This window comes from Acinetobacter sp. yr461 (genome assembly GCF_900110445.1).
Lineage (GTDB): Bacteria > Pseudomonadota > Gammaproteobacteria > Pseudomonadales > Moraxellaceae > Acinetobacter > Acinetobacter calcoaceticus.
The window spans coordinates 1-90,411 of the sequence record NZ_FODU01000013.1; the positions used below are offsets into that span (position 1 = coordinate 1).

Here is a 90,411-nt window from a genome sequence, read left to right on the forward strand (position 1 = left end):
CCTTCCAACGCTTTAAGCGCAGAACCACGGATAACTGGAGTGTCATCACCTGGGAAGTCATAAGTAGAAAGAAGTTCACGAACTTCCATTTCTACTAATTCAAGTAATTCTTCATCATCAACAAGGTCACACTTGTTCAAGAATACGATGATGTAAGGTACACCAACCTGACGAGAAAGAAGGATGTGTTCACGAGTTTGTGGCATTGGACCATCAGTCGCAGCACATACAAGGATCGCGCCGTCCATCTGAGCAGCACCAGTAATCATGTTTTTAACATAATCGGCGTGGCCCGGGCAGTCTACGTGAGCGTAGTGACGGATTGGAGAATCGTATTCTACGTGTGAAGTATTAATTGTAATACCACGTGCTTTTTCTTCAGGTGCTGAGTCGATTTGTGAGTAATCTTTCGCTTCACCGCCGTAAGTTTTTGCACAAATAGTTGCAATCGCAGCAGTTAAAGTTGTTTTACCATGGTCAACGTGACCGATTGTGCCCACGTTTACGTGTGGCTTATTACGTTCAAACTTAGCCTTAGCCATGTTTATAGTCCTCGTTTACGTCGAACACAATTCTGAGTAAGACCCAGCATCGACATATCGCCTAAAAAATCAAACACCCAATACTTGAAAAGCAGACTAATAAGCCTGCTTTTTAAATCTTTGTAGAAAATCTACTAAACTGTATCTGGAGCTCTTATCGAGATTTGAACTCGAGACCTCTCCCTTACCAAGGGAGTGCTCTACCACTGAGCTATAAGAGCGATTATCCTTCGATGGAGCGGGAGACGAGGGTCGAACTCGCGACATGCAGCTTGGAAGGCTGCCGCTCTACCAACTGAGCTACTCCCGCACGATGCTGGTATACTTAGCACTTCAATCGAAGTTAATGGTGGTGAGAGAAGGATTCGAACCTTCGAAACTTTCGTAGCGGAGTTACAGTCCGCCCCCTTTGACCGCTCGGGAATCTCACCACTTCACACTTATTTCAGTGTTATTCTTCACTTAACAACTTCACACTTTTAGGTGGTGCCGGCACACGGATTCGAACTGTGGACCTACTGATTACAAGTCAGTTGCTCTACCAACTGAGCTATGCCGGCGCTTCTTAGTGTTTCGTACGTTTCGTATCGGAACGGTGTGCAGTTTAGCAAAACTTCCAAACGATGCAAGTGGTTTTTTTAAAAAAATCGCTAAAAACTCATAAAATCAATCCGTTTGACGATAATTCAACCGCTTTGATCACTGCGCGAGCTTTTATTTGTGTTTCATTCCATTCTGATTCAGGGTTTGAGTCAGCAACCAGGCCCGCTCCAGCCTGCACATACACCTTTTTATCACGGATAACACACGTACGGATTGCAATCGACATGTCCATTTCACCATGCCATCCTAAATACCCCACTGCCCCGCCGAAAACGCCTCGCTTAACAGGCTCAACTTCATCAATGATTTCCATTGCACGAATTTTCGGTGCACCAGATAAAGTACCTGCTGGAAAGGTTGCCTTAAATACATCTAAGGCATCGATATCATCACGAACTTCGCCTTGCACATTTGAAACAATGTGCATGACATGCGAATAGCGCTCAATCACCATTTGATCAGTAACTTTGACCTTACCAATTTTAGAAACTCGACCAACATCATTTCGACCAAGGTCAATCAACATTAAATGCTCTGCTATTTCTTTTTCATCAGAAAGTAAATCTTTCTCTAAAGCGATGTCTTCTTCTTTAGTTTTTCCACGCGGTCTTGTACCTGCAAGTGGGCGGACTGTCGCAATACCATTTTCTAGTCGAGAAAGAATTTCCGGTGATGATCCTACAATATGGAATGGTTTGTTATCTGTAATGGTCTGACCCTGCACCAAAAACAAATAAGGTGAAGGGTTTAAATGACGTAAAGCACGGTAAACTTGCAAAGCCTCACCATCAAAGTCCGAAACCATACGCTGGCCCGGAACAACCTGCATCACATCGCCCGCTCTAATGTATTCTTTTACCTTCTCGATTGTTTCAAGGAACTTAGCCTTACCCGTAATCGATTCAAAATGAGGCGGTGTATGCGGCTTAGCTTGCAAACTCACTGGTGTAGCTAATAACTGCTCTAATTGATCTAACTTTTGCTGAGCATCTTCATAAGCATGTGCCTGCGTTGTATCAGCATGGACAATTAAAAATAAAGTATCTTTAAGGTTATCGAAAACAATGACTGTCTTTGATAGCATCAACCACAAGTCTGGTAACGCAATTGGATCAGCCGCAGGTACATTCTTTAAGCGTGGCTCAATATAACGAACTGCATCATAGCCCAAATAACCAACTAGCCCGCCAGTAAAACTTGGTAATGCTGGCAGAAGCTCAGCTGGTGGCACTGTAAATTGCTTCTGAAATTCACGAATATATTGAAATGGATCTAGACAATCTTCTTGTGTGATCGAACCATCAGCATGCTGTATAGACAAGACCCCTGCATTACATGAAAAAACTGTCGATTCACCTAAACCGATCATGGAATAGCGCGCCCAGTTTTCACCACCTTCAACCGACTCAAATAAATAAGCTTGTTTTTGGTCCTTAAAACGAGCAAAAACAGATAGAGGTGTTTCCGTATCTGCTAAACGCTGGCGATAAACTGGAATCGTGTTGTAACCTGATGCTTTAAGTTGTTCAAATTGCGCTAATGTAGTCATGAATTTTTCTCTAATATGGTTTCGATTTAAAACGGTGTTTTTCTAGTTTCGATTTAGACACGCCATCGAAAAACCATACGCTTATTCATGCTGATCTCCATTTCACTCATTAGATAATTAACTCAGCCAAACTATCAACCACTTGCTGAGGTTGGCAATCATAGATATTTTCTCCATGATTATAGCCATAGCTAACCACAATACAATCAATTCCCGCGCGGCGTGCAGCCTCAATATCATTACTTGAATCGCCAATCATTAGCGCGTGCGAAGCAGATATCTTTAAACTTTGCATACAATGTAACAAAGGCAATGGATGTGGTTTTCTCTCTGGCAAGCTATCACCACCCAATACAACTTGAAAATAAGAAGAAAGTTCCAATGCATCAAGTAATCCTTGAGCAAGTTGCACAGGCTTATTGGTAACACATGCCATATTTATATTCAAAGCTTTACAATGCTTTAAAAACTCAGTTACTCCAGGATAAATTTGAGTATTTACGCAAAGCTCCGCACCATATACATCCACAAATTTTTGTAATAAAACTTTATGTTGTTCGGTATCTAATTTTCCAAATATATGAAGCAAAACACTTTCACAAAGTTTTGAAGCTCCTTTACCTACCCATTCTCGTATTTGTGCTTCAGTTACCGATGGCCAACTTAGCGCTTGTAAACTTAAATTCATGGATCGATATAAATCAGCTGCAGAGTCAACTAACGTTCCATCAAGGTCAAATAAAATTAAATCGCGCTTATTTAGTTGTGCAACAGACATCTTCTTATACTCAAAATTAAAAAGGCATGCGTTTAGCATGCCTTGATTGTAAAAGCACCAACGGATTATTTAAAGAACAACCATGCCAATAAAGCTAAGATTACTAAAATAATAATAGTGATCAAACCAACTGAGGCATTCTTCTGTTGCTCTTTTTCTTCAGCAACACGAGAAACAGGCTCATCAAAGGCAACTGGTGTCTGTTGTGGTTGTACATTAACATCTACACCTTCCGGGATCGGTGCAGGTTTTGGAATAGAGATATTCTGCGGCATACCATCGCGACTGACTTCTATTTCAGCAGCACGCTCTGTAAGGCTTGGCATCCCTTGATCGCTTAAATCTTGAGATGGAGCCGTATTTACAGGCTCTACTTCAATTTCAGGCAAATCCTCTATTTCCTGCACAGGCGCTAATACAGAAAATTTAAAGCTAGCAAATTGAACAATATCACCATCATGCAGCTGTTTTTCTTGCTCAATACGAATATCGTTTATGAATGTGCCATTCGATGAATTAAGGTCTTGCACCCATAGCAATTGATCTTTTAAAAGCAATGCAGCGTGGCGACGTGAAATTTCAGCAGCTTGCAACAACACATCAGCATCTTGATGGCGCCCTACCAACATATCACGATCAATACTAATTTCTTGGCCAGTAATTTCGCCAGTAATTGCTTGTAATTTCCAAGTCATGTATATGTCCTATTTCACTTTTTATCAATCATAACATGCTACTACGGCGCTGTGCTTGGACGCAGTGTCGTTGTTGTTACTGTATTTTTAGTACGATTAATTTCAGGCTCAGGCAACTGTAAGGTTTGCTTTCGAACCACAGGTTCCACTGCTACGGGTGTGGTTACTGTCGAGCTTTTTCCACCCGAAGGAACTTGTTGATAATTTTTTGGCTGAGAGGTAACACTTGGCAGTGTCATCTTTTGATTATAGACATCATCGACCTGCTCAGGCAGTTTAGCAAAATTGCCATTTTGATCCATCGCCAATTGCAAGCTGTAAAGCTGATTATAGCGCTGCTGAGACAAACGGCGCACATCATTTGCATCACCCACAATTGTTGGATGAATAAAGACAAGAAGATTACGCTTCGTATTACTTCTGCTGTCTGAACGGAATAACCTACCTAGGTATGGAATGCTGCTTAACCCAGGAATACCTTGACGACTGAGCTCAACATCATCAGACACCAAACCACCTAAAACAACTGTTTGTCCATGCTCGGCCAATACAGCAGTTTTAATAGCACGTTTATTAGTAATTAAATCGGCTGCCTGACCTTTACTGGTCTGAACATTCGAAACTTCTTGCTCAACTTCGAGACGAACCGTACCACCTTCACCGATATGTGGAACAACTTTTAATGTCACCCCGACATCTTTGCGTTCAACAGTTGTGTATGGATTGATACCTGTACTGTTCGTAGTGACCGACCCTGTTACAAATGGAACGTTCTGACCTACAACAATATAAGCCTCTTCATTATCCATAGTCACAATGGATGGTGTCGAAAGTAAATTTGATTTGGTGTTAGCTTTGAGGGCTTGAATTAATGCACCATAAGCCTTACGGGAATTCTCAAAATTACCTACAGCAAAAGTTGCACCATTACCTTTATTGGCACCACCAGCAATAGCGGATGCCGCTCCAGCCGAACCACCAGACAAATAACCAGCAGCAATAGAAGATAAACTTGCACCCACATTACTGAAGCTAAGCAAGCCTATTCCACTAGATAGATCACCTAGCGCCCATTGAATTCCGAGTTGATCTGCATCATCTCCTGAAACTTCAATAATGGCAGCTTCAATTAAAACTTGCTGACGGCGAACATCGAGTTGCTGGATAGCAGATTCAATTTCACGCATTAATTGTGGATCAGCCTTAACCACTAACGAGTTTTGGGCATTATCCGCAATGATACTCACACCATTTTGGCTAAAGCTAGAGATACTGTTCTGATTGTTGTTATTTGAATTACCATTCAGGTTTATTGAAGGAGTGGAAATTGATGTACCAGTTGAACCTGAATTTGTTGAGTTTGAATTTTGGTTATTACCCATTAAATTATTGATCGGATTCGACGAGTTAGAAGAACCATTATTACTATTTGACGAAGAAACAGCCTGCCCTGTTACGAGACCTTGTAAAATCTCAGATAAGTTTTTTGCACTCGCATATTTCAGTCGAAAAACTTTTAAGCCCCCTAAACGGTCTGCTGAAGGCACATCCAGCATTTCAATCATGTGGCGAATGCGCTTACGTGTTTCAGGATCACCCTTTACCAAAATACGATTCGTTCGGTTGTCTGCAATAATACGAATACGTGCACCACTAAAATCTTTCGAAGCTCCAGTTGCGCTCATTGCCTCAAGTTGAGTAATGATTTCTTCCGCTTGGCTCGATTGGAGGCTTATTGCCTCAATATCATTTTGCCCCGTACCATCAAGGTTACGAATGATATTTTCAAGTTGATAGATATTCGCAGCTCGGTCCGAAACAATCAGCGCATTAGTGCCTGCTATCGCAGCCATATGTGCAAATTGTGGCATTAAAGGGCGAAGTGCTGGAATTAAGTCATTTGGATTGGTATTTTCAAGCCAAATGACTCGAGTGACAATTTGATCACCACGCAGTCTATTTCTAGAATCGTAAGGAATTCCCGAATTTTTAACATTGCTATCTGGCACCAATTTGATGGTGTTCCCAGAAGGAATTGCCACAACCCCATTTACATTTAAGACCCCAAGAAACAGATCATAAACTTCATCTTTATTGAGGGGTTTATTCGATATTACTGTGACATTGCCACGCACTCGCGGATCTACTGCAAAGTTTTTCCCCGTGATGTCTGCAACTTCATTAATAAATGCAGTTAAGTCAGCATCACGTAAATTGATCTTCCATGTCTGGGCATAGACGCTGCTGCTCACTGTCGCAATCAATGGGGCTGCTGCAAGTAATGCCCAAAGTGGACGTTGATGATTCAATAAAGCCATAACTTGCGATAATTCCTAACTCTTATGGTGACGTGTTATCACTAAAAATTTTGTTGTATGGTCATCACTTGATCACCACGTTTTATTTCTATTTTCACTTGCCCAGCTCGACGAGCTTGTTCAAGTAACTGCACATCCGTTTGTCCTTGCCCAACCGTTTGACCATTTAAAGAAACAATCCGGTCACCCGGCCTTAAACCTAACTTATTTCGAAGCGCAGTGGGTGTACGTTCTGTAACTTCAAAACCTTCGCTTGAGTTACCGCTTACGCCCATATCACGTAGATATTGTTCACGGTTCCCTTGCATTTGCTGAATAGCCTGTCCAAGCGCTTCTTGAGTCGTATTAACAGGTGCCGATGGTTGAGACGCTATAGCAGTTGGTTGTGAAGCATCTGGCGTCATGGGCTGATATAAACCGTTTGGCAAACCTTTGAACTGAAGTTCATGAGTACTGCCATTACCTTGACGCAATATAACGTGATCCCAATAAACTTCTGCCAACTGATAAGATGTAGAGCCTATTGTTTCCCCCACCCGATATCGGTCAGCAGTATTATCAAGCTTAATAACCGCTGAGGAAAAACGGTTCGGATAGCCCACCATCACACCCTGCAATTCTAGGTTGACATTTTCCTGAGCTGCATTGGCTGAAGGTTCATTAAAAATCGAAAAAGTACTAATGTTAGGAATTTGCGGCTGCTGTGATCCCAACTCTACCCGATCGAATTGCATCATTTGGGGAGGTGCAATGACCCACCAAAATAATGAAGCCAATTTCCAACACAGCCATAAAATTAAAAAGGCAAATACGACAACACTTAACCGGTCTAATTTTTGCCATTGTAGTTGCTGTAATTTCTCAATCCATACTTTCATTATTAGTTACCCCCTTGTATTAAGGGTTGACGAGAACTAATGACAAAAGTATCTAAACCGGCTTTTCCATCATAAGACGGAATATTCAGTAATAATCTTTGTGTAAGCTGCACATCAAGCATCATATTGGCATCTAATAGAAGATTTGCCATTTTTTGACTGCGTTGATCACGTATATCAATCTGTAATTGACCATTTTGATCCGTTAATTGCCCATTTAAAGAAGGCATATTCATCCGGTCTTGACGGTCACCAATATTATAAATTAAAGCACCACCACCCCAATGCAATTGACCATCAACTGCAGCGAAACCTTGCTCTTTTTTATAATTAAAATCAATATCTTTTAACTGGATACTGTTCACAGGCCATTGCCAGTTCACAATTTGTTTTAATGTTTCAGGCGCAATTTGACCATTCATTGCTCTAACAAGTACTTTTTTACCAACACCATAGGCCATTACCCCAGATAATTGGGTATTTCCACTATGGATATCCACATCAGCAGCGAACCTTAATAAAAACAGGTCAAGAGGTCTAGTTTTCCAATGAATCGAGCCTCTCAAAGTACCGCGCCGCCAATCTGCTTGGCCCTGCCAGATATTTCCACTTACATTGTGTAGAGTTTGATTATTCTTTGAAAATTTAGAAATAAGCCACGTCGCTGGGATCTGTAAAATAATAAAAATTAAAAATGCAATGAGGGCAAATAACCACCACTTCCACTGCTTAGACTTTTTCTTCATTCAGCCTTACCAACATGCAAATTATCGTCCTTATTTTGAGAGTAGCTCCCTAGTCTGACATTATGCATACTTTTTCAACATCGCCAATTCACTTCATATAAAAAAACCAAGCAATCAGGCTTGGCTTCTGTATTAAGACTATAAGTTGAACGTATGACAAAATCATGAAAACTGGCTAATCAACTTACTAAATGTACATTTGATCTCAACAATCTATTTAAAGATGAATTTAAACACTCAAATTCTTAAATAATATTTATAGCAAAATTTTAAATATTTTCACGCATAAAAAAGCCAGGCAAATTTGCCTGGCTTTTTAGATCAGCAATACGATTAGATTAAGAAATCTTCAAGTTTTGCGCCTTTTTCAATTTCAGCAACTAACCAGCGTGGTTGTTTACCACGGCCAGTCCAAGTCTCTTCAGAATTGTTTTTGTTGCGGTAACGCGGTTCAACAGATTTACGTGTTGTTTTCTTACGTTTTTGAGCACCAAACTCAAGAAGTTGTTCAACACTAAAACCTACATTTTCAGCGATCTCGATAATTTGATTATAAGCATCTTCAATTGCTTGATCTTTTTTACTTACAATTAAAGCTTCAGCTTCTGCTTGTAAACGTTTTAACTCTTCTACAGATAATTCACTGATATCCGGTTTCATTAATAAATACTCCAGTCTTACAGACAATTCAAAATAATACAGACAAAATTTAAAAACATAAAATCAAGACCAATATTATTTATAATCTATTCAATAAGCAATAGTTTGAAAGCCGTGTTCATCAGAATAATCCAAAAAATTACCTTTTAATTACATTATCAATTATAAATGACATATATTTTATTAATATTTATTTAAGATAAATGTATTAAGTCATGTCCGACAGATTTTTCTAGCTCAATAATTTTTTGTTTTATCTCTTGAGGTATTTCACATTTTCGTTCTGTTAATTTATCTACGCATACCATAAGAGCTTCACCCGTAGCTACGATTTGTTGTTGTGTTTCGCTCCATAATATATAAGCCATACGGAATGCACTATTACGGAGCTCTTCCACGCGAACACCGACTTTCAATACATCGGGATAAAAAACGGGCTTTAAGTATTTGCATTGGCTTGAAGCGACAACGGTATATAATTGTGGGGTTAATATATTTATCGCTTCCATATATAAAATACGTGAGCTTTCAATATATCGATAATATCGTACATTATTGACATGACCAAAAGCGTCCATATCTCCCCACGCTACTTTCTGTTCATATATTATCGGGTAGACAGACAGTTCTTTCATTTTTGCCTCATATTTTAAATTTTAAAAAATTCGCATCATTTTCAAAGATTAGGTTTAACTGATTGATTAACACTTCATCTTCTTTAAGGGTAGACTTAATACGCAAATAGCTCATTAAAATATTATCTGGATATAATGTTAATAATGTTTCAGCCTCTGCTTGACGTCCGGTTGCCATATAGACATGCCATTTTGCAAAAGTTAAAACTGGCAAATTCATATATTGATTTTCAAGCTCAATAATTTTTTCTTCAACATCAGCATAGTCTGGAACCTGTTTAAGCAACTGTTGCTGAAACCACAGGTAAAACACTTCTGGATCAAACTGCTCTTTTAATAAGTGTAGTGTTAAGGCTGCATGCTGCATGCTCATATCAGGCATACGTGCTAATAGTTTGAGCCATAACAACTTACTGCTATAAGGTCGAGTTTGGATCTCAGACTCTAAATCCAGATAACGTTGTTGCAAAGCATGTAGATCATCGATAGAAGCTTGATCAAACTGCTGAAGAAGCTGCTGCAACCATAAATCACGGTGTTCAGCATCTAATAATCCATACTTCATTGACCGCAAATATACCCATGGATGTTGCAGCGCTAATTGTCCCCATAACGCAGTTAATCTTTGCTGGTAAGCGGTTTCTATTTCCTCAAGCCAAGGCGATAACTGATGCTGGTATAAAAACTCAAGATGAGTTAATGCGCGGTCAGCCTCGTTTTCAGCTAAGAAGATTTCGATTCGCTGTAACTCGGCCAATTCAAATGCCATGGGTGGTGATTGATCTAAAGCAGCTAATGCTTTTGGATAGTCTCCACTTAAAACCAGAAACTTGGCATCAATAATATTTTTTAAAAGTCCTGATTGAGTAAAAACACGTTCAATAAATACACGTTGGTCTTCGGCAGCCTCTAATAACCAGACAATACCTAATTGTTCATAGGGATGAAGGTTTTTAAACTGGAAGATGTTTTCACTTTTTCTTTGTTCACGAGAGGAATAACGTTTAACCCAAAGCCATATGAGTTGAGCAATAAAACTCACTACCACAAAAGCAAGGGTTAATCCCCAGACATTTGTTTGCAACTGCAATTGTCGCCAGTAGATATAGACATACCCCATTCCATAGCCATAACTAAATAAAGCTAAAGCTGCAAAGAGTATTAAGCTAATTACGAAATAAACCGACAGGAGGTGTTTCATATCTCCTCCTTATGAGCCAATTAGACCAAGTGTAGATAATTTAGGAACAGGCACTACCGATAAATGTGCCACTTTAGCAATACGTTTTTTTAACTGCTGACTCGTTGCATCAGGCATTTCATCTAGCTTTTGCATCACAGACTGCAACTCATTTTGGTACTCTGTCATTTTCCCTTCATTGAGTGCCTGTTCAGCAATTAATAATCTTAATTGCACTTCTTTGAGCACTACACTTCGATTCATTAAATTAATAGACGGCGTTTCTACTTTTTCTATACGGAACCATTTTTTCCACCAAGACACAGACTCGGATTGATCCATCTCAAGTTTAGGCTGACCTAAGGCTTGCTGAATATTTTTATCAATCGTTTGTAATAAATCGTCAATCAATTGATGGCGTTGATTTTGGGCCAATGTGAATTGTTGAACTGCCTGTTTATCCTGCTCAAGCGATTGGTTCAAGCTATGTTGCAATGCAGGGGCAATTTCATAGTGTAGAAGAGATTGCTGTAACTGGTTTAATTGATCAACTGCGTAAATCAATTGCTGCTGATCAATTGCAAATTGAATTAAATCTAACTTTTGTTTTATTAAAACTGTAGGGGCAATACCCATCGGCGGGACTTCTAAATTGCCAGCCGGACTCAGTTTATTCCCTGTATTTACAGGTTGATTCTGTAATTGTCGTTGTAAAGCAACCAATTGATCATTTAGATTGGCATAGTGCTGTTCTGATTGAAGCAAACTTTGCTTAAGCTCAGGAACAGTACGAGAAATTTGCCACATATCGTAACTGAGCTTAGCCAACCAAGCCATGCCCAGTAAAATGATGATAGAAACAAGTTTTCTCATACGAATCCTTATAATGCCTGAATGTGATGAATCATCCCCGAAGGCGATAAATTTTCAAGTTGAATAATGTGAAAATGAGCCTGTTGCCGATCGCGATATTCTTTAACAATTTGAAAAAGACGTGGTCCTAAAACCAAATATACACAATCAGGTTGTACATTATTTTTTGAACAAAGCTCTAACCAATACTTCCAGCTCGCCTCACTCGTAATTAAGACCAGCCATTTGTTTAAATTATAATTTGAATTCTGTGTCAGATGTTTGAATGTAGAATATGAGGTTTCTGGGCACTGCCGATGATATAAAACGAAATTTAAAATCTGAATTTCTTGCTGTTGCAAGGTCTCCATCATAAATTGACGTCCACCTTCTCCTCGCCAAAAAGCGACGCTACAAGCCTGCCTCATATTATGGAGAATAGGTAGATTTAACATCCCCTCAGAGGTTTCAACATCTGGAATATGGGCTTCTATTCCATACTCATTTAGACAATTGGCCGTTGACTGTCCAACGGCAATCCACTGAATATGCTTCAAGTCAGATAGTTTTAAACCGCTTTGCAGTAAATACTTCATCCCCACATCAACGGCGGTTGGGCTCACTACAACGATAGCTTGTGCCTTAACTAATTGTTGGTAAAGTTGAAGTAAATGTTCGGAAAAGGGTTTAGCAACGAGTTCTAAAAGAGGTAAAGACTCAACCTGATAACCTTCTTTTTGCAGAACTTCTGTTAATTCTGCAGCACGCGAATCAGGTCGAGTATTAATAAACAACATAGCTTAGTAGAGAGCCTTTAATAGCTCACCAGCACCTTGATCAAGTAAGTTTCGAGCAAGGTTTTCACCCAATTGCTGAGCATTGCTGGCTTCATCTGTCAGTTCAGCACGTAATAATGTTTGACCATCGGCACTTCCGACACGACCTTCAATATGGATTTGTCCATTTTGTAGTGTGGCATAACCTGCAATTGGGACCTGACAACCGCCTTCAAGATAAGCATTAAAGGCACGCTCAGCACGTACACAAACATCTGTTTCTTGGTGTAATAAAGGTTGAATTAAAGATAATACTTCGTTGTCAGCTGCACGGCATTCCAAACCCAATGCACCTTGACCCACAGCAGGCAAACTAATGTCTGGTGTTAAACAATGACGAATGCGTTCTGACAATCCTAAACGCTTCAAACCAGCACTGGCCAAAATAATCGCGTCGTATTGACCATCATCTAGCTTCCCTAAACGTGTTCCAACATTTCCACGCAAATCAATAATTTGCAAATCAGGGCGTTGTTTTAAAATCTGAGATTTACGACGTAAACTTGATGTACCAACTTTTGCACCTTGAGGTAGATCAGCAAATTTTTCAAATTGATTTGAAACGAAAGCATCTAATGGATCTTCACGTTCACAAATTACCGCCAAGGTTAAACCTTCTGGTAAAGCCATCGGGACATCTTTCATTGAATGTACGGCTAAATCTGCACGCCCATCTAAAAGTGCTGCTTCTAACTCTTTAACAAACAGCCCTTTCCCACCAATTTTTGCTAAAGGCGTATCTAAGATTTTATCGCCCTGCGTGACAAATTTAACCAACTCCACCGTTAAATCCGGGTGAAGCTCCTGTAATCGGGCACGAATATATTCTGCCTGCCAAAGAGCAAGTGGGCTTTGTCGTGTAGCAATTTTCAAGGTTTTCATAAATTCAAGCATGGGCTGGTCAAACAATACACCCTAAACTTAACTTGATCCCTTAAAATTGCAAGTAAAATCTCGCACGTCCAAGATAACTCTTTTTCAGTTTAGAGCTGATGAATTCGGTCTCTAAGCATAGATAAATGTCGACGACTCACCGAAAGTCGTTCATCTAAACCACGTAATCGAACCTGATATTGCCCCGAACTGACCAACTCCAATCCATCTAAATAGGCAACTGCAACCAACGCATTGCGATGAATGCGAATGAATTGATCTGCAAATTCGGTTTCAAGCTCTTTTAATGTTTCATCAATTAATACACTGCCATTTTGATGACGCACCGTGACATATTTCTGATCTGCTAAAAAATAATAAATATTCTCAACAGGAATCAGCTCAACTCCACGATAGGTTTTTGCGGCAATTTGATATCGCTGTGTTTTTAGATCATGTAAAAAATCATGTTGTGGCAAAGCATTGAGCTGTGCTCGAGTAAGCTGAGTCAATTGACTAAAAACTTGTTCAAGTTCTTGAGGGTCGATCGGTTTAAGAAGATAAGCTTGAGCCTGAGATTTAAACGCTTCCAATGCATGTTGATCATAGGCTGTACAAAATACAATCGCAGGCCTAGGGTTCAGCTGACTTAACTGTTCTGCACAGACAAGACCATTCATACCTGGCATTTGAATATCAAGTAAGATTACATCCGGTTGATGAAGCCGCGCCTGTTCCAAGGCTTCCTGTCCATGATGAGTTGTTGCTACAACTTCATGTCCCATCTTTGAAACTAAACGTGATAATCGCTCCACTGCAAGTGGTTCGTCATCACAAATCAGCACCTTCATTCATCCTCCTTGTCACCGTTAACTTGATCCATTTTTTTATGGTTAACTCTGACTAACTTATTATTTTGTTTGATATTGATAGCTCATAATGGTGGTATATAAGGTTTCACCTTTATAAACCTGAAATCTAACGGAGTTCCCATAATATGCTTTCAGGCGTTGTTTTACATTTTCAAGCGCGATTCCATGCCCTTTCCGTGAATTTATTGTATCGTCTGTATATGGGTTGGTAATGACTATACTGACCTGATTTTGCAATATTTCAACCAATACCCCGATGGTTGCCTTACCTATCATTGGTTCTACCCCATGAAAAATACTATTCTCTAACAAAGGTTGTAATGTCAATAAAGGAATAGTGATCTGTTTTAATTGCACAGATGAAAGCTCAATTTTCCAATCTACTTTTAAGCGCTCGCCCAAACGCACCTGTTCAATCATTAAATATTGTTTACTCAGCTCGATTTCTTCATGCAGACTGACCAATTTTAATTCTTGGAAGCTTGCGCGAAATAAGCGTGACAGGCTAATCAACATACCTTCGGCTTTATCTGGGTCTATCGCAATTAAGCTCACCACGTTATTTAAACTATTAAATAAAAAATGAGGATGAATTCGCGCCTGCATGGCCTGAATACGCGCATTTAACTCTGCATATTGTTGATGTAGCCATTGCTCTCTCACATAGAGATAGCGCAAGCAGAAAGCCCCTAGTAATATCCCGTAGCTTAGATATAAAGGCACATTGGTAAAATAAATGCTCCAGCCCTGTGTTAAAGAAGCATGTTTATTTAAAAGACCAAACTGAAAAAAATTACTCATTAAGGTCGTCAAAACAACAATACCTTGCAGCATGACAAAACCAATAGCCAAGGCAAATTCTTGACGTAAGCTGCTAAAAAAATGCTGAAAGCGTTCAACCAGCGCAAAAAAGGACAAGATGATCCAATTAATAAAAACGATGTATTGTAAAAGGCGCCCACCGCTTAATGCTTGCCATGACTGAGCTTCAGCCAGTGCCAAAACCAGTGCCAAAATGTTACTTGCGATAATTAATTCGAATAAGTGTTGCCAACGCCCGTTTTTCGTAAAAAAATAGGAGGAATTTTGATTTCGGTATGCTGTAGGAAACAACTTTGTTTGTTGAGCTTCGGCAAGTGATATACTCTTTTTTATTTTACTGAGCCACCATGACCACATCTTCAAATCCCCCTAATTCAGTAACCCCAGACCAAACCTCAGGTATGTGGGGTGGTCGTTTTTCTGAAGCGACGGATGCTTTTGTAGCCGAATTTACCGCCTCTGTTCAGTTTGACCAGCGTTTTTATAAACAAGACATCGCCGGTTCGATTGCGCATGCTACCATGCTTGCGAAAGTTGGCGTACTCACAGAAGCAGAACGCGATGACATTATTGAAGGTTTAAGCACCATTCGCTCAGAAATTGAGGCTGGAACCTTTGAATGGCGCATCGATCTTGAAGATGTTCACATGAACATTGAATCACGTTTGACTCAACGTATTGGTATTACAGGTAAAAAATTACATACCGGTCGTAGCCGTAACGATCAGGTTGCAACCGATATTCGTCTTTATCTACGTGACGAAATTGATGACATTTTAAAATTATTAGAGCGCTTACAAAAAGGCTTGTTAGGCTTAGCTGCCAAAAATGTAAATACGATTATGCCTGGCTTCACTCACCTGCAAACTGCACAGCCAGTGACTTTTGGTCATCACCTATTAGCATGGTTTGAAATGTTAGTACGTGACTCTGAGCGTCTTCAAGATTGCCGTAAGCGTGTTAACCGTCTACCACTTGGTTCTGCCGCTCTTGCCGGTACGACATATCCAATTGACCGCGCTTACACAGCAGAATTATTAGGTTTTGAAGCTGTGTGTGAAAACTCTCTTGATGCTGTATCTGACCGTGACTTTGCCATTGAGTTTAATGCAGCTGCGTCTTTAATTATGATGCACTTATCACGTATGTCAGAAGAACTGATTCTTTGGACTTCTGCACAGTTCAAATTTGTGAATATTCCTGATCGTTTCTGTACTGGTTCTTCAATCATGCCACAAAAGAAAAATCCGGATGTTCCAGAACTGATCCGTGGTAAATCAGGTCGTGTATTTGGTGATTTAATTAGCTTACTCACGCTAATGAAAGGTCAACCATTGGCGTACAACAAAGACAACCAAGAAGATAAAGAACCTTTATTTGATGCAATCGATACGGTTCGTGGTTCACTCATGGCTTTCGCAGACATGATTCCTGCATTGGTTCCAAATATTGAAATTATGCGTGAAGCTGCGCTTCGCGGTTTTTCAACTGCAACCGATCTTGCTGACTATTTAGTGAAAAAAGGCGTTGCTTTCCGTGATGCTCATGAAATTGTAGGTAAAGCAGTTGCTTTAGGCGTAGCTGAAGAAAAAGATTTATCTGAATTAACGCTTGAGCAATTACAACAATTCTCTGACTTAATCACAGCAGATGTGTTTGATAAAGCTCTAACACTAGAAGCTTCAGTAAATGCACGTGATCATATTGGTGGAACTTCACCAAAACAGGTAGAAGCTGCAATTGCTCGTGCCCATACACGTTTAGAACAGTTATACGCTTAAGGATAAAACATGAGTCGACAAGTATTTTGCCGCAAATATCAAAAGGAAATGGAAGGTCTAGACTTCGCTCCTTTCCCAGGTGCTAAAGGCCAAGATTTTTTTGAAAATGTTTCTAAGCAAGCATGGCAAGAATGGTTAAAACACCAAACTACGCTGATTAATGAAAAACGCTTAAACGTGTTTGAACCAGATGCGAAGAAGTTCCTTGAAGAACAACGTGAGAAGTTCTTTAACAATGATGAAAGCGTAGAAAAAGCTGAAGGCTGGAAACCAGAATAATCGGTTTGTTTCAGCTTACTCATCATTAAAAAGGCGGGTCTATATACATAGATCCGCCTTTTTTTACGTGAAACTTACACAAGCATAAAAAGCCTTACATAGAGCGAACAGGATTCTACATGACATCAAAAAGCAAAGAACTTAATATCAATTCATAGCAAGAAGAACACGATCCCTGTCGTGTTTATGCACTTGATTTTCTGTCCTGAACTTCCCCCCAAAGTTCGGGACATTTTTTTATCTATTATTTTAAAAAATAAAAAAGCCTTGTTTCAAACAAGGCCTTTAAATATTTCAGCTTAAGATTACTTTTCGTGAACTTTAGCTTCAATTTCTTCAATTTTGGTATGGCGGGCATCAAAGCCTTTTGCCATGTAAATCACTTGCTCAGCAATGTTACGGGCATGGTCACCAATACGCTCTAAAGAACGTAACACCCACATTACATTAATTACACGAGCAATATGGCGTGGATCTTCAATCATATAAGTCATTAAAGTACGTGTTGCTGACTGGTATTCACGGTCAATATCTGCATCGGCTAAAAGCACACGTAAAGCCTGATCTGCATCTAAACGCGCAAAAGCATCAAGTGCGTCATGAATCATGACACGAACTTGGTTACCAATATGACGAGTTTCCATATAGCCACGTGGAGAACCACCTTCTTCACAGAGGTTTTGCGCAATACGGGCAATTTTGGCAGCTTCATCACCAATACGCTCAAGATCGGTATTGGCTTTGCTCATCGCAATAACCATACGCAAGTCGATCGCTGCCGGATGACGACGTGCCAAAATTAGCGTAAGACCTTCATCAATATCACGTTCATATTGATTCACGGCATTATCTTTAAATTGAACATCAATCGCTAAATTTGCATCTGTATCAAGCAAGGCATGAATTGCGTTCGCCACCTGTTGTTCGACCAAGCCACCCATGGTCATGAACTTTGTGTTTACATCTTGCAAATCTTCATTAAATTGAGAAGAAATATGATGGCTTAACACCGGATTACTTGGACTCAAGGGAAGCCTCCAACATGATGGCGCAGGAATAAAATGATTGAGCATTAGAACACAGCAATCATTAAGTTTTTATGACAAAATTAAAATTCAGATAAAAGCTTTTTTTTGCTCACTGATAGGTTAGCCAGCTGTTTAATTCGACCAGATCTTTTTCGCCTAACTGGCCTACCGCAGCTTTTAACCGAAGTACATTCAATAAGTAGTCATACTGACTATTAAGATAATCCTGTTTTGCCGAAAAAGCATTACGCTGCGCTAATAAAACATCAACCATACTTTTTAAGCCTTCGTTATAACTCGCTTTTGAAGCTTGAGAAACAAGCGAAGACGAATCCATTGCAGCTTTTCGTGCTTCGAGTTTTGCTTGGTCTGTATCTACCTGCATATATGCACTTTTCACATCGACATTGGCACGGCGAATGGCCGCATCAAGTTGTGCCTGAGCTTTACTAGCCTCTACAGTCGCTTTTTTAATGGATGTTTTAGTACGCCCACCATTAAATAAATTCCAGTTCATTTCCACACCGACCTGATCAAATTTTCCATCAGTCGAGATGAGTGTCTCTGGTGTCTGCTTTGTATATCCATAACTTGCAACCGCATCAATTTGAGGATAAAGCGCGGCCTTTTCCACACGACGCTGATCTTCGCTATATCGTTGCTGTAAGCGTGCTTGCTGAATCTTTAGATTTTTTTGCTGCGCCAACGAAAGCCAATCATTAAGCTGGGCTGGATACGGCTTTTGAAAACTAAAATCACTTCGCAGTACTGCAAGCTTATCTTGATAAGCACCAATATATTCGGAAAGCTGTTCTTGGGCTAAAAGTAATTGAACATTGGTTGAAATACGATTGGCTCTGGCATTTTGATATTGAGCATTTGCTTCACTCACATCACTACGCGCCACCAAACCCTCTTTGAGCTTGGCATTCATCATATTAAGTTGTTCAAGCAAAGCTTTTTCTTCTTGTAAGTATGCAACGCTTAATGCCTGCTGACGCAGCACATTAAAATAGGCTTCTGCTACATTTAAAACATGGTCTTGTTTTTGCAATCTTAAAGTGATTTCACTTAAGGCAACCGAGGTTTTAACTTGCTTATAACCTTCCCAAGCATCCATTCGAAACAGTGGTTGACGTGCAGTTAAAGTCGCTTGACGAGTGGTTGAAGTATTACTCACCAAGGCATCTGAAAGCCCTTCCTGATCAACTCCAGGAAAATTAGAACGCTTCACCGTTTGCCGATTACGAGTAATATTTCCTGACAATGTGACCGTTGGTAATAAGGCACCAGTTGCCAAGCCTAAATTAAGTTGATCTGCTTCAAATTGTTGTTGATTGGCTTGCCATGTCGGGTCATTTTGTTTTGCGCGCTCATAAGCTTCAACTAAATCTAGAGCAAAACTGGAAGATGCAAAACTCCAAAGGCCAACAGCGACCATTAATTTTATTTTCATTGTTCAAATCAACGATAAAACTTGCCTTTAAGACTAAGAAAAATTCCAAGCAAACTCAAGCCATTAAAAGTTTTAGTTTTTTTAAGCGTTCTCATTTTTTTGACAATATTAAAATACAAATAAAAATCAAAAACATGCCGATCCAACCCACCCATGAAATATGCTCACCAACCAACACGATGGCAAAAAGTGCGGCAACTAAAGGTTCAAATAAAGTTAAGGTCGTCGCTTTACTGGCATTTACTGTTTTTAGACCAAAGCCGAAAAGTAAATAACCTAAAAACATAGGAATCAGCATCATATATCCAGCAACAAGTAAATTGGTTGAACTTTGCAACAACCCTCCACCTGTAACCAGTAAAGTAGGAAGCAAAATAACTGCTCCACCACCCATAATCATTCCCATTGCAGCTTTAGCAGCAACCCCCCGATCTATTAATCTTTTAGCAGCCCATGAATAAAGTGAATAAGTTGTAGCCGCGACAAGCCCAAGAAAAATACCGAAGATTTTATTCCATTCATTTGTACCCTCTTGGACCGCATGGTTTTCACCCATGGATAATAAACTTACCCCAATAACACCAAAAATAAAACTTAAGAACCAGATCGCCGACAAAGACTTGCGATCAAAGAATCGTTCTAAAATTGCTGCGATCAGTGGCGCTGCACCAATAGAAACCACGGTGCCAATCGTAATTCCTGCATAATGCATTGAGGAATAAAAGGCCAAAGGATAAATACCAACTGCCACAACACCTAAAAGCAGTATTAGAAGGTTTTGCCTTATAAATTGTCGGTTTTCTCGTATCGCCCGCGATGCAACCAAAGCTTGTAAAAGACCTCCGCCTCCCATAGCCACAGCCCCAATGGCAAGTGGTCCAAGTGTTGGTGCAAAGGCGGCTGCAGTACCTGTTGTTCCCCATAAAACAGAGGCAACTAAAATCGCAATAGTACCGCCATAACTACTATTTTTAATGAGGCTAATCATGTTGGCCTTCTCTCTTTAGAAGATCTTCTGCCATTTGTCTTGCCAATAGAAGCTGACGACTACTTCCTTCCAACCCAGCTCTTGCCATAGAACCCTCTAAAAGGAAGGAAAGCTGCGTAGCCACGTAGCTAACTCGCTGAGCATCTGGTAATAAGCTTTTTAAATGTTCAGCAACAATAGCCTCGACTTCTTCTTTATGCTGCCTTACCGCATTTCGTCCTGCGCTATTCGCTGGAAACTCAGCCGCAGCATTAAGCAAACCACATCCTCGAAAGCCTTTTTCATAGGCAAATTCTGCATGGTCTTGATATGCATCAAACACTGCCAGAATAGCTTCTGTAACTGATTTTGTTGTCTCTAAACGTTTTTGATAAAGATCAAGCCATTCTTGATGCCGTGCAGCAATGTAGGCATCAACAAGCTCGCCTTTTGAAGAAAAATTATTATAAAGCGACATCTTAGCAACATCTGCTTTTGCCGTAACCGAGTTAATTCCAGTTGCAATAATGCCATCGTTATAAAACAAAGTTGCTGCTGCATCGAGAATTTTCTGTCTCGCTGTTTTATCATTCATAGTTTTATTTTTAAGTAGACCGATCTACCTAATAATAAAGATTTCTAACAATGATGCAATCTTTTTCCGAGTTATAATTTGATCAATGTTCACTTCGATAAAAATACAATGATGAAAAAATTTCTAATGATGAGTATGTGTAGCGCACTAATTTTATCTGGATGTAATAAAACATCGCAGCAAGATCAAGCTGTTTCTAAAGAGCAAAAATCAACTGAACAAAAGCCTGTAAGCAAACAAAACAATAGCTGTATCGAAATCAATGCCGCAATACAGAAGATTAATCAGAACAGTAAAATAGAAGACTTAAATCAAATTAATGAGAAGCTGAAAACATGTGTTCCATCTTTAAAGAATGATGAGCAGCTTAAGCTTATTAATGCATCAACTATCATGTATCAACGTTTTCTAAAGCAAGACTACACTGACAAAACAGCCAGAGCTTTTGAATCTTTTGGCTATGCCGTTTTAGAACAAAAACAACAAGACCCTAAAAAAGTCATCCAAAGCCAGAAAAAATTATTCGACCAACTGAGCCCACGTGACCAATACTTACTTCAACATAATGGTGAAGCCTATATTGACCTCCTTTATCAAGGCGAAGGCATGTTTACCTATCGACGTCAGCCAAACTATCTAGTCGATGTTTTTTCTAAAGCATTAACCGCGGACCAAAAAGAGTTCCTAACTCGTATGGCGAAAGACAATCAGGATATTTTCTATAACGATGGTGCTTTGGCTGTTTCGTGGAAAGAACTTACTGAACGGGCGCTGTTTTGGGAAAAATTTATTCAAAAATATCCAAAAAGCCACTTTATTAGTGATGCAAAACTACTCTTTAACGAATATCGCTACTTTATTTTCTTTGGCCTAGATAACACCCCTGTTTCAGATGAATATGCACCGAACACATGGTTTGATAAAGATGCCCTTCAGCAAATCCGCTTTCTATCTACACAAAACCAATCGAGTTTAGCAAAACCTGCCCAGCAATTTCTTAAGTTTATTGCCACGCCTGTAGAAGAGCGCAATAAGCAATTTAAAATAGATTTAACTGATAAGAATGGCGATGAAAAATCAAATTATCAGGTGACTCATGAACAACTTGAGCAGCTATTAAAATTTGATTCGCCATGGAACACGGAAGTCTATCGTGACTGCCATATGGATGCGGTTTGTATAGATACAAATTGACAATGCCAGCCAACCTAAATCATGTTAGTCTGTAATTCGCTTGACGGAGCGCGAGTAATAGCTCGCTGAGATTGTGTAAATTTCGTGTTATCGCAACACAAGTTTGATCACAAGTACCGTTGAACCTGATCAGGTTAAGACCTGCGTAGGAATCAAGCCATCTAAAAACTAAAGCCTCAAATTTATCTCGTAAAGATAAATCCGCCATCGTTTTTGGTCGTGCTTGATTCGTTGATGTTATTCATAAGGATCATGTAATGAACCAGTTAACGAATCTCTCTTCTGTTGAAATTTCAGCGCAACATGAACAAGATGCAAAAGATTTAACTCGCATCTTACCCGCTTCAAAAAAAGTTTATATTGAAGGCTCTCGCCCTGACATTCAGGTTCCAATGCGGGAAATTTCTCTCACCGATACCCCAACCGGACTTGGTGGCGAACATAATCCCCCTGTTATGGTCTATGACACTTCAGGTGTTTATACCGACCCAAATGTTCAAATTGATTTAGACAAAGGTTTACCTTCAGTTCGCCAAAACTGGATTGAAGAACGTAATGATACTGACGTACTTTCTGGCTTAACTTCAACGTTTGGTCAGGAACGTTTAAAAGATATCCGTACCGCAGATATTCGCTTTGCCCACATTCAAAATCCACGCCGTGCCAAAGCTGGCAAAAATGTCTCTCAAATGCACTATGCCAAGCAAGGTATTATCACACCTGAAATGGAATATATTGCAATTCGCGAAAATCAGCGCCAGCGTGAAGGTGTTGATACGCGCCAGCATCCGGGACAAAATTTTGGTGCAAAAAATTTAAAAGAAATTACACCTGAATTTGTTCGCCAAGAAGTTGCTGAAGGTCGCGCAATTATTCCTGCAAACATTAACCACCCAGAACTTGAGCCAATGATTATTGGTCGTAACTTCTTGGTTAAAATTAATGCCAACATTGGTAACTCAGCGCTTGGTTCTTCAATTGATGAAGAAGTTGCCAAAATGACATGGGCAACCCGTTGGGGTGCTGACACCATTATGGATTTGTCGACAGGTAAAAATATTCATGAAACACGTGAATGGATTATTCGTAACTCACCTGTTCCAATCGGCACCGTGCCAATTTATCAAGCATTAGAAAAAGTGGATGGCGTTGCAGAGGACCTGACTTGGGAAATCTTTAAAGACACGCTCATCGAACAAGCTGAACAAGGCGTTGACTACTTCACGATTCATGCAGGCGTATTACTTCGCTACGTACCACTCACCGCAAACCGTTTGACTGGTATTGTGTCTCGTGGTGGTTCAATCATGGCGCAGTGGTGTTTAGCGCATCATGAAGAAAACTTCTTGTACACACATTTCGATGAAATCTGTGAAATCATGAAAGCCTACGATGTTTCGTTCAGTTTAGGCGATGGCCTACGTCCGGGCTGTATCCAAGACGCAAATGACGAAGCACAATTCAGCGAACTTAAAACACTCGGTGAACTCACTCATCGTGCATGGGAACATGATGTTCAAGTCATGATTGAAGGCCCTGGTCACGTACCAATGCACATGATTAAAGAAAACATGGACTTGCAGCTAGAAGTTTGTAAAGAAGCACCATTCTATACGCTTGGGCCTTTAACGACCGATATCGCTCCGGGTTACGACCACATTACTTCTGCAATTGGGGCAGCCATGATTGGTTGGTATGGCACGGCTATGCTTTGCTATGTCACACCAAAAGAGCATTTGGGTCTACCAAACAAGAAAGATGTTAAAGACGGGATTATTACCTACAAGCTTGCAGCTCACGCGGCCGATCTTGCGAAAGGACATCCAGGTGCACAGGTTCGCGATAATGCCTTATCAAAAGCGCGTTTTGAATTCCGTTGGGATGATCAGTTCAACTTAAGTCTGGACCCTGACACAGCTCGTAGTATGCATGATGAAACCTTACCGAAAGAAGCTCACAAATCTGCACACTTTTGCTCAATGTGCGGACCAAAGTTCTGCTCGATGAAAATCACCCAGAATGTTCGTGACTATGCCAACAACCTCACCAATATCAATACAGAGGTTGAAGAAGGCCTCAAAACCATGAAAGAGGTTTATCAAGAACAAGGACAAAAACTGTATCACAAAGTGTAAATATTCAAAAAAAACACTTGCCTAGCTCTGATTCTCAGTTAGGATGAAATAAATAGATTTTATCCTGACTGGCTCATGAGCATTGTTGAACATCCAAGCTATATATCTGAAGATGTCGAAATAACATCCCGTGAATATGTATTCCGCGGTTTTATTCAGGTTGAAAAAGTCAGCCTTCGACATCGTCTATTTAACCAGTCTGAATATACCCCTGTAATACAGCGCGAGCTTATTCATCGCCCTGAGGCTGCAGGCGTTTTACTCTACAACGATCAAAAACAACAGTTCGCATTGATTGAACAGTTTCGTGTTGGTGCTTTAGATGACCTTCACTCCCCATGGCAACTGGAAATAATCGCAGGCGTGTTAGACGGTGATGAAACACCCGAGAGTTGTATTCGTCGAGAGAGCCTCGAAGAGTCAGGGTGTGCAGTTCAGGAGTTACAACATCTATTTAGCTTTTATCCGTCAGCTGGTGCGTGCTCGGAGTTATTTCATCTCTATGTTAGCGAAACCGATTTACCTGCTGAAGGCGGCGTTTTTGGTGTAGATAATGAAGGTGAAAATATTCAACTGCACTTATTTAATTATAGTGAAATCCAGACTCTACTCGACAGCGGACGTTTAAGAAATGCTCCTGTCATTATGGCGTTACAATGGCTGTCTCAACACATCACAACGATAATAAAATCCGACGAGGTAGGACGGTGACTTTTCAAGTCTCAACACTTTCACAAAAAGACCATGTCATTATACAAATTACCGATACTCACCTATTGGAGTATCCGCACTTAGAATTTGTGGGGATGAATCCTGAAGAAACTTTTCATGCAATTATTCAACAGATCCTGAAAAAACATCCTGAAACTGATGCCATTATCCATACTGGAGATCTGGCTCAAGCACCAACGCCTATTACGTACAAACGTTATATTCAATATATGCAAACGTTAGGTCTGCCATTTTTTCAGACACTGGGTAATCATGATAACGTTGACTATTTTCCATTGCATAAAGAAAACCATCAGGAACCTGTGGTGATTGGCTTAGGAAACTGGCGTGTTATTTTATTAAATAGTGCGGTACAAGGTCAGATTGATGGACACCTGTCACCAGAACAACTACAAAATTTAGCGACATTACTCGAAGAATTTTCAGATAACCCTGTTTTATTGGCTTGTCATCATCATCCTTTTGCAATGAAATCCAAATGGATTGATCATCACAAGTTACAAAATTCTAATGCGTTGCTTACAACATTAGCTCCATTTAAAAATGTAAAAGCTTTAGTCTGCGGGCATGTTCACCAAGACTCACTCAACACTTGGCAAGGGATCGAGTTTTTCTCGACCCCATCGACCAGTGTTCAGTTTAAACCGTTTAGTAATGACTTTGCCCTAGACCAAAATGCTCCCGGCTACCGTTACATTCGTCTAAAAAACGATGGTAGTTTTGAAACCGAAGTCTTCCGTCTTGAAAGTTTTCAGGGCCTTATAAATACTGATATTTCAGGCTATTAGCTCTATTTTTTATATGCTTATATGCAATTATGACTAGGGTAAACACGTTTTGAAAATATTTACGGGTCGGAATGACTATCATCTTGCAGGAAAAATCTATATGATGACGACCCGATGGTAAAATCCATCGATGGTTTTCTATAAAAACACTTGCATATCACCATATTTTTTGCGTATAGATAATACGTGTATGATGAGGAATGCCCTATTATGGCGAATGACAACCACAACCAAGTTTTGGATGAACATACAGAAGTTGTAGTGGAAGGTGAAAAAGCTTCTGCAAAACGTGCACGTAAAGTGAAACCTAAAACTTCTGATATAGGCACAACTGCAAGTTTATTTGGTATTGCACCTTATCAACCTAAGAAAAATGAAGAGTACATGTCTGAAGGACAGCTCGAGCATTTCCGACAAATTCTGCAAGCATGGAAAGCTGAATTGATGTCTGAAGTTGATCGTACGTTGAATACGATGCAAGACGAATCAACTGCATTGCCAGATGTAAATGACCGTGCTACCCAAGAAGAAGAGTTTGCAATTGAATTGCGTACACGTGACCGTGAACGTAAGTTAATTCGTAAAATCGAACAATCTATGGAAGCCATTAAAAATGAAGACTATGGTTTCTGTGAAACGTGTGGTATCGAAATCGGCTTACGTCGTTTAGAAGCACGTCCAACGGCAACTTTATGTATTGATTGCAAAACTTTGGCAGAAATCAAAGAGAAGCAAAATAACGGTTAATATGACCGAGGTAACTCCTAAAGAGAAACCTAGCTTTGCATATTCAGGCCGGTTTGCGCCATCGCCAACCGGCCCTTTGCATTTTGGATCACTCATTACTGCCGTTGCCAGTTATTGTGATGCAAAGGCCCATCATGGCACATGGCTCGTTCGTGTCGAAGACACAGATATCCCTCGTATTTATCCCGGCAGTGAAGATCATATTCTCACGTCACTGGAAGCCTTCCAGTTCGAACCCGATGCGGAAATCATTTTTCAAAAAAACCGTTTAGACATTTATGAAAGCGTATTAGACCAACTTAAAAAAGAGGGTCTTATCTATGCTTGTCAATGTACACGCAAAATGCTGGGTTCAAATGCAATCTATGCAGGGACTTGTCGCAATCTAAATCTTGATTTTCAAGGCCAAGCGATTCGGGTAAAAGTTCAAGATCAGCAGATCTGTTTTGATGACCGACTACAAGGAACTCATTGTTCTAATCTGCAACACGACCTTGGAGACTTTGTTCTTAAACGCCGTGACGGGATTATTAACTATCAACTTGCCGTAGTCGTTGATGATTATCTGCAAGGCATCACCCATGTCGTTCGAGGCGCAGACCTATTAGATAATACTGAACGGCAGATCTGGCTGGGTGAGCTCTTAGGTTACCCTAAACTAAGCTATATGCACCTACCCCTCGCCATGAACGATCAAGGGCAAAAGCTTTCTAAGCAAAACCTTGCTCAAGCACTCGATTTGTCAAAAGCTCCTCAATTGCTGCAACAAGCAATACAAGCACTGGGACAACCTAGCGTTGATTTAGACCAGCCTAAAGTTATGCTTAAACAAGCAGTAGCACAGTGGAATGTAGATTTAATTCCACATGTAGAGCAGCTGAGCGGAACCTATCTATAAATAAAAAAAACCCGATATCAAATCGGGTTTTCTAATACCTAAATACTCAACTAGAAGTTTGATTCTTCCCTTTCTGGGTTAACTTCTTGTGTTGAAGCATCAATCTTTAAGATCAGACTAATCATCGCAGCACACATCATTAAAGATGTACCGCCATAACTAATAAATGGCAGAGTCAAACCTTTAGTCGGCATCAAACCCATATTCATGCCCGCATTTACCAAGATCTGGAGCAAGAAAATAATACTAATGCCGTACGCCAAATAACCTGCGCGAAGGTAATGATGTTTCAATGCACGATGACCAATTTTGATACAGCATGCCAACATCAAGAAAGACAAACCAATGACAATCGAAATACCAAAGAAACCGAACTCTTCGCCTAACACTGCCAACATAAAGTCAGTATGTGCTTCCGGCAAATAAGATAGCTTTTGTACACTGTGCCCTAAGCCTGTACCAAACCATTCACCACGGCCAAAGGCCATTAACGCATTTGATAACTGGTAACCAACTCCTAATGGATCTGCCCACGGATCAGTAAACGAAATCAAACGCTGGAAACGGTAAGGCTCAAACAAAATCAAAAACACAATACCGGTTACGATTGCACCAAGCATGATTAAGAACTGTGTTGGCGGCGCACCAGCTAAAAAGAACACCCCGACCATCATCAATACAATTACGATGGTAGCACCTAAGTCAGGCTCAGCAATAATCAAACCGACCGTGATCGCCATAACCCCACTTAAACGCAATAAGCCTTTCCAATGAGTACGAACCTCTTTGGCACGGCGCACAACGTAGTCTGCGGTAAAGATCGCCATCATGACTTTGGCAACCTCGGTTGGCTGTAAAGTAAAGCCACCGATCTTAATCCAACGTGTAGAACCGTTGACTTCTGAACCCACTACTAAAGCAGCAAGCAAAAGAACCATGGTCAACAACCACAACGGGAAAGTATTTTTAAACCACGTATTGAGTGATATCCGATAGGTCAAATAAGCCACCACAGCCGCAGCGACAATCGAAATACCATGACGAATCACATAGTGAAACGGGTTTTCATGCATATATTCAGCATAGGGCATCGAAGCAGATGCGACCATCACTGAACCGATACACAATAATGCAACGACACAGAAAATCAGGACATTACGTGGCGTCACTTCCGCTGGCCATTTAGGCAATATCCGTTCATACCAATGATTGATTTTCTGGATTGTGGTCTGAGCTAAGCCTGCCATACAACATTCCTAATCATGTTTTCTTTAAACCAACGAATTGACGCAGGCAACAAACTGCTGACCACGGTCATTATAACTTTTAAACATATCAAAACTTGCACAGGCTGGTGATAACAACACTACATCTTCAGCTTGTGTTTCACGTTGACACAGCTCTACAGCCTCTTTGAGCGTTGCTGCATGCAAAATTTTGGTTGCACCCTGAATTGCTTGTTCAATGACTGAAGCATCCTCACCAATCAATACCACAACTTTGGCATATTTTTCGATAGAAGAACGTAATGGAGCAAAATCTTGACCTTTGCCCTGCCCACCTAAAATCAAGGCAACCTTACCCTTTTTAACCTCAATCGCAGCGCCTAAACCATCAATTGCTGCAAGTGTAGCACCAACGTTAGTCCCTTTAGAGTCATTGTAATAACGTACATCATGTACGGTTTTGACAAACTCGCAGCGGTGCTCTAATCCTTTAAACTGTTTTAATGTTTCAAGCATAGATTCCAGAGGTAAGCCAATTGCTTCACCTAACGCCAAACAAGCTAAAGCATTGGCTACGTTATGCATGCCTTGAATATATAAATCTGAGCTTTTAATTAAACGCTGTAGGCCACGCGCAAGCCAAAGCGTGCCATCGCCATCTCTTAAAACACCATATTGATTTAAGTCTGGAGCATTTAGACCAAAGCTTTGCATTGGTGTTGTATCTGGAACAAGAGGACGACTTAAAGCATCATCACGGTTAAATATGACTTTTTTAACGCCTTGGAAAATACGGTGTTTTGCTTGATGATAACCCCACATATCGCCGTGACGATCTAAGTGATCTTCACTCATGTTAAGAACCACAGCAACCTCAGCATTTAAATGAGATGTGGTTTCTAACTGAAAACTTGATAGCTCAAGTACAAGCAACTCTGGTTGATCTTTTAGTAAGTCTAGAGCTGGACGTCCAAGGTTTCCACCAACAGCAACTTTCTTACCTGCATCTTTAGCCATTAAGCCAATTAAAGTCGTTACTGTACTTTTCGCATTAGAACCCGTAATCGCCACAATAGGCACTTCGGTCGCACGGCGTAATAATTGAATGTCGCCTACGACTGAAATCCCTTGAGCAATAGCTGCCTGAATTTCTGGTAATTGCGGTGCAAGGCCTGGGCTTAAAATAATTTCTTCTGCTTGTAATAATAATTCTTGGTCAAGTTGACCGAAACTGGTTTTAACGCCAGCTGGAATCTGGTCATAGCCTGGGGGTGTGGGACGAGAATCCGTTACTGCAACTTGGTAGCCTTGTTCATGCAGGAAATTAACAGCAGAAACGCCTGATATTCCCAAGCCTGCGACAACTTTTAATCCACCACGTTGTATTAACATTTTTGCCCCACAATTTATCAATCGACAGAATGGCAAAAATGTTAGCACTTTGCTGTTTTGAATGCTTTTTCAGTTTGAACTTTATTCATCTTTTTTTGTGTCAGTGCGTAAAAAAGCCATCAATATGATGGCTTTTTAGACGAAACAAGAAATACTAAATTTATTGCCATTTAATCGGCTTAATTTCTTGAACTGTATTCGTAGGTTTATCTTCACTTGAGCAACCACAGCCGCCAGCACAGCCAAAGGTCATTTTTGGCTTAAGCCATTTTGCCAAGGTTGTCCAACCCTGCTTTTCACAAAATGAAGAGAGTGTAGAAAAGACTGAATTTGCTGTTTTTGGAAATACTTTCTTAAAAACAACAACAGCACTCCAACTCACTAAAACCGCAATAATCAGATATTGAATCATGTACAACCTCCTTTCTTGCCTTAACCCCAATAGTGGGAAGCAATTTGATAGGTAACAAACGATGCCAAATAAGCCAAGCCGAACAGATATGCAGTCATGACAGCAACATGTTTCCATGAACCTGTTTCACGTCGTACCGTTGCCAATGTGGCCAAACAATGTGGAGCATAAATGAACCACACTAAAAGCGATAATCCTGTTGCCAAGGACCAACCCGAGCCATCTGCACTAATCAGATGTGACAAACCTTGAGCTACAGCATCGTCACTCGTTGCAGACAAGGCATAAACTGTACCTAATGCTGCCACTACAACTTCACGAGCTGCCATTGCTGGAATTAAAGCAATACAGATTTGCCAGTTAAAACCAATTGGAGCAAATACAGGTTGAATAACGTGTCCGAGCATACCAGCAAAACTATAATCTATCGCAGGTAATGTCGCCCCTTCTGGTGGCTGTGGAAAAGTACACAAAAACCAGAGCAAAATAGAAAGCGCAAAAATGATTCCACCGACACGTTTCAAGAATATCTTCGCGCGATCCAGCAAACCAATTCCCACACTTTTTAAATCAGGGAAACGATAACTCGGTAGCTCTAGCAGTAAAGCATGCTGTGACTTATCTTTTTGCAAAAACTTCATTAAAAATGAAACACAAAGAGCACTCACAATACCAGCCATATACAGACCGAATAGCACCAGACCTTGTAAGTTGAAAATACCCCAGATCATTTTCTCTGGAATAAAGGCCGCAATCAGCAAAGCATATACGGGCAAACGTGCCGAACAGGTCATTAAAGGCGCAACCATAATGGTCGTAAAACGATCACGAGGGTCACTAATACTACGGGTTGCCATAATTCCCGGTACTGCACAAGCAAAGCTTGAAAGTAAAGGAATGAAAGCACGTCCGCTTAGACCAGCTTGAAACATTAATTTATCAAGCAAGAATGCTGCACGTGGTAAATAACCCGATTCTTCTAATACTAAAATGAAGAAGAACAAGATTAAAATTTGTGGCAAGAACACCACTACGCCACCTGCACCCGCAATAATTCCGTCAACAACTAAACTATGCAGTAGTGGCTGTGTAATCACAGTTCCCACTACTTCACCTAACCAACCAAAGAAGCCTTCAATGCCATCCATGAACGGAGCTGCCCAAGCAAAAACTGCTTGGAACACAATAAACATCATGAGTGCAAGACTAAATAGGCCTAAAACTGGGTGTAAGAAAATTCGATCTAGAAAATCAGTACGCTTATCTCCCTGATCGACATATTGAACAACATCTTTAAAAATCATATCGATTTTTTGATGATGAGTTCCAGTCAAACCACTCAGTTCGGTTTGTGGCACACTGTATTTTTCTTGATCAAGGGCATGTAATAAATTTTCAATACCCGCATTACGAACAGCAACTGTTTCAACGACTGCTACGCCCAAACGTTGAGACAACTTTTGAGTATTAATTTGGATGCCACGACGACGCGCTTCATCCATCATATTCAGTACAAGTAAAATCGGACGGCCAAGCTCGATCATTTCGAGCACTAGTCCTAAATGCAATTTTAAGTTAGTCGCATCGACTACACATAAAAAAGCATCTTGCTGACCTTCTTCGGCAATTTTACCCAAGCAAACATCACGGGTAATAACCTCATCAGGACTGGTTGCATTTAGACTATATGTACCCGGTAAATCGAGTACACGCACTGCACGCCCTGAAGGTAACTGAAAATGACCTACTTTACGCTCGACTGTTACACCCGCATAGTTTGCGACTTTTTGTCGAGTTCCAGTTAAATGGTTAAAAAGAGAGGTTTTACCACAGTTTGGATTTCCCACAAGGGCAATACGTAACGCATCACTCATGCGGGTACTCCTTCTTCTACTTGAATTTCGATTTTGTCCGCTTCTGCTTTACGCAAAGCGAAACGAGTAAAGCCAATTTGGATCAAGATCGGATCACCACCAAAAATACCCTTGGTAATCACTTCCACTCGTGTGCCTGGCACAAAGCCCAGACTTTCCAAACGAATTGCGACCAAATCTTGCTGCTCGGACTCTACTGATATCCGATTCACTTTGCTGATGGTCGCCGCTTGCTTCACTTTTAAAGCTGATAAACGCACCGCATCCGATCCTAAACCTTTTTTTCTAGTATACATATAAATGAGAATAATTACCAAATAAGGTTAAATTTCACTTCCTATTCAGTTTAATCGACAAACCTTAAAGTTTCTTTTACAGTACAGAGGTTTAGAGGATGTAGTGTATGTTAAATAAAAAACCGCGTATTCCAAGCCCTGTTCAAATTCCAGAACATTTAAGCTTTTTACAAGGTTTTCGCGACTATCTCGTTGCACAGACAGTGAGTCCACATACACGTAATGCTTATTTATCTGACCTCATTCAATGCAGCGAACTCCATAAAAAAAATGCTCTTCCACAATGGTCAAGTGATGATATTGCCGATGTTCTTATCGAACTGACAAAAGCAGGAAAAAGTCCCCGCTCAATTGCACGGTGTTTATCTGCCCTACGTCAGTTTTACAAATTTTTACGTGAACAGAAGTTACGGAGTGACAATCCGGTTGCGACCCACCACTCTCCTAAAATTGGGCGAGCATTACCTAAAGATCTATCTGAAGAAGATGTCGAATCACTAATTCAAGCACCAGATATCAATACAGCACTTGGCTTACGTGACCGAGCAATGTTTGAAGTACTTTATGCATGTGGTTTGCGTGTTTCAGAATTACTTAACTTGCGTCTGGAACTCATTAATTTAAAACAAGGCTATTTACGTGTTACAGGTAAAGGCAACAAAGAACGTTTGGTGCCACTAGGACAATTTGCCTGTGAGTGGGTAGAACGCTATTTGAATAATGCTCGACCTCAACTCTATAAAAGCTCGACTGACTATCTCTTTTTAACCCAACATGGCGGGATTATGAGTCGACAAAACTTTTGGTATGCCATTAAACGCTATGCGCTACAAGCCAATATTCAAGCTGAACTCTCACCTCATACCTTGCGCCATGCATTCGCAACGCATCTGCTCAATCACGGCGCAGACTTACGCGTCGTGCAAATGTTACTGGGTCATAGCGATTTATCTACGACTCAAATCTATACACATGTAGCACAAGTCAGAATGCAACAATTACATGAAAAACATCACCCTAGAGGATGATAAAGCTTTCAAGCTCCACTCAAGAATTTCATATCAATCGTTTGATTTCGTTCACAAAGGTTAAGAAAGTTTTAACAATACACATTAGATTTTTTGGTATGCTTAGCAACTTCTGACTATAAATACTGATGAAATAAGGGTTATCTATGTCTTTTACCCGCTCTCAAATTTTTCTTGCCTGTACTCTGGCATCTAGCCTTTTGTTCAGTGCTTGTTCTAAAGAAAACAAACCACAAAAAGAAGATGCGCTCACGGCGACTGCACCTGCTACAGGGGAAGCTTCAACCATTATCGAGCGTAATGCCAAGCAGCGTTTGATTGAAACTTTGCAAAAACAATTTAAGAATGCAAATATCAGCGCCAAAATTTTAGATATCAAACCGACTGAAGTTCCAAATTTATATTGGGTAAATCTAGAAGGGATGACATCAGTTTATACAACCAGTGATGGTAAATATTTAATTCAGGGTGATGTTATCCGCTTAGGAGGCAAAGAGCTTCATAATATTGGTGACTCACTTCAAGCATCAGAAAATAAAAAGCATCTTGCAGCTTTAAAAAATGAAGATCTTATTGTCTACCCTGCAAAAGGCAAGGCTAAGCACGTGATCTATGTATTTACCGATGCAAGCTGTCCTTATTGCCATAAGCTACATGAGCACATACCCGAAATTAATGAAAAGGGTATTGAGGTACGCTATATCGCTTGGCCACGTGGTGAACAATTTATGCCAACCATGGAAACTGTATGGTGTAGCTCAGATCGTAAAGCTGCCTTTAATCAAGCAGTACAAGGTATCAACATCCCTCCTGCTCAATGTAAAAACCCTGTTCGAGAGCAATATCAACTTGGCTTGAATATGGGTGTAAATGGCACACCTGCTATTTACAATGCTGATGGCGAGTACTTGGGTGGATATCTAACACCAGATGAATTAATTAAACGTCTGGATAAATAACATCCTTTAAACTGATGAATGATTAATCATCTATCTCTTAAGAAAAGCGCTGCACTTATTGCAGCGCTTTGTTTTTTCACTAATTAATACTTTATCCACCTGTGTTTAAAGACTGATCTACTCTTCTTTTCCAAACATCGCACTCTAATTCATTGAACAGGCACTAAAAGCGCTAGAGTCTGGCGTTTTTTTTAGCTATGATCTAGCTTCAACTAAATGATTAAATGATGAATGGAGTGTGACGTGAAACCAGTTCGCCTGGCAATACTCGGTCTAGGAACCGTAGGTGGAGGAGCCCTTAAACTACTACAAGAAAATGCCGCTGAAATTAAACGTCGCACCGGTCGAGAAATTCAAATTACCCACGTTGGAACACGCCGCCCTCGTCCAGATCTCGAATTAGAAGGGATCAAACAAAGCGCAGATTTACTTGATATCGTTCGTCAACCAGATGTTGATATGGTTGTTGAAGTGATGGGTGGTATACACCCTGCTTACGAAGTCATCATGGAAGCGATCAAACACGGCAAACAAGTCGTTACTGCAAATAAAGCTCTACTCGCTGAACATGGCAACGAACTATTTAAAGCAGCTGAAGATAATGCTGTACAAATCGCTTATGAAGCAGCAGTTGCTGGCGGTATTCCAATTATTAAAGTCATCCGTGAAGGTCTTGCTGCAAACCATATTCAATGGTTGGCAGGTATCATTAACGGCACAGGCAACTTTATTCTGACCGAAATGCGTGAGAAAGGTCGTGCATTTGATGATGTACTAAAAGAAGCTCAAGAACTTGGCTATGCAGAAGCAGATCCAACTTTTGATGTTGAAGGTATCGATGCTGCGCACAAACTTACCATTTTAGCGTCTTGTGCGTTTGGTATTCCTCTTCAGTTTGATAAGGTTTATACCGAAGGTATTAGCAAAATTACTGCACAAGATGTGAAATATGCCGAAGATCTCGGTTTCCGCATTAAACACCTAGGAATTGCACGTCGTGCTGAAAAGGGTATTGAGTTACGTGTTCACCCAACACTCATTCCAGATGAGCAGCTTATTGCTAACGTAAATGGTGTTAAAAATGCCGTTTTAGTTCAAGCGCATGCTGTAGGCCCTACACTCTATTACGGCGCTGGTGCTGGTGCTGGTCCAACTGCTTCTGCTGTTGTTGCAGATGTAATTGATATTGTCCGTGATATTTCTTATACCGAAGATGGTGCTGGAACTATTCCTCAACTTGCTTTTGAAGCATTAACAAATGTGCCAATTTTAAGCCGTGAAGAAATGACCACAGGTTATTACATCCGCTTAAATGCAGAAGATCAAACTGGCGTACTTGCAGATGTTACTACCATCTTAAGCCGTGCTGGAATTAGTATTGATGCCATCATGCAACAATCCCGTTTAAAAGACCTTATTCCAATCGTGATTCTCACCGATCCAATCGTCGAATCTAAAATGGATGAGGCACTTGCACAAATTCAAGCCTTACCTGCAATTCGTGGCGAAATCGTAAGAATTCGTTTAGAATCGCTCGATAGTTAATCAGGTTGAGGGAAAGATTCCCTCTCCCGCTTCACCTCTAATTGGAACACCATCATGTCTAATGCCAATCGTTATACTGGTCTTGTAGATCGTTATCGTGACCGTTTGCCAGTTTCGGCAACTACTCGTGCTATCTCTTTGGGGGAAGGCAACACCCCACTCATTAAACTAGAGAATATTCCACGTATTATTGGCAAAGATGTTGAAATTTATGTGAAATATGAGGGTTTAAACCCAACTGGTTCATTTAAAGACCGTGGTATGACCATGGCTGTAACCAAAGCGGTTGAAGAAGGCTCTAAAGCGATTATCTGTGCATCTACTGGTAACACTTCTGCTGCTGCTGCCGCTTATGCTGCACGTGCAGGTATCAAAGCATTTGTTTTGATTCCAGAAGGCAAAATTGCGATGGGTAAAATGGCGCAAGCGATGATGTATGGTGCGATCACTATGCAAATCCGTGGGAACTTCGATGATGGTATGCGTCTTGTAAAAGAAGTTGCTGATCAAGCGCCTGTAACGATTGTAAACTCAATCAACCCTTACCGTTTGCAAGGCCAAAAAACCATTGCTTATGAGATCGTTGAAGCTTTAGGCCGTGCACCTGATTATCACTGCTTACCTGTAGGTAACGCAGGTAACATCACAGCTCACTGGATGGGCTATACTGAAGCAGTAGCAAATCAACCTGCTGATCAGTTTGAACAAGTTATTTATGATGCAGCAACAGATCAGTTTACTGGTCCAAAACCTGAAGGTTTACCAACAATGGTAGGTTATCAGGCTTCTGGCGCAGCTCCATTCTTACGTGGCGCTCCAGTTGAAAACCCAGAAACAGTTGCAACTGCAATTCGTATTGGTAACCCACAAAGCTGGAACCATGCTAAAGCGGTAGTACGTGACTCTAAAGGCTGGTTTGATGAACTTCAAGACAGCGAAATTTTAGAAGCTCAGCGCTTACTTTCTATGTACGAAGGCGTATTTGTTGAGCCAGCATCTGCTGCTTCTATCGGTGGTGCGATTCGTGACATTAAAGCAGGTAAAATTGCTGAAGGTTCTGTAATTGTATGTACAGTGACCGGTAATGGCTTGAAAGACCCAGATACTGCAATCAAACAATGTGCTGATGCAGTCATGTTGTCAATTGATGCAACAATGAGCCAAGTAAAAGATTCGATTTTATCTAACATGTAAAATCTGAGTTTTCATAAAAACGGCTGTTCAACACAGCCGTTTTTATGTCTTTTTTAATAGTCATAAAAAAACGCTTCTTGATAGAAGCGTTTTTAGAATAATTAAATTAAATACGTTTTGGTAAATTACTTAACCAACTCAATAGGTTAGTTGCATCATTATTACGTGCTTGCGAACTTGGCTCACCAAGCAATACAATCACGGCTGGACGCGAATTTACTGTCGTATGCATCACAACACAGCGACCTGCTTCATTGATATAACCCGTTTTAGACAAGTTAATATTCCAACCACCATTACGCACTAGAGCATTGGTATTGTTAGATTTCAATACGCGATAACCCAAGTTAAAATCATAAGTTGGTGTGGTTGAGAATTGACGAATTAATCCATATTGAGATGCCGTACTCGCCAAAATTCCTAAGTCACGCGCAGAAGATACATTACGCGGATCTAATCCTGTAGATTCATAATAATGAGTTGCGTTCATACCTAAAGCACGTGCTTTAGAGTTCATTGCAGCAACGAATGCAGGACGACCACCCGGATAAGTACGCGCTAAAGCCGCTGCTGCCGGATTTTCAGACTTCATTAAAGCAAACAACAACACTTCTGCACGGTTCATCTTGTCGCCAACACGGAGTGTTGAACTTGAATTTTTACCGTTTGCCCCCGCAAAATCAATTTGCTCAAGCATAATTTCTTCTGACATGTTTAAACGAGCATCTGCCGTTACAACCGCTGTCATTAACTTGGTAATAGATGCAATTGGCACAGAAGCGTTCGTATTTTTACTAAATAACACTTCACCAGTTTGCGCATCCATCACTAACGCAGCGCGAGCACTTACACTCGGCTGAGCATTGTAACCAGAGGTATCGCGGATTTGAGCAAATTTTGGTGCAGATGCCACAACTTTCGGTGCATTACCACCACGTAAAGTTGTAGTTACAGATGTTGACCCTTGTATAGTTGGCTCATCATCTTCATCATTCAAAAGTTGACTAGCGTCAGCTGAAGACCAATTTAAACTTGCACTCCCACCACTCCCTGAGGACGGGTTATTGACGAGTTCTGCAAAGCTTGTTGAACTCAAACTAAGCAAAATAGACATGCTTAGCACATGTATTAAAGACTTTTTAGAATTTTTCACGGCACAATACTCGACTCAGGGTGATACACATTTGCGCTTACTATAATTATGCCTTACATTTGAGGTATAAGGTATAACGCTTTTACCGACACAATTGTGCACAACTATTCGCTCACTATATAAGAATAGGATTGCTAATTTTGTCATTCCATTGCAAGCTAATTTTGCTTTATGTAACAAAAAACTTGTTTTTTGAAAGAAAGGAGGTCTTCTTGATTACAGTTTTAGTTGTGGATGACCATGAACTTGTACGTACAGGCATTTGCCGTATGTTAGAAGATCATGCCGATGTAGAGGTCATTGGACAAGCCGAATCGGGTGAAGAAGCAATTGCTATTGTTCGTCAGAAACATCCTCAAGTTGTGCTACTTGATGTCAACATGCCAGGCATCGGGGGCGTAGAAACAACGCGTCGTTTACTACAAACCGCACCAGATACAAAAGTTATTGCTGTAAGTGGTTTATCAGAGGAACCTTACCCTTCTCTTTTGCTTAAAGCAGGAGCTAAAGGCTACATAACTAAAGGTGCTCCAATTACAGAAATGGTTCGAGCAATCAACAAAGTCATGCAAGGCGGCAAATACTTCAGTGCAGATATTGCTGAGCAGTTGGCGAGCTCTTATCTGTCTGACACACAACAATCACCTTTTGACGCTCTATCCGAACGAGAAATGCAAGTTGCAATGATGGTTGTAAATTGTATTAGCGCTCAAGAAATTGCGGACAAACTTTTTGTAAGTGTCAAAACGGTAAATACTTACCGCTACCGTATTTTTGAAAAACTCGCCATCGATAGTGATGTTAAACTAACTCATCTTGCGATTCGGTATGGTCTGATCAAACCATAATCACACTATATGCAATTCCCCTTAAACTCATCGTTGTCCAATACGATTTTTCGTTTGGGCACGTGGTATGGTTTATATCGTCTTATTATTGCGGTTAGCCTCAATATTATTTTGGTTTTAACCGATGCTCAAATCGATAATAGTCTACAACAACCTGCTTTATATTCTTACACATTGCTTGGCTATTCCATATTAAGCCTTCTTCAGCTTTTGTGTTTTAAGTTTATTGCAACTCAGGCAGCAAAGCAGCTTATTTTATTTTTTGTAGTTGATGTTATCTGCCTGAGTTTACTTACATTTTCTGTAGGTGAACCCAATCTACAACTCAGCTTGCTGTATGTTATTGCTATATTCACCTCGGCAATTTTACTCAGCGCAAGAATGTCTTTACTCATTACATTACTTGCGGTCATTGCTGTTATTTACCAACGTTTTGTCGGTAGTTTATTTGACTACAATAATCTAAATACAATTGGTAATAGTGCGTTATTAGCCTTCTTATTTTTTGTGGTGCATGGGATCGGACAAATTGCGGTTCAGCGCTTTAAATTACTTGAGGCACTTACCTTCCACCAATCAATAGAACTCTATCAACTACAAAATATTAACCGCTATATTCTGGAACAAATTGAAGAAGGTTATCTTGTTCTAGATGAAAACTATGACATTGTTCTAAGTAATCCGGCTACCTGCTCTCTGCTAGGGATTCCGCCACAATTTGCCAGTGAAAAATATCCTTTAGCTAAGTGGCACCCCGATTTATTTGAAATTCTTAAGTTTGACAACCTACAAGAAGGTGATCGATTTATTTTTGAGTCTCGGCTGTCGGCTTACTCTATTAACATTAAAGTGCAGCATCTTTTGGTGCCACAACAAGCATTGACGCTGCTCATTTTACAAGATGCACAACACATTAATCAGCAAGCTCAACAACTCAAACTTGCTGCTTTAGGGCAACTTTCAGCCAGTATTGCACATGAAATCCGTAATCCTCTGGCAGCAATTGTTCAGGCAAATGAATTACTTAAAGATAGTGATTTAGATCAGCAAAATACTTTACGCTATATGATTGGTAAGCAAACAAAACGCATCGATAGTATTGTTCAAGACACATTAGGACTTGCCAGCAGCGAAAGAACTCACCCAATCCAGATTGAATTAAACGACTTCATAAAGACATTATTAGATGAAGATCTATCGGATGTTAAACATTCTATACAGCTTAAAATCTCTGATTCATTCTTAAAATTATTATTTGACGAGAAACAACTCAGACAGGTACTCATTAACCTTGTCAGAAATGCTTTACGACATAATGCACCCGATTCACCCCATGTTCTGATCAACATTCACTCACAGACAAATAAAATCTATATTGATGTGATCGATTACGGCGAAGGTGTTTCAAAACGTGATATATCTCAATTATTTAAACCATTTTTTAGTACCGAAATTAATGGAACTGGTTTAGGATTATACTTGTCTCATAGTTTTTGTGAGGCAAACCATGCAAAGCTCACGTATGTAGAGCAAAAACAAGGGGCATGCTTCCGAATGGAATGCCCAATAATATATTGATTTTTTTATTAGGTTTTTGGGGAAATGGCAGAACAGCAACCACTAGTTTTGCTTGTAGACGATGAAGAAGATTTGTGCCTTTTAATGCAAATGACTCTTGCGCGAATGGGGATTAAAACACATCTTGCTTATCGGGTTGAACAGGCCAAACAACTCTTTACTCAGTTTCATTACGATGCATGCTTAACCGATTTAAACCTACCCGACGGTAGCGGTTTAGAATTAGTTAAATATGTTTCTCAAACTTATTCTCACACACCAATTGCAGTTCTAACTGCGTACGGCAATATGGATATTGCAATTGCAGCATTAAAGGCGGGAGCTTTTGATTTTGTAAGTAAACCTATTAACCAAATTCATTTAGATCAGTTATTAAAAAAAGCGCTAAATCAGCCAAAACCAGAGCATGAGTTTGGTGAAACAACGCTGGAACATGACCTATTAATTGGACGTTCTCCACCGATACAAAACCTACGTATTGCTATAAAAAAAATAGCTCGTTCCCAAGCTCCTGTATTTGTTACGGGGGAATCTGGTACAGGTAAAGAAGTTGTTGCTAATCTTATTCACCGTTTGAGTAACCGCAGCGAAGGTCCATTTATTGCGATTAACTGTGGAGCAATTCCAACTGAGCTCATGGAAAGTGAACTTTTTGGACATAAAAAAGGCAGTTTTACTGGAGCGACCCAAGACAAACAAGGCCTTATTTTATCCGCTCATGGCGGTAGCTTATTTTTAGATGAAATTGCCGAATTGCCTTTAAGTATGCAAGTCAAACTACTTCGGGCAGTACAAGAGAAAAAAATTCGTCCAGTAGGTTCCGATCAGGAAATCGATGTTGATTTTCGGGTGATTAGCGCCAGCCACCAAGATTTAGATTTATTAGTTCGACAAGGTAAATTCCGTCAGGATTTATTTTTCCGTATTCATGTTATGGATATCCTGTTACCGCCACTGCGTGAGCGCGGTGGAGATATTTTGTTATTAGCCAATCATTTTATTCAAAAGGTTTGTATGGAATGGGAAATTCCAAGCAAACAATTAACCACTACTGCTGAAACTTATTTATTGCAGCAAGATTTTCCAGGTAATGTTCGTGAATTAAGAAATATGATTGAACGAGCTATTACCTTAAGTGATGATGAATGTATTGATTTAACACACTTAGCACCTCCTCTCAGAGGCAGTAGCGTTAACTCTCAAATCACAACTAAACCAGTGAATGACACATCAACTGCGATTACTCAGAATCGGCCAAAATTACCAATGGAAGGCTTAGAACGCTACTTAGAAAATATTGAAAAAGATATTCTACTGAACGCGTTGGACATGACACATTGGAACCGCACCTTAGCAGCTAAAAAGCTAGGAATGACGTTCCGCTCTTTACGCTATAGACTGAAAAAGTTTGGCTTAGATACCGAATTAGGAGAGGAAGTATAAAAGACTATTTTTTCTTTAGAAATAAGTCTGCAACACGATCTAAATATACGTCTTCTTTCATTTCTGGGGGCAAAGGATAGCTCTGATTAGGCTGAATACCTTGCCCTTCAATCATATTGCCGTTTGGCGTGTAATAGTGTGAGACAGTCATTTGTAGTGCCGCACCACTTGGCAAAGGAAACAGTTTCTGCACTACGCCTTTCCCATAACTTTTTTCACCTATCACCCAAGCACGCTGGTGTTCTTTCATGGCCGCGGTAAAAACTTCTGCTGCCGATGCAGAACGATGATTTATTAATATACCTAATTTTATATTCTGAAATTCATTGCCGGGCAGAGCCTGAAATTGCTGATTACCTTCCGAACGGCTTTTAGTTGAAACGATAATCCCACTATTTAGAAATAAATCTGCCGACTCGACTGCTGCTGATAACAACCCACCCGGATTGTTTCGTAAATCGATTAAAACGGCTTTTAAACGTGGTGAACTATTTTCTTCAATTAACCGTTTAATTTCATTTGCGGTGTCTTGCTGGAATACTCTAATTTTTAGCACTAAAACCTGATTATGTAGCATTACAGGTTCTATATCGGTTTCTATTTTTTTATTACGAACTAAGTTGATGTTTCCATTTAAATCTTCTGCTTGTACTTGAAGCGTACTTCCGATAGAGCCATAAAGCAGCCCAAGCACCTGATCTTGGTTTAAATTTTTTAAATCTTGATTATCAATCTTGAGAATCGCTTGACCATTTCTCAAACCTAATTTGTATGAGTCTGAACCAGTTTTAAGATCACGAATCATCCATTTATGGACATGCAATTCAGGGCTTAAAGCAAAATCAACCGAGGCGAGGTCACCTTCGGTATATTGAATCAATTGACGATATTCTTCTGCCGACAAATAACGCGAATAACGATCGAGCCCACTCACCAGCCCTTTAATAGCTTGTTGAAATAAGGCATCGTCGGACTTCACGTCAACGTAATTATCTCGAACGATTCCATAAATTTGAACAAACTGTTGAATCGACTCAATCGGTACCTCTGCATAACTATGTTCCGGTTCTTCTGAATCCGAATGCAAAGGTGACAATTTCTCTTTTACAACTGGCGCCGCAAAAGCAAATTGGCTGCAACACAGCAACATACTTACAATAAGTTTTTTATATTTAATGTGTTGCAGCATCCAATCACCTTTGGCTTATGCAGATAATGTAATCAGATTACGCCCTTGCATTTCAGCAGGAACAGGAATCTGCATTAAATTGAGAATAGTCGGTGCTACATCGGCAAGCACACCACCTTCTGCAATTGTTGCTTGTGTTGGGCCAACATAGATAAACGGTACAAGTTCCGTTGTATGTTGAGTGTGAACTTGACCGCTTTCGTAGTCTTGCATTTGTTCCACGTTACCATGGTCAGCAGTAATCAGCATATGGCCTTTCTTTGCCATTACCGCTTCATAGACACGCCCAAGACAAAGATCGACTGCTTCAACTGCTTTAACTGCAGCATCAAAAATACCTGTATGACCTACCATATCACCATTGGCATAGTTCACAACCAATAAATCGTATTCGCCAGAATTAATGGCTTTAACCAATTCATCAGTTACTTCATAAGCACTCATTTCAGGCTTAAGGTCATATGTTGCAACGTTTGGAGATGGAATCAAAATACGCTTTTCGCCCGGATATTCATCTTCACGTCCACCACTAAAGAAGAACGTTACATGAGCATATTTTTCAGTTTCGGCAATACGTAGCTGAGTTTTTCCAAGAGAGGATAGATATTCACCCAATGAATTTTTTAATGCTTCTGGCATGTATGCAACTGGCGCATCAATGCTAGCTTGATAACGGGTTAGCATGACAAATTTAGAAAGGTTTGGTACAACTTTGCGTTCGAAGCCAGCAAAGTCTTTTTCTACAAATGCGCGAGTAATTTCACGAGCTCGGTCAGCACGGAAATTCATAAATACAACGCTATCGCCGTCTTGTACTTTAGCAACCTCACCAATACGAGTCGCTTTTACAAACTCATCGTTTTCATTGGCTGCATAAGCTAACTCTAACCCTTCCACTGCTGTTTGCGCAGTACGAAGTGCCTCACCTTCCGTCAACAAGCGATAAGCTTGCTCAACACGATCCCAACGGTTGTCGCGGTCCATTGCAAAGTAGCGGCCAATCATGGTCGCGATACGGCCTTGACCTTGGTATTGAGCGAATAATGCATCTAATTTTTCTAAAGACGGCTGAGCACTGCGTGGAGGTGTGTCACGGCCATCAAGGAAAGCATGTAAATAAACTTTTGCACCACGCTTTAATGCAAGCTCACACATCGCCACAATATGGTCTTCATGTGAATGAACGCCACCGTCTGAGAGCAACCCCATAATATGGACAGCACCACCAGCGGCTTTGGCTTTTTCAACAGCATCAATCAACACTTCATGTTTAAAAAAGTCGCCCGTACGAATATCTTTAGTAATACGGGTAAAGTCTTGATACAAAACACGGCCTGCGCCAAGGTTCATATGGCCGACTTCAGAGTTACCCATTTGTCCATCAGGTAAACCAACATCTTCACCAGAACCAGAAATTAGACTATTTGGATGCTTTGCTGTCATTGCCGCCAAATTCGGTGTTTTTGCTGCAAGAAAAGCATTATCTTCAATCGCTTCACGGTGACCAACACCATCCATAATGACCAGAACGTGAGGGATCTTGCCAGCAGTTGCATCCGTCATAATCTATTTCTCTTTTGTCTACAATTTCGTCACAATATCTTACCGAATTTTCGGTCAAGACTCTATTTATTCCTATGGCTTTCACCAATATCTACGATTGATGAAAACCATAAATATCAATTATTACTAGCGAGCGCGGTAAAGCAAATAACTTCCGGCACCAAACATTAATAATATAGGTACAAGTACAAACCAAGCTGGAGATGGGGCATAAACCAAGCTGGCATAACCCAAGAAATCTTGCAAATAATAGAAACTCAAACCAATAAACAATGCGATTACCAAACGGAAACCCATCGATTGTTGGCGTAATGGTCCAAAAATAAATGAACATGCCACGAGAACCAGAGCAATCAACGAAAATGGCGAGGCAACTTTTTGCCAGAAAGCCAATTGATAGGTCTTTGGAACCTGACTATATTCATCCATATAGCGCATAAAGCTAATAAGTTGGCTTGGTGATAAATCCTCAGGATCTAAAGTCACCATGTGCACATATTTAGGCTGTAATGCTAAAGAAAGCGATTGTTCGTCATGGTCAGTCTTGATGGCATTGCCTGTCGCCAAAATATCCATTTGTTGTGCTTTCTTCAAAGCCCATTGACCATCTTTTACGAACTGTCCTTGCTGAGCATTGATTAATGATTGTAAGTAATAGTTCTGGTCAAAGTCGACCACTTGAATATCTTTTAAATTGCCCTGAGAGTTAGCATAGTCGATATAGATAAATCGCTGCCCTTCACGTGACCAATAACCTTTCACTTCGCCTAAAGCAGCTACAGAGCGGTGACTTTTAACACTTTCTGCTTTTTCATTGGTATATGGAATAACCCATTCACTTAAAGCAAACGACAAAATAATAAGCAGTAAAGCTGAGCGCATCACCCAACCAACAATACGCCATAAGCTAATACCAGCAGAGCGCATAACAATAAGTTCACTGCTGGTTGCTAGTGACCCTAAACCAATTACAGCACCAATCAAAGCAGAAATAGGCAAAATTTCATATAGATAACGAGGAGCACCCCACAACACATAGATGAGAGCTTGCCATGCGTTATAGTCTGGTTTGAGTTCACCCAACTCGCCAAGGTACGTAAATAAGATCTGTAAAATCGACAAAACAACTGTGGTGCCAAACATTGCAAGCGCAGTGGTTTTCGTCACATATTTGGCGACTATTCGACGTGCTAACATTATAATTTCACTCGCTTGATCTGTTTCTTGATTTTAGGTGCCAACTTCTGTTTACGTGAAAATAAGGCAGCTGCAACGCCATAAACTACCAACACGGCAGGATAAGCCCAAATATCGAGTTCTTCTTTACTAATACGAGTCTTGATTGCAATCATTAATACAATCAGACTGGAAAAAATAAAAACCGCCGGAATAAGACGATAATAACGACCTTGTCTTGGACTCACCTCAGACAATCCCACAGAAAGCATTAAAGCAATAAGAATGGTGAATGGTCCAAACAAACGCCATCCCAACTCACTTCTTATGACTGGATCATTCGTTTTTGAAAAGAGTTTAGTCGTTGATAATGCTTCTACATCACCACTTTCAAATTTAACATCTTTGTCATTTTCTAAACGTAGACGATAAGACTGAAACTCTGCTTGTGTATATTTTGGTTGTCCCGGAAATATTTCATAACGACGGCCTTGCACCAGATCAACGACATTGGCTGTGTCATTTGCAACTTCTACACGAGTCGCTTCTTTTGCCAAGATCATGACATCTGGCTTATCTTCTTTAGTCGCACGTTGATAAAAGAAAATGTCTTTTAGATTTTTTCGATCTTCAGATAGTGAACCCGCATAAATCGTATAGGGTCCAGAAGAAATAAACTCTCTTGGGCGAACTAAATCGAAACCTGTACGAACAGCTTGGGTGGTGGTTAATTTTTCAAACTCACGCAGTCCCCACGGCGTCATCCAGAGCATAAGCACAGACTGACAAACCATATAAACCAGTGTCATTGGAATAAGTAGTCGCGCCAATTGATGACGGCTCACACCACTACCGTTTAGTACTGCCATTTCATGGTCAACATATAAACGACCAAACACCAACATTAAACCAATGAAAAAACCCAATGGTAAAATAAGTGTTAGAAATTCAGGTAAACGATATCCAATGATGCTAAACAGGATACTGGCATCTAAACGCCCCTGCGCCGCCACACCAAAGTATTTGATCAGACGACCACCCATCATGATTAAGGTCAATAAAGAAATGACCACCAATGAGGTAGAGACAACTTGCTTGACGAGATAACGCCGAATAATCAAAGTAATACTTCCAAAAGGCTAATCGGGACGACTGCTAGTTTACCCGAATGTTAAAAATATAAAACCGCACATTGCAACGCTATGCTTGAAAGTGTTTCAATGTTTTAATTCATCATAACTTTCTATAGGCAATCACGACAGCCATGAAATTTACAACTTATACAACTTTTCCCGAACAGACATCTAATGAATCTTTGTGGGTTTTAGTTGATTCAGAACAGCTACAAAGCAACGTCAACACATATCAAATCAATAACCTAGAAAGCGTTCTTAGTGCTACCCAATTTAAAGGCAACTTCAATGAAACTCTGCCTTTATTTGGTCAGATTTCAAATCAGCCTCACAGCCAATTACTTGGCTTAGGAAAAACAGCCGAACTTCAGACAGTTAAGCTCGCTAAACTTGCCCAAACGATTATCAAATCGACACAAAATAAATTTAAGCATATCGCCATTGATATTGCTGCGTTACCTGTCGAGCACCATTATTTATTTGCTTTAAGCTTAACTCAAGCAGCTTATGGTTATGATGAGTTTAAATCGAAAAAAAATGAATTTGTGTTACAACAGGTTGATTTAATTAGTTCAACGACTAGCCTAGATGAACAACAATTGGCTTTAGTACATGCTGTACAGTCTGGACAGTCTTATGCACGCGACCTTGGCAACCGCCCAGGTAATATTTGTTTCCCAGAATATTTGGCAGAACAGGCTCTAGCTTTAGCGGCAGAATTCCCTGACTTACTCAAAGTAACTGTTTTAAATGAGCAGCAAATGGCTGATTTAGGCATGTATGCTTTTCTTGCAGTGAGTAAAGGATCTGAACGTCCGGGCCGTATTGTAACTCTCGAATATCAAGCACAGATTGATCAAGCTCCAGTTGTTCTCGTTGGTAAAGGCGTAACTTTTGATACAGGTGGTATTTCTTTAAAACCAGGCCTTGGCATGGATGAAATGAAATTCGATATGTGCGGTGCAGCTTCTGTACTGGGTACCATTCGTGCATTATGCGAAGCAAAACTTCCTATTCATGTAGTTGGTGCAATTGCAGCAGCAGAAAATATGCCTTCTGGCAAAGCAACTCGTCCAGGTGACATTGTGACCACCATGAGCGGTCAAACTGTTGAAATTCTAAATACAGATGCTGAAGGCCGTTTGGTGCTGTGTGACACATTGACCTATATCAAACGCTTCAATCCTGCAGTAGTGGTGGATATTGCGACCTTAACAGGTGCGTGTGTAGTCGCTTTAGGTAAAGTACTCAGCGGTTTGTTCTCACCAGATGATGCTTTAGCAGCCGAGCTCCAACAAGCTGGCGAGCAATCATTTGACCGTGTATGGCGTATGCCCGTAATTGATGATTATCAAGAGTTGCTTGATTCACCATTTGCAGATATTGCGAACATCGGTGGTCCATACGGCGGCGCGATTACGGCTGCATGTTTCCTTGAACGCTTTACACGTGAGTATCGTTGGGCTCATTTAGATGTAGCAGGAACAGCATGGTTATCTGGTCCAGCTAAAGGTGCAACAGGTCGCCCAGTACCATTACTCATGCAATTTTTAGCGAATCGTGTAAATACGAATGGCTAAAGTTAGTTTTTATCTGTTTGAAACCAGTGAAGAACGGCAAGTCGATAGTGCTTGCCGTTTATGTCGAAAAATTTTACAGAAGCATCCTAAAATCTGGTGGTATTGTCCAGATGTACAACTACAACAGATGCTTGATGAAAGATTATGGGATTTCGATCCTGTCAGTTTCATTGCGCATGGTGTTGACCAGACTGATGCTGCTGTATGTATTTCGGCTAAACAACCGCTTGAACAAGGCTTGTTAGTATTTAATTTTAACAATCATGCACTTGATCAAGTTGATCATTTTAGCCACATTATAGAAATTGTTGAAAATAATGAAACAGCCAAGCAAATTGGTCGAGAAAAATTTAAAATGTATCGCCGTTTGGGTATAGAACCGCGGACCTTTAAATTATAACGCGCTAAAATGTAAATACTGTTGATCAAGGAGAACCATGGTGGCATTAAATGTCGGGCAAGATTTTAAAAAAAGATGGTTAAATGCGCCTGAAGCTGTCCGTCATACCTATCAACAGGATCTGGCACGTATTTGCGATCTACTCGAACCCCAAACCCCTATTCAGCTTTGGGTTTTAAATGACGAAAAAGCGCAGTTAGAATCACAGCAAAAAATTGAACAAGCCTACGCAGACCTCAAAGCAGAGCTCATTGAGCAAGCACGTATTCGTCGTCAACTTGCTTTAGAAAAAGCACTTGCTGACAAACGTGCATCAGAAGCTGCTTATTCTGCGGAGTTGCAAGCAGACGAAATTCGTAAGTTTAATGAACAGACTGAAACATTACACATATTACGTAGTCATTTAGAACAAGAGGTTGCGGAGCAAACCGCGCGTTATCAGAAAAATCCTGAAACACCGGCAGTCAATTACTCTGCTGGCGTAAAACTTAGCATTACCGATGATCAAATCTTATCTGAGCTTGAAAGTTTACGCATTCGTTTAGAACTTGAAGCTGAGAGCTTAATTGAACAGTCTGTAACGGCTTTCCGAGCCAAGCTAAATTCGGCAGCTCAAGAAGAAATTGAATACATTTTAAAGAATTCTAAGTTTTCTGATGAAAAAATAGAAAAGTAAATCTTTAAATATTTCTTTTGTCATAAAAGTGACACGTATATGTCACAGAATAGACATATAGATTATTCTTATAGATCAATTAATTATAAGAATGAAAAGTAGCTATTCAAGATAATTAATGAGGATAAGAGATGGACATTCTGCATCAGATTTCAAAGCAAGTTGAACAGCTAAATCAGGGTGAGCAATGGACGTTTTCAGCACAAGAATTTTATATGAGTCATAACGACTTTAACTCTTTATCTATCTTACTTACACGTGAGTCTGAAACCCGTGATTTTACAATTACTCGCACTCAGCATAATAAGCCATGGGTTGGCACACACTTGGTTACTCTAACCAAGCATTAAGTTTTCAAAATAAAAAAACCGGAACATGTGTCCGGTTTTTTTATTTTAATGATCTAGCTTTTTATTTTAAAAAGCCATTCTCAGCTAAAAAAGCCATACTAATATTGGACTCTGTTTTTTGTTCAGCAGCTTTGTCACCTAGCAATAAACGCTCGATATAACGCGCTAAAACATCGACCTCAAGGTTGACCTTGCTGCCTACTTGCCACGTTCCAATGTTAGTACGTTCTGCTGTGTGCGGAATTAAGTTCAAGCTTAAAATATTTCCACGTAAGTGGTTAATCGTTAAACTAATCCCATCTACCGTCACAGAACCTTTTTCCGCTAAATATTTAGCAAGTTCTGCGGGTGCCGTCACTTCATAATAGATTGAGCGAGCATCTTCACGTACTACGGTAATTTCGCCCACGCCATCAACGTGACCACTTACAATGTGTCCACCAAAGCGTGTTGTCGGTAACATTGCTTTTTCAACATTGACACGTTGCCCAACTTTCCAGTGGCCCAAAGTCGTTCGGTTCAAGCTTTCACGAGAAACATCAGCTGCATACCAATTATCGCCCCATTCAATCACGGTGAGACAAATACCATTGGTCGCAATTGAGTCACCCAAATGTACATCTGACATATCCAGATCAGTCTGAATACGTAAACGCACATCACCACCTACGCTTTGCAGGCTTTCTACTTTACCTAAACTTTCAATAATGCCTGTAAACATGGCTCAATCTCCAAATCTTTTTACACTGCTTAAATTGCAGCGCTTACCAAAGTGCGAGCTGTGTACTATTACCTGAAGTATCTACACCACCTAGCTCGGCGAAGTGGTAAAGCTGGCCTAATAACTGACGTAATGGTGGTCCTGACTTGGCATGAGTATCAGTAATCACAATAAACTCAAGCACGCGTGCACGTTCAGACTGTCTTTGTTTACTCACTCGATAGCGTGGAACATCTTGTGTTAGCAAGGTCACTTTGCCCCGCTCCAGATTAGCCATAAGCAAATCTTTCGGCTCGATATTACCATCAGTTGAATAACTGGTCAGAATATAGCGGGCATTGATGGTTGAAAGTAGTTTTTCATACGCATCTTTCGCATATTTAGAAGAGTTATATGGGCTTGGACGCTCTTTACGCCAAGCTCTATCAATTCCGCTCTTATAACCTTTAGTATCTGGTGAAGGTAAATCGACCTGATCCCATAAAGTTAATGCATTCAAAACATGGTAATTACTACTATATGCATGCTGGTTATACGGTGGATCAAGATAGGCAACATCTACTTCAAAACCACTCATTTGATTTGCTAGATGCTGTGAATCTACACACCACATTTCAGCAGCAGGACGTTTACGGTCACCAATCTCGCAAAAACGGCTTGGTGTTAACCAAAGTAATGATTCAATTCGCTCTAATGCAGTTTGTGTACGTCCGCCCCACCCTTGGTGGAAGCTTTTAAATACGCCACTGGTGTTACTGACAAAACTTGCTGAATAGAGCAATGGTGCGAGCAAAGCACTCATCTCTACATCATTAATTGCACCTTGAGATTGCCATGTTGCAATCTGCTGGCGAATCGCATCAATACGCATACCATTACGGCGTTTAAAGAACAAACGGTCACGAGCTGGATCATAAATATCATCATTACGTGGGCAAAGATTATGCGTTACCCAACCTTTAACTTCAGGTAACCGATTCAAATAATCGATTGCCTTCTGATACCCGCCTAGCTCTTTAAAAGCAGGTGCATCAATACAAGCTAAAATCGCATGATTTAACGCATGGCTATAAGGTTCCCAGTCATTCGCAATCACTCGGTAACCATTTTGACGCGCCAAACGAGATACTACACCACTGCCGGCAAAGAAATCGGCAAAAATCGGAGGATTCTTTTTCTTGCTATTCAGCGTCCCTGTAATTTCAAGGGCTTCTAAAATTAGATGGAGCAATCGGCGCTTATTACCCAAGTAAGGAACAAGCTGATGGAAAAGATATTCGTCTGTCGTACGGGCTGCATGACGACGTTTGTGATAAACCGAAGGCTCTGGATTCATACTTTCTCTTGCGTAGGGATTAACCTTAAGCGTATATCTTGATCAAGCTGTGTCACATCAAGAAGTGTAAAACGAAGTTGTTGTGCCATATATTCAAACTCTGCATTGAACATGGCTCTTGCACTTTTCCCCAATAATGTCGGGGCAATATAACTGATCAACTCATCTACCAAACCTTCTTGTAAAAAGGCAGTAGATAATGTTGCACCGGCCTCTACCAATACATCATAAATTTGATATTGCTTAGATAGGGTCTGTAACAGCACTTTTAAAGGCTGAATTTCTAATTGTATCACGCCTAAATCAGCAAGTTCTTGACGATATGGCCCTATCACCATCACAGTTTCAGGGTTTTCTAAAATTTTAGCAGCAAGCGGCAAACGACCTTGGCGGTCTAAAATAATCCGTTTTGGCTGTGCAATTGTCTCAATATCAACACTGCCCAGAGTTCGTACATTAAGCTGACAGTCATCTGCAATCACAGTATCAATCCCTGTAATCACTGCTCCTGAAATGGCACGCCAATGCTGTACATCCTGACGTGCAACTGCACCGGTAATCCATTTCGATTCACCCGATGCCATTGCAGTACGGCCATCTAGGCTCGAAGCTACTTTTAAGCGTACATAGGGCATGCCCGTAGACATCGCCTTTAAGAAACCTTGGTTTAATTTTTCTGCCAAATCTTCACAAATGCCAACTTCTACTTCAATTCCGGCATTTTTCAAAATCTGAACACCCTTACCCGCAACAAGTGGGTTTGGATCAGGACATGCCACAACTACCTTTTTAACCTGTGCCTTAACCAATGCTTCGGCACAAGGAGGAGTTCTCCCATAATGTGCACATGGCTCAAGCGTCACATACGCTGTTGCACCTTGAGCCTGCTTAGCTGCCTGACGTAAGGCAAAAACCTCTGCGTGTGGTTGACCTGCCCTAGGATGAAAGCCCTCACCGATTAACTGATCATCTTTGACAATGACACAACCAACATTTGGATTAGGCTTAGTCGAATATAGACCTCGTTTGGCAAGTTCAATAGCTTGCTGCATCCAATATTGATCTTTTTTCAACTCAGACATAAAAATCTCAAATAATTATTGTTCACGTTGCTGCATTTGCTCAATTTGACGGCGAAAAGCTTCAACATCCTGAAAATCTTGATAAACAGAAGCAAATCGAACATAAGCGACATGGTCGAGTGCAAATAGAGATTGCATGACGACTTCGCCAATTGTTCTAGACTTCACGTCACGCTCACCTAAACGGCGAATCTGCAATTGAATATCACTTAAAACAGTTTCTATCTGTTCTTGGGTGACCGGACGTTTTTGCAATGCATGCATTAACGAACGGCGTAGCTTGGCCTCATCGAAAGGTTCATTCTTTCCATTCGATTTGATCACACGGGGCATCACCACTTCATAGCTTTCAAAAGTGGTAAAACGTTCACCGCAACTTACACACTCACGACGTCGACGAATCTGACAGCCTTCGGCGGCTAAACGTGAATCGATGACTTTACTATCTGCGGCGTTGCAAAATGGACAATGCATAGCGGATTTATAGGGTCGATTACTTTGAGCTAGTGTAGCAAAATTTCTACACTTACAGAACCAGCATTCTATGAGACAAAAAAACAGTCCTGAGCAAGATCAAAGCATCGCTTTGATCACAGCGCAGGACTGTTCTTTTAAGACAGCAGATATATTACGAATTATTCAATACGTTCGCCATGTTGGCTTAAATCCAGACCCATGCGTTCATCATCAGCGTTAACACGGATACCAATCACAAGATCAATCACTTTAAGAATTACAAAAGTCGCTACACCACTGTAAATCATGGTTGCCAATACACCTTCAACTTGTACCCATAATTGACCAGCGAAGGTTGGAGCTAAGGTAACGTTGGCTGCTTTAATAATTTCATCACTGTAAAATACGCCAGTTAAAATCGCACCGACAATACCACCTACAGCATGTAAACCAAACGCATCCAAAGCATCATCGGCTTTAAGTAAGCGTTTAAGTGCGGTAATACCCCAGAAGCACACTACGCCACCGATAAGGCCCATGACTAAAGCACCGCCTACACCGACGAAACCTGCTGCTGGCGTAATCACAACCAAACCAGCGACAGCACCAGAAGCACCACCTAATACAGACGCTTTACCGCGGATCATACGTTCAACTACTAACCAAGAGAACGCAGCAGCAGCGGCAGCAACTTGAGTCACTAAAATTGCCATGCTTGCACGAGCACCAGCACCTAGAGCACTACCGCCGTTAAAGCCGAACCAACCTACCCAAAGTAAGCTTGCACCCACTACAGTTAAAGTCAGGTTATGCGGAGCCATAGATTCACGGCCAAGGCCAATACGTTTTCCAAGCATGTAAGCCGCAACTAGACCTGCAACACCTGAGTTGATATGTACAACTGTACCACCAGCAAAATCTAATGCGCCTGCTTTAAATAACCAACCATCTGCCGCCCAAACCCAGTGAGTAATTGGTGCATAGACTACGAGTACCCAAACTGCAATAAAAACCATGAAAGCTGAATACTTCATGCGGTCTGCAATAGAACCACTTAGAATTGCAACTGTAATAATGGCAAAGGTCATTTGGAAAATAACAAAGAGACTTTCAGGAATTGTCCCACTCAATGCATCAAACGCGACTCCGTTTAGCATTGCTTTAGACAAATCACCAAAAAATGCACCTGTGCCAGAGAACGCGATTGAATACCCAGCAATCACCCACACTAAACTGACTAAAATTGCAGCGGACAGGCTGAACATCATCGTACTGAGTACATTTTTTTTACGTACCATACCGCCGTAGAATAATGCCAACCCCGGAATGGTCATTAATAGAACCAATGCGGTTGAAACTAAAATCCAAGAGGTATCACCCGTATCAAGAGTAGGTGTTGGTGCTGGAGCTGCCGGAGTTTCAGCAACTGGTGCTTCTGCAGTGGTTGCAGTAGCTTGAGATGTTGATGTAGCCGCAACTTCCGATGTAGGCGTTGTTACAGCATCTTCTGCCCAAACGGCAGTACCACCCAAAAGAGCGCCTGATAGACTCAGCGCCATAAGCATTTTTTTCATTCGTGTCCCCCAACCTCATTTGCGAGTTATTTTCTACTCAGCAAGCTTTGTGCCAATTAGACAGCATCTGGTCCAGTTTCACCCGTACGGATACGGATTACTTGTTCCAGGTTAGTCACAAAAATCTTACCATCGCCAATTTTTCCTGTGCTTGCTACACGTGTAATTGATTCAATTACCGCGTCGACCATTTCATCACTAATCGCAATTTCGATTTTTACTTTAGGTAAGAAATCAACCACATACTCCGCGCCACGGTAGAGTTCTGTATGTCCTTTTTGACGACCAAAACCTTTAACTTCAGTTACGGTAATCCCTTGTACACCAATGTCAGAGAGCGCTTCACGCACATCATCCAATTTAAACGGTTTTACAATTGCAGTTACAAGCTTCATGTTTGTTTCCTTCGGCTTCTTTTCACCAGTAAGGTTTTATGTTCAATTTTCATGCCAATATTTCAAAGGTTGAGGGAAATGAATCTATTGCATGAACTTTCTTTATAACCTATTTAGTGATCAAGATGTAGATGAGCTATTAAAAATAAAATGAATTTTCAGTATGTTTACATGCTGATTTAATGTTCTATTTGTACTAAAAGAATTGAAACCTATATCCCACCTTCAAGCAGTGGTAAACTGTAAACCATAAGGTAATACAACACTTTGGATATTTCATGCTAGAAACTTTATTACAGGCCATTCTGGAACAAATTGATGAGCCTAAAAAAGATTTGGAAAAAAATTTACGTGCATTATTAAATGAAGCAGTCGAAAAGTTAGATCTTGTTTCCAGACAAGAAATTGACCGCCAAAAGACCGCCCTTCAATCGGCTAACCAACGTTTAGCAGAGCTACAAAAACAAGTGGAACTATTAGAAGAAACTTTAAAGAATAAAAAATAAGCACCAATGTAGCGCACTTATACTTTACAACGATTAAAAATGAAGCACCATAATGGAACAACAAGATGTCTTTTTCTAAAATTTATACACGGGGACTTTTGGGTTTACATGCACCTCTCATTGAAGTAGAGGTACATGTGAGTCAAGGCTTACCTTCTCTTACCATTGTAGGCCTAGCCGAAGCGGCAGTAAGAGAAAGTAAAGACCGAGTTCGCTCGGCGATTATTAACAGTGGATTTCAATTTCCGACTAAACGACTGACCATTAATCTTGCACCAGCAGATTTGCCCAAAGATGGTTCACGTCTTGATTTACCAATTGCTTTAGGTATTTTAATTGCCTCTGGTCAGCTTCCAGAAAACTGTGCCGAAGATTTTGAATTTATTGGAGAGTTAGCACTTGATGGTCATGTAAGGCCAGTGTCAGGTACTTTAACTTTGGCAATGGCGTGTCAACAAGCCAAGCATAAAATGCTTTTACCACTTGATAATAGTCAGGATATTAGCCACTTACCTGATTTTAAATGTTATCCAGTGAGCCACTTAAAAGAAGTCTGTGAACATTTTTTGGGCACAAAGTCTCTATCTTCGGCTGAGCCTACAACCACTTCAAACCAAATGCCTTATAAATTTGACCTTGCAGATGTAAAAGGTCAGCTACGCCCACGCCGTGCACTCGAAATTGCTGCTGCTGGGGGGCACTCCTTACTTTTTAAAGGACCACCTGGCACAGGTAAAACTTTACTCGCCTCAAGGCTTCCTTCAATTTTACCGCCTCTGACTAATCAAGAAACGTTTGAAGTTGCTAGCATTTATTCTATTTCAAATACATCACATACTTTTGGTCAGCGACCATTTCGAGCGCCCCATCATACAGCATCAGCGATTGCACTCGTTGGGGGCGGTTCTCACCCTAAACCTGGTGAAATTACATTATCGCATTTAGGAGTACTTTTTTTAGATGAGCTCCCCGAGTTTGATAGAAAAGTATTAGAAGTCTTACGCCAGCCGCTTGAGTCAAAAGAAATCATTATTTCACGAGCAGCTCGGCAAATTACTTATCCAGCTAACTTCCAATTGATTGCGGCGATGAACCCATGTCCATGCGGCTATGCATTTAATCAAGATAGTCGTTGTCAGTGTTCACCTGAGAGTATTAAGCGCTATCAAAACCGTATATCCGGACCTTTACTTGACCGTATCGATTTACATATTGATGTACCACCGTTAAAGGCCAAAGAGCTACAAGATCCAACGCCGGTTGAAGATTCGAGTAGTGTTCGACAACGCGTAATTTCAGCTTATGAACAACAAATGCAAAGACAAAATTGTTTAAATCAAGCGCTTTCACCGAAGCAACTTGAGCAATATGCAGTACTTGATAGTACTTCCCAGCGAATGATTGAAATGGCTCAGCAACGTTTAAATTTATCGGCTCGTGCTTATCATCGTGTTTTACGAGTAGCACGGACCATTGCTGATTTAGCTCAAAGTGAAGTGATTCAAAGCTCTCACCTTACAGAAGCATTATCCTATCGAGGAAATAGTTAACAAATCAGTTAAACAGCGGATCGTGAGTCCGCTTTTTTTTAATATTTATATGAGTTGTTAATTAAAGAATTTATTACTGCCTATATAAAAAGGCAAAGAGGACGCTATGAAAATTTTGGCTATATCCGGCAGTGCAAGAGAGGCATCTACAAATACAGCGCTATTACGAGCAATGAAAGATATAGCACCGTCCAGTATTGAATTTTCAGTTTTCTATCAAATTAATACTTTGCCTATCTTTTCTCCGGATGATGAGGGAGAAAAAACGCCTGCTGTAGTTGAAGAATTTATCAAATCTGTTTCTGCCTCAGATGGTATTATCATCTCAAGTCCTGAATATATCCGTTGTATTCCAGGCGGTCTCAAGAATGCAATTGACTGGATGGTTTCACGCACTGAAATCATAGATAAACCTATTGTTCTAGTTCATGCATCTAGTCGCGGCGACGATATGCTGGTTTCTTTAAGAAGAGTACTTTCGACAGTGAGTAGCAATTTTTTTGAAGATTTATTTTTACGCTTCTCTCTTCTTAGCAAATCCCCTGAACAAATTGTTGAGATGCTACAAACTGAACAATATAAGTCACAAATTACACCATTCCTGCTTAGCTTTGTCTCAGAGATTCAAAAGTATCAAGATCAATTGGAGTGAAATTATCACCGTGTTTACGAGTAGCACGGACCATTGTCGATTTGGCTCAAAGTGATGTAATTCAAAGCTCTCATCTTACAACAGCGCTATCTTATCAGAGATAATCAGCACTAAGATTAGAACAAAGGATTATGAGTCCGCTGTTCTTTTATTAAGAACCTCATTTAACTTCTCGATTAAAGAAGTAATTTCTTGCTCGGATAAAGCTGCAAAGCCAAAGCGAATACAACGATTAGAAGAATCATCCTGTCTAAACTTATGCTCTGTATCCATGTTGAGTTCATCTAATTTTAAGGCTTGCCCTTTAGTAAAAGATTTCTGGAATTTCACCCATAAAGCCATTCCACCTGCTGGAGGTTGAATCTGGACATCACCTGAAAAAACTCTGCTAAATTCAGTTAAGGCATGGTCACGGCGTAACTGATATATTTTTTTCATTTTACGAATATGTCGTTTGATTTCACCGCGCTGCATTAAATCTGCTAAAGCAAGTTCCGTAATGTTATTACCTTGTCGATCGATCAATAAAATATCTTCGGTAATGGATTGAATGACTGATGCAGATGCCACGATGTATCCCAAACGAATACCGGGTGCAAAAACCTTAGATAATGAGCCAACATGAATGACCAGCTCAGAATGAGGCAAACTCGCTAAGGGTGGCATAGGCCGACTGTCATAGTGGAATTCATGATCATAATCATCTTCAATAATATAAAAACCCCATTTTTTTGAAAGTTCTAAGAGCTGAAGACGGCGACTCATTGGCATCGTGACAGTTGTGGGATATTGATGATGTGGGGTTGTATAAATTGCGGCAACCGAATGTTCTTGTAAAATCCATTCCAGATCTTCAATGACAATACCTTGTTCATCTAATTTGACAGAAACGACCTGAAACCCATTTGACTGAAACGCTTTAAAAGCAGAGGGATAATACAGCTCTTCAACTACAATCACTCCCTGTCGATTTGGCAATGCACGGGATGCAAGAAAAATTCCCATCTGGCTGCCACGTACAATACAAATCTCATCTTCGGCAACACTCATAAAACGTTCCATCGACAACATTTTTTGTAAGGCTTGTCTTAATTCAATCATACCTTGGGGGTTTCCATAACCCATGTACTGGTTTTGGGTAATTTTAATCAATGCATGCCGATAGGCTCTTGAAAATAACTCATACGGAATAAGCCTTGGGTCAGGCACGCCATCGTTGTGTGGATATAAAGTAACTTCTTGAATAGTTGGCCTATCATTAACTTTCCGCTCATTTACAGACTCTATTTTGAGCTGCTTTTCCGGCAAAATATCTGCCACAAATGTGCCTTTTCGAGGACGAGTCACAAGCCAGCCTTGAGCCTCTAATTCTTCATATACCGCTTGTACGGTTTTTCTATTAATTCCCAATTCTTTTGTCAAGCTACGAGACCCAGGCAACATAGTCCCTTGCACCAAGCGACCACTTAAAATCTCCTGACTAATCAAGTTGGTCAGTTTTAAAAAAACTGTTTTTTCTTCTCTTTCATCGATACGAAAATGTATTTGCCAAGGTCTTAGCATACCTGCCCCATCTGGACCATATAACTTATAAAAACTGGATGTATTGATTCATCCAGTTGTTTTCTATTCTGCCTTCACCTACTTAATTTGGTCAACTGGACTGGAGAAGAGATGAAGACTGCTTCTGTAAACAAACAAGATCTGATGCAACATGCACAGCAAGACATGCAAAAGTGGATTAGCGATTCAGATTTAACTGACCGCCAAAAGCTTGCACTCACTTGTCGTATTTTATTTGATCATGGCCATGATGCTGGTTTAGCGGGCCAAATTACATGTCGTAGTGAAAATAAAGATTCCTTTATTACTCAACGTTTTGGTTTAGGCTTTGATGAAATTACTGCCTCAAACTTGCTTGAGGTTAATCAAGATTTAGAACCAATCAATCGAGAAGGAATGGCAAACCCAGCCAATCGTTTTCATACGTGGATTTATAAAGAACACCCAGAGGTGAACTGCATTATCCACACGCATCCTACCCATGTAGCAGCACTATCCATGCTTCAGATTCCGCTCATGATTTCTCAAATGGATGTCTGTGCACTCTACGAAGATTGCTCATTTGTAGGCCATTGGCCGGGTGTTCCTGTAGGTAATGAAGAAGGTATTTTGATTTCTTCTGCTTTGGGTAAAAACCGTGCTGTTTTGTTGTCTCATCATGGTCAACTGGTCACAGGAAAAACCATTGAAGAAGCCTGCAACTTGGCTCTTTTAATTGAACGTGCAGCTCAATTGCAACTGCTAGCGATGTCTGCTGGACAAATTCAGCCTATCCCCCACGATTTGGCCACAGAAGCTCATGACTGGGTATCTACCGACAAACGTAACAAAGTGAACTTTGCTTATTACGCACGTAAAGCTTTGAAAAAACATTCCGACTGCATTTAAAAAGAGACTTCTAACATGAAACTAAACGGTATTATTGGCTACCCTGTCACTCCATTTTCTGATGACAACACCATTAACATTGCTGTTTTAAAGCAGATGCTCGATTTACTTATCGAAAATGGCTGTGACGCGATTGCACCTTTAGGCAGTACAGGTGAAAGCGCTTATCTTGAATGGGATGAATGGTGCTTAGTTGCTAAAACTTCAATTGAAAGCATTAATAAACGCTTACCTGTCATTATTGGGATTTCAGAACTCACGACGGATCAAGCCATCAAAAAGGCCCAAATCGCGCAAAGCTATGGTGCAGATGCACTGATGATCATTCCTGTATCGTACTGGAAACTAACAGATCCAGAGATTTTTGAATATTATCAAGCGATTGCTCAAACGACGACTCTACCAATTATGGTGTATAACAACCCTGCAACCAGTGGTGTTGATATGTCTCCAGAGTTAATCGTGCGTATGTTTAATCAGATTCCAAACATTACGATGGTAAAAGAAAGTAGCGGTGATATTCAGCGTATGCATCAAATTTATGAGCTATCAAAAGGAGAACTCCCGTTTTATAACGGCTGTAATCCTCTAGCTTTAGAAGCCTTATGTGCAGGAGCTAGTGGTTGGTGTACAGCAGCGCCTAATCTATTAGGTCAACAACCTCAACAGCTCATTGAATATGTAAAAAATGGTGAATTAGAACAAGCCCAGAAGTCATTTTATCAGCAACTCCCCCTACTACGCTTTATTGTAAGCGGTGGTTTACCTAAAACGATTAAAGCAGGTTTGCAGCTAAAAGGTATTTCTGCGGGTACGCCACGTAAACCTCTGATCAAAGCAAATGATGTTGAGCTTAGTCACTTAAAACAGTTACTTGCTCAAATAGAGGACTAATAAAAAAGCGGGCAATAAACCCGCTTTTTTACCGCATAAACTTAGAATGTTTTAGTTAAACTAAACACTAAGCCTGTGTCATAAGGTTTTTTACCAGCATCAGTCATACCAGAAGTGCTAATGTCTGTACCAACGACGTCTAGCTCAGCGACAATACCCAAAATGTTATAATTCACACCCACTTTATAATCGATATAGCTATCGTCTTCACCGGGTCCACCCGCAACTACAAGTAAAGAGTCTTTATTTTTGAGTTTGTTATATCCAACTGAAGCAAGTCCAGTGAAGCCTGTGTCTGCAATTGGTGCTGAATAACCTAGGTTAAAGTACCAGAACTCATCAGAGTGACCCCAATAATCATCTGAATAGCTTACACCCACACTAAGTGCATCACCTTTAAATAACGAATCAGCAAAAGTTAATTTTCCGTAAAATTCGTTAAAATCAAAACCAGTATCCCCATTGTATGGGTTAGTAAATTTTGAGTCAGAACCAATATAGCCGTAATGAATTACACCCACGTCATAGGTCGGTGCCAGCTTATCTGACAGTTTTAATGTATTTGTATAACCTAAAGAGATATCGGTTTCAGTTGAAACGCCAGGTGTATTAAAGTCAACGCTTGAACCCCACAGCGCGACATAGGCACCTGACTTATGAGAAAAAGTAAAACCACCTTGAATGGCTGGGTTATTTGACGATTGTGTAACACCGCGGAAGCGGTAGTCTGTAGTTGCCGCTACACTACCTGTTGCAGTGATACCATAAAAAGATGGTGCTTCTTCAGCCATAGCCATGGTTGAACCAGCTGCGAAAATACCAAGACCTAAGGTCTTAAGTGCAAATTTCATCATTTTGATCTCCCCCATAATGAATGCACGATTTATGTATATAAAACACATTGTGTTACTTAAGCTTTAGCAATTGCTGTGCCAAGTCCATATTCCCCTTCGCTGCATATCATTAATATTGAAATCAAAATATCTCTACAATAAAAATTCAATTTAATTTTTATAAAAATATATTCATAAAAAACAATATTATAAAATAAGACATCTATCCGATTAGAAAAGAGCAACATGAGAAAACACCTTGTCGGAAATAAATTAGCGACGTCAGGAGTATCCATTTACTCAATGTAAAATTTCTATTTAAACTTGAATAAGAGATATAAAAATTACGTAAATTTCTTAAAGCCGAGCTTGTAATGGTCTGTGAATGGGCATTTCTTTTAATTAGATTTCTTCATTTTTTTCTGTTTTGAAACTTATGAACTATTTTGGGTCTTTTTTAAGCAATAATATGAACAAAAAGAGTAATGCACAAAATTTACGCAGAATATCGCACTAAATTTGATCAAATCAACTAAATTCCATTGGCTTATTATAGTGATCTCTTTTTGCACATCATGCATTAAAAATAATGTTATATAGTAACATTTTAGAGAGCATTGAAAATAAACCGTTAAAAAAATCAACTTAAGAGAAGATTAAAAAGTAAACATATCCACCAAAAAAGAGTAAAAAATGAACACAAGAATCAACTATTTTTTGAGCTTAGAATATAAAATAAATGGTAAAAATCCACTAAAAAATAAATTACTTTTTTTATTTTAAACAATACATTAAGTATAAAAGCTTAATAGTAAATTTAGTAAACAACCAGTAACACATTAATCAATTTCTGCATAGCATATATAAAATAAAATCAACAAAAATATATCTTTTTTATAGATTACTTATACAATTGATTCAAATCCTAGGCCCTGAACAATAACAAGGCACAGGATTTATCGTTTTTATGAGGTTCTTTAAATATGCTAAATGCACAAAAACTTACATTAGCAGTTCTCATTTCTGCGGCAATAATTTCCTCAGCTCAGGCAAGTGAGCAAAGTGAGGCAAAAGGATTTGTTGAAGATGCGAACGGTTCTATTCTCTTCCGTACAGGTTACATCAGCCGTGATAAAAAAAATGGCGTGGATGACACCAGTTCATTTGCTCAAACAGCAATCGTAAATATTGATTCTGGCTTTACCCCTGGTATTGTTGGTTTCGGTGTTGGCGTTGTTGGTGACGGTTCATTTAAAATCGGCGAAAATAATAACGCTGGTAATAACATGATTCCACGTGAAACTGGGCTTAAAGATGGAAAATTAACTAAAGGTGCTGGTGATTCTTACGATCATTGGGCTCGTGGTGGTGGTAACGTAAAAGCACGTTTCTCGAACACAACAGTACGTTACGGTACTCAAGTACTTGATTTACCAGTTCTAGCAAGTAACACAGCACGTTTAGTGCCTGAATATTTTACAGGTACTTTATTAACCAGCCATGAAATCAAAGATTTAGAAGTAATTGCTGGTAAATTCACTAAAAACCAATATTCTGACCAAGTGAACACCGATGGCCGTCATCTTGACCGTGCAATTGTTTGGGGTGCTAAATACAAGTTTGATGATAATTTAAATGCATCTTACTATGGTTTGGATAATAAAGATAAACTTGAACGCCATTATGTAAATGTAAACTATAAACAACCATTGGCTAATGACAGCTCATTAACTTATGATTTTAGTGGTTATCATACTAAGTTTGATGAAGGTGCTTCTACTTATTCACAAACTACTGATGACCTATCTAATCGTAAAAACAATATTTGGGCAATCTCTACAGCCTATAATACTGGCCCACACAACCTCATGGTTGCTTACCAACAAAACAGCGGCAATGTTGGTTATGACTATGGTGAAAATGCTGACGGTGGCCAAAGTATTTATTTGCCAAACTCTTACCTGTCTGACTTCATCGGTAACGATGAAAAATCTGCACAAATCCAATACAGTCTTGATTTTGGTAAGTTAGGTGTATTACCTGGTCTAAACTGGACAACTGCATTTGTATACGGTTGGGACATCAAAGTTAAAGGTTTAACTGATGATGCTGAAGAACACGAATTCTTTAACCAAGTGAAATACACAGTTCAAAGTGGTTTCGCTAAAGATGCGAGCCTTCGTATTCGTAACTCTTACTACCGCGCAAGCGATGCTTACCAAACGAATGCTTACATCGGTGACACGAATGAATGGCGTATCTTCCTTGATATTCCTGTGAAATTATTCTAATTCATAGATCTATCAAGCATAAAAAAACCTACGTCTGGCAACAGATGTAGGTTTTTTTATTAGGCTCAGAATCTCAATTAAGAAACTCTGAGCCTTATCAATTAAAGCTTATTTAGCAGCTTCAATTGCTTTTAGTACTTCAGCTTTAGCAACATCAGCACCTTCCCAACCACTGATTTTTACCCACTTACCTGGTTCTAAATCTTTATAGTGACTGAAGAAATGCTCAACTTGGCTAATCAACAATGGAGGAAGATCTGTATATTCCTTCACATCTTTGTAAAGTGGAGACAATTTTTCGTGTGGAACAGCGATTAATTTCGCATCGATACCACCGTCATCTTCCATTTTTAATTTGCCCACTGGACGGCAACGAATTACAGAACCAGCAGCAACAGGATGTGGAGTTACAACAAGTACGTCTAACGGGTCGCCATCTTCAGACAAAGTATTTGGAACATAACCATAGTTCGCTGGATAGAACATTGCTGTGCCCATGAAACGGTCTACAAACAATGCATCAGAATCTTTGTCGATTTCATATTTAATTGGTGCTGCATTTGCAGGAATTTCAATGATGACATAGATGTCATTTGGGGCATCTTTACCTGCTGGGATATCGCTGTAACTCATATCAATACTCTTTCGTTATGAAGTCAGATGTAAAATCCACTCGATTATAGCGTGGATATCATCAAAATGATGCCGATTATACAATGCGCACACGCGAAAGTTGATATGAATGATGACAGAATGACACTCAAGTCAGTTTAATCGTGACCACTAATAAGAAGATTGGACACAATATAGATAAGAACCAGACAATCGAGCGTAAAGTTGCCCAATTACTTAAATAGCAGATCCCATAAATAACTCTTAAAATAATATATGCCCAACCTAATCTCAGAATAAAATATTCTGGAACAACCATATATTCAGCCATTAAAATAGCCGTTAAGAATAAAGGTAGGCTTTCAAAACTATTTTGTTGTACGGCATTAGCGCGAGCAGCCAGACCAGTTGTTTTGGCAAAAAAAGCTCTCGGATTTTGATTATCGGCAGGCTGAAAACCACCTGTAATTTTTGCAATTGCGGTAAATGCGTATGGCAGTAAACATGCCACTAAAATAATATAGATAATGCCGCTGATGCCCTGCATAGTGCCATCCATCACTGAAAATACTGTTGATCATGCTATCATAACATTGCGTTTTTACCTGAAATTTTATGCAATCACTTGTCAACACTGATGAATAGGGCCATGTATGCAACAACCTGATCAAAAAGAATTGTTTGAAGTCTTGGATAAGCAAAAACAGAATCAACTTCAGATAGATCGCATATTAAAGATCGTACTCCCTATTGTCGCTTTTTTACTGAGTGTGATTTGTGCAAATTTAAATTGGCAATCGACACTTGGCACCTTTGTTATTTTAACAATTACCTTTATTGCTGTCGGTATTAAACGACTTCCTTTGTGGCACTGGCTCATTGTGATTACGATATATTGCTTAGCAGATAATTATTTAAGTTATGGTCAGCTTGATTTAACTCATCTACGCCTGCAACTCGGCACAATGCTTGTTTTTGTGGGGATGGTTGGAATTGGACGCCCTTATATAGACCGCTGGTTTATAAAAAGTCATAAAATATAAAATAAAAAAAGCGCCCTAAGGCGCTTTTTTTATTAACCGATTAAGCTGGTTTACGTAAGTCTTTACGTAAAATTTTGCCTACATTTGATTTTGGTAATTCATCCATAAACTCAACATAACGAGGGCGCTTATAGCCTGTTAAGTTCTCTTTAGCAAAGCTCAAAACTTCTTCAGTCGTTAGGCTTTGATCTTTTTTCACGATAAAGAGTTTTGGCACTTCACCTGATTTTTCATCTGGAACACCAATCGCTGCAACTTCCAATACTTTTGGATGTTTAGCAATAACTTCTTCGATTTCACTTGGGTAAACGTTAAAGCCAGAAACCAAAATCATATCTTTTTTACGATCTACAATTTTTGTATATCCACGGCTATCCATAACGCCGATATCACCCGTACGGAAGAAACCATCTGCTGTCATGACTTTAGCTGTCTCATCAGGGCGGTTCCAGTAACCTTTCATGACTTGAGGCCCACGAATCGAGATTTCACCTTGCTCACCTAAAGCAACTTCTTTACCGTCATCATCTAAAATGGCAACTTCAGTTAAAGGTAACGGAATACCAATGGTGCCGCTAAATTCAGTAGAAGCAGGTGGATTTGCAGTTGCTACCGGTGAGGTTTCTGACAAACCATAACCTTCAATAATGGTTGTGCCCGTAATTTTCTTCCAAGCTTCTGCTGTGGAAGGTAAAACGGCCATACCACCGCCCATCGCCATTTTTAACTTGCTATGGTCAAGTTGTCTGAACTCTTCATTATTCACTAAAGCATTAAATAATGTATTTACTGCTGGGAAGAATGATGGTTGATATTTACGTAGTTCGTTGATAACAGCTGGTAAATCACGAGGGTTGGGAATCAAGATATTTGCCTGACCTTTATACATACCGTACATCGCGCAAACCATGAACGCAAAAATATGATAAAGCGGCAATGCACAAACAATACGATCGCCTTTAGCGCCATCGTTTGCTCCAAATTTACTTTGGAAAATGCCATCACACTGAAGTAAGTTTGCTACAAGATTACGATGAGTAAGCTCTGCACCTTTTGAAACACCTGTCGTACCACCAGTATATTGAAGTACAGCCGTATCACTTAAAGTTAAACTCGGGCGCTTATAATTACTTGAGTTTTCTTTATTTAATGCTGAATTAAACTTAACGTGCCCAGGAATATTCCAAGCCGGAATTTGCTTACGTACTTTACGTAATACAAAGTTAACTAGAGTACCTTTGAGTGTACCGAGCATATCTCCTACTGATGCAACTACAACATGCTTCACTGGAGTTTTACCTAAAATGCTTTGGTAAACACTGGCAAAGTTTTCGATGATCACAAGTACTTCTGCACCTGAGTCATTTAATTGATGCTCAAGCTCACGCGCGGTATAAAGTGGATTAACATTCACTAATACCAAGCCTGCACGTAAGACAGCTAATGCAACTACAGGATACTGCAACACATTCGGCATCATCACTGCCACACGAGTTCCTTTTGCTAACCCCAAATTTTGCAAATAGGTCGCGAACTTACGGCTTGCAAGCTCCAACTCATTAAATGACATCGCTTTATCCATAAAGATAAAGGCATCGCGAGAACCAAATTTTTGGAAATTACTCTCAAAAATATCAACAAGTGAGGTATTTTCCGCAGGCAATGCTACTGTTTCTGGAATCCCTGTCTTTTGGTATTCTGCAAACCAAATTTTTTCCATAATGCCATTATCTCCGATTCGTAATCCTTAGTAATAACTGTTATTCAATGCCCCAGCTATTCTTTAGCTTCTTGGTGCCAGAACATATTTAAAACTTATTGGCACATTCATGACACTTCGAACAAGATTATGAGACAGAAGTTTTGACAATTTAACCCTGCCAAATTTTTTGCATGGAGTACAAATTACGTACTCCAAATTGCTGTCCTTTTAATCGTTATTCAATACCAACAAGTTCAGTTCATTGCTTGAACATGTTGCCATATATAGCGTATTTATGTTGCCAGACGCTAGCTTTATCTCTGAATCAACAGTTTATTTGCTTTTTGATATCCACGTGGTAAGAGCTGACCTTTTGAAGCTCGTTTACCCAGGTATTTTTGTAGATCATCACCTTTTAATTTTAAATGTTGTTGCCCTGCAACCACCTGAATTATTTCATCTAAGTTCAGGGTTGTCATGGATAAAATTTGCTCTTTCGCTTCAAGTTGTATCAACTTATTACCTTTACCCTTATTTAAATTTGGGAGTTCTGCCAAATCAATGATTAAGAGTCGACCTGCTGAACTGAGCACAGCCAAATGTGTCATATTTTGAGCAGATATTAATGGTAAAGCTTTTGATTTATCAGGTACCGACAAGAATGTTTTACCTGCCTTGGCATTGGTATCTAGCTGTTTGGCTTGAGTTTTAAATCCATAACCTGATGTACTAGCAGCGATAAGTTCAGACGCTTCATCTTCTAGATAAACCTGAATAAACGACACGCCACTTGCAGGAGCAAGTTTGGAACTTAATGGTTCACCTAAACCTCTTGCTGATGGCAAGCTACTGATAGGTAAAGCATAACTACGCCCTGTCTCATCAAGGAAATAAATCCGTTGATTGGTTTTGCCCACAGCGTGACTTAAATATTGGTCGCCAGCACGGTAGTTTAAATTTTCTGCATCAACATCTGCACCTTTTGCGGCACGAATCCAACCCGCTTCAGATAAAACTACTGTTACTGTTTCTGCTGGTACAAGGTCTTGTTCTTTAATCTGGACAGCTTCAGCACGCGCTACAATTGGAGAACGGCGTTCGTCACCAAACTTTTTCGCGTCTTCTTTTAATTCACCAATAATCAGATTTTTTAAAGATTCAGGATTTTCCAATTGCTCACGAATAATTGCTGCTTTTGCTGCAAGTTCATCCTGCTCTTGACGGATTTCCATCTCTTCGAGTTTTGCTAAATGACGTAACTTGAGTTCTAAAATTGCTTCTGCCTGTATCTCATCAATCTTGAAATGTTCCATCAATACAGGTTTAGGCTGATCTTCTTCACGAATAATGCGGATAACCGTATCAATATCGAGATAAGCAATTAAAAGACCTGCCAAAATATGCAGGCGCTTTTCAATTCGGTTTAAATGGTATTCTAAACGGCGAGTCACCGTTTTTTTACGGATCTCAATCCATTCCAGCAAAATACGACGAATCGATTTAACCTGAGGACGCCCATCTTCACCAATCATGTTTAAATTAACACGATAGCTTGACTCTAAGTCCGTCGTTGCAAATAAGTGGCTCATCACCGCTTCAGCATCAATACGATTTGAACGAAGTACAATCACTAATCGTGTTGGGTTTGCATGATCCGACTCATCACGTATATCCACCACCAATGGTAGCTTCTTAGCCTGCATTTGATCGGCAATTTGAGTAATGACCTTAGAACCCGATACCTGATAAGGCAATTCAGTAATCACGATTTCATTTTTTTCGATGGTGTACACCGCTCGCATGCGGTAACTACCACGACCAGTAGTCTGGATTTTGAGTAATTCTTCTGGTGGAGTAATAATTTCAGCTTTTGTTGGTAAATCTGGCGCTGGAATATATTCAGCCAATTTTTCATCTGAAGTTTGCGGATTACGAATTAAGGCAATCGTTCCTTTAATCACTTCACGTAAATTATGCGGCGGAATATCTGTCGCCATACCAACAGCAATCCCCGTTGTGCCGTTGAGTAGAATATTAGGAATACGTGCTGGCAACGTAATAGGTTCTTTTAATGAACCATCAAAGTTATCTTGCCAGTCAGTTGTGCCCTGACCTAACTCATTTAACAATAACTCACTGTAGGCAGAAAGTTTTGCTTCGGTATAACGCATCGCAGCAAATGATTTAGGATCATCTGGCGCCCCCCAGTTACCTTGTCCTTCAATTAAAGGATAACGATAACTAAACGGCTGTGCCATCAATACCATGGCTTCATAACATGCAGAATCGCCATGAGGATGGTATTTACCAAGTACATCACCGACTGTACGGGCTGATTTTTTTGGCTTCCCACTATTTTTCAGCCCTAATTCGCTCATGGCAAATACAATACGGCGCTGTACAGGCTTTAAACCATCACTGATATGTGGCAATGCACGGTCCATGATGACGTACATGGCATAATTCAGGTAAGCCTGTTCAGTAAATTCGGCTACAGAGCGGTTTTCTGTCGCTTGATGCGCAAGGCTGGTCATAGTCAGCTTATCTTCCAAATCAGTCGTTATTTTAAATGAGTCTTATGCTAAGTGGGCTATGTTACAGACACAAGAGGGAGTCTGTCACCTGAGCGTCAAATTATGTCTCATCTCTCTATATTTTTAGTTACTTGCTATAAAGTTAGGCAAAACTAGAGGCCTATCGACTCTAATCTTTTTCCTTGGGTTTCTTCACCCAATATCAAAATTACAGCAGCAACCAAAAGCAAAACAACTGTAAACATCATAAAAACGTGGCTAAATCCGTTCTTAGCCACCATCATATGTGTAACAACGATCGGCGCCAAAATCCCGCCTAAACGCCCCATTGCCGAAGCCCAACCAGAACCAAAAGCTCGAATATTGGCTGGATATTGCTCTGGCGTATAGGTATATAACACTCCCCATGCTCCTAAATTAAAGAATGACATGAGGCAGCCCCAAAACATGATGCTATTCACACTGTCGGCTTGTCCAAAGAAATATGCAGACAATGCACAAAAGCCAATAAAAGAAGCCAGTGTAATCTTTCTTCCCAAGCGCTCTACAAACCATGCAGCTGCCAAGTAACCTGGTAGCTGTGCCAAAATCATAAGAAGAACATATTCAAAAGATTTAACAATGTCATAGCCTTGTTTCACCAATAAACTCGGTAACCAAGTAAAAATACCATAGTAGGAATAGACAATCCCAAACCAAATGAGCCAGAGCATTAAACTACGGCGTGCAAAAGGACCACTCCAAAGTTGTTTAAAAGAAACCTTTTGTCGTATAGCTACAGGCATGACTTCAATATGATGGACAATTTGAACACCAGCTTGAGCTTCTAATTTTTGAACTAATGCATGCGCTTCTTCAATACGACCACGATTAATCAGGTACGGTATCGACTCAGGAAGTTTTTTCCAAATCACTAAAATATAAATCAGTGGGAGGCCACCCATAAGAAATGCAATATGCCAACCAAACTTAGGAATAATAAAATAAGAAATTAATGCAGCAACCAACCAGCCTAAACCCCAAAAACTTTCAAGGAGTACAATAAAACGACCACGTACATGTGCGGGTATATATTCGCTAACCAGTGTTACAGCAACAGGCAACTGTCCACCAAGACCAACACCAACAATAAAACGAAAAATTAATAACCACTTTAAATCTGGCGCAAAAGCACATAAGGCCGTCGCGATACTATAAATTGCCATGGTAGTGGCAAATATTGTCTTACGGCCAAATCGATCAGCCAAAGCTCCCGAACAAACTGCTCCAATCGCCATTCCCACAAAGCCAATACTCACAATCCAGCCACTTTCGGCTGGAGTTAGCGCCCAGTCTTTGACTAAGGTTGTCATGATAAAAGCAATGATTCCTGTGTCCATCGCATCAAACATCCAACCTAGCCCAACCACCCACAATAATGTGTAGTGAAATTTGCCGATTGGAAGATTTTGTATACGTGAAATCAGGTCCATAGGAAAACTCTACTGGAAAAAGTAAGTGAGCAAGACAATATATTTAATTGTTATAGCATGCTCACATAGCATTCTGCATGATTAATGTTCGTCGGTTGAAGAAGCCGATTCCGCATCATCATCTTTATAAATAAATTTAGGCATTTCTAAACCAAAATAGATGGCAATCAAACGAAGGGTAAAACCGAAAATTAAGGTTGAAATGACGGTTAACTCTAAACTTAACCCTAAATCCTGACATACCCAGTAACAGATGACCGCCACCAAAGAAATACTCGCATAAAGTTCGCGACGGAAAACAAACGGGACATCGTTACATAAAATGTCACGTAAAATACCGCCAGAAACTCCGGTCAATACACCAGCTACAGCTGACACGACAAAACCGTGCCCCATCTGCAAGGCAATCTGGCAACCAATGATGGTAAACCCGATTAAACCTAAAGCATCGAGCACCAAAAAGATGTTATGTAAGTGACGCATCCATTTGGCAATAATGATTGTGACAAATGCAGCGCAACAAGTCAGAACCAAATATTCAGGATGTTTTACCCAAGTTAAAGGATAGTGGCCGAGTAGTACATCACGTACAGAGCCACCACCCAAGGCCGTCACACAGGCAATCAGTACGACACCGAACCAGTCCATACTCCGTCGCCCAGCAGACAATGCACCTGTCATGGCTTCCGCAGTAATCGCAATAATATAAATAACGGTGAGTAACATCGCCCTTTCCCTCAGGCCAAACGGTGGGCGTATTTTAAGGTAAAGTTATATGAATTGTGCACAGCATTGTTTAAATTTTTTTCCAGAGCCACATACACACGGTTGTTTCATCGTGACATGCATATCTACAGTGGGGTCAAGAAAAAACCATTGTTGTTGCTGATATACAAAATGTGAAACCTCATGGTGAACCTGAGCTTTTTGTCCATCATGATAATGGGCCTTGAACTCAACCTGCGCATGCATTTTGTCTAATTTTTCTTTGGCCTGAATAACTTCTAAACCCAGCCATTGATTTTGTTTGCTCCAGTCTGCAATAGCCTCTTTATCAAGAGCAGCTTGCTGACCTAAAGCAGTTGTTTTCACAATATAGTCAATTTGTTGTAATGCAAAAGCACTATAACGCGAACGCATAAGCTGCTCTGCTGTTAGGGCTTTTTCTGTACCTAAATGTAAAGGCTCACAACATTCTGCATAGCTGCCTTTTCCACATGGACAAGTGTGTTGAGTCATTCTGTGTTTCTCAAATAAAAAAATAGCTCAGATTTGAGCTATTTTATGATGTTTCTAGACTTGAAATGTCATTTAATCTTTTGATTCATCTTGTTCGATAGAAACAATATGAACTTTCTCGATTTTATGGCCTTCCATCGTCACCACTTCAAAGCGATAACCATCTGCTTCAACAGTTTCACCATTTTCAGGCAAGCGACCTAAATGAAATAATAAATAACCCGATAAAGTTGAATATTGCTCACTTTCATCAACCAAATCACGACCTAATAACAAAGATACATGGCGAATGTCGGTTGAACCTTCAAGTATTAATGAACCATCTTCCAAGCTCTCAGCAGCCGCATCTAGTTCATCTTCATCTGGGAATTCACCCGCAATTGCTTCTAAGATATCGATTGGTGTTGCAATACCTTCAATTGAACCGTATTCATTTAAAACGATTGCCATTTGTAAAGGCGCTTGACGTAATTGCTCCATCACCATAAGTACTTGAGCATTTTCATGCACAATGACGGGTTCACGTAAATGCTTTTGGAAATCGACTACACCAGTTTCAATAAAGCCATTCAAAACTTTATGAGTGAGTGCAATACCCTCAATATTATCAAGCTCACCACGTGCAACAATCAAACGAGAGTGTGTCATTGACATTAAACGTTCTTTTAAAACTTCCGGTTCGTCGTCTAAATCAATCCATTCAAGTTCAGGTCGTGGAGTCATAACAGACTTTACAGGACGTTCTGATAAACTAAGAACACCTTGCACAAGTACACTATGATAAGCACCATTTTCTTCGTCAAAAACTTCATCTGCAAAAGCTTGTGTAGCCAATACATCTTCTTTATCAGAAGATTGCGTATCTGAGCTAGAACCACTGCTTTTACTTCCTAGCATACGTAAAACCGCAGAGGCAGTGCGATAACGCAAGTCTGTGGTTGTCACTAGCTTTTCCTGATTGCGGCGCATGCTCTGATTGATAATTTCTACCAAAACAGAGAAACCAATTGCAGCATATAAGTAACCCTTTGGAATATGGAAACCAAAACCTTCCACGACTAAAGAGAAACCAATCATCATCAAGAAACCAAGACACAGAATAACGACCGTTGGATGCTTATTGACAAAGTCCATGAGTGGTCTTGATGCCCACAACATGATTCCGACAGCTATTACAACCGCAACCATCATGATTGACAGTTCTTTCACCATACCTACAGCTGTAATCACACTGTCTAATGAGAACACAGCATCAAGCACAACAATCTGGACAATGACCATCCAGAACGCAGCATGAACGGGATTATCTTCTTTATGAAGTTGGTTACCTTCCATTCGTTCATGCAATTCCATGGTGCCTTTAAAGAGCAAGAACACACCACCGAACAACAAAATCAAATCACGGCCAGAAAATGGATGATTAAGAATATGGAAGAGTGGTTCAGTCAGTGTCACGACCCAAGCAATCGAAGCTAAAAGTACTAAACGCATTCCCAAAGCGAGCACAAGACCCACTATACGTGCTTTAGCTCGCTGTTCTGGCGGCAGTTTTTCGGCCAAAATAGCAATGAAAACGAGATTATCGATCCCCAATACAATTTCAAGAACGATTAAAGTTGCTAAGCCCACCCAAGCAGCGGGATCAGACATCCATTCAAAGATCATCGATCCTGCTCCTGCGCTGACTGGATTTTATCTTTATTTGGCAACACAGCAGGCATGCCCATACAAAGGAGGGAAAATGTTTTTTTAGGACAAGAAATTAAAACGGAGCGACTACAACCACTACCCATATTTGTTCATATGTTGTTAAACGAATTTTTAGTATAGGCAAGATTTAATAGAAATTCATCATTTTTATTTGTTCATGACGGGCATTCACCAAACCCATACAAAATATGAATCTTTCTTATTAATCTGCTTATAAAGTTGTCATATCTTTGGCTTAGTGTAGACAAGAAATATGAACGTGATAAGGTGAAAATAAAGCAATGAATAGCGTATTAACAATGGCAGTAAATGATTCATCTATAACAGCTGTAAAAACAAAACAACCTCTTATTGCATTATATTGTGGTTCACGTATAGGAAATAATCCAATCTATCGAGAAAAAGCAATTGAGCTCGCTCGCGGAATTGCTGAGCAAGGCTTTGGTTTGGTCTACGGCGGTGCAAGCATTGGCTTAATGGGACAAGTAGCCGACAGCGTACTCGAAAATGGCGGTGAAGCTGTGGGAGTGATCCCTGATTTTATGCTTAACTATGAAGAAGCACACTCAAGATTAACCGAATTACACGTGGTAGAAACCATGCATGAGCGCAAAGCCATGATGGCTGAACGTGCAAGTGCATTTGTTGCATTACCGGGTGGTTTAGGAACATTCGAAGAGATATTAGAAATAGCCACTTGGGGTCAACTCAACCAACATCAAAAACCCATGATTTTATATAACGTAAATGGTTTTTATAATGCATTGATTGCTCAGTTAGATCATGCGGTTCAAGAGGGTTTTCTCCCACTTCAACACCGCGCTAAATTGATTATCTGCGAAGATGTTGATCAAATTTATAACGTGATTAAAAACTTAAAAATGCCAAAAAGATTTGTTGTGTAGTTCCCCCCTACTCTCCATAAAAAAGCGGTTCTTCCGCTTTTTTTGTTTTAACTATTTTCACCGTGCCTTCAAAAGCACTTAGATTTAGTAAAGGGGTACTCAACATTGTCTTACTTTTTTTACTTTCAATTTGTTTTACACTAGACCAAAACGTTAACTTTCAAATGTTATGAATGCCACGCCGACTCACCAAGCCTTGCAACCTGAATATCGCTTACTCGTACTTTTGGTTTCCATTGGCTTTTTTATGCAGGCTTTGGACACAACGATTGTAAATACCGCTATTCCTGCAATGGCTCACCATTTAAATGAAGACCCTCTACGCATGCATAGCGTAGTAGTGGCCTATGTTTTATCAGTAGCTGCCTGTATTCCTTTAAGTGGTTGGTTAGCAGACCGCTTTGGTGTTAGAAATATTTTCTTATCAGCAATCGTTATTTTTACTTTAGCCTCTTTAGGTTGTGGTCTTTCTCAAAGTCTTAATGAGCTGTTAGTTTTCCGAGTTATCCAAGGCGTGGGTGGAGCATTATTACTCCCTGTTGGTCGATTATCTCTTTTAAAAATTATTCCCCGAACTCAGTTCTTAGCTGCAATGAGCTTAATGAGTCTTGCAGGTTTACTCGGACCTTTGGCTGGTCCAACTTTAGGCGGCTGGTTAGTTGAAGTTGCAACTTGGCACTGGATTTTTCTCATCAATATTCCTATGGGTATTTTAGGCATCTTAATGACATTAAAAGTCATGCCTAATTTAAAAGAACCTTCAGTCAAAACATTTGATTTAGGCGGCTTCATCTTATTAGTGGTAGCAATGATCGGATGGTCTTTGGGTATCGAACATCTAGCCTCACCTGAATATTCAAAATGGTTCAGCATTTCGCTATTGGTGGTCGGCATAATCGCAACGCTTTGGTATGCCTATCATTCTCATACACATCAAAACGCGTTGTTCCGTAGCCGACTTTTTAGAAACAAAATTTATGCGATTGGTATTTTAGGTAATTTCTTTGCCCGCTTTGGTGGTAATGCCTTACCTTTTGTTTTACCACTCATGTTACAGGTCGCTTTTGGCTTTGAACCTTTTATTGCGGGTTTAATGATGATTCCTCTGGTCTTAGGTTCATTATTTTCAAAGCCAATCGTCAGACCTATTATTCAGAAAATTGGCTATAGACGTTTTTTACTTATCAATACAACACTGGTCGGGTTATGTATTGCATCTTTTACCATCATGACAGTCGACACTCCAACTTGGTTTAGAGCCTTACACTTTTTCTTATTTGGCACATTAAATTCATTACAATTTGTTGGAATGAACACTTTGACATTAAAAGATTTGCCTCAACAAGATGCGAGTAGCGGTAATAGTTTTTTATCAATGATCATGATGCTATCAATGAGTATTGGCGTGGCGCTGGCAGGAACACTTATTAATGTATTTACCAATTATTATGGTGCCGATCACGTAACAACAGCATTCCATCTCACTTTAATTTGCCTCGGTTGTATCAATGTCATTGCTGCACTTATCTTCTGGCAAATTCCAAAAAATACCCCCGTATAAGCTGTTGCATTTTTAGCGTGGTTTCTCATTCTTGAATCACGCTATGATGTCGGCCTAACATCTTTAATGAGTTTTGCATGACCAAACTGGCTAAAACCTTTTTCACAGCACGGCACCACAATACCCTAATTGGAATTGGCTTGGCATGTGTTATGGGAGTCTTGGCTTATTTTGGTCTGTTCTATCAGCAAAAAGCTGTTGCACAAGATTATCCAGTTCAAGGATTCGATGTCTCTCACCATCAAGGGGACATTGACTGGAAAAAAATATCACCAGAAAAGTTCCAATTCGTTTATTTAAAAGCGACTGAAGGCGGTGATTATAAAGATTCAAAATTTCAAGAAAATTGGCTTAAGGCTCGTGAACATGGGTTTCATGTAGGGGCTTATCACTTTTATCGTCTATGCCGTGATGGTAAAACGCAAGCAGATAACTTTATTGCGACGGTGCCTAAAAAATCAGATGCGCTTCCGCCAGTTATTGATCTGGAATATGACAGTAACTGTATTAATACGCATACCAAAGAGCAGTTAATTAAAGAAATTGGCATCATGCATGACCGCCTAAAACAGCATTATGGCAAACAGCCTATCTTTTATATTTCTAAAACTTTTTACCACATTGTATTAATAGGTAGTTTCCCAAATACACCACTTTGGGTCAGAGATTACGAAGGAAAACCTGAACTTAAAGATAAAAGAAAATGGCTCTTTTGGCAGCATAGTAATCAAGGTAAAATTGAAGGGATAACAAAGCCTGTAGACTTAAATGTCTATGAGGGTTCAGTCAAAGAATGGCACCAATTTTTACAGCAGCAAGGCATCGTGAAAACACAATAATATGCGCAAAATCATTCATATCGATATGGATGCCTTTTATGCATCAGTCGAGCTACGGGAACAACCTGAATTAAGGCATTTACCCGTTGTTATTTCGTCTCATCATCCGCGAGCTGTAATTGCTGCTGCATCTTATCCTGCCCGCGAATTTGGTTTACGTTCAGCCATGTCGATGAGTCAGGCAAGAAAACTATGTCCTCAAGTCGTTATTATTGAACCAAATTTTGAAAAATATCGCACAGTTTCAGCTCAAATTCATTCTATCTTTCAGCAATATACGCTACTTATTGAGCCATTATCTTTAGATGAAGCTTATTTGGATGTCACTGAGAATTTAAAACAGATTGCGAGTGCAACTGAAGTTGCCATGCATATTCGAGAAGATATTTTTAGATTAACTGGATTGACAGCATCGGCAGGTGTAGCACCCAATAAGTTTTTAGCAAAAATTGCTTCTGACTGGAATAAACCGAATGGCTTATGCGTAATAAAACCTTCGCAGGTTGCTAATTTCATTCAAGATCTTCCACTTAAAAAAATTCCTGGTGTGGGTAAAGTCACTCAGGAAAAATTACAACAGCTTCAGTTACATACGCTGGGTGACTTACAGAAAATTGAAGAGGCTATTTTAATTCACCACTTTGGTAAATATGGTCAACAGCTCTATCTATATGCGCAAGGGATTGATCATAGACCTGTTCAAGCTGAAAGAGCTCGCCAACAAATTTCGAAAGAGACAACTTTCGATAGTGATTTTACTTTAGCTCAATGTCAGCCCTATTGGCAGGGATTAGCCGAAAAAGTCTGGCAAAGCTTAGAGAAAAAACAGCTCAATGCACGTGGTGTTAATGTCAAACTTAAACTCAAGAATTTTCAGACTTTACAACATAGTAAAAGCTTTAAAAGACCTATTCAGTCGCTACAAGATTTAATCCAAGTTTTATTTTTATTATTAAATGAAATGCAGATTCCCGAAAATTTCCAGTTCCGCTTAATTGGTATAGGGGTTTATCAGTTACAAACTCAATCAGATGACTTTCAACTTAACCTTTGGTGACTGACTACTTTTCATTCAAAAAGAGTGGATTTTGAACAAAATCTATTCCCTTTTGCTCCAAGTTTAGAGTAACCTAATCAGCGCATATTCATTACCCATGTATTTGCAACATGCCTAAAGCAACCTTTACTTTTGGCATACCGTCCTGTGATTGGCGTGACGACCAAATCCGAATATTACAGGGCCCTTCTGATACATGGCTTAGCATATTCTCTTCATCACAATAATCTACTGAAATTCTTTTCTACTTGCTTGCACCTACCTAGCAACTCTTCATAAAATCAAAACTATTAAATAAAGCCACTCTAGAGCATTTTTATGACGGTAAAGCGTTTACACGTTACTTCACGTTACTGCGAAGTTGCAATTTCAGGTAATTTAGTACACTTAGCTGGGCAACTCGCAGATGATACAAGCGTAGATGTTACATCACAGACTCAGCAAACTTTAGATAATATTGATCGCTTATTGGCAGAAGCTGGAACCGATAAAACCCACATTCTTTCTGTCATGATTTTTCTAAAAGATATCGAAAAAGATTATGCAGCGATGAATGCTGTTTGGGATGCATGGATTAGTGAAAGGAACCCACCAGCGCGTACTTGTGTTGAGTCCAAACTTTATGCGCCAGACGTGCTTGTAGAAATGACGGTTGTTGCAGTACTTCCATAATTTTTATAAATATAAATCGAGATTAAATTGAGCAATATCTCTAGTTATATTGCTCAATTTTTTACTGCTTTTAAATAATGAGTGTCAGTATCTTATTAGGGCTTATCAAATTACCAAGCTTGCCCATACTTGTTATTCAAGATTAGACACAATTATTTTTAATCTTTATTGCACCGAACTTTTATCCAAATCCAACGTTATTTACTTTTTAAGACTTCACAAAAGCATTTGACATTCTTTCTAGCTGTGGCGTTGCATGTAAAGTTGCCATCTCTGTTTCTGGAGTCAATAAGTCTCTTCTTAGATCATGATAGTCAGGTACCTCACTATAATGCAGCACGCGATAACCAGCGAGTTGCAACAGACGACGTTCATATTGTTGATGCGCTCGGCGTAAACCATTTTCGCCAAGAACAACAACGACTACAACCTGATAATTTTGATCAAGTACAACAAAATCAGCTGCCATATTTTGATATTTTCGACGTGTATGCGCATATTTTGTAGTTAGTAGTGCATCAAAGGATACATGTGCCAATACTGTAAATTTAGGCAAAACTGTTTGTAGTCTAGTTAATGTTATTTGCTCATGACTCGTTAATACTGCACGGCGCTTCAAGGCACTATCATGTTGATGCCTTCGTGAAAGACTTTTCACTGCCATCACAACAGCCAAAAATAATAATAAGATCGTAATTAGATAATACATGGGCTTAATCCTTTAAGTTTTTTATAATGATTTTGCTAGATCACACTTTGTTTTAATTGATAACGACACAGCCGTTCTTTAAAAGGTTCACTTAGTAATTTCACTTGTAGTTATCAAGCTTGGCTTAAATTTAGCCACCCTCACATTATTTATAATCATAGAGTCAACAACAATCAAGTGCAGCTCGTCAGATTTATGGTATTTATCATTTTTCGTTACGCTTTTTGTACTTTAAATCTGCAAAAGTCTCACTATACGATTTAAACAGACATATTAAAAACAAAAAAGGCTCTGTTCAAGAGCCTTTTTTATCATTATCCACGAGCTTTTGATTTTGGTTTACTTTTACCACCAAACGGTCTCTTCTCGCCTGTTTCACGAGGAGGCAAACCAGTATGTTGGGTTAGAACCTGTCCTTTTTGTGGACGTTTTTGCCCCGCTGCTGAGCGAGATTGCCCCTGACCGCGTTTTGCTGAATCTCCCGCCACAGACGAGTTCTTCTTACGTGCAGATTTATATTCACCTTCAGCAGTACCTTGTGGCTGATAGGTCGGAATTAAATGCTGCTTCGAATTACCAATTAAATCGGCACGACCCATTTCTTTTAAGGCCTCACGAAGTAATGGCCAGTTGTTTGGATCATGGTAACGTAAGAATGCTTTATGCAAACGACGACGCTTCTCACCTTTTACAATATCAACTTTTTCAGTATAGCGAGCTACTTTAGCAAGCGGGTTTTTACCCGAATAGTACATGGTGGTTGCAGTTGCCATTGGCGATGGATAGAACGTTTGTACCTGATCGGCACGGAAACCATTTTTCTTAAGCCAGATTGCAAGGTGCATCATGTCATAATCTGAAGTACCCGGATGCGCAGCAATAAAGTAAGGAATTAAGTATTGCTCTTTTCCTGCTTCTTTACTGAAACGGTCAAACATTTGCTTGAAACGATCATATGTCCCAATACCCGGTTTCATCATCTTCGATAAAGGGCCATTTTCGGTATGCTCTGGAGCAATTTTTAAATAACCACCAACGTGATGTTGTACCAGTTCTTTTACATATTCTGGATTGAGTACTGCAAGGTCATAACGCAAACCAGAACCAATCAGAATTTTCTTCACACCTTTAATCGCACGCGCTTTACGATAAAGCTGTACTAAAGGTGCATGATCGGTATGCAAGTTTTGACAAACACCCGGATATACACAAGAAGGTTTACGGCAGTTCTTTTCAATTTCAGGGTCTTTACAGTGCAAACGGTACATGTTTGCTGTTGGACCACCTAAGTCAGAAATAATGCCTGTGAAGTTTGGCGCCGTGTCACGAATTTTCTCAATCTCACGTAAAATTGAGTCTTCAGAACGGTTTTGAATAATACGTCCTTCATGTTCTGTAATCGAACAGAAAGTACAGCCACCAAAACAGCCACGCATAATGTTGACCGAGAATTTGATCATATCAAATGCTGGGAAACGAGCATCGCCATAAGTTGGATGAGGCAAACGTGCATATGGAAGATCAAACACATAGTCCATTTCCTCAGTGGTTAGAGGAATTGGTGGAGGATTGATCCAGACATCACGTTCACCATGGCGTTGAACCAAAGCACGGGCATTACCCGGATTAGTTTCAAGATGCAAAATACGGTTTGCATGCGCGTAAAGCACGTGATCATTTGATACTTCTTCAAAAGAAGGTAAACGAATTACCGCTAACTCCCGTGGAGGTAACTTATGTTTAATTGCTTTTGACGGTGCCAGCTTTAATTGAACGATTTGAGTGTCGTCATCTAGTTTGTCGCCTTCACGCACAATCGGATTTGCAACAATCTCTTTCTGGAAATCTTGATATTGAGCTAATGAGTTACCTTTTTCTTTTTCAACCTCACAGCCATCAATATCTTCAGTCATGACATATGGGTTAATAATTGGATCAACACGTCCAATCGTATCTACATCATTACTCGCAACTTCAACAAACTTTGCTTTTGATGCTTTGTTATGTTTATTAATAATAAATGCTGTACCACGAACATCTGTAATCTCGTGGATTTTTTCACCTTTAGCCAAACGGTGCATCACGTCAATAATGGCACGCTCACCATTACCATACATAAGCAAATCGGCTTTTGAATCCATCAAAATCGAACGACGAACTTTATCCGACCAATAATCGTAGTGTGCAATACGACGTAAACTGCCTTCAATTCCACCTAATAACACAGGTACATCAGGGAATGCTTCACGACAACGCTGGCAATATACCGTTGCTGCACGGTCAGGACGTTTGTTCGGCTCATTGTTTGGAGAGTAAGCATCATCTGAACGAATTTTACGATCTGCCGTATAACGGTTGATCATCGAATCCATATTACCTGCCGTCACACCCCAAGCAATGGTTGGCTTACCTAAAACGCGGAAGCTTTCAACATTGGTCCAGTCTGGCTGTGCAATAATTCCGACACGAAAACCTTGTGCCTCAAGCACACGTCCAATCACACCTGATACAAAAGATGGATGGTCAATATAGGCATCACCACAAACTAAAATGAAGTCACACGCATCCCAGCCGAGTTGATCCATTTCTTCTCGTGACATCGGCAAAAATGGTGCTGGTTCAAAACACGACGCCCAATATTTGTCGTAATCAAACAACGCTTTTGGCGCAGTTTGCATGGTGTAAGCAGTAGACATGGCTTGCGAATCTCGGCTAGCAGATGGAGGAGAGACATCTAAAGATGAAAGCCGATCATTTTAACATGAATTCCATTCATTTTCCCTGTTTATAAAACAAACGAAAACAAGGATATAAAAATTAATTTGATTAAAGTTTATCCAATATTTTATTCTTCTAATAAATGCGGCGGAATAAAAGCCACCGCAGTTTTAACTTACTTATTTACAGGGCTTAGAACAAAGCTTTTGGCAACCGAATTTGAATAATCTCATTATCGTCGGCCACTTTTGCATTACGTCCTGTAGAGCCAGGGAAGTTATTATCATTTAGAATAGTGAGGGTTGTACCATTTTCAATGATGACATCTTCAATGGTTTCAAATGGGAAAGCGAAAACTTGTTGTGTTCCAATATCTCCTGCTCTTGCTGTGCCATAAAGTAAATTAGGATTGGCAATTTTAATTAAATCGACTAAATCTTCGCGGCTTACTGGTTGGCCTGACTCATTTAATTTAATACGAATTAATTTTTTATATCCGCCTAAATTATTCTGAGTCGCATCACGCTCAATAATAATACCTTCTTTATCATTAAAGAGTTGGAAGTCACCAATATTGGTTGCCTTACTGTCTAACTGGAACCAATAATATTTTCCTGTATAAGCTTTTTTCTTCAGGTCAAATTGAGAAATCAATAGCTGTCTTTCCGTTTCTCGAATTGATTTAAGCGGTTTCTCTACAAGAGGATAGAGATATTGGCCATCTGGAGAAATTGCCATTCCTTCAAAACCACCACTTTGCTGAACTAGAGGCTCTACAAAATTAATTTGCGCTTTATTAAACTGATTTTGAGGAGAGCGAAGTTCTTGTGTCGGATTTAGTGGATTTGGCAGAGCAATTGGAGCATCCAACAACACACCATCTGCAGAAAAATGAAGTAAATAAGGACCAAACTCATCCCCAATCCAATAAGTCCCATCACTATTACGTTGCATTGACTCTGGGTCAAAATCAGCACCCGTTAATAAACGCTCAGCTGTATCACCATTGACGATACTAAATGGAATTAATTTGTTTGGATCACGCAGTTGGATAAAGCTTTGCACAGTAACTTGACCCGTACCTTTAGCTTTAGTTTTTAAATCAGGCTTTAATTTATAGATACGAAGTAAAAAGTCTGATGAATTATCTTGAGTCCCAAACCCGTTATCGGCCATTGCCATATAACTGCCATCTTCATTTTTTAATGCAGCAGAAAAGCCCTGTACAGGTTGACCTTTAAATGGAGGATAAATTCCATTTGCACCTTTCACATATGCGCCAGAGTCTGGACCAGCTGCATAAGTTTCTACGGGTAACTTAGCAAAAGAAATTAGGGTCGGTTCGGTAACGTTTTCAGTGGGTGAGGTTTGTTCTTGATCGTTATCATTGTTACATGCCGTCAATCCTAAACTGGCACAGCATAATAATGCGACTAAAGTTTTTTTGCTCATGGTTTTATACAGTCGGTAAAAAATTAAGCAAATTTAATCAAGCTTATATGAAGTTTTCACTTCAAAAAGATGAAATCTTTATGGCGAAAATATGACAAATATATCTGTTAGATCAATGTTAAAAAAACTATTGGCTCAAGATTTCACTAAAGTTTCGTTGGCTGATATTCTCCAGCAATTGCTGCTTTCAAAAAGTTCTGGAAAGTAGGACATTGCATGTGGTTTTCAGCAGGACACACTGCCGCATGTTGTAATCCTTGACTAATAAAATGTAATCGCTTTGCCATTTGCTCTAATTGTTCAGCTTTATCTTTTAGTTTTTGACGATCAAGATCAGGTTTACCATCTTGTCCAAACATTGCGGCGATCTCATTTAAAGAAAAACCCGCAGCACGCCCTAAAGCAATTAATGCCAGTTGATCAAGTACCTGTTTACCATATTGCCGACGTAAACCTTGCCGCGCTATTGATTTAATTAATCCTTTCTCTTCATAAAAACGTAGCGTTGCTGTTGTTACTTTTGCTCTCTTAGCGACTTCACCAATATCCATAACACCCTCTTGACTTCAAGTGAACTTTAACTTGCACAATAAATTTATCACGTTTCATACGTATAAAAGCAAGGTGTAAAAATGAATATCTCCTCATTGTTCTTTCAAGCTTTATGCCTAGGTATCGGGGCAACAGTAATTATGGATATCTGGCTGTTAATATTAAAATTATTTAAGATTCCAACCTTAAACTTCGCCTTTCTCGGACGCTGGGTTGGTTGGATATTTCAAGGCAAATTCATACATCAATCCATTGCGCAAAGCCCCTCAATTAAAGGGGAATATTTACTAGGTTGGATCGCACACTATAGTGTTGGGCTGATCTTTGCATTCAGCTTTCTTTGCATTGTGGTCTCCGATTGGCTCATTCATCCTCAGTTTTACTCAGCGCTAATTTTTGGCTTAGTCACTGTTCTCATTCCTTTTTTTATTATGCAACCTGCGATGGGTAGTGGTTTCGCTTCTTCAAAAACCCCTCATGCATTTTTGAATTGTCTAAAAAGTTTGCTTAACCATAGTGTTTTTGGCTGTGGTTTATATCTCACTGCAAAAATCTTTCAAATTTAAAATAAAGGAAAATCTCATGAAAACCGTTGCCATTATTTACTATAGTCGTCAGGGTCATACTCAGTTTATTGCTCAGCAAATTCAAACTGGCGTATTAAGCCAAAAAAATATTAAAGTAGATCTACTGAGTGCTGAACATCTCATTGAAAACCCTGAAATACTTATCCAATACGATGGCTTGATTTGGGGATCTCCGACTTACTTAGGCGGAGTATCCTCGAAATTAAAACAACTCATGGATGCAACAGGCCCATTATGGAAAAAACAGAGTTTTAAAGGAAAACTAGCGGCTGGGTTTACCGTATCGTCCCTTCCCGCGGGTGATAAACAATCGACATTAATTTCACTTTTTACTTTTTGCATGCAACACGGCATGTTATGGGTAGGTAATCCAATTCTACCCGAACAACATCAAGGTGTACCTTATGCTCAAGCAGCTAACCGTCTCGGTTCATGGTCAGGCTTAATGGCTCAGGCTGAACACGGCAGTAGTCCCGATAGGTTTGATGAAGGAGACATTAAAACTGCTCGATTATTTGGAAATAACTTTGCAATGACCTTGAATGCTTATCTTGGAGTGTAAGATTATGACAGCACAAAGGATTTTATTACTTTTAATTTTATCCGCAACGATGTCATTTATAATTTCAGGAATTACGACTTTCAAAGCATTAGGACCAATTCAAAATTTCTTTTCATTATGGATATCCGCATGGGGTATTGCATGGATATTTGCTTTCCCAAGTGTATTGATTTGTACTCCTGTAGCACAGAAACTAGTCGACATCGTATTTAAGAAAGTTGAAAAAGTATATCTGTAAGTTAAAACGTACAAAACTTGCGGTGATTTGCGGATATCCAGCTTTAGTATTTTTTTATAATATATGAAACATAGAGAGACAGGATGTCTCATTGAAGAAGAATAAGAACGCAGGAAGCGGTAGTTGACAGGAGTTAGCTACATAAGCTGAATACGAAGGAACCCCGACAGGATGTCGGGGTTTTTTCATTTTAATCATACAAAATTATCACTATTTTCTTATGCTGAGCAACAGAACTTATATTGATCCATTAGTTACAGCTGAATACCATGATTTCATTTGAAACTTGATTATCGGTTTTATATTTTGCTTACCTCATCTTTATCTAACAATTATTTTAAACCAACTCAAATACACATTTTGAGTCTCAAATTTTTTACAATTGTTTTAATGACAATAATGACGGGGTGTACGAGCTTAGGCCCGAATAGTGGTTCATTTTCATGGCGTTCAAATAAACTCTCGTCTGGTTTACAAAAAGCTTATTCTGTTCCACAAAGCACAGCGAATCGGTTATCTCCAATTATTATTCAAAGTGCTGATCAATATAATGTACCTCCTCTTTTACTTGCCGCGGTCATAAGACAAGAGTCTAGTTACAATAGTAGCGCCCTCTCACCTACGGGTGCAGTAGGTTTAACTCAAATTATTCCCAGTTATTGGCAACAAACTTGTGCTGGTAATTTGTATGATGAATCTACAAATATTCAATGTGGTGCATATATTTTAAATCATTACTATCAATCAGCAGATAGCTGGTTTAAAGCCACTGCTTATTACAACGTTGGACCTACAGGATATGAGCGAAGTTTCTGGACACGTCACAAAGCTAAGAAATATGCCCGATCTGTTAAACGTCATCAAAAAGCTCTAAAAAGTGCCTTATAAATTAAGGTCAAATAAAAAGCCCATCTGTTGATGGGCTTTTTATACAAGTAATTTTATTCGTCAAATAAACCTTCAAATAGAACAGAAGATAAATAACGCTCTCCACTGTCTGGAAGAATAACAACAATCGTTTTGCCAGCATTTTCAGGACGTTCTGCAATTTTAGCAGCCGCAGCCAAAGCTGCTCCACTTGAAATACCCACTAAAATGCCTTCCTGCATTGCACAATTTCTTGCCCACTGAATTGCTTCTTCACTAGTTATTGGTAAGACTTCATCAACAAGATCTAAATCAAGATTCTTTGGAATAAAGTTCGCACCAATTCCCTGAATTTTATGTGGTGCAGGTGTAATATTCTCACCATTTCTAGTTTGAGTAATAATTGGAGACTCAGCAGGTTCAACGGCTACAGAGTACAAAGGTTTATTTTGAACTTGTTCGAAATAACGAGAAATACCAGTAATTGTGCCACCAGTACCTACACCAGCAACCAAAATATCGACTTGCCCGCCTGTTGCTTGCCAAATTTCAGGACCAGTTGTATCCACATGGATTTGTGGATTTGCTGGATTTTCAAATTGTTGAGGTAGGAAATAAACATCTGGTTGTTCATCTGCTAATCGCACAGCTTCATCAACTGCACCTTTCATCCCTTTCGCTGGTTCAGTTAAAACTAAATTGGCACCGAGTGCTTTTAATACTTTTCTACGCTCAAGACTCATGCTTGCAGGCATAGTTAAAGTAATTGGGTAACCCTTAGCCGCTGCAACAAAAGCCAACGCAATCCCAGTGTTACCACTGGTTGGTTCAATAATATGCATGCCTTCTTTTAACACACCACGCTTTTCTGCATCTGCAATAAGTGCCGCTCCAATACGACATTTCACAGAAAATGCAGGATTCCGACTTTCTACTTTTGCTAATACAGTTGCACCAGTTTTAATCAAACGATTGATACGAACTAAAGGTGTATTACCAATTGCTTCTGCATTATTTGAATAAACTGCGATCCCTAAATTATTGGGTGTTGGAAATTGCTGGTCGGTAGACATGTTATATCCTTATTAGATTTGGAATGATTCTGAATCATTATAGGCCTGTCAAATAAACAGGAAAGTAGAAAACATTAAGTTTTAGAAAAATTTATACTTTTAAGATAATAAAGCTTTTTTTCATGAGGGACTAAAGTATAAATCATCAAACTTTTTATATAGAAGAATAACTAAAACTAATTATTTGATATAGCTAGAATTTTTATACTTTAATGTACCATTTTCTAATATTAATGTAGATTTCGTTACGCTATTACTTGTAACCACTTCTTTATAATTTCCTCTTTCTAACAAAAACTTAGTTTCACTTTCTAACACTACTTCTGCTGACTGCTTAGTTTCAGATATATAAAGGGACTTGATCTTAGCATTATGAAGAATTTTGGAAGCATTAATAAAGGTTATAATTACTCCCTCTTTATAACTCTCTTTAGTGAGAGGGGTACCATCCTTCTTAGCACCCAAAAAATCTTCTGATAACAAGGCCATAAAACTCATTATTTCCTTGTTTTGTACTGATGTTTTTTCTTTTTCTAAAAGATTTAAAACCAATTTTTCATCAATAGATTCAGCTGGATAACTATTAAAAGCAAAACAAGCAAATAAAAGAACTATTATTCTCATAAAATACCTAAATTAAAATTATAAAAGGGAATTAAGATATTATTTCTTCGTTTATACCTTCCTATTTTGCTTATTTTTTCATCTTTTAGATTAAATTACTATAGGAAATCAGCGCACTTATTTAAATTTTCCAAGCATAAAAAAACACCCCCAACTGATGTTGAGGGTGTTTGAATAATGAGCTGGCGATGACTTACTCTCACATGGGAAACCCCACACTACCATCAGCGCTAAGAGGTTTCACTTCTGAGTTCGGGAAGGGATCAGGTGGTTCACTCTTGCTATGGTCGCCAGCACAACTGGTATGGATACTTGCATTGGTCTTATTGGTTGCCGATGCTTTTTCCAAATCTTTACAGATGGGCTGATTGAGTCTTACTTTATTTTGTTCATTTTAGCTAAGCGTATAACTAAATCAAGTTGCTTTGCATATTAATGAATCGATTGATGCTTTATATACAACTGCTTGGGTGTTGTATAGTCAAGCC

At 39.8% G+C, this 90,411-nt stretch carries 87 protein-coding genes, 4 tRNA genes, 1 rRNA gene and 1 riboswitch; of the genes, 36 read left to right on the top strand and 56 right to left on the bottom strand.

From position 1 onward, the window contains the following. The 19 genes from BMW38_RS15135 to BMW38_RS15225 all read right to left on the bottom strand — a co-directional run. The coding region (locus BMW38_RS15135) for a GTP-binding protein (protein ID WP_139193544.1) at positions 1 to 542 on the bottom strand (542 nt) is incomplete at its 3' end. A 146-nt stretch (positions 543 to 688) separates the two neighbouring features. Beyond that, positions 689 to 763, bottom strand: a tRNA-Thr gene (locus tag BMW38_RS15140). 13 nt (positions 764 to 776) lie between these two features. After that, positions 777 to 852: transfer RNA gene (locus BMW38_RS15145), tRNA-Gly, on the bottom strand. Between the two features lie 37 nt (positions 853 to 889). Next, positions 890 to 973: transfer RNA gene (locus tag BMW38_RS15150), tRNA-Tyr, on the bottom strand. Positions 974 to 1,026: 53 nt separating this feature from the next. Next, a tRNA-Thr gene (locus tag BMW38_RS15155) sits at positions 1,027 to 1,102 on the bottom strand. A 98-nt stretch (positions 1,103 to 1,200) separates the two neighbouring features. Continuing rightward, entirely contained in the window at positions 1,201 to 2,694 is a 1,494-nt protein-coding gene (gene trpE, locus BMW38_RS15160; RefSeq protein WP_017391174.1) for an anthranilate synthase component I, read from the bottom strand. A 109-nt stretch (positions 2,695 to 2,803) separates the two neighbouring features. Beyond that, the gene (locus BMW38_RS15165) at positions 2,804 to 3,472 is read right to left on the bottom strand and encodes a phosphoglycolate phosphatase (RefSeq protein ID WP_092709567.1); all 669 of its coding nucleotides are present in this window, start codon (positions 3,470 to 3,472) and stop codon (positions 2,804 to 2,806) included. Between the two features lie 65 nt (positions 3,473 to 3,537). Further along, positions 3,538 to 4,167, bottom strand: a complete 630-nt coding sequence (locus BMW38_RS15170) for an FHA domain-containing protein (RefSeq protein WP_092709570.1) — start codon at positions 4,165 to 4,167, stop codon at positions 3,538 to 3,540. A gap of 41 nt (positions 4,168 to 4,208) precedes the next feature. Beyond that, positions 4,209 to 6,485, bottom strand: a complete 2,277-nt coding sequence (gene gspD / locus BMW38_RS15175) for a type II secretion system secretin GspD (RefSeq protein WP_092709573.1) — start codon at positions 6,483 to 6,485, stop codon at positions 4,209 to 4,211. Positions 6,486 to 6,526: 41 nt separating this feature from the next. Further along, positions 6,527 to 7,363 (bottom strand): type II secretion system protein N, encoded by an 837-nt coding sequence (locus BMW38_RS15180; RefSeq protein ID WP_092709575.1) that lies wholly within the window; start codon positions 7,361 to 7,363, stop codon positions 6,527 to 6,529. A gap of 2 nt (positions 7,364 to 7,365) precedes the next feature. Further along, positions 7,366 to 8,109: a type II secretion system protein N gene (gene gspN, locus BMW38_RS15185; RefSeq protein ID WP_092709578.1), complete on the bottom strand. Its 744-nt coding sequence runs from the start codon at positions 8,107 to 8,109 to the stop codon at positions 7,366 to 7,368. Positions 8,110 to 8,442: 333 nt separating this feature from the next. Next, complete coding sequence (locus BMW38_RS15190) at positions 8,443 to 8,769, bottom strand: H-NS histone family protein (protein ID WP_092709580.1); 327 nt, start codon at positions 8,767 to 8,769, stop codon at positions 8,443 to 8,445. A 194-nt stretch (positions 8,770 to 8,963) separates the two neighbouring features. Next, the gene (locus BMW38_RS15195) at positions 8,964 to 9,404 is read right to left on the bottom strand and encodes an acyl-CoA thioesterase (RefSeq protein WP_213031179.1); all 441 of its coding nucleotides are present in this window, start codon (positions 9,402 to 9,404) and stop codon (positions 8,964 to 8,966) included. A 7-nt stretch (positions 9,405 to 9,411) separates the two neighbouring features. Beyond that, positions 9,412 to 10,605: a heme biosynthesis protein HemY gene (locus BMW38_RS15200; protein ID WP_213031180.1), complete on the bottom strand. Its 1,194-nt coding sequence runs from the start codon at positions 10,603 to 10,605 to the stop codon at positions 9,412 to 9,414. A 9-nt stretch (positions 10,606 to 10,614) separates the two neighbouring features. After that, on the bottom strand, positions 10,615 to 11,457 hold the full coding sequence (locus BMW38_RS15205; protein ID WP_092709583.1) for a hypothetical protein: 843 nt from the start codon (positions 11,455 to 11,457) through the stop codon (positions 10,615 to 10,617). Positions 11,458 to 11,465: 8 nt separating this feature from the next. Beyond that, on the bottom strand, positions 11,466 to 12,233 hold the full coding sequence (locus BMW38_RS15210; protein ID WP_092709586.1) for a uroporphyrinogen-III synthase: 768 nt from the start codon (positions 12,231 to 12,233) through the stop codon (positions 11,466 to 11,468). Positions 12,234 to 12,236: 3 nt separating this feature from the next. Next, positions 12,237 to 13,154: a hydroxymethylbilane synthase gene (gene hemC, locus BMW38_RS15215; RefSeq protein WP_035361079.1), complete on the bottom strand. Its 918-nt coding sequence runs from the start codon at positions 13,152 to 13,154 to the stop codon at positions 12,237 to 12,239. A gap of 101 nt (positions 13,155 to 13,255) precedes the next feature. Then, entirely contained in the window at positions 13,256 to 13,996 is a 741-nt protein-coding gene (locus tag BMW38_RS15220) for a LytR/AlgR family response regulator transcription factor (protein WP_092709589.1), read from the bottom strand. Positions 13,997 to 14,056: 60 nt separating this feature from the next. Next, positions 14,057 to 15,196 carry a sensor histidine kinase gene (locus BMW38_RS15225; protein ID WP_092709592.1) on the bottom strand — a complete coding sequence of 380 codons (1,140 nt, stop codon included), beginning with the start codon at positions 15,194 to 15,196 and terminating at the stop codon, positions 14,057 to 14,059. Here BMW38_RS15225 and argH point away from each other — a divergent pair. Beyond that, positions 15,187 to 16,620 carry an argininosuccinate lyase gene (argH, locus tag BMW38_RS15230; RefSeq protein ID WP_017387747.1) on the top strand — a complete coding sequence of 478 codons (1,434 nt, stop codon included), beginning with the start codon at positions 15,187 to 15,189 and terminating at the stop codon, positions 16,618 to 16,620. The two genes, BMW38_RS15225 and argH, sit on opposite strands and share 10 nt — an antisense overlap. Positions 16,621 to 16,629: 9 nt before the next feature. Further along, positions 16,630 to 16,899 carry an oxidative damage protection protein gene (locus BMW38_RS15235; RefSeq protein ID WP_004795121.1) on the top strand — a complete coding sequence of 90 codons (270 nt, stop codon included), beginning with the start codon at positions 16,630 to 16,632 and terminating at the stop codon, positions 16,897 to 16,899. A gap of 305 nt (positions 16,900 to 17,204) precedes the next feature. On the opposite strand, the gene phoU is transcribed toward BMW38_RS15235, so the two are convergent. The 4 genes from phoU to BMW38_RS15260 form a co-directional block, all read right to left on the bottom strand. Further along, positions 17,205 to 17,927: a phosphate signaling complex protein PhoU gene (phoU, locus tag BMW38_RS15240; RefSeq protein ID WP_003654470.1), complete on the bottom strand. Its 723-nt coding sequence runs from the start codon at positions 17,925 to 17,927 to the stop codon at positions 17,205 to 17,207. Between the two features lie 109 nt (positions 17,928 to 18,036). After that, positions 18,037 to 19,368: a multidrug efflux outer membrane protein AbuO gene (locus BMW38_RS15245; RefSeq protein WP_092709595.1), complete on the bottom strand. Its 1,332-nt coding sequence runs from the start codon at positions 19,366 to 19,368 to the stop codon at positions 18,037 to 18,039. Positions 19,369 to 19,474: 106 nt separating this feature from the next. After that, the gene (locus BMW38_RS15255; RefSeq protein WP_092709598.1) at positions 19,475 to 20,371 is read right to left on the bottom strand and encodes a DMT family transporter; all 897 of its coding nucleotides are present in this window, start codon (positions 20,369 to 20,371) and stop codon (positions 19,475 to 19,477) included. Further along, positions 20,364 to 20,945 carry a TetR/AcrR family transcriptional regulator gene (locus tag BMW38_RS15260; protein ID WP_092709601.1) on the bottom strand — a complete coding sequence of 194 codons (582 nt, stop codon included), beginning with the start codon at positions 20,943 to 20,945 and terminating at the stop codon, positions 20,364 to 20,366. The genes BMW38_RS15255 and BMW38_RS15260 overlap by 8 nt, the downstream gene beginning before the upstream one ends. 108 nt (positions 20,946 to 21,053) lie before the next feature. On the opposite strand from BMW38_RS15260, the gene BMW38_RS15265 reads away from it, so the two are divergent. The 6 genes from BMW38_RS15265 to gluQRS all read left to right on the top strand — a co-directional run bounded on the left by BMW38_RS15265 (position 21,054) and on the right by gluQRS (position 27,439). Further along, entirely contained in the window at positions 21,054 to 22,139 is a 1,086-nt protein-coding gene (locus BMW38_RS15265; protein ID WP_213031181.1) for a hypothetical protein, read from the top strand. 34 nt (positions 22,140 to 22,173) lie between these two features. Then, a riboswitch (TPP riboswitch) is annotated at positions 22,174 to 22,308 on the top strand. Between the two features lie 88 nt (positions 22,309 to 22,396). After that, positions 22,397 to 24,274 (top strand): phosphomethylpyrimidine synthase ThiC, encoded by a 1,878-nt coding sequence (thiC, locus tag BMW38_RS15270; protein WP_003654459.1) that lies wholly within the window; start codon positions 22,397 to 22,399, stop codon positions 24,272 to 24,274. Between the two features lie 75 nt (positions 24,275 to 24,349). Next, a complete protein-coding gene (locus tag BMW38_RS15275; RefSeq protein WP_092709604.1) occupies positions 24,350 to 24,985 on the top strand; it encodes an NUDIX domain-containing protein in 636 nt (211 codons plus the stop codon). Further along, the gene (cpdA, locus tag BMW38_RS15280; RefSeq protein ID WP_139193545.1) at positions 24,982 to 25,794 is read left to right on the top strand and encodes a 3',5'-cyclic-AMP phosphodiesterase; all 813 of its coding nucleotides are present in this window, start codon (positions 24,982 to 24,984) and stop codon (positions 25,792 to 25,794) included. Before BMW38_RS15275 ends, cpdA begins: the two co-directional genes overlap by 4 nt. A gap of 210 nt (positions 25,795 to 26,004) precedes the next feature. Next, the gene (dksA, locus tag BMW38_RS15285; RefSeq protein WP_004640678.1) at positions 26,005 to 26,541 is read left to right on the top strand and encodes an RNA polymerase-binding protein DksA; all 537 of its coding nucleotides are present in this window, start codon (positions 26,005 to 26,007) and stop codon (positions 26,539 to 26,541) included. Between the two features lies 1 nt (position 26,542). Then, positions 26,543 to 27,439, top strand: coding sequence for a tRNA glutamyl-Q(34) synthetase GluQRS (gene gluQRS, locus BMW38_RS15290; RefSeq protein WP_092709610.1), 897 nt, complete (start codon positions 26,543 to 26,545; stop codon positions 27,437 to 27,439). Positions 27,440 to 27,489: 50 nt separating this feature from the next. Here gluQRS and ftsW read toward each other — a convergent pair whose 3' ends face one another. The 5 genes from ftsW to BMW38_RS15315 all read right to left on the bottom strand — a co-directional run bounded on the left by ftsW (position 27,490) and on the right by BMW38_RS15315 (position 32,603). After that, positions 27,490 to 28,686 (bottom strand): putative lipid II flippase FtsW, encoded by a 1,197-nt coding sequence (ftsW, locus tag BMW38_RS15295; RefSeq protein WP_004795141.1) that lies wholly within the window; start codon positions 28,684 to 28,686, stop codon positions 27,490 to 27,492. 24 nt (positions 28,687 to 28,710) lie between these two features. Further along, complete coding sequence (gene murD, locus BMW38_RS15300; RefSeq protein ID WP_092709613.1) at positions 28,711 to 30,057, bottom strand: UDP-N-acetylmuramoyl-L-alanine--D-glutamate ligase; 1,347 nt, start codon at positions 30,055 to 30,057, stop codon at positions 28,711 to 28,713. 160 nt (positions 30,058 to 30,217) lie between these two features. Then, positions 30,218 to 30,469 carry a DUF6587 family protein gene (locus tag BMW38_RS15305; RefSeq protein WP_003654445.1) on the bottom strand — a complete coding sequence of 84 codons (252 nt, stop codon included), beginning with the start codon at positions 30,467 to 30,469 and terminating at the stop codon, positions 30,218 to 30,220. A gap of 20 nt (positions 30,470 to 30,489) precedes the next feature. Continuing rightward, positions 30,490 to 32,343 (bottom strand): ferrous iron transporter B, encoded by a 1,854-nt coding sequence (locus BMW38_RS15310; RefSeq protein WP_092709616.1) that lies wholly within the window; start codon positions 32,341 to 32,343, stop codon positions 30,490 to 30,492. Then, positions 32,340 to 32,603 (bottom strand): FeoA family protein, encoded by a 264-nt coding sequence (locus BMW38_RS15315; protein ID WP_016801736.1) that lies wholly within the window; start codon positions 32,601 to 32,603, stop codon positions 32,340 to 32,342. Before BMW38_RS15315 ends, BMW38_RS15310 begins: the two co-directional genes overlap by 4 nt. Before the next feature lie 143 nt (positions 32,604 to 32,746). On the opposite strand from BMW38_RS15315, the gene xerD reads away from it, so the two are divergent. The 4 genes from xerD to thrC all read left to right on the top strand — a co-directional run bounded on the left by xerD (position 32,747) and on the right by thrC (position 37,365). Then, positions 32,747 to 33,667 (top strand): site-specific tyrosine recombinase XerD, encoded by a 921-nt coding sequence (xerD, locus tag BMW38_RS15320; protein ID WP_004640667.1) that lies wholly within the window; start codon positions 32,747 to 32,749, stop codon positions 33,665 to 33,667. A 146-nt stretch (positions 33,668 to 33,813) separates the two neighbouring features. After that, positions 33,814 to 34,626: a DsbC family protein gene (locus BMW38_RS15325; protein WP_092709619.1), complete on the top strand. Its 813-nt coding sequence runs from the start codon at positions 33,814 to 33,816 to the stop codon at positions 34,624 to 34,626. A gap of 243 nt (positions 34,627 to 34,869) precedes the next feature. Further along, positions 34,870 to 36,171, top strand: a complete 1,302-nt coding sequence (locus tag BMW38_RS15330) for a homoserine dehydrogenase (RefSeq protein WP_004640662.1) — start codon at positions 34,870 to 34,872, stop codon at positions 36,169 to 36,171. A gap of 54 nt (positions 36,172 to 36,225) precedes the next feature. Next, a complete protein-coding gene (gene thrC, locus BMW38_RS15335; RefSeq protein WP_003654438.1) occupies positions 36,226 to 37,365 on the top strand; it encodes a threonine synthase in 1,140 nt (379 codons plus the stop codon). 106 nt (positions 37,366 to 37,471) lie between these two features. Here the strand turns inward: thrC and pbpG are convergent, their stop codons facing one another. Then, positions 37,472 to 38,518 (bottom strand): D-alanyl-D-alanine endopeptidase PBP7/8, encoded by a 1,047-nt coding sequence (gene pbpG / locus BMW38_RS15340; protein WP_003654437.1) that lies wholly within the window; start codon positions 38,516 to 38,518, stop codon positions 37,472 to 37,474. A gap of 212 nt (positions 38,519 to 38,730) precedes the next feature. On the opposite strand from pbpG, the gene BMW38_RS15345 reads away from it, so the two are divergent. From BMW38_RS15345 to BMW38_RS15355, 3 genes are read left to right on the top strand one after another with little or no spacing between them, the layout of a single operon-like run. Then, on the top strand, positions 38,731 to 39,366 hold the full coding sequence (locus tag BMW38_RS15345; protein WP_003654436.1) for a response regulator transcription factor GacA: 636 nt from the start codon (positions 38,731 to 38,733) through the stop codon (positions 39,364 to 39,366). A 9-nt stretch (positions 39,367 to 39,375) separates the two neighbouring features. Beyond that, entirely contained in the window at positions 39,376 to 40,944 is a 1,569-nt protein-coding gene (locus BMW38_RS15350; RefSeq protein ID WP_213031182.1) for a sensor histidine kinase, read from the top strand. Positions 40,945 to 40,968: 24 nt separating this feature from the next. Continuing rightward, positions 40,969 to 42,387 (top strand): sigma-54-dependent transcriptional regulator, encoded by a 1,419-nt coding sequence (locus BMW38_RS15355; protein ID WP_092709622.1) that lies wholly within the window; start codon positions 40,969 to 40,971, stop codon positions 42,385 to 42,387. Between the two features lie 4 nt (positions 42,388 to 42,391). Here BMW38_RS15355 and BMW38_RS15360 read toward each other — a convergent pair whose 3' ends face one another. The 4 genes from BMW38_RS15360 to lptF all read right to left on the bottom strand — a co-directional run bounded on the left by BMW38_RS15360 (position 42,392) and on the right by lptF (position 47,436). Then, on the bottom strand, positions 42,392 to 43,576 hold the full coding sequence (locus BMW38_RS15360; protein ID WP_092709625.1) for a S41 family peptidase: 1,185 nt from the start codon (positions 43,574 to 43,576) through the stop codon (positions 42,392 to 42,394). Positions 43,577 to 43,591: 15 nt separating this feature from the next. Further along, positions 43,592 to 45,139, bottom strand: a complete 1,548-nt coding sequence (gene gpmI, locus BMW38_RS15365; protein ID WP_092709628.1) for a 2,3-bisphosphoglycerate-independent phosphoglycerate mutase — start codon at positions 45,137 to 45,139, stop codon at positions 43,592 to 43,594. A 126-nt stretch (positions 45,140 to 45,265) separates the two neighbouring features. After that, the gene (gene lptG / locus BMW38_RS15370) at positions 45,266 to 46,336 is read right to left on the bottom strand and encodes an LPS export ABC transporter permease LptG (protein WP_092709631.1); all 1,071 of its coding nucleotides are present in this window, start codon (positions 46,334 to 46,336) and stop codon (positions 45,266 to 45,268) included. Further along, complete coding sequence (lptF, locus tag BMW38_RS15375) at positions 46,336 to 47,436, bottom strand: LPS export ABC transporter permease LptF (RefSeq protein WP_092709634.1); 1,101 nt, start codon at positions 47,434 to 47,436, stop codon at positions 46,336 to 46,338. The genes lptG and lptF overlap by 1 nt, the downstream gene beginning before the upstream one ends. 143 nt (positions 47,437 to 47,579) lie before the next feature. Between lptF and BMW38_RS15380 the strand changes: the two genes are divergently transcribed. The 4 genes from BMW38_RS15380 (at position 47,580) to BMW38_RS15395 (ending at position 50,454) form a co-directional block, all read left to right on the top strand. Then, the gene (locus tag BMW38_RS15380; protein WP_092709637.1) at positions 47,580 to 49,028 is read left to right on the top strand and encodes a leucyl aminopeptidase; all 1,449 of its coding nucleotides are present in this window, start codon (positions 47,580 to 47,582) and stop codon (positions 49,026 to 49,028) included. Beyond that, positions 49,021 to 49,428 carry a DNA polymerase III subunit chi gene (locus BMW38_RS15385; protein ID WP_004640645.1) on the top strand — a complete coding sequence of 136 codons (408 nt, stop codon included), beginning with the start codon at positions 49,021 to 49,023 and terminating at the stop codon, positions 49,426 to 49,428. Before BMW38_RS15380 ends, BMW38_RS15385 begins: the two co-directional genes overlap by 8 nt. Positions 49,429 to 49,465: 37 nt before the next feature. Continuing rightward, a complete protein-coding gene (locus BMW38_RS15390) occupies positions 49,466 to 50,104 on the top strand; it encodes a cell division protein BlhA (RefSeq protein WP_092709640.1) in 639 nt (212 codons plus the stop codon). Between the two features lie 131 nt (positions 50,105 to 50,235). Beyond that, positions 50,236 to 50,454: a hypothetical protein gene (locus BMW38_RS15395; RefSeq protein WP_092709643.1), complete on the top strand. Its 219-nt coding sequence runs from the start codon at positions 50,236 to 50,238 to the stop codon at positions 50,452 to 50,454. A 61-nt stretch (positions 50,455 to 50,515) separates the two neighbouring features. Here BMW38_RS15395 and BMW38_RS15400 read toward each other — a convergent pair whose 3' ends face one another. From BMW38_RS15400 to glnK, 6 genes are all read right to left on the bottom strand, one after another. Next, the gene (locus tag BMW38_RS15400; RefSeq protein WP_005037345.1) at positions 50,516 to 51,175 is read right to left on the bottom strand and encodes a riboflavin synthase; all 660 of its coding nucleotides are present in this window, start codon (positions 51,173 to 51,175) and stop codon (positions 50,516 to 50,518) included. A gap of 43 nt (positions 51,176 to 51,218) precedes the next feature. Continuing rightward, complete coding sequence (locus BMW38_RS15405) at positions 51,219 to 52,511, bottom strand: DNA adenine methylase (RefSeq protein ID WP_003654420.1); 1,293 nt, start codon at positions 52,509 to 52,511, stop codon at positions 51,219 to 51,221. Then, the gene (gene ribD / locus BMW38_RS15410; RefSeq protein WP_092709646.1) at positions 52,508 to 53,593 is read right to left on the bottom strand and encodes a bifunctional diaminohydroxyphosphoribosylaminopyrimidine deaminase/5-amino-6-(5-phosphoribosylamino)uracil reductase RibD; all 1,086 of its coding nucleotides are present in this window, start codon (positions 53,591 to 53,593) and stop codon (positions 52,508 to 52,510) included. The genes BMW38_RS15405 and ribD overlap by 4 nt, the downstream gene beginning before the upstream one ends. A 15-nt stretch (positions 53,594 to 53,608) precedes the next feature. After that, positions 53,609 to 54,067 carry a transcriptional regulator NrdR gene (nrdR, locus tag BMW38_RS15415; RefSeq protein ID WP_003654416.1) on the bottom strand — a complete coding sequence of 153 codons (459 nt, stop codon included), beginning with the start codon at positions 54,065 to 54,067 and terminating at the stop codon, positions 53,609 to 53,611. Positions 54,068 to 54,228: 161 nt separating this feature from the next. Beyond that, positions 54,229 to 55,623, bottom strand: a complete 1,395-nt coding sequence (locus BMW38_RS15420; RefSeq protein ID WP_092709649.1) for an ammonium transporter — start codon at positions 55,621 to 55,623, stop codon at positions 54,229 to 54,231. Between the two features lie 56 nt (positions 55,624 to 55,679). Then, positions 55,680 to 56,018 (bottom strand): P-II family nitrogen regulator, encoded by a 339-nt coding sequence (gene glnK / locus BMW38_RS15425; protein WP_000780326.1) that lies wholly within the window; start codon positions 56,016 to 56,018, stop codon positions 55,680 to 55,682. A 278-nt stretch (positions 56,019 to 56,296) separates the two neighbouring features. Between glnK and BMW38_RS15430 the strand changes: the two genes are divergently transcribed. From BMW38_RS15430 to BMW38_RS15445, 4 genes are all read left to right on the top strand, one after another. After that, complete coding sequence (locus tag BMW38_RS15430) at positions 56,297 to 56,524, top strand: accessory factor UbiK family protein (protein WP_003654412.1); 228 nt, start codon at positions 56,297 to 56,299, stop codon at positions 56,522 to 56,524. A gap of 65 nt (positions 56,525 to 56,589) precedes the next feature. Beyond that, positions 56,590 to 58,074, top strand: a complete 1,485-nt coding sequence (locus BMW38_RS15435) for a YifB family Mg chelatase-like AAA ATPase (RefSeq protein ID WP_092709653.1) — start codon at positions 56,590 to 56,592, stop codon at positions 58,072 to 58,074. A 106-nt stretch (positions 58,075 to 58,180) separates the two neighbouring features. Then, a complete protein-coding gene (locus BMW38_RS15440) occupies positions 58,181 to 58,726 on the top strand; it encodes an NADPH-dependent FMN reductase (protein ID WP_092709656.1) in 546 nt (181 codons plus the stop codon). Continuing rightward, a complete protein-coding gene (locus BMW38_RS15445) occupies positions 58,723 to 58,830 on the top strand; it encodes a magnesium chelatase subunit ChlI family protein (protein WP_244524351.1) in 108 nt (35 codons plus the stop codon). Before BMW38_RS15440 ends, BMW38_RS15445 begins: the two co-directional genes overlap by 4 nt. A gap of 25 nt (positions 58,831 to 58,855) precedes the next feature. Here the strand turns inward: BMW38_RS15445 and BMW38_RS15450 are convergent, their stop codons facing one another. Beyond that, a complete protein-coding gene (locus BMW38_RS15450) occupies positions 58,856 to 60,289 on the bottom strand; it encodes a MocR-like pyridoxine biosynthesis transcription factor PdxR (protein WP_092709663.1) in 1,434 nt (477 codons plus the stop codon). A gap of 111 nt (positions 60,290 to 60,400) precedes the next feature. Here BMW38_RS15450 and BMW38_RS15455 point away from each other — a divergent pair, with 111 nt between their 5' ends. Both BMW38_RS15455 and BMW38_RS15460 read left to right on the top strand, forming a co-directional pair. Beyond that, positions 60,401 to 61,177: an aldolase gene (locus BMW38_RS15455; protein ID WP_092709666.1), complete on the top strand. Its 777-nt coding sequence runs from the start codon at positions 60,401 to 60,403 to the stop codon at positions 61,175 to 61,177. A 15-nt stretch (positions 61,178 to 61,192) separates the two neighbouring features. Beyond that, complete coding sequence (locus BMW38_RS15460; protein ID WP_092709669.1) at positions 61,193 to 62,071, top strand: dihydrodipicolinate synthase family protein; 879 nt, start codon at positions 61,193 to 61,195, stop codon at positions 62,069 to 62,071. A 41-nt stretch (positions 62,072 to 62,112) separates the two neighbouring features. On the opposite strand, the gene BMW38_RS15465 is transcribed toward BMW38_RS15460, so the two are convergent. Next, positions 62,113 to 62,925 (bottom strand): TorF family putative porin, encoded by an 813-nt coding sequence (locus BMW38_RS15465; protein WP_045437199.1) that lies wholly within the window; start codon positions 62,923 to 62,925, stop codon positions 62,113 to 62,115. Positions 62,926 to 63,887: 962 nt separating this feature from the next. Between BMW38_RS15465 and BMW38_RS15470 the strand changes: the two genes are divergently transcribed. Then, positions 63,888 to 65,195 (top strand): OprD family outer membrane porin, encoded by a 1,308-nt coding sequence (locus tag BMW38_RS15470; protein WP_092709671.1) that lies wholly within the window; start codon positions 63,888 to 63,890, stop codon positions 65,193 to 65,195. A gap of 108 nt (positions 65,196 to 65,303) precedes the next feature. Here BMW38_RS15470 and ppa read toward each other — a convergent pair whose 3' ends face one another. Continuing rightward, positions 65,304 to 65,828 carry an inorganic diphosphatase gene (gene ppa / locus BMW38_RS15475; protein WP_003654399.1) on the bottom strand — a complete coding sequence of 175 codons (525 nt, stop codon included), beginning with the start codon at positions 65,826 to 65,828 and terminating at the stop codon, positions 65,304 to 65,306. A 127-nt stretch (positions 65,829 to 65,955) separates the two neighbouring features. Continuing rightward, positions 65,956 to 66,354 carry an MAPEG family protein gene (locus tag BMW38_RS15480; protein WP_003654397.1) on the bottom strand — a complete coding sequence of 133 codons (399 nt, stop codon included), beginning with the start codon at positions 66,352 to 66,354 and terminating at the stop codon, positions 65,956 to 65,958. A 106-nt stretch (positions 66,355 to 66,460) separates the two neighbouring features. Between BMW38_RS15480 and BMW38_RS15485 the strand changes: the two genes are divergently transcribed. Further along, a complete protein-coding gene (locus tag BMW38_RS15485; protein WP_005037366.1) occupies positions 66,461 to 66,850 on the top strand; it encodes a hypothetical protein in 390 nt (129 codons plus the stop codon). 40 nt (positions 66,851 to 66,890) lie between these two features. Here BMW38_RS15485 and BMW38_RS15490 read toward each other — a convergent pair whose 3' ends face one another. The 6 genes from BMW38_RS15490 to BMW38_RS15515 form a co-directional block, all read right to left on the bottom strand. Further along, entirely contained in the window at positions 66,891 to 68,570 is a 1,680-nt protein-coding gene (locus BMW38_RS15490) for a long-chain-fatty-acid--CoA ligase (RefSeq protein WP_092709674.1), read from the bottom strand. A 296-nt stretch (positions 68,571 to 68,866) separates the two neighbouring features. After that, on the bottom strand, positions 68,867 to 71,086 hold the full coding sequence (gene parC / locus BMW38_RS15495) for a DNA topoisomerase IV subunit A (RefSeq protein ID WP_092709677.1): 2,220 nt from the start codon (positions 71,084 to 71,086) through the stop codon (positions 68,867 to 68,869). Between the two features lie 152 nt (positions 71,087 to 71,238). Then, entirely contained in the window at positions 71,239 to 72,558 is a 1,320-nt protein-coding gene (locus BMW38_RS15500; protein ID WP_005037373.1) for a niacin transporter NiaP, read from the bottom strand. An 81-nt stretch (positions 72,559 to 72,639) separates the two neighbouring features. Next, entirely contained in the window at positions 72,640 to 73,284 is a 645-nt protein-coding gene (locus BMW38_RS15505) for a trimeric intracellular cation channel family protein (RefSeq protein WP_005045261.1), read from the bottom strand. A 45-nt stretch (positions 73,285 to 73,329) separates the two neighbouring features. Further along, positions 73,330 to 73,797, bottom strand: coding sequence for a YchJ family protein (locus BMW38_RS15510; RefSeq protein WP_092709681.1), 468 nt, complete (start codon positions 73,795 to 73,797; stop codon positions 73,330 to 73,332). A 72-nt stretch (positions 73,798 to 73,869) separates the two neighbouring features. Continuing rightward, positions 73,870 to 75,462: a TerC family protein gene (locus tag BMW38_RS15515; RefSeq protein WP_092709684.1), complete on the bottom strand. Its 1,593-nt coding sequence runs from the start codon at positions 75,460 to 75,462 to the stop codon at positions 73,870 to 73,872. 326 nt (positions 75,463 to 75,788) lie between these two features. On the opposite strand from BMW38_RS15515, the gene BMW38_RS15520 reads away from it, so the two are divergent. The 5 genes from BMW38_RS15520 to BMW38_RS15540 all read left to right on the top strand — a co-directional run bounded on the left by BMW38_RS15520 (position 75,789) and on the right by BMW38_RS15540 (position 80,541). After that, a complete protein-coding gene (locus BMW38_RS15520; protein WP_213031183.1) occupies positions 75,789 to 76,412 on the top strand; it encodes an LOG family protein in 624 nt (207 codons plus the stop codon). Between the two features lie 169 nt (positions 76,413 to 76,581). Then, a complete protein-coding gene (mdtD, locus tag BMW38_RS15525) occupies positions 76,582 to 77,973 on the top strand; it encodes a multidrug transporter subunit MdtD (protein WP_092709687.1) in 1,392 nt (463 codons plus the stop codon). 77 nt (positions 77,974 to 78,050) lie between these two features. After that, positions 78,051 to 78,812, top strand: coding sequence for a glycoside hydrolase family 25 protein (locus BMW38_RS15530; protein ID WP_092709690.1), 762 nt, complete (start codon positions 78,051 to 78,053; stop codon positions 78,810 to 78,812). Between the two features lies 1 nt (position 78,813). Next, positions 78,814 to 79,869: a DNA polymerase IV gene (gene dinB / locus BMW38_RS15535; protein ID WP_092709693.1), complete on the top strand. Its 1,056-nt coding sequence runs from the start codon at positions 78,814 to 78,816 to the stop codon at positions 79,867 to 79,869. 318 nt (positions 79,870 to 80,187) lie between these two features. Beyond that, positions 80,188 to 80,541 (top strand): RidA family protein, encoded by a 354-nt coding sequence (locus BMW38_RS15540; protein WP_092709696.1) that lies wholly within the window; start codon positions 80,188 to 80,190, stop codon positions 80,539 to 80,541. Positions 80,542 to 80,749: 208 nt separating this feature from the next. On the opposite strand, the gene BMW38_RS15545 is transcribed toward BMW38_RS15540, so the two are convergent. The 4 genes from BMW38_RS15545 to BMW38_RS15560 form a co-directional block, all read right to left on the bottom strand. Beyond that, positions 80,750 to 81,250: a DUF2726 domain-containing protein gene (locus BMW38_RS15545; protein ID WP_092709699.1), complete on the bottom strand. Its 501-nt coding sequence runs from the start codon at positions 81,248 to 81,250 to the stop codon at positions 80,750 to 80,752. 314 nt (positions 81,251 to 81,564) lie between these two features. Further along, positions 81,565 to 83,946, bottom strand: a complete 2,382-nt coding sequence (locus BMW38_RS15550; protein ID WP_017391133.1) for a YgiQ family radical SAM protein — start codon at positions 83,944 to 83,946, stop codon at positions 81,565 to 81,567. Positions 83,947 to 84,160: 214 nt separating this feature from the next. Further along, positions 84,161 to 85,420 (bottom strand): esterase-like activity of phytase family protein, encoded by a 1,260-nt coding sequence (locus BMW38_RS15555; RefSeq protein WP_092709702.1) that lies wholly within the window; start codon positions 85,418 to 85,420, stop codon positions 84,161 to 84,163. A 146-nt stretch (positions 85,421 to 85,566) separates the two neighbouring features. Then, positions 85,567 to 85,971, bottom strand: a complete 405-nt coding sequence (locus BMW38_RS15560; RefSeq protein WP_092709705.1) for a helix-turn-helix domain-containing protein — start codon at positions 85,969 to 85,971, stop codon at positions 85,567 to 85,569. An 81-nt stretch (positions 85,972 to 86,052) separates the two neighbouring features. Between BMW38_RS15560 and BMW38_RS15565 the strand changes: the two genes are divergently transcribed. The 4 genes from BMW38_RS15565 (at position 86,053) to BMW38_RS15580 (ending at position 88,247) form a co-directional block, all read left to right on the top strand. Then, the gene (locus BMW38_RS15565) at positions 86,053 to 86,538 is read left to right on the top strand and encodes a DUF2938 domain-containing protein (RefSeq protein WP_092709707.1); all 486 of its coding nucleotides are present in this window, start codon (positions 86,053 to 86,055) and stop codon (positions 86,536 to 86,538) included. Between the two features lie 16 nt (positions 86,539 to 86,554). Then, positions 86,555 to 87,121, top strand: a complete 567-nt coding sequence (locus tag BMW38_RS15570; RefSeq protein ID WP_092709710.1) for a flavodoxin family protein — start codon at positions 86,555 to 86,557, stop codon at positions 87,119 to 87,121. Between the two features lie 4 nt (positions 87,122 to 87,125). After that, positions 87,126 to 87,359 carry a DUF2798 domain-containing protein gene (locus BMW38_RS15575; RefSeq protein WP_092709713.1) on the top strand — a complete coding sequence of 78 codons (234 nt, stop codon included), beginning with the start codon at positions 87,126 to 87,128 and terminating at the stop codon, positions 87,357 to 87,359. 279 nt (positions 87,360 to 87,638) lie between these two features. After that, positions 87,639 to 88,247 (top strand): lytic transglycosylase domain-containing protein, encoded by a 609-nt coding sequence (locus BMW38_RS15580; protein WP_092709716.1) that lies wholly within the window; start codon positions 87,639 to 87,641, stop codon positions 88,245 to 88,247. Positions 88,248 to 88,300: 53 nt separating this feature from the next. On the opposite strand, the gene cysK is transcribed toward BMW38_RS15580, so the two are convergent. The 3 genes from cysK to rrf form a co-directional block, all read right to left on the bottom strand. Beyond that, positions 88,301 to 89,299 (bottom strand): cysteine synthase A, encoded by a 999-nt coding sequence (gene cysK, locus BMW38_RS15585; protein WP_092709719.1) that lies wholly within the window; start codon positions 89,297 to 89,299, stop codon positions 88,301 to 88,303. 180 nt (positions 89,300 to 89,479) lie between these two features. After that, positions 89,480 to 89,923, bottom strand: coding sequence for a hypothetical protein (locus tag BMW38_RS15590; RefSeq protein ID WP_092709722.1), 444 nt, complete (start codon positions 89,921 to 89,923; stop codon positions 89,480 to 89,482). Between the two features lie 180 nt (positions 89,924 to 90,103). Then, positions 90,104 to 90,218 (bottom strand): 5S ribosomal RNA (gene rrf / locus BMW38_RS15595). Between the last annotated feature and the right edge of the window lie 193 nt (positions 90,219 to 90,411).

Excerpts from the sequence above, each read along its gene's own strand:
- trpE (WP_017391174.1), bottom strand. The coding sequence starts at position 2,694 with ATGACTACATTAGCGCAATTTGAACAACTTAAAGCATCAGGTTACAAC.
- BMW38_RS15165 (WP_092709567.1), bottom strand. The coding sequence starts at position 3,472 with ATGTCTGTTGCACAACTAAATAAGCGCGATTTAATTTTATTTGACCTT.
- BMW38_RS15170 (WP_092709570.1), bottom strand. The coding sequence starts at position 4,167 with ATGACTTGGAAATTACAAGCAATTACTGGCGAAATTACTGGCCAAGAA.
- gspD (WP_092709573.1), bottom strand. The coding sequence starts at position 6,485 with ATGGCTTTATTGAATCATCAACGTCCACTTTGGGCATTACTTGCAGCA.
- BMW38_RS15180 (WP_092709575.1), bottom strand. The coding sequence starts at position 7,363 with ATGAAAGTATGGATTGAGAAATTACAGCAACTACAATGGCAAAAATTA.
- gspN (WP_092709578.1), bottom strand. The coding sequence starts at position 8,109 with ATGAAGAAAAAGTCTAAGCAGTGGAAGTGGTGGTTATTTGCCCTCATT.
- BMW38_RS15190 (WP_092709580.1), bottom strand. The coding sequence starts at position 8,769 with ATGAAACCGGATATCAGTGAATTATCTGTAGAAGAGTTAAAACGTTTA.
- BMW38_RS15195 (WP_213031179.1), bottom strand. The coding sequence starts at position 9,404 with ATGAAAGAACTGTCTGTCTACCCGATAATATATGAACAGAAAGTAGCG.
- BMW38_RS15200 (WP_213031180.1), bottom strand. The coding sequence starts at position 10,605 with ATGAAACACCTCCTGTCGGTTTATTTCGTAATTAGCTTAATACTCTTT.
- BMW38_RS15205 (WP_092709583.1), bottom strand. The coding sequence starts at position 11,457 with ATGAGAAAACTTGTTTCTATCATCATTTTACTGGGCATGGCTTGGTTG.
- BMW38_RS15210 (WP_092709586.1), bottom strand. The coding sequence starts at position 12,233 with ATGTTGTTTATTAATACTCGACCTGATTCGCGTGCTGCAGAATTAACA.
- hemC (WP_035361079.1), bottom strand. The coding sequence starts at position 13,154 with ATGAAAACCTTGAAAATTGCTACACGACAAAGCCCACTTGCTCTTTGG.
- BMW38_RS15220 (WP_092709589.1), bottom strand. The coding sequence starts at position 13,996 with ATGAAGGTGCTGATTTGTGATGACGAACCACTTGCAGTGGAGCGATTA.
- argH (WP_017387747.1), top strand. The coding sequence starts at position 15,187 with ATGACCACATCTTCAAATCCCCCTAATTCAGTAACCCCAGACCAAACC.
- BMW38_RS15225 (WP_092709592.1), bottom strand. The coding sequence starts at position 15,196 with ATGTGGTCATGGTGGCTCAGTAAAATAAAAAAGAGTATATCACTTGCC.
- BMW38_RS15235 (WP_004795121.1), top strand. The coding sequence starts at position 16,630 with ATGAGTCGACAAGTATTTTGCCGCAAATATCAAAAGGAAATGGAAGGT.
- BMW38_RS15245 (WP_092709595.1), bottom strand. The coding sequence starts at position 19,368 with ATGGTCGCTGTTGGCCTTTGGAGTTTTGCATCTTCCAGTTTTGCTCTA.
- BMW38_RS15255 (WP_092709598.1), bottom strand. The coding sequence starts at position 20,371 with ATGATTAGCCTCATTAAAAATAGTAGTTATGGCGGTACTATTGCGATT.
- BMW38_RS15260 (WP_092709601.1), bottom strand. The coding sequence starts at position 20,945 with ATGAATGATAAAACAGCGAGACAGAAAATTCTCGATGCAGCAGCAACT.
- BMW38_RS15265 (WP_213031181.1), top strand. The coding sequence starts at position 21,054 with ATGATGAAAAAATTTCTAATGATGAGTATGTGTAGCGCACTAATTTTA.
- thiC (WP_003654459.1), top strand. The coding sequence starts at position 22,397 with ATGAACCAGTTAACGAATCTCTCTTCTGTTGAAATTTCAGCGCAACAT.
- BMW38_RS15275 (WP_092709604.1), top strand. The coding sequence starts at position 24,350 with ATGAGCATTGTTGAACATCCAAGCTATATATCTGAAGATGTCGAAATA.
- dksA (WP_004640678.1), top strand. The coding sequence starts at position 26,005 with ATGGCGAATGACAACCACAACCAAGTTTTGGATGAACATACAGAAGTT.
- gluQRS (WP_092709610.1), top strand. The coding sequence starts at position 26,543 with ATGACCGAGGTAACTCCTAAAGAGAAACCTAGCTTTGCATATTCAGGC.
- ftsW (WP_004795141.1), bottom strand. The coding sequence starts at position 28,686 with ATGGCAGGCTTAGCTCAGACCACAATCCAGAAAATCAATCATTGGTAT.
- murD (WP_092709613.1), bottom strand. The coding sequence starts at position 30,057 with ATGTTAATACAACGTGGTGGATTAAAAGTTGTCGCAGGCTTGGGAATA.
- BMW38_RS15305 (WP_003654445.1), bottom strand. The coding sequence starts at position 30,469 with ATGATTCAATATCTGATTATTGCGGTTTTAGTGAGTTGGAGTGCTGTT.
- BMW38_RS15310 (WP_092709616.1), bottom strand. The coding sequence starts at position 32,343 with ATGAGTGATGCGTTACGTATTGCCCTTGTGGGAAATCCAAACTGTGGT.
- xerD (WP_004640667.1), top strand. The coding sequence starts at position 32,747 with ATGTTAAATAAAAAACCGCGTATTCCAAGCCCTGTTCAAATTCCAGAA.
- BMW38_RS15325 (WP_092709619.1), top strand. The coding sequence starts at position 33,814 with ATGTCTTTTACCCGCTCTCAAATTTTTCTTGCCTGTACTCTGGCATCT.
- thrC (WP_003654438.1), top strand. The coding sequence starts at position 36,226 with ATGTCTAATGCCAATCGTTATACTGGTCTTGTAGATCGTTATCGTGAC.
- BMW38_RS15350 (WP_213031182.1), top strand. The coding sequence starts at position 39,376 with ATGCAATTCCCCTTAAACTCATCGTTGTCCAATACGATTTTTCGTTTG.
- BMW38_RS15355 (WP_092709622.1), top strand. The coding sequence starts at position 40,969 with ATGGCAGAACAGCAACCACTAGTTTTGCTTGTAGACGATGAAGAAGAT.
- BMW38_RS15360 (WP_092709625.1), bottom strand. The coding sequence starts at position 43,576 with ATGCTGCAACACATTAAATATAAAAAACTTATTGTAAGTATGTTGCTG.
- gpmI (WP_092709628.1), bottom strand. The coding sequence starts at position 45,139 with ATGACGGATGCAACTGCTGGCAAGATCCCTCACGTTCTGGTCATTATG.
- lptG (WP_092709631.1), bottom strand. The coding sequence starts at position 46,336 with ATGTTAGCACGTCGAATAGTCGCCAAATATGTGACGAAAACCACTGCG.
- BMW38_RS15380 (WP_092709637.1), top strand. The coding sequence starts at position 47,580 with ATGAAATTTACAACTTATACAACTTTTCCCGAACAGACATCTAATGAA.
- BMW38_RS15385 (WP_004640645.1), top strand. The coding sequence starts at position 49,021 with ATGGCTAAAGTTAGTTTTTATCTGTTTGAAACCAGTGAAGAACGGCAA.
- BMW38_RS15390 (WP_092709640.1), top strand. The coding sequence starts at position 49,466 with ATGGTGGCATTAAATGTCGGGCAAGATTTTAAAAAAAGATGGTTAAAT.
- BMW38_RS15395 (WP_092709643.1), top strand. The coding sequence starts at position 50,236 with ATGGACATTCTGCATCAGATTTCAAAGCAAGTTGAACAGCTAAATCAG.
- BMW38_RS15400 (WP_005037345.1), bottom strand. The coding sequence starts at position 51,175 with ATGTTTACAGGCATTATTGAAAGTTTAGGTAAAGTAGAAAGCCTGCAA.
- BMW38_RS15405 (WP_003654420.1), bottom strand. The coding sequence starts at position 52,511 with ATGAATCCAGAGCCTTCGGTTTATCACAAACGTCGTCATGCAGCCCGT.
- ribD (WP_092709646.1), bottom strand. The coding sequence starts at position 53,593 with ATGTCTGAGTTGAAAAAAGATCAATATTGGATGCAGCAAGCTATTGAA.
- nrdR (WP_003654416.1), bottom strand. The coding sequence starts at position 54,067 with ATGCATTGTCCATTTTGCAACGCCGCAGATAGTAAAGTCATCGATTCA.
- BMW38_RS15420 (WP_092709649.1), bottom strand. The coding sequence starts at position 55,623 with ATGAAAAAAATGCTTATGGCGCTGAGTCTATCAGGCGCTCTTTTGGGT.
- glnK (WP_000780326.1), bottom strand. The coding sequence starts at position 56,018 with ATGAAGCTTGTAACTGCAATTGTAAAACCGTTTAAATTGGATGATGTG.
- BMW38_RS15430 (WP_003654412.1), top strand. The coding sequence starts at position 56,297 with ATGCTAGAAACTTTATTACAGGCCATTCTGGAACAAATTGATGAGCCT.
- BMW38_RS15435 (WP_092709653.1), top strand. The coding sequence starts at position 56,590 with ATGTCTTTTTCTAAAATTTATACACGGGGACTTTTGGGTTTACATGCA.
- BMW38_RS15440 (WP_092709656.1), top strand. The coding sequence starts at position 58,181 with ATGAAAATTTTGGCTATATCCGGCAGTGCAAGAGAGGCATCTACAAAT.
- BMW38_RS15450 (WP_092709663.1), bottom strand. The coding sequence starts at position 60,289 with ATGCTAAGACCTTGGCAAATACATTTTCGTATCGATGAAAGAGAAGAA.
- BMW38_RS15455 (WP_092709666.1), top strand. The coding sequence starts at position 60,401 with ATGAAGACTGCTTCTGTAAACAAACAAGATCTGATGCAACATGCACAG.
- BMW38_RS15460 (WP_092709669.1), top strand. The coding sequence starts at position 61,193 with ATGAAACTAAACGGTATTATTGGCTACCCTGTCACTCCATTTTCTGAT.
- BMW38_RS15465 (WP_045437199.1), bottom strand. The coding sequence starts at position 62,925 with ATGATGAAATTTGCACTTAAGACCTTAGGTCTTGGTATTTTCGCAGCT.
- BMW38_RS15470 (WP_092709671.1), top strand. The coding sequence starts at position 63,888 with ATGCTAAATGCACAAAAACTTACATTAGCAGTTCTCATTTCTGCGGCA.
- ppa (WP_003654399.1), bottom strand. The coding sequence starts at position 65,828 with ATGAGTTACAGCGATATCCCAGCAGGTAAAGATGCCCCAAATGACATC.
- BMW38_RS15480 (WP_003654397.1), bottom strand. The coding sequence starts at position 66,354 with ATGCAGGGCATCAGCGGCATTATCTATATTATTTTAGTGGCATGTTTA.
- BMW38_RS15485 (WP_005037366.1), top strand. The coding sequence starts at position 66,461 with ATGCAACAACCTGATCAAAAAGAATTGTTTGAAGTCTTGGATAAGCAA.
- BMW38_RS15490 (WP_092709674.1), bottom strand. The coding sequence starts at position 68,570 with ATGGAAAAAATTTGGTTTGCAGAATACCAAAAGACAGGGATTCCAGAA.
- parC (WP_092709677.1), bottom strand. The coding sequence starts at position 71,086 with ATGACCAGCCTTGCGCATCAAGCGACAGAAAACCGCTCTGTAGCCGAA.
- BMW38_RS15500 (WP_005037373.1), bottom strand. The coding sequence starts at position 72,558 with ATGGACCTGATTTCACGTATACAAAATCTTCCAATCGGCAAATTTCAC.
- BMW38_RS15505 (WP_005045261.1), bottom strand. The coding sequence starts at position 73,284 with ATGTTACTCACCGTTATTTATATTATTGCGATTACTGCGGAAGCCATG.
- BMW38_RS15510 (WP_092709681.1), bottom strand. The coding sequence starts at position 73,797 with ATGACTCAACACACTTGTCCATGTGGAAAAGGCAGCTATGCAGAATGT.
- BMW38_RS15515 (WP_092709684.1), bottom strand. The coding sequence starts at position 75,462 with ATGATCTTTGAATGGATGTCTGATCCCGCTGCTTGGGTGGGCTTAGCA.
- BMW38_RS15520 (WP_213031183.1), top strand. The coding sequence starts at position 75,789 with ATGAATAGCGTATTAACAATGGCAGTAAATGATTCATCTATAACAGCT.
- mdtD (WP_092709687.1), top strand. The coding sequence starts at position 76,582 with ATGAATGCCACGCCGACTCACCAAGCCTTGCAACCTGAATATCGCTTA.
- BMW38_RS15530 (WP_092709690.1), top strand. The coding sequence starts at position 78,051 with ATGACCAAACTGGCTAAAACCTTTTTCACAGCACGGCACCACAATACC.
- dinB (WP_092709693.1), top strand. The coding sequence starts at position 78,814 with ATGCGCAAAATCATTCATATCGATATGGATGCCTTTTATGCATCAGTC.
- BMW38_RS15540 (WP_092709696.1), top strand. The coding sequence starts at position 80,188 with ATGACGGTAAAGCGTTTACACGTTACTTCACGTTACTGCGAAGTTGCA.
- BMW38_RS15545 (WP_092709699.1), bottom strand. The coding sequence starts at position 81,250 with ATGTATTATCTAATTACGATCTTATTATTATTTTTGGCTGTTGTGATG.
- BMW38_RS15550 (WP_017391133.1), bottom strand. The coding sequence starts at position 83,946 with ATGTCTACTGCTTACACCATGCAAACTGCGCCAAAAGCGTTGTTTGAT.
- BMW38_RS15555 (WP_092709702.1), bottom strand. The coding sequence starts at position 85,420 with ATGAGCAAAAAAACTTTAGTCGCATTATTATGCTGTGCCAGTTTAGGA.
- BMW38_RS15560 (WP_092709705.1), bottom strand. The coding sequence starts at position 85,971 with ATGGATATTGGTGAAGTCGCTAAGAGAGCAAAAGTAACAACAGCAACG.
- BMW38_RS15565 (WP_092709707.1), top strand. The coding sequence starts at position 86,053 with ATGAATATCTCCTCATTGTTCTTTCAAGCTTTATGCCTAGGTATCGGG.
- BMW38_RS15570 (WP_092709710.1), top strand. The coding sequence starts at position 86,555 with ATGAAAACCGTTGCCATTATTTACTATAGTCGTCAGGGTCATACTCAG.
- BMW38_RS15575 (WP_092709713.1), top strand. The coding sequence starts at position 87,126 with ATGACAGCACAAAGGATTTTATTACTTTTAATTTTATCCGCAACGATG.
- cysK (WP_092709719.1), bottom strand. The coding sequence starts at position 89,299 with ATGTCTACCGACCAGCAATTTCCAACACCCAATAATTTAGGGATCGCA.
- BMW38_RS15590 (WP_092709722.1), bottom strand. The coding sequence starts at position 89,923 with ATGAGAATAATAGTTCTTTTATTTGCTTGTTTTGCTTTTAATAGTTAT.